This is a genomic window from Sphingomonas sp. SRI_018, assembly GCF_057586275.1.
Genome location: NZ_JBYCZO010000001.1, coordinates 1 through 111,492, shown reverse-complemented (window position 1 = coordinate 111,492; position 111,492 = coordinate 1). Strand labels below are relative to the sequence as shown.

106 protein-coding genes and 2 tRNA genes (1 of these 108 only partly in view) are annotated in these 111,492 nt (G+C 68.4%); 46 read left to right on the top strand and 62 right to left on the bottom strand.

The window, feature by feature from the left end; genetic code table 11:
• The 9 genes from AC2YHA_RS00540 to AC2YHA_RS00500 form a co-directional block, all read left to right on the top strand.
• Positions 1–2,881: the 3' portion of a phage tail length tape measure family protein gene (locus AC2YHA_RS00540; RefSeq protein ID WP_487399942.1), read on the top strand. It extends 2,066 nt beyond the left edge of the window; 2,881 of the gene's 4,947 nt are visible here — the last part of the coding sequence; the start codon falls outside the window, past its left edge; it ends in the stop codon at positions 2,879–2,881.
• Positions 2,878–8,298 carry a hypothetical protein gene (locus tag AC2YHA_RS00535; protein ID WP_487399941.1) on the top strand — a complete coding sequence of 1,807 codons (5,421 nt, stop codon included), beginning with the start codon at positions 2,878–2,880 and terminating at the stop codon, positions 8,296–8,298. Before AC2YHA_RS00540 ends, AC2YHA_RS00535 begins: the two co-directional genes overlap by 4 nt.
• A 10-nt stretch (positions 8,299–8,308) precedes the next feature.
• Positions 8,309–8,680 (top strand): phage tail assembly chaperone, encoded by a 372-nt coding sequence (locus tag AC2YHA_RS00530; protein ID WP_487399940.1) that lies wholly within the window; start codon positions 8,309–8,311, stop codon positions 8,678–8,680.
• Positions 8,681–8,682: 2 nt separating this feature from the next.
• Complete coding sequence (locus tag AC2YHA_RS00525; RefSeq protein WP_487399939.1) at positions 8,683–8,973, top strand: hypothetical protein; 291 nt, start codon at positions 8,683–8,685, stop codon at positions 8,971–8,973.
• A 91-nt stretch (positions 8,974–9,064) separates the two neighbouring features.
• A complete protein-coding gene (locus AC2YHA_RS00520) occupies positions 9,065–9,559 on the top strand; it encodes a hypothetical protein (RefSeq protein WP_487399938.1) in 495 nt (164 codons plus the stop codon).
• Positions 9,560–9,576: 17 nt separating this feature from the next.
• Positions 9,577–10,170 carry a hypothetical protein gene (locus AC2YHA_RS00515; protein ID WP_487399937.1) on the top strand — a complete coding sequence of 198 codons (594 nt, stop codon included), beginning with the start codon at positions 9,577–9,579 and terminating at the stop codon, positions 10,168–10,170.
• Positions 10,167–10,514, top strand: a complete 348-nt coding sequence (locus tag AC2YHA_RS00510; RefSeq protein ID WP_487399936.1) for a hypothetical protein — start codon at positions 10,167–10,169, stop codon at positions 10,512–10,514. Before AC2YHA_RS00515 ends, AC2YHA_RS00510 begins: the two co-directional genes overlap by 4 nt.
• A gap of 26 nt (positions 10,515–10,540) precedes the next feature.
• Positions 10,541–10,906, top strand: a complete 366-nt coding sequence (locus AC2YHA_RS00505) for a hypothetical protein (RefSeq protein WP_487399935.1) — start codon at positions 10,541–10,543, stop codon at positions 10,904–10,906.
• Entirely contained in the window at positions 10,903–11,106 is a 204-nt protein-coding gene (locus AC2YHA_RS00500; protein WP_487399934.1) for a hypothetical protein, read from the top strand. Before AC2YHA_RS00505 ends, AC2YHA_RS00500 begins: the two co-directional genes overlap by 4 nt.
• A gap of 82 nt (positions 11,107–11,188) precedes the next feature.
• Here AC2YHA_RS00500 and AC2YHA_RS00495 read toward each other — a convergent pair whose 3' ends face one another.
• Positions 11,189–11,491: a hypothetical protein gene (locus AC2YHA_RS00495; protein ID WP_487399933.1), complete on the bottom strand. Its 303-nt coding sequence runs from the start codon at positions 11,489–11,491 to the stop codon at positions 11,189–11,191.
• Positions 11,492–11,533: 42 nt separating this feature from the next.
• Complete coding sequence (locus AC2YHA_RS00490; protein WP_487399932.1) at positions 11,534–11,725, bottom strand: hypothetical protein; 192 nt, start codon at positions 11,723–11,725, stop codon at positions 11,534–11,536.
• A 218-nt stretch (positions 11,726–11,943) separates the two neighbouring features.
• Between AC2YHA_RS00490 and hisS the strand changes: the two genes are divergently transcribed.
• From hisS to AC2YHA_RS00470, 4 genes are all read left to right on the top strand, one after another.
• Complete coding sequence (gene hisS / locus AC2YHA_RS00485) at positions 11,944–13,194, top strand: histidine--tRNA ligase (protein ID WP_487399931.1); 1,251 nt, start codon at positions 11,944–11,946, stop codon at positions 13,192–13,194.
• Positions 13,195–13,321: 127 nt separating this feature from the next.
• Complete coding sequence (gene prfA, locus AC2YHA_RS00480) at positions 13,322–14,392, top strand: peptide chain release factor 1 (RefSeq protein ID WP_487399930.1); 1,071 nt, start codon at positions 13,322–13,324, stop codon at positions 14,390–14,392.
• 127 nt (positions 14,393–14,519) lie between these two features.
• Positions 14,520–15,320 (top strand): peptide chain release factor N(5)-glutamine methyltransferase, encoded by an 801-nt coding sequence (prmC, locus tag AC2YHA_RS00475; protein ID WP_487401672.1) that lies wholly within the window; start codon positions 14,520–14,522, stop codon positions 15,318–15,320.
• Positions 15,321–15,583: 263 nt separating this feature from the next.
• A complete protein-coding gene (locus AC2YHA_RS00470) occupies positions 15,584–16,372 on the top strand; it encodes a DUF4167 domain-containing protein (RefSeq protein ID WP_487399929.1) in 789 nt (262 codons plus the stop codon).
• Between the two features lie 188 nt (positions 16,373–16,560).
• Here AC2YHA_RS00470 and AC2YHA_RS00465 read toward each other — a convergent pair whose 3' ends face one another.
• Positions 16,561–16,878: a hypothetical protein gene (locus tag AC2YHA_RS00465; RefSeq protein WP_487399928.1), complete on the bottom strand. Its 318-nt coding sequence runs from the start codon at positions 16,876–16,878 to the stop codon at positions 16,561–16,563.
• Positions 16,879–16,941: 63 nt separating this feature from the next.
• Between AC2YHA_RS00465 and AC2YHA_RS00460 the strand changes: the two genes are divergently transcribed.
• A complete protein-coding gene (locus AC2YHA_RS00460; RefSeq protein ID WP_487399927.1) occupies positions 16,942–17,370 on the top strand; it encodes a CBS domain-containing protein in 429 nt (142 codons plus the stop codon).
• 125 nt (positions 17,371–17,495) lie between these two features.
• Here AC2YHA_RS00460 and AC2YHA_RS00455 read toward each other — a convergent pair whose 3' ends face one another.
• The 4 genes from AC2YHA_RS00455 to AC2YHA_RS00440 all read right to left on the bottom strand — a co-directional run bounded on the left by AC2YHA_RS00455 (position 17,496) and on the right by AC2YHA_RS00440 (position 20,585).
• Positions 17,496–18,077: a TIGR02466 family protein gene (locus AC2YHA_RS00455; protein WP_487399926.1), complete on the bottom strand. Its 582-nt coding sequence runs from the start codon at positions 18,075–18,077 to the stop codon at positions 17,496–17,498.
• On the bottom strand, positions 18,074–18,643 hold the full coding sequence (gene pth, locus AC2YHA_RS00450; RefSeq protein ID WP_487399925.1) for an aminoacyl-tRNA hydrolase: 570 nt from the start codon (positions 18,641–18,643) through the stop codon (positions 18,074–18,076). Before pth ends, AC2YHA_RS00455 begins: the two co-directional genes overlap by 4 nt.
• Positions 18,644–18,825: 182 nt before the next feature.
• The gene (locus tag AC2YHA_RS00445) at positions 18,826–19,452 is read right to left on the bottom strand and encodes a 50S ribosomal protein L25/general stress protein Ctc (protein ID WP_487399924.1); all 627 of its coding nucleotides are present in this window, start codon (positions 19,450–19,452) and stop codon (positions 18,826–18,828) included.
• A gap of 227 nt (positions 19,453–19,679) precedes the next feature.
• Positions 19,680–20,585, bottom strand: a complete 906-nt coding sequence (locus AC2YHA_RS00440; RefSeq protein WP_487399923.1) for a TraB/GumN family protein — start codon at positions 20,583–20,585, stop codon at positions 19,680–19,682.
• Positions 20,586–20,764: 179 nt separating this feature from the next.
• Here AC2YHA_RS00440 and AC2YHA_RS00435 point away from each other — a divergent pair, with 179 nt between their 5' ends.
• The 3 genes from AC2YHA_RS00435 to ppdK all read left to right on the top strand — a co-directional run bounded on the left by AC2YHA_RS00435 (position 20,765) and on the right by ppdK (position 27,103).
• Positions 20,765–21,604, top strand: a complete 840-nt coding sequence (locus AC2YHA_RS00435) for a glycine--tRNA ligase subunit alpha (RefSeq protein ID WP_487401671.1) — start codon at positions 20,765–20,767, stop codon at positions 21,602–21,604.
• A 256-nt stretch (positions 21,605–21,860) separates the two neighbouring features.
• A complete protein-coding gene (glyS, locus tag AC2YHA_RS00430; protein WP_487399922.1) occupies positions 21,861–24,068 on the top strand; it encodes a glycine--tRNA ligase subunit beta in 2,208 nt (735 codons plus the stop codon).
• A gap of 350 nt (positions 24,069–24,418) precedes the next feature.
• Entirely contained in the window at positions 24,419–27,103 is a 2,685-nt protein-coding gene (gene ppdK, locus AC2YHA_RS00425) for a pyruvate, phosphate dikinase (protein WP_487399921.1), read from the top strand.
• Positions 27,104–27,175: 72 nt separating this feature from the next.
• Here the strand turns inward: ppdK and AC2YHA_RS00420 are convergent, their stop codons facing one another.
• Complete coding sequence (locus AC2YHA_RS00420) at positions 27,176–27,682, bottom strand: hypothetical protein (RefSeq protein WP_487399920.1); 507 nt, start codon at positions 27,680–27,682, stop codon at positions 27,176–27,178.
• A 139-nt stretch (positions 27,683–27,821) separates the two neighbouring features.
• On the opposite strand from AC2YHA_RS00420, the gene AC2YHA_RS00415 reads away from it, so the two are divergent.
• Positions 27,822–29,462, top strand: coding sequence for a hypothetical protein (locus AC2YHA_RS00415; RefSeq protein WP_487399919.1), 1,641 nt, complete (start codon positions 27,822–27,824; stop codon positions 29,460–29,462).
• Positions 29,463–29,477: 15 nt separating this feature from the next.
• Here AC2YHA_RS00415 and AC2YHA_RS00410 read toward each other — a convergent pair.
• Positions 29,478–29,563: transfer RNA gene (locus AC2YHA_RS00410), tRNA-Tyr, on the bottom strand.
• A 151-nt stretch (positions 29,564–29,714) separates the two neighbouring features.
• On the opposite strand from AC2YHA_RS00410, the gene AC2YHA_RS00405 reads away from it, so the two are divergent.
• The 3 genes from AC2YHA_RS00405 to AC2YHA_RS00395 are packed head-to-tail and all read left to right on the top strand — an operon-like array spanning position 29,715 to position 32,831.
• Positions 29,715–31,325, top strand: a complete 1,611-nt coding sequence (locus AC2YHA_RS00405) for a M20/M25/M40 family metallo-hydrolase (protein WP_487399918.1) — start codon at positions 29,715–29,717, stop codon at positions 31,323–31,325.
• Positions 31,322–32,077 carry a TrmH family RNA methyltransferase gene (locus AC2YHA_RS00400; protein WP_487399917.1) on the top strand — a complete coding sequence of 252 codons (756 nt, stop codon included), beginning with the start codon at positions 31,322–31,324 and terminating at the stop codon, positions 32,075–32,077. Before AC2YHA_RS00405 ends, AC2YHA_RS00400 begins: the two co-directional genes overlap by 4 nt.
• Positions 32,078–32,093: 16 nt before the next feature.
• Positions 32,094–32,831, top strand: coding sequence for a hypothetical protein (locus AC2YHA_RS00395; RefSeq protein ID WP_487399916.1), 738 nt, complete (start codon positions 32,094–32,096; stop codon positions 32,829–32,831).
• A 208-nt stretch (positions 32,832–33,039) separates the two neighbouring features.
• On the opposite strand, the gene AC2YHA_RS00390 is transcribed toward AC2YHA_RS00395, so the two are convergent.
• Positions 33,040–33,357 carry a 2Fe-2S iron-sulfur cluster-binding protein gene (locus tag AC2YHA_RS00390; protein WP_487399915.1) on the bottom strand — a complete coding sequence of 106 codons (318 nt, stop codon included), beginning with the start codon at positions 33,355–33,357 and terminating at the stop codon, positions 33,040–33,042.
• Between the two features lie 61 nt (positions 33,358–33,418).
• On the opposite strand from AC2YHA_RS00390, the gene AC2YHA_RS00385 reads away from it, so the two are divergent.
• Positions 33,419–34,036: a DNA-3-methyladenine glycosylase family protein gene (locus AC2YHA_RS00385; RefSeq protein WP_487399914.1), complete on the top strand. Its 618-nt coding sequence runs from the start codon at positions 33,419–33,421 to the stop codon at positions 34,034–34,036.
• A 7-nt stretch (positions 34,037–34,043) separates the two neighbouring features.
• On the opposite strand, the gene AC2YHA_RS00380 is transcribed toward AC2YHA_RS00385, so the two are convergent.
• Positions 34,044–34,232: a hypothetical protein gene (locus AC2YHA_RS00380; protein WP_487399913.1), complete on the bottom strand. Its 189-nt coding sequence runs from the start codon at positions 34,230–34,232 to the stop codon at positions 34,044–34,046.
• Positions 34,233–34,361: 129 nt separating this feature from the next.
• Here AC2YHA_RS00380 and parE point away from each other — a divergent pair, with 129 nt between their 5' ends.
• Together parE and AC2YHA_RS00370 are read left to right on the top strand one after the other, a co-directional pair.
• A complete protein-coding gene (gene parE / locus AC2YHA_RS00375; RefSeq protein WP_233783546.1) occupies positions 34,362–36,341 on the top strand; it encodes a DNA topoisomerase IV subunit B in 1,980 nt (659 codons plus the stop codon).
• 73 nt (positions 36,342–36,414) lie between these two features.
• On the top strand, positions 36,415–37,749 hold the full coding sequence (locus AC2YHA_RS00370; RefSeq protein ID WP_487399912.1) for a serine hydrolase: 1,335 nt from the start codon (positions 36,415–36,417) through the stop codon (positions 37,747–37,749).
• Positions 37,750–37,763: 14 nt separating this feature from the next.
• Here AC2YHA_RS00370 and AC2YHA_RS00365 read toward each other — a convergent pair whose 3' ends face one another.
• The 6 genes from AC2YHA_RS00365 to AC2YHA_RS00340 form a co-directional block, all read right to left on the bottom strand.
• Complete coding sequence (locus AC2YHA_RS00365; protein ID WP_487399911.1) at positions 37,764–39,251, bottom strand: DUF4403 family protein; 1,488 nt, start codon at positions 39,249–39,251, stop codon at positions 37,764–37,766.
• Between the two features lie 259 nt (positions 39,252–39,510).
• Complete coding sequence (locus tag AC2YHA_RS00360) at positions 39,511–40,344, bottom strand: TIGR00266 family protein (RefSeq protein WP_487399910.1); 834 nt, start codon at positions 40,342–40,344, stop codon at positions 39,511–39,513.
• 605 nt (positions 40,345–40,949) lie between these two features.
• A complete protein-coding gene (locus AC2YHA_RS00355; RefSeq protein WP_233783550.1) occupies positions 40,950–41,210 on the bottom strand; it encodes a hypothetical protein in 261 nt (86 codons plus the stop codon).
• A complete protein-coding gene (locus AC2YHA_RS00350; protein ID WP_487399909.1) occupies positions 41,207–41,995 on the bottom strand; it encodes a LysR family transcriptional regulator in 789 nt (262 codons plus the stop codon). Before AC2YHA_RS00350 ends, AC2YHA_RS00355 begins: the two co-directional genes overlap by 4 nt.
• Positions 41,992–42,390: a Co2+/Mg2+ efflux protein ApaG gene (gene apaG, locus AC2YHA_RS00345; protein WP_487399908.1), complete on the bottom strand. Its 399-nt coding sequence runs from the start codon at positions 42,388–42,390 to the stop codon at positions 41,992–41,994. Before apaG ends, AC2YHA_RS00350 begins: the two co-directional genes overlap by 4 nt.
• The gene (locus tag AC2YHA_RS00340) at positions 42,390–43,595 is read right to left on the bottom strand and encodes a trans-sulfuration enzyme family protein (protein WP_487399907.1); all 1,206 of its coding nucleotides are present in this window, start codon (positions 43,593–43,595) and stop codon (positions 42,390–42,392) included. Before AC2YHA_RS00340 ends, apaG begins: the two co-directional genes overlap by 1 nt.
• Before the next feature lie 294 nt (positions 43,596–43,889).
• Between AC2YHA_RS00340 and AC2YHA_RS00335 the strand changes: the two genes are divergently transcribed.
• Positions 43,890–45,119: a phospholipid carrier-dependent glycosyltransferase gene (locus tag AC2YHA_RS00335; RefSeq protein ID WP_487399906.1), complete on the top strand. Its 1,230-nt coding sequence runs from the start codon at positions 43,890–43,892 to the stop codon at positions 45,117–45,119.
• Positions 45,120–45,251: 132 nt separating this feature from the next.
• Here the strand turns inward: AC2YHA_RS00335 and leuB are convergent, their stop codons facing one another.
• The 7 genes from leuB to AC2YHA_RS00300 form a co-directional block, all read right to left on the bottom strand.
• The gene (leuB, locus tag AC2YHA_RS00330; RefSeq protein WP_487399905.1) at positions 45,252–46,301 is read right to left on the bottom strand and encodes a 3-isopropylmalate dehydrogenase; all 1,050 of its coding nucleotides are present in this window, start codon (positions 46,299–46,301) and stop codon (positions 45,252–45,254) included.
• Positions 46,302–46,345: 44 nt separating this feature from the next.
• Positions 46,346–47,077, bottom strand: coding sequence for a DNA repair protein RecO (gene recO, locus AC2YHA_RS00325; protein WP_487399904.1), 732 nt, complete (start codon positions 47,075–47,077; stop codon positions 46,346–46,348).
• A gap of 154 nt (positions 47,078–47,231) precedes the next feature.
• The gene (locus AC2YHA_RS00320) at positions 47,232–48,125 is read right to left on the bottom strand and encodes a GNAT family N-acetyltransferase (RefSeq protein ID WP_487399903.1); all 894 of its coding nucleotides are present in this window, start codon (positions 48,123–48,125) and stop codon (positions 47,232–47,234) included.
• Entirely contained in the window at positions 48,122–49,075 is a 954-nt protein-coding gene (locus AC2YHA_RS00315) for a polysaccharide deacetylase family protein (RefSeq protein ID WP_487399902.1), read from the bottom strand. The genes AC2YHA_RS00320 and AC2YHA_RS00315 overlap by 4 nt, the downstream gene beginning before the upstream one ends.
• Before the next feature lie 228 nt (positions 49,076–49,303).
• Positions 49,304–52,102, bottom strand: coding sequence for a DUF3857 domain-containing protein (locus AC2YHA_RS00310; protein ID WP_487399901.1), 2,799 nt, complete (start codon positions 52,100–52,102; stop codon positions 49,304–49,306).
• Positions 52,103–52,192: 90 nt separating this feature from the next.
• Positions 52,193–54,115 carry an excinuclease ABC subunit UvrC gene (uvrC, locus tag AC2YHA_RS00305; RefSeq protein WP_487399900.1) on the bottom strand — a complete coding sequence of 641 codons (1,923 nt, stop codon included), beginning with the start codon at positions 54,113–54,115 and terminating at the stop codon, positions 52,193–52,195.
• Positions 54,116–54,272: 157 nt separating this feature from the next.
• Positions 54,273–54,680, bottom strand: a complete 408-nt coding sequence (locus tag AC2YHA_RS00300) for a hypothetical protein (protein WP_487399899.1) — start codon at positions 54,678–54,680, stop codon at positions 54,273–54,275.
• Between the two features lie 127 nt (positions 54,681–54,807).
• Between AC2YHA_RS00300 and AC2YHA_RS00295 the strand changes: the two genes are divergently transcribed.
• Positions 54,808–54,975 (top strand): hypothetical protein, encoded by a 168-nt coding sequence (locus tag AC2YHA_RS00295; RefSeq protein WP_487399898.1) that lies wholly within the window; start codon positions 54,808–54,810, stop codon positions 54,973–54,975.
• A 77-nt stretch (positions 54,976–55,052) separates the two neighbouring features.
• Entirely contained in the window at positions 55,053–55,796 is a 744-nt protein-coding gene (locus tag AC2YHA_RS00290; protein ID WP_487399897.1) for a class I SAM-dependent methyltransferase, read from the top strand.
• Between the two features lie 98 nt (positions 55,797–55,894).
• Here the strand turns inward: AC2YHA_RS00290 and AC2YHA_RS00285 are convergent, their stop codons facing one another.
• The 9 genes from AC2YHA_RS00285 to AC2YHA_RS00245 form a co-directional block, all read right to left on the bottom strand.
• Entirely contained in the window at positions 55,895–56,230 is a 336-nt protein-coding gene (locus tag AC2YHA_RS00285) for a hypothetical protein (RefSeq protein ID WP_487399896.1), read from the bottom strand.
• A 202-nt stretch (positions 56,231–56,432) separates the two neighbouring features.
• Positions 56,433–57,020 (bottom strand): F0F1 ATP synthase subunit B family protein, encoded by a 588-nt coding sequence (locus AC2YHA_RS00280; protein ID WP_233783565.1) that lies wholly within the window; start codon positions 57,018–57,020, stop codon positions 56,433–56,435.
• A complete protein-coding gene (locus AC2YHA_RS00275; protein ID WP_233783566.1) occupies positions 57,013–57,504 on the bottom strand; it encodes a F0F1 ATP synthase subunit B family protein in 492 nt (163 codons plus the stop codon). The genes AC2YHA_RS00280 and AC2YHA_RS00275 overlap by 8 nt, the downstream gene beginning before the upstream one ends.
• Positions 57,505–57,548: 44 nt before the next feature.
• The gene (locus AC2YHA_RS00270) at positions 57,549–57,776 is read right to left on the bottom strand and encodes a F0F1 ATP synthase subunit C (protein WP_055984318.1); all 228 of its coding nucleotides are present in this window, start codon (positions 57,774–57,776) and stop codon (positions 57,549–57,551) included.
• 50 nt (positions 57,777–57,826) lie between these two features.
• A complete protein-coding gene (locus AC2YHA_RS00265; RefSeq protein ID WP_487399895.1) occupies positions 57,827–58,609 on the bottom strand; it encodes a F0F1 ATP synthase subunit A in 783 nt (260 codons plus the stop codon).
• A gap of 36 nt (positions 58,610–58,645) precedes the next feature.
• On the bottom strand, positions 58,646–58,963 hold the full coding sequence (locus tag AC2YHA_RS00260) for an AtpZ/AtpI family protein (protein ID WP_233783567.1): 318 nt from the start codon (positions 58,961–58,963) through the stop codon (positions 58,646–58,648).
• A gap of 503 nt (positions 58,964–59,466) precedes the next feature.
• Positions 59,467–59,835 carry a YdbL family probable chaperone protein gene (locus AC2YHA_RS00255; RefSeq protein ID WP_233783568.1) on the bottom strand — a complete coding sequence of 123 codons (369 nt, stop codon included), beginning with the start codon at positions 59,833–59,835 and terminating at the stop codon, positions 59,467–59,469.
• Positions 59,835–60,005: a YnbE family lipoprotein gene (locus AC2YHA_RS00250; RefSeq protein WP_233783569.1), complete on the bottom strand. Its 171-nt coding sequence runs from the start codon at positions 60,003–60,005 to the stop codon at positions 59,835–59,837. Before AC2YHA_RS00250 ends, AC2YHA_RS00255 begins: the two co-directional genes overlap by 1 nt.
• Before the next feature lie 77 nt (positions 60,006–60,082).
• The gene (locus AC2YHA_RS00245) at positions 60,083–63,214 is read right to left on the bottom strand and encodes an intermembrane phospholipid transport YdbH family protein (protein ID WP_487399894.1); all 3,132 of its coding nucleotides are present in this window, start codon (positions 63,212–63,214) and stop codon (positions 60,083–60,085) included.
• Positions 63,215–63,271: 57 nt separating this feature from the next.
• On the opposite strand from AC2YHA_RS00245, the gene radC reads away from it, so the two are divergent.
• Positions 63,272–63,979, top strand: a complete 708-nt coding sequence (gene radC / locus AC2YHA_RS00240) for a RadC family protein (RefSeq protein WP_487399893.1) — start codon at positions 63,272–63,274, stop codon at positions 63,977–63,979.
• A gap of 10 nt (positions 63,980–63,989) precedes the next feature.
• Here radC and AC2YHA_RS00235 read toward each other — a convergent pair whose 3' ends face one another.
• The 3 genes from AC2YHA_RS00235 to AC2YHA_RS00225 form a co-directional block, all read right to left on the bottom strand.
• Positions 63,990–64,796, bottom strand: coding sequence for a phytanoyl-CoA dioxygenase family protein (locus AC2YHA_RS00235; protein WP_487399892.1), 807 nt, complete (start codon positions 64,794–64,796; stop codon positions 63,990–63,992).
• 181 nt (positions 64,797–64,977) lie between these two features.
• Positions 64,978–65,547, bottom strand: coding sequence for a septal ring lytic transglycosylase RlpA family protein (locus AC2YHA_RS00230; RefSeq protein ID WP_487399891.1), 570 nt, complete (start codon positions 65,545–65,547; stop codon positions 64,978–64,980).
• 109 nt (positions 65,548–65,656) lie between these two features.
• On the bottom strand, positions 65,657–66,151 hold the full coding sequence (locus AC2YHA_RS00225; protein ID WP_233783574.1) for an EF-hand domain-containing protein: 495 nt from the start codon (positions 66,149–66,151) through the stop codon (positions 65,657–65,659).
• Between the two features lie 210 nt (positions 66,152–66,361).
• Here AC2YHA_RS00225 and purB point away from each other — a divergent pair, with 210 nt between their 5' ends.
• On the top strand, positions 66,362–67,675 hold the full coding sequence (gene purB, locus AC2YHA_RS00220) for an adenylosuccinate lyase (protein WP_487399890.1): 1,314 nt from the start codon (positions 66,362–66,364) through the stop codon (positions 67,673–67,675).
• Between the two features lie 159 nt (positions 67,676–67,834).
• Here purB and AC2YHA_RS00215 read toward each other — a convergent pair whose 3' ends face one another.
• Positions 67,835–68,170, bottom strand: coding sequence for a winged helix-turn-helix transcriptional regulator (locus AC2YHA_RS00215; RefSeq protein ID WP_487399889.1), 336 nt, complete (start codon positions 68,168–68,170; stop codon positions 67,835–67,837).
• 119 nt (positions 68,171–68,289) lie between these two features.
• Between AC2YHA_RS00215 and AC2YHA_RS00210 the strand changes: the two genes are divergently transcribed.
• The gene (locus tag AC2YHA_RS00210) at positions 68,290–68,865 is read left to right on the top strand and encodes an NADPH-dependent FMN reductase (RefSeq protein WP_487399888.1); all 576 of its coding nucleotides are present in this window, start codon (positions 68,290–68,292) and stop codon (positions 68,863–68,865) included.
• Between the two features lie 762 nt (positions 68,866–69,627).
• Here AC2YHA_RS00210 and dnaJ read toward each other — a convergent pair.
• Both dnaJ and dnaK read right to left on the bottom strand, forming a co-directional pair.
• On the bottom strand, positions 69,628–70,743 hold the full coding sequence (dnaJ, locus tag AC2YHA_RS00205; RefSeq protein ID WP_233783578.1) for a molecular chaperone DnaJ: 1,116 nt from the start codon (positions 70,741–70,743) through the stop codon (positions 69,628–69,630).
• Positions 70,744–70,863: 120 nt separating this feature from the next.
• Positions 70,864–72,771: a molecular chaperone DnaK gene (gene dnaK, locus AC2YHA_RS00200; RefSeq protein ID WP_487399887.1), complete on the bottom strand. Its 1,908-nt coding sequence runs from the start codon at positions 72,769–72,771 to the stop codon at positions 70,864–70,866.
• A 165-nt stretch (positions 72,772–72,936) separates the two neighbouring features.
• Between dnaK and AC2YHA_RS00195 the strand changes: the two genes are divergently transcribed.
• The 3 genes from AC2YHA_RS00195 to AC2YHA_RS00185 are packed head-to-tail and all read left to right on the top strand — an operon-like array spanning position 72,937 to position 74,384.
• On the top strand, positions 72,937–73,368 hold the full coding sequence (locus AC2YHA_RS00195; protein WP_487399886.1) for a copper chaperone PCu(A)C: 432 nt from the start codon (positions 72,937–72,939) through the stop codon (positions 73,366–73,368).
• 14 nt (positions 73,369–73,382) lie between these two features.
• Positions 73,383–73,901 carry a PH domain-containing protein gene (locus AC2YHA_RS00190; protein ID WP_487399885.1) on the top strand — a complete coding sequence of 173 codons (519 nt, stop codon included), beginning with the start codon at positions 73,383–73,385 and terminating at the stop codon, positions 73,899–73,901.
• Between the two features lie 12 nt (positions 73,902–73,913).
• Positions 73,914–74,384, top strand: coding sequence for a vgr related protein (locus AC2YHA_RS00185; RefSeq protein ID WP_487399884.1), 471 nt, complete (start codon positions 73,914–73,916; stop codon positions 74,382–74,384).
• A 3-nt stretch (positions 74,385–74,387) separates the two neighbouring features.
• Here AC2YHA_RS00185 and AC2YHA_RS00180 read toward each other — a convergent pair whose 3' ends face one another.
• From AC2YHA_RS00180 to AC2YHA_RS00140, 9 genes are all read right to left on the bottom strand, one after another.
• Positions 74,388–74,915 (bottom strand): hypothetical protein, encoded by a 528-nt coding sequence (locus tag AC2YHA_RS00180; RefSeq protein ID WP_487399883.1) that lies wholly within the window; start codon positions 74,913–74,915, stop codon positions 74,388–74,390.
• 177 nt (positions 74,916–75,092) lie between these two features.
• Positions 75,093–75,314 (bottom strand): hypothetical protein, encoded by a 222-nt coding sequence (locus AC2YHA_RS00175; protein WP_487399882.1) that lies wholly within the window; start codon positions 75,312–75,314, stop codon positions 75,093–75,095.
• A gap of 95 nt (positions 75,315–75,409) precedes the next feature.
• Positions 75,410–75,622: a cold-shock protein gene (locus AC2YHA_RS00170; protein WP_233783585.1), complete on the bottom strand. Its 213-nt coding sequence runs from the start codon at positions 75,620–75,622 to the stop codon at positions 75,410–75,412.
• Positions 75,623–75,725: 103 nt separating this feature from the next.
• Complete coding sequence (locus AC2YHA_RS00165) at positions 75,726–76,997, bottom strand: hypothetical protein (protein ID WP_487399881.1); 1,272 nt, start codon at positions 76,995–76,997, stop codon at positions 75,726–75,728.
• 473 nt (positions 76,998–77,470) lie between these two features.
• The gene (locus tag AC2YHA_RS00160; protein ID WP_487399880.1) at positions 77,471–78,319 is read right to left on the bottom strand and encodes a hypothetical protein; all 849 of its coding nucleotides are present in this window, start codon (positions 78,317–78,319) and stop codon (positions 77,471–77,473) included.
• A gap of 196 nt (positions 78,320–78,515) precedes the next feature.
• Entirely contained in the window at positions 78,516–78,713 is a 198-nt protein-coding gene (locus AC2YHA_RS00155) for a hypothetical protein (RefSeq protein ID WP_487399879.1), read from the bottom strand.
• Positions 78,685–79,242 (bottom strand): hypothetical protein, encoded by a 558-nt coding sequence (locus AC2YHA_RS00150; RefSeq protein ID WP_487399878.1) that lies wholly within the window; start codon positions 79,240–79,242, stop codon positions 78,685–78,687. The genes AC2YHA_RS00155 and AC2YHA_RS00150 overlap by 29 nt, the downstream gene beginning before the upstream one ends.
• A gap of 64 nt (positions 79,243–79,306) precedes the next feature.
• Positions 79,307–82,291 carry an excinuclease ABC subunit UvrA gene (gene uvrA, locus AC2YHA_RS00145; protein WP_487399877.1) on the bottom strand — a complete coding sequence of 995 codons (2,985 nt, stop codon included), beginning with the start codon at positions 82,289–82,291 and terminating at the stop codon, positions 79,307–79,309.
• Positions 82,292–82,525: 234 nt separating this feature from the next.
• The gene (locus tag AC2YHA_RS00140) at positions 82,526–83,638 is read right to left on the bottom strand and encodes a Gfo/Idh/MocA family protein (RefSeq protein WP_487399876.1); all 1,113 of its coding nucleotides are present in this window, start codon (positions 83,636–83,638) and stop codon (positions 82,526–82,528) included.
• Between the two features lie 315 nt (positions 83,639–83,953).
• Between AC2YHA_RS00140 and AC2YHA_RS00135 the strand changes: the two genes are divergently transcribed.
• A complete protein-coding gene (locus tag AC2YHA_RS00135; RefSeq protein WP_487399875.1) occupies positions 83,954–84,295 on the top strand; it encodes a UrcA family protein in 342 nt (113 codons plus the stop codon).
• Positions 84,296–84,545: 250 nt separating this feature from the next.
• On the opposite strand, the gene AC2YHA_RS00130 is transcribed toward AC2YHA_RS00135, so the two are convergent.
• The 6 genes from AC2YHA_RS00130 to yghU form a co-directional block, all read right to left on the bottom strand.
• Positions 84,546–85,286: a LytR/AlgR family response regulator transcription factor gene (locus AC2YHA_RS00130; RefSeq protein ID WP_233783595.1), complete on the bottom strand. Its 741-nt coding sequence runs from the start codon at positions 85,284–85,286 to the stop codon at positions 84,546–84,548.
• A complete protein-coding gene (locus AC2YHA_RS00125) occupies positions 85,276–86,469 on the bottom strand; it encodes a sensor histidine kinase (protein ID WP_487399874.1) in 1,194 nt (397 codons plus the stop codon). The genes AC2YHA_RS00130 and AC2YHA_RS00125 overlap by 11 nt, the downstream gene beginning before the upstream one ends.
• A 323-nt stretch (positions 86,470–86,792) precedes the next feature.
• Entirely contained in the window at positions 86,793–87,593 is an 801-nt protein-coding gene (locus AC2YHA_RS00120; RefSeq protein ID WP_487399873.1) for a MetQ/NlpA family ABC transporter substrate-binding protein, read from the bottom strand.
• Positions 87,594–87,609: 16 nt separating this feature from the next.
• Positions 87,610–88,275 carry a methionine ABC transporter permease gene (locus tag AC2YHA_RS00115; RefSeq protein ID WP_487399872.1) on the bottom strand — a complete coding sequence of 222 codons (666 nt, stop codon included), beginning with the start codon at positions 88,273–88,275 and terminating at the stop codon, positions 87,610–87,612.
• Complete coding sequence (locus AC2YHA_RS00110) at positions 88,272–89,273, bottom strand: methionine ABC transporter ATP-binding protein (RefSeq protein ID WP_487399871.1); 1,002 nt, start codon at positions 89,271–89,273, stop codon at positions 88,272–88,274. Before AC2YHA_RS00110 ends, AC2YHA_RS00115 begins: the two co-directional genes overlap by 4 nt.
• Before the next feature lie 8 nt (positions 89,274–89,281).
• Complete coding sequence (gene yghU, locus AC2YHA_RS00105) at positions 89,282–90,184, bottom strand: glutathione-dependent disulfide-bond oxidoreductase (protein WP_487399870.1); 903 nt, start codon at positions 90,182–90,184, stop codon at positions 89,282–89,284.
• Between the two features lie 231 nt (positions 90,185–90,415).
• Here yghU and AC2YHA_RS00100 point away from each other — a divergent pair, with 231 nt between their 5' ends.
• The gene (locus AC2YHA_RS00100) at positions 90,416–93,025 is read left to right on the top strand and encodes an amino acid adenylation domain-containing protein (RefSeq protein ID WP_487399869.1); all 2,610 of its coding nucleotides are present in this window, start codon (positions 90,416–90,418) and stop codon (positions 93,023–93,025) included.
• 719 nt (positions 93,026–93,744) lie between these two features.
• The gene (locus AC2YHA_RS00095; RefSeq protein ID WP_487399868.1) at positions 93,745–93,996 is read left to right on the top strand and encodes a hypothetical protein; all 252 of its coding nucleotides are present in this window, start codon (positions 93,745–93,747) and stop codon (positions 93,994–93,996) included.
• A gap of 155 nt (positions 93,997–94,151) precedes the next feature.
• Here the strand turns inward: AC2YHA_RS00095 and AC2YHA_RS00090 are convergent.
• Positions 94,152–94,227, bottom strand: a tRNA-Thr gene (locus tag AC2YHA_RS00090).
• A 171-nt stretch (positions 94,228–94,398) separates the two neighbouring features.
• Between AC2YHA_RS00090 and AC2YHA_RS00085 the strand changes: the two genes are divergently transcribed.
• Entirely contained in the window at positions 94,399–95,679 is a 1,281-nt protein-coding gene (locus tag AC2YHA_RS00085) for a PAS domain-containing protein (protein ID WP_487399867.1), read from the top strand.
• Between the two features lie 57 nt (positions 95,680–95,736).
• Positions 95,737–100,362, top strand: coding sequence for an NAD-glutamate dehydrogenase (locus AC2YHA_RS00080; RefSeq protein WP_487399866.1), 4,626 nt, complete (start codon positions 95,737–95,739; stop codon positions 100,360–100,362).
• 96 nt (positions 100,363–100,458) lie between these two features.
• On the opposite strand, the gene AC2YHA_RS00075 is transcribed toward AC2YHA_RS00080, so the two are convergent.
• The 6 genes from AC2YHA_RS00075 to AC2YHA_RS00050 all read right to left on the bottom strand — a co-directional run bounded on the left by AC2YHA_RS00075 (position 100,459) and on the right by AC2YHA_RS00050 (position 105,133).
• Entirely contained in the window at positions 100,459–100,731 is a 273-nt protein-coding gene (locus tag AC2YHA_RS00075; protein WP_487399865.1) for a ribbon-helix-helix domain-containing protein, read from the bottom strand.
• 118 nt (positions 100,732–100,849) lie between these two features.
• A complete protein-coding gene (gene cobT, locus AC2YHA_RS00070; protein ID WP_487399864.1) occupies positions 100,850–102,679 on the bottom strand; it encodes a cobaltochelatase subunit CobT in 1,830 nt (609 codons plus the stop codon).
• Positions 102,679–103,065 (bottom strand): type II toxin-antitoxin system VapC family toxin, encoded by a 387-nt coding sequence (locus AC2YHA_RS00065; RefSeq protein WP_487399863.1) that lies wholly within the window; start codon positions 103,063–103,065, stop codon positions 102,679–102,681. Before AC2YHA_RS00065 ends, cobT begins: the two co-directional genes overlap by 1 nt.
• Positions 103,062–103,349, bottom strand: coding sequence for a type II toxin-antitoxin system Phd/YefM family antitoxin (locus tag AC2YHA_RS00060; RefSeq protein WP_487399862.1), 288 nt, complete (start codon positions 103,347–103,349; stop codon positions 103,062–103,064). Before AC2YHA_RS00060 ends, AC2YHA_RS00065 begins: the two co-directional genes overlap by 4 nt.
• Positions 103,350–103,392: 43 nt before the next feature.
• Positions 103,393–104,397, bottom strand: a complete 1,005-nt coding sequence (cobS, locus tag AC2YHA_RS00055; protein ID WP_487399861.1) for a cobaltochelatase subunit CobS — start codon at positions 104,395–104,397, stop codon at positions 103,393–103,395.
• Positions 104,398–104,506: 109 nt separating this feature from the next.
• Positions 104,507–105,133 (bottom strand): winged helix-turn-helix transcriptional regulator, encoded by a 627-nt coding sequence (locus AC2YHA_RS00050; protein ID WP_487399860.1) that lies wholly within the window; start codon positions 105,131–105,133, stop codon positions 104,507–104,509.
• A 147-nt stretch (positions 105,134–105,280) separates the two neighbouring features.
• On the opposite strand from AC2YHA_RS00050, the gene AC2YHA_RS00045 reads away from it, so the two are divergent.
• The 5 genes from AC2YHA_RS00045 to AC2YHA_RS00025 all read left to right on the top strand — a co-directional run bounded on the left by AC2YHA_RS00045 (position 105,281) and on the right by AC2YHA_RS00025 (position 108,731).
• Positions 105,281–105,712: a VOC family protein gene (locus AC2YHA_RS00045; RefSeq protein ID WP_487399859.1), complete on the top strand. Its 432-nt coding sequence runs from the start codon at positions 105,281–105,283 to the stop codon at positions 105,710–105,712.
• A gap of 191 nt (positions 105,713–105,903) precedes the next feature.
• Positions 105,904–106,620: a DUF1428 domain-containing protein gene (locus AC2YHA_RS00040; RefSeq protein WP_487399858.1), complete on the top strand. Its 717-nt coding sequence runs from the start codon at positions 105,904–105,906 to the stop codon at positions 106,618–106,620.
• Positions 106,621–106,750: 130 nt separating this feature from the next.
• Positions 106,751–107,506 carry a VOC family protein gene (locus AC2YHA_RS00035; RefSeq protein ID WP_487399857.1) on the top strand — a complete coding sequence of 252 codons (756 nt, stop codon included), beginning with the start codon at positions 106,751–106,753 and terminating at the stop codon, positions 107,504–107,506.
• A gap of 22 nt (positions 107,507–107,528) precedes the next feature.
• Positions 107,529–108,029 carry a VOC family protein gene (locus tag AC2YHA_RS00030; RefSeq protein ID WP_233783613.1) on the top strand — a complete coding sequence of 167 codons (501 nt, stop codon included), beginning with the start codon at positions 107,529–107,531 and terminating at the stop codon, positions 108,027–108,029.
• A 30-nt stretch (positions 108,030–108,059) separates the two neighbouring features.
• Entirely contained in the window at positions 108,060–108,731 is a 672-nt protein-coding gene (locus AC2YHA_RS00025; protein WP_487399856.1) for a dihydrofolate reductase family protein, read from the top strand.
• A 156-nt stretch (positions 108,732–108,887) separates the two neighbouring features.
• Here AC2YHA_RS00025 and AC2YHA_RS00020 read toward each other — a convergent pair whose 3' ends face one another.
• Positions 108,888–109,490, bottom strand: a complete 603-nt coding sequence (locus AC2YHA_RS00020; protein ID WP_487399855.1) for a J domain-containing protein — start codon at positions 109,488–109,490, stop codon at positions 108,888–108,890.
• Between the two features lie 46 nt (positions 109,491–109,536).
• Here AC2YHA_RS00020 and AC2YHA_RS00015 point away from each other — a divergent pair, with 46 nt between their 5' ends.
• Genes AC2YHA_RS00015 through AC2YHA_RS00005 form a run of 3 tightly spaced genes read left to right on the top strand, consistent with a single transcriptional unit; the run spans position 109,537 to position 111,433 of the window.
• Entirely contained in the window at positions 109,537–109,824 is a 288-nt protein-coding gene (locus tag AC2YHA_RS00015) for a BolA family protein (RefSeq protein ID WP_487399854.1), read from the top strand.
• Entirely contained in the window at positions 109,824–110,534 is a 711-nt protein-coding gene (locus tag AC2YHA_RS00010; RefSeq protein ID WP_233783617.1) for a glutathione S-transferase, read from the top strand. The genes AC2YHA_RS00015 and AC2YHA_RS00010 overlap by 1 nt, the downstream gene beginning before the upstream one ends.
• Positions 110,531–111,433, top strand: coding sequence for a pirin family protein (locus AC2YHA_RS00005; RefSeq protein WP_487399853.1), 903 nt, complete (start codon positions 110,531–110,533; stop codon positions 111,431–111,433). The genes AC2YHA_RS00010 and AC2YHA_RS00005 overlap by 4 nt, the downstream gene beginning before the upstream one ends.
• Positions 111,434–111,492: the final 59 nt, after the last annotated feature.

The following is a 111,492-nucleotide window of genomic DNA, read 5'->3' as shown; positions in this document are numbered from 1 at the left end:
CAAGGACCAGATCGCAGACCTTCCTCTCCTGGCAGCGCTTCAGGCGGCCCAGCAGCGGGGACTGGCGACCGAGGCGGACCGCGCTACGAAGGCGCTCGCGGACCAGCGCGCCGAGCGCGAGCGCCTGCGCAAGGCCGACGAGACTGCCCAGTTCAACCGCGACATGGCTTCGGGAGCGAACCGCCTCGCCGAACTGCGCGAAGAGCTCCGGCTCGTCGGCGCCACGAACATGGAGCGGTTTCGGGCGCTCGCCACCCTGCGGGCGACGCAGGAGGCGGAAGCCAAGTTCAGCGACCCGGCGCTCCGCGCCCAGTACATCGCGCAGCAGGTGCAGATCGCCGAAGCAACGGAGCGACTGTCCGACGCGCAGCGTGACTTGAACGACGCTCTAACGTTCACTGCTGATCGCTGGGACCTGATCGCGGCGAATGTCCAGACCGCCGCTCAAGGGATGGCCGATGCCTTCGGAGGCGTTGGCCAGGCGATCGGCGATGTGGCTTCGATCTATGCCAGTTTCCACGCTAACCGCGAGCGTCTCGACGACGAGCATCGCCGCAAGCTCCTTGAGGCTGGCGGGCGAGAGGCTGCGATCAATCGAGAGAATCAGTTGTACGCGCTCCGCTCGGCCACGTTGCAGGTCGATGCCTATGGCGACATGGCCGCCGCGGCGAAGGGCTTCTTCAAGGAGGGCACGAGCGGCTATCAGGCGCTCCAGCGCGCCGAACAGGTCTTCCGTGCGATCCAGTTCGCGCTGTCGGTCCGCGCGATGGCGCAGGATGCGGCCGAGACCGTCGCCGCGATCGCAAAGAGCGGCGCCCGCACCGCCGCCCATGCCGTGGAGGCGGTCGTCAAGGCGATTTCGTCGCTGCCGTTCCCGCTCAACCTGGCGGCCGGCGCCGCGACTGTCGCGGCGCTCGCCTCGCTCGGCGTGTCCATCGCCGGCTCGTTCGGCGGCGGCGGCAGCAAACCGACCCCGGCCAACACCGGCACAGGCACCGTGCTCGGCAATTCGACCGCGCAGAGCGAGAGCCTGAAGAACGCGATCGACGCGCTGCGCGAGGTCGACACGCTCACCAACAGCTATGCGCGGGAAATGTCGTCGTCGCTGAAGTCGATCGACAGCCAGATCGGCAACTTCGCCGCCGTGCTCGTCCGCAGCGGCGACATCAACGCCTCGGCCGGCGTGACCGAAGGCTTCACGAAGGACACCACCGGCAAGCTGCTGGAGGGCATCATCACCGGCGGCGGCATCCTCAGCAAGATTCCGATCATCGGCGGCATCATCGGCGGGATCGGAAGCCTGATCGGCTCGCTGTTCGGATCGAAGACCGAGGTCACCGGAAGCGGCCTGTATGGCGGCTCGCAGTCGCTCGGCTCCATCCTCTCGGGCGGCTTCGATGCGCAGTATTACAGCGACATCAAGAAGACGAAGAAGTTCTTGGGCATCACGACCGGGCACTCCTATTCGACGCAGTACAGCAACGCGGACCCGGCGCTGGAAAACCAGTTCACGCTGATCCTGCGGTCGTTCAACGACGCCATCAAGGCCGCAGCCGGCCCTCTCGGCGTCGCCACGTCGGACATCGAGGCGCGCCTCAACGGCTTCGTCGTCAACATCGGCAAGATCGACCTGAAGGGCCTCACCGGCGACCAGATTCAGGAGAAGCTCACCGCCATCTTCGGTGCCGCGGCGGATGGCATGGCGAACGCGGCCTTCCCCGGCATCGCCCAGTTCCAGAAGGTCGGCGAAGGCGCCTTCGAGACGCTGGTGCGCGTCGCGTCCACGCTGGAGGCCGTGACCAACACGCTCGACCTTCTCGGCGACAGCGCGCAGCAGATGAGCATCGCGGCCAAGCTCGGGCTGGCGGATCAGTTCGAGAGCGTCTCGGCGCTCAACGATGCGGTCAACGCCTATTTCGAGGCCTATTACTCGAAGGAGGAACAGGCCGCCGCGAAGACCGAGCAGCTCTCGCGCGTCTTCGCCAGCCTCGGGCTCACCATGCCCGCCACGCTCGCCGGCTTCCGGCAGCTCGTCGAGGCGCAGGACCTGACGACCGCCGCCGGGCAGGCGACCTATGCGACGCTGCTCCAGCTCGCCCCGGCCTTCGCCGACCTCCAGAACTCGCTCGCGGGCGCGAAGAGCGCCGCCGACATCCTGAGCGAGCGGCAGGACCTGGAGCGGCAGCTGCTGGAGTTGCAGGGCAACACCGAGGCCATCCGCCAGCTCGACCTCGCCAAGCTCGACGAGAGCAACCGCGCGCTTCAGCTGCAAATCTGGGCGATTCAGGACGCGCAGGAGGCCGCCAAGGCGGCGGACGAGCTGCGACAGGCGTGGCAATCGGTCGGCGATAGCATCATGGACGAGGTGAAGCGCATCCGTGGCCTCTCGGACACGACCGGCGCGACCTCGTTCGCGTCGCTGCTCGGCCAGTTCAATGCGGCCAGCTCGGCGGCGCGCGGCGGCGACATGGATGCTGCCAAGAGCCTGCCGCAGCTGTCGCAGGCCCTGCTCACCGCCGCCGAGAATTCGGCGACGAGCCGGCAGGAGCTGGACCGCATCCGCGCGCAGACCGCCGCGAGCCTCGAAGCGACCTATGGGCTGATCAACAGCCTTGGCAACGGCGCGGCGGCGACGTCGAACGCGGCGTTGCTGAGCGCCGGCCTGACGAGCCAAGCGGCGGCGACGAGCTCGAACGACAACGCGAGCGATCCGCTCACGGCAAAGCTGGACGAGCTCCGCGACGAGCTCGTCCAGCTGCGCGCCGAGAATACCGCCGGCCATGCCGCCACGGCGGGCAACACCGGCGCCATCAAGCGGACGCTCGACAACGTCACCGCCCAGAGCGGCGGTGAGGCAATCTCTGTGGAAATCGCGGCATGAAGGTAGTCGTCAACAATGGCGTGCCGATCGAGCTCGGCACGACCGAAGCGTCGCCGACGATCGGCATTATCGACTATAGCCGCCGGGTGACGGACGATTTCGGCGTTACGACCGTGGTCGAGCGCGGTTTCTCGCGGCGCATGTCTGTTCGGCTCGCTCTACCCACCGAGAACGTCGACGGTATCCAGCGTCAGCTTGCCCAGCTGCGCGCCACGGCTGCGCACTGGATCGCGGACGATAGCCTCGCATGGCTGAGCATCGAAGGATTCTACAAGGACTTCGAGCTTGACCTCGCCGTCCCGCCGCTCAGCTTTTGCACGCTGACGGTCGAGGGGCTGGCGGAGACCGAAGTCGGCGTCGACGACGGCGCCGATCCGGCCCCGGACGGCTCGGCGTCTACCCTGAGGCTGTTGCAGCCCGTCGAAGTGACCAGTGCCATGCTGGTGGCCAGCTCGGTCCCGGAAGCAGACTATGCCGTCTGGGCGGCCGGCACCAACTACGCCGCGGGTGCGCGCGTGATCAGCACGGCCACCCACCGCGTCTACGAGAGCGCGAGCGCGGGAAATGTCGGCCATGATCCCGCCGCCGGCACCGGCGAGTGGATCGACCTCGGCCCGACGAACCGTTGGGCAATGCTCGATCAGGCTGTCGGCACGGCAACGACGTCGGCGGGCAACATCGCGATCACGCTGGACGTCGATGATGTCGATAGTGTCGCGCTGCTCGACGTCGTTGCGGGCACCGTGCGGGTGCAGGCACCGGGATACGATCGAACGCTACCCGTTGCCTCGGGCGCCGCGCTGTTCCTCGATCTCCCGGAGACGGACGGGCAGATCACCGTCACGGTCACCGGGCAGGGGCAGGTGGCGGTTGGAACGCTGCTCGTCGGCCGCGTCGTGTCGCTCGGCACGACCGGAGCCTCCCCGACTGCCGGAATCATCGACTTCAGCCGGAAGGAGACGGACGAATTCGGCGAGGTGACCGTGGTCGCTCGTGCGTGGGCCAAGCGCATGGCGGCGACCGCGCTGATCCGCACGGATGCGGTCGACATCGTGGCGAACCGAATCGCGTCGGTTCGCGCGGTGCCGTCACTGTGGATCGGCGACGAGAGCCTCGACAGCCTCACCGTCTACGGCTTCTTCAAGGACTTCTCGATCGAGGTCGGGGAGAACGTCAGCACCCTGTCGCTCTCGATCGAGGGCCTCTCGGAGGCGACCAAGCCGGGGGCGCTGGCGCCGAACTGGACGGACGTCGTCGACAACGATCCGGACAATCGGCCAAAGCCCGACGACGGCGCGACCGTGGGCGCTCCTGCCGGAACGAATGTGGGCGGCGTGAAGCAGCCGGACGGCAGCACCACGGGCGGCGTTCCGGCGGAACAGGTTCCGGTCAAGCTGGACGAGCTGCGCGTCGATGTCGACGACCTGGTCACGGTCTATGGTGACACGGTGAGCGCCGCAGCGAGCGCCGCTGCGGCGAATACCTACATGACCGCCGCGCAAACGGCGCGCGATCAGGCGCAATCGGCCCGGGCCGCCGCGGACGACGCCAAGACCGCCGCGCTGTCGAGTGCGAATCTCGCGTCCAGCAAGGCGGCCGACGCGGCGGGCTCGGCCTCGGCGGCGGCAGGCTCGGCCGCGACCGCCACCACCAAGGCGACCGAGGCGGGCCAGAGCGCGAGCTCGGCTCAGGCCAGCGCCACGACCGCACAGACCAATGCGGGGAACGCCCAGACCTACGCATCGCAGGCCGCGACGAGCGAGAGCAACGCGGCGGGTTCGGCGAACGCCGCCGCGAGCAGCGCGGGGGTAGCGGCGACCGCCCGAGATAGTGCCGCTTTTACCGCGGCGATGTTGCTTCCTGATCGCTATTCGAGCGCGTCGGACGCCTCGTTCACCAACGCCGTGACCGCAAATCCGGCGACGGCGGCAACTCTGTTGTCCAACTATACGGACCCGAGCGTTGGACCGGTTTATCAAGCGGTCGTCGCCAATTCCCTGCTGGACTTTGCAAACAAGGGTGTTGTGCCCGCGGTAGCAGGGCGAATCTACGAGGTTACGGCCACCTATGAGGTTGTCAGCTTCGCTGGCGGTGGCGGCAATATGTATCTCGCCGTTCGGGGCCTGAGCGCGGCATATGGCGACCTGTTGGATCGGAGCACCGTCTTCCCGATTACCGCGACGGGCGTTTTCACTCGGACCATAATGGTCTCCAACGTCGGCAGCGCCACTGCTGGAGCCTGGCCAGCTGGATCGGTCTGGCTTCGCCCGTATCTGCGCACGAACACCTCTGGGGCGGGGAACTCGGCAACTGTTCGCATCCGCACGTTGTCCATCCGCGACGTGACGGCCCGAGAAGCAGCAGCAGCCAGCGCGAGCGCAGCCTCGACCTCCGCGAGCAACGCCGCGGCGAGCGCCACCACGGCGGGCCAGCAGGCATCGGCGGCTCAACAGAGCGCCACGAACGCCGCGACCAGCGCCGGCAGCGCGCAGACCTACGCCGGCCAGGCCAGCACCTCGGCCACCAATGCCGATGGTTCGGCGCAGGCGGCAGCAGCCAGCGCCGGTGTGGTGGCGAACTATCTGGGGACGGCGCGCCAATATGCCGGCGACGCCTATTTCCAGAATGGGCTCGACGGATGGGCGCGAGACCTCCCCGGAACCTTGGCGCCGCTCGGCAGTGTCGTCACTCGGGCCGACGCGCTCGGCGGCAAATGCTACCGATCCCAGACGGGCACGGCGACCCAGATCATTTCGCGCAAGTGGTACACGATCAACACCGCGCGCCGGTACGTCATTCGCGCACGCTTCCAGACGGTCGGGCCGAATTCCGCTCAGGTCTATATCGGCTTTGCTGGCGAGGATGCGTCGGGCGCGATGGTCGACCACGGTGGGTTCGGCACCTTCCGGTACGCGGCGGAAACCGGCGGATTGTACACCCAAGCGCAGGGCTGGCAGGAGCGCAACGTCACCGTCACCGGCGAGGGGAACGACGCCTGGACCAAGTTCCCTCCGGGGACCAAGCGCGTCCAGCTCGTCGCTCTGCTCAACTGGGGCGCCGCTGCCGCGGGCACGGTGGTCGACCTCAACTATCTCGACCTGTACGATGCCGAGAGCGAGCTGGCCGCAGCGGGCTCGGCGAGCGCAGCTGCAACGTCGGCATCGAGCGCGTCGACCTCGGCGACGAATGCCGGGACGAGCGCCACCAGCGCGGCGCAAAGCGCACAGACGGCCTCTACGGCGGCTGGCAATGCGCAGACGCAGGCCACCAATGCCCAGACCTCCGCGGCCTCCGCGTCGAGCAGCGCCGCAGCCGCGCTGACGAGCATGACGCTCTCCGCCAGCGCTGGCGGTGGGCAGCTCAATGTCGATCCGAAATTCACGCGTTGGTCGGTCGTCAGCGGACTGCCCGACTATTGGAGCGGCGACTACGCGTTCTCGAACGGAGGGACGCTCACGCGGGCCACAGGCGAGAACGGCTTGGGATATGCCGCGCAGATCGGCGCCACCGCCGCGAGCAACGCCTATATCAGCACGACGGTCGGCGACGGCGCTACGCGGATGCTCACTCCCGGCGCCTGGTACGTGGTCGAGGCGGACGTCAGGCTCAACGCCGGGTCCTTCTCGGGCGCGGGCATCCTCTTCCGCGAATTCACTTCGGCCAACGTTGGCGCGCAGGACAACAAGCTGTACTTCTTCACCGATCCCGACAGCACGGGCGCCACGGTCGGCGCCGGGGTGCCAGGCACGACCTATCGTTTCCGCAAGCTGTTCCAGTCGTCCGCCGCGGCATACTGGTTCCGCCTCTATTGCATGGCGCACTGGGATGTCTTCGGCGGCGCCGGGGCAATCGCCGCCGCCAACAACGTCACCTTTGTGCGGGTGGGCGTGCGGCCCGCATCGGATGCGGAGCTTGCAGGCTATCAGAGCTGGGCGGACGTCCGCACGCTCTCCGGCGCCGTGGCCGATATGTACGGCAGACAGAGCGCATTCTGGCAGGTCAACGCTGCGGTCGGCGGGTCGGCGGCAGCGGCGTTCCTGACGGTCCGGGCAGACACCGGCACGCCGGCTGCCGCGCCGTTCACCGCGGTCGCGGCAGGCACGACGGTCGTTGCTCGGCAGGCCTATCGCAGCAGCGGCGCCAACACGGACTGGAACAACGGCTTCGCCAGTGTGGAGACCTATACCGGCAGCGCCTATGCACAGGCCAATCCACTCGCGAGCACGACCTACCAGATGTTCGGATTGTCGGATGCGGCCCTTCCCACCACCGGGGCCAACTTCCACTATGCGAACATCGATTACGCCATCTACTTGCAGAACAACGGCCTGTTCACCGTGTACCAAAGCGGTAGCCTGCAAGCTTCAAACCCGGCATGGTCGTACAACACCAATGACTATTTCTCGGTGCAATATTCGGCGGCCAATGGCGGGACGATCAGCTACGCCAAGAACGGGGTGGAATTCTACAGCATCACGGCTGTCGGCACCGGCAGAACCTTCCGCTTCCTTTCGTCCCTGTACAATGTCGGCGCGACCAACTCAGGGGTTGCGAATGTCGTTTTCGGCCCATCCGGCCCGACGACGGCCTCCAGCGTGGCGATCGGCGCGCGAGAGATTGCCCTTTACAACACCGAGGACGGGACCAACGCCCAGCTCGCGCTGAAGATCACTAACGGCAATGTCGCGCTCGCCGGCAACCTCTATGCTGGCGGGAAGATCATCCAAGGCAACGGCGACGCTGGGTGGGAAGTGGCCCTGCGTCCATCGGTGATCCCGGTCACCGATGGGCAGGTCCTGTCTTGGCCGAACGCGGGGCGCGTGCCGAGCTATAGCTTCAGCACGGTCGGGCTTGCTCCCCTCAACACCGGCGAGACCTATCAGCTCTCGCTGACGGGCCTCTCTGCCACGGGCGCCACCGCCAGCCTCAAGATCAGCGTGCCCGCCACGCCGAGCAGCTACAATATCGGGCCTATGGTGGCCGGCGGCGCAGGGGACCCGCAGAGGGTCATCAGCAAGGGAGCCGCGCAGGATTCGACGACCGGGCAATACCGCTTCGTCGGCACGGCCAGCAACACCGGAACGACCCATATCGTGCTCGATGGCGGGACGAAGACCTATGTCGCCACGATCACGGTGACGGCGACGATCTATGCCAAGCTCGGCGGCACGTGGACGGCAGTCCGCTCGCTCAGCACCACCGAGGACGTGTACGGCACGGCGGCGAACGAGGTCGTCACCGCATATCTCAACATCAACGAGCTGGTGACGATCCCCAACGGCGCCACGGACTTCGGCGCGAGCGGAGGTTCGAGCGTCGGCATCAACAGTGTCCAGTGGACCGGAGCGGGCGCCGGCTCGGGCGTCCGCTCCGCGACGCCGAACGGGCAAACCTGCTCGGTCACCATCACGCCCTGAGGACGCCACGATGATCGTCACGACGCTGAAGGAGTATGTCGAGCAGAAGCTCGGCTTCACGCCCGCTCGGGCGGCGCGTTGTCCCGGCTGCGGCATGCCGACCGAGGCATTCGCCCTTACGAAGTGCGCGAGCGGCAAGTGGCGTTGCGGCCATTGCCGCGTTGACGCCGAGCGCGAGGCGGCACCGCCTTGGCAGCTCAGCTGGGGGGACGTCCGCGGCCATAGAGCCGTGCTCCTCGCCGAGACGGACTGGACGCAGTTGGCCGACGTACCGGAGGAAACGCGGATCCTCTGGCAACCTTATCGGCAGGCGCTTCGCGACATCACGCTTCAACAGTGCGAGCCCGACCAGGTGGTCTGGCCGCAGAAACCGGGAGAATGACTATGACTGACGCAGCGATCGACGCGCTGATTGCCCAGCGCGAGGCCATCGAGAAGCAGATCGCAGCCGCCGTGTTGCCCGTCCTCACGGCGGCGAAGGCGGACCTCGCCGCCGAGGCGGTGACCACGCTGGTCGACACGATGAAGGCGCACATGGAGGCGCTGCCGGATGGAGACGCCAAGCAGCAGCTCGGCAATGTCGTGATCGTGCTCGAGAACGTGCCGTCGTTCCTCGACGTCGAGATTGCGAGGTTGACCGCGCTGACGGCCGAGGAGGCGGTGCCGGAAGCCTGATCGCGTCTTGCTACCGCCGCTTCATCCGCCCGCCTCGCGCGGGCTTTTTCATGCCCGGCGCAGGGGGCGCTCGGGCATCGGGAGACAGTCCTTGATTGAGTCGAAACTGGCGGGCCTCGGCTTTCAAGCGGCCGGCGCCGGAGGCGGGTTTGCGCTTGTCATCCTGCTCGGCCGCTGGCTGCTCAACTGGATGACGGGCCGCGTGGAGCGGCGCGAGGGGCGCCTCGACCAGCAGCAAGAGCGGATCGACCGCGAATGGCAGGCGATCCGCGAGGAGCTGGAGGGGCGCATCACCTCGCTCGAAGAGCGCGTCCACCGCGCCGAGGGCGACCTGGCGGACGAGCGACGCCGGTGTGACGACAAGCTCGCCAAGTACGAGGCGGAGGTTCGCGTCGAGCGGCACCGCTCGAACAACCAGCGGATGATGATCCACTCGCTGCTGCACCTGTTCGACATCCCCGCGGCGCGCCGGAAGGAGGCCTTGGCCAACATTCGCGGCGAGCTCGCGGCGATGGAGCACGCCGAGGCGACCGAGAAGGGCATCCTCGTTGCCGCCCCAATCACGGCCATGGCGGTGGCCGAATAATCCCCGGAGACAAGATGATGAACAGCGAAGCGAAGTTCTTCGATAGCGTCCGCGCGGGCATTCTAGGCCCGACCCTCTCGGCCGGCGAGGTTGAGGGCTGCTCGAACATCCTGAAGGCGATGGCGGGAACGCCGATCGCGTTCGTCGCCTATGCGCTCGCTACCGCCTATCACGAGACCAACTCGACGATGCAGCCAGTGCGCGAGGCCTATTGGCTTTCCGAGGACTGGCGGAAGAAGAACCTCCGTTATTGGCCATGGTATGGCCGCGGCTATGTGCAGCTCACATGGGAGGGCAATTACGTCAAGGCGGACGAGGAGCTGACGCAGGCCGGACTGATCAAGGCCGGCGAGCTCGTCGGCAATCCGGACCTCGCCATGCGACCCGACATCGCCGCCTTCATTCTTCGCCGGGGCATGACGGAAGGCTGGTTCTCCGGGGACAAGAAGGGCCGCCATACGCTGGCCCGCTACCTGCCCGCGAAGGGCCCGGCGACGCTGGCGCAGTTCACGGCGGCGCGGCCGATCATCAACCTGCACGACAAGGACCTGATCATCGCGCGCGCCGCGATGCTGTTTCAGGCGGCAGCGACCGCGGGAGGCTGGGCATGAAGGGTTGGGACGTGCTCGCGCTGTTGATCCAGCGCATGGTGCCGGCAGATTTCCGGAGCTGGCTGGGGCTCGGCCTCTTCCTCCAGTCGACCTTCCTCTTCGCGCTGATCGCCGCGATTCCCGACCTTCGGGAGAGCCAAGGCTTCCTGACGCTCGCGTCGGCCGTGATCGTCACCGGCTGGATCGGCGGCGCGGCGGCGTTCGCCTATGCCGCCGGCAAGCATGACGCCGAACGGGAGGCGGCGCGCGACGAACAGCTCACCCACGCGCTCGATACGACGCGCGACCTCGCCAAGAGCATCACCGCCGCCGAGGGAGCGCCGGTGAGTGGCACGGCCGAATAGGCTCCCTCACAACCAAGGAGACACCCATGCGATTCCGAATTGTCCTCGCGCTCTGCGCGGGGCTGGCGCTCTGCGCCTGCAATCTGCCGGGCGGCGTTCCGCCCGCCCCGGCGAGCGTCGCCGATCAGACCAAGGTCGACGAACAGGCCGCGCTCTCGGTCGAGCTCGCCTATCAGTCCGCCGTGCTCGCGGTCCGCACCGCGAATCGCGCTGGGTTGCTCTCGCCGGCCGATCGCGCGCGCGCGGCCGAGCTCGATACCCGCGCCTATGCGGCGGTGCAGGCGGTTCGCGCTGCCTACGAGGCCGGCAACGCGGCCAGCTACCGCAGCGCGGTCGAAAGCGCCCGGAGCGCCATAGCTGGCCTGGTCAACGCCTTGGGAGAGAAGCAATGAAGTTCGACCTCGACACGATCCTGAAGGCCATCCAGTTCGTCGGCGAAGCAAGCGAGGCGGCCAAGCGGCTCTACGAGGGCTTCATCGCCGTGACGGGCGGGGAGACGCAGGAGCAGCTGAAGCAGCGCTATGCCGCGGCGCAGGCGCAGTCCGATGCCGAGCACCAGGCGGTGCAGCAGGAGCTGGGCGACGCGCTCTAACTCCAGAACGGCGACGTCAGGGCCGCGATCGTCAGCGCAAGCACGATCGCGGCCTCTATCTCGATCAGCTTGGGCCGGCGGATCATCGCCTCCTCGCTGCCGCTCGATTGGCGAAGAACCAGGTTACTGCCATGCCAGTCGCATCCTTTGGCCGCGGTCCGCGCGGCTTGGTGGGCACGATCAGGCAATCCCGAGCGCCGCACCGCGAGCAGCGAAAATGCTGGCGGGCCTCCTCGATGTCCAGCGGCAGGCCGCGGTCCTCGAACTCCATCCAGACGATCCCGTTGATCACGGCGTCTCGCTGACACGCATAGCACCAGAGCCGCAGGTCGAAGCCTGCGCGGTCCATGTCCTTGATCGTGGTGAAGCGCTTGGGCGCGTCCATGCCAGCTCCGATTCGTGGGCGGCGAATGTACGCTATCTGTTCCTATCGCTGGCAAGCGCGAAGGCGCCTTATCTCCGCGATCAGTTTCGGCACGCTCCAATAGGCCGCTGCCGCGTATTCCTGCACCTCGCTGGGCCATCCGGTCTTGCCACGCGCGGCATCCCATTTCGCCTCCAGCGAGGCGATCAGCCGGTCGATGTGGTCGGGCTCCGGAGGGGTGATTTCGTTTTGCACCCGATTTCCAAGCTATTGATGCGAAACGCTATTTTCTGGGGCTGTTTTGCAGCGAAACCCGCGGAAAACCGTGGTCCAAGGCAGCTTGGAAGGCTGCTGCACTACCATTGTGCTATACCCGCCCACCGGCAGACGGCGGGAATTAGCCCGCGTCCCTGCCGGATTCAAGCTGCAAGACCTTTGCATCGCACCGGTCGAGCGAATAGAGAGCGCGACCCATGGCGCGCGTCACCACTCCCAACCGCATCCGCGGCACCCAGGACATCTTCGGCGAGGACCAGCGGCGGTTCGCGCACGTGCTGGAGAGGTTCGACCACGTGCGGCGGCTCTACGGCTTCCAGCGCGTCGAGATTCCGATCTTCGAAGACACGCAGGTCTTCGCGCGCTCGATCGGCGAGACCACCGACGTCGTGTCGAAGGAGATGTATACCTTCGCCGACAAGGGCGGCGATTCGATCACGCTCAGGCCCGAGTTCACCGCCGGCATCTGCCGCGCCTACCTGACCGAGGGTTGGCAGCAGTACGCGCCGCTCAAGCTCGTCGCGTCGGGCCCGGTGTTCCGCTACGAGCGCCCGCAGAAAGGCCGCTACCGCCAGTTCCACCAGATCGACGCCGAGGTGATCGGCGCCGCCGAGCCGCAGGCCGACGTCGAGCTGCTCGCCCTCGCCGACCAGCTCCTGCACGAATTGGGCATCGCCGAGGGCGTGACCCTCCAGCTCAACACGCTGGGCGATGCCGAGACGCGCGACGCCTGGCGCACGGCGCTGGTCGCGCATTTCGAGCAGCACCGTGGTGAGCTGTCGGAGGACAGCCTGACTCGGCTGGAGAAGAACCCGCTGCGCATCCTCGACAGCAAGGACCCGCGCGACCGCCCGATCGCGGACGCGGCGCCGGGGATCGACGACTTCCTGACCAGCGAGGCCGGCGCCTTCTTCGAGAGCGTGACCAGCGGTCTCGACGCGGCCGGGGTGAAATGGACCCGCAACGCGCGGCTGGTCCGCGGCCTCGACTATTACCGCCACACCGCCTTTGAGTTCGTCACCGACCGGCTCGGCGCACAGGGCACGGTGCTGGCCGGCGGCCGCTATGACGGACTGATCGAAAGCCTTGGCGGTCCCACGACGCCCGGCGTCGGCTGGGCGGCGGGAGTCGAGCGGCTGGCCATGCTGATTGCGGAGCCGCCGGCGGACAGGCTGGATGTGATCCTCGCTGTCGAGCGTGACGACGTGCTGGGCATTGCACAGGCTGTGCTCGGGAGGCTCCGGGCGGATGGCATGTCTGCCGATATGATCGCTACAGGATCGCCCAAGAAGCGCTACGACAAGGCGACAAAGGTGCCGGCAAAGGTGCTGGTGTCGATCGGACGTTCCGGTGACAAACCGGTAGCCAACAGTCGCTCCGCGAGTGACGCCCCCGAGCACGCGCGCGTGGAAGCCCTCCTTCGCGAGCTGGCGGAGACCTGGCAGTGACTCTCTCCGTCACCCCGGCGCAGGCCGGGGTCCACCGCCCGGCACGGTCTGAAGCAAGAGCATCGAGCCCGGAGCGTGCGGCTCCGTGGACCCCGGCCTTCGCCGGGGTGACGGTGGGAGCGGATTAATGCGCATCCCCGCCGACCGTATCGCGCAGATCGAGGCGCGGCGCGACGAACTGCAGGCGATGATGGCGACCGGCGACCTGCCGTCGGACCGTTTCGTCCAGGTCTCGAAGGAATATGCCGAGCTCGAGCCCGTCGCCCACGCCGCCGCCGAGGTGCGCCGCCTGCGCGCCGAGGCGGACAGCCTCGCCTTCATGGCGCAGGACGGCGACGACGAGCTGCGCGCGATGGCGGTCGAGGAGCTGCACCTCAATAAGACCGCGCTGGAGGTGGCCGAGCGCAACCTCGCCCTCGCTCTCCTCCCCCGCGACGTCGCCGACGAGCGCGCGGCGATGCTCGAGATCCGCGCCGGCACCGGCGGCGACGAGGCGGCGCTGTTCGCCGGCGACCTGCTGCGCATGTACCAGCGCTATGCCGACCGCCAGGGCTGGAAGGTCGAGCTGATCTCCGCCTCCCCCTCCGAGGCCGGCGGCTACAAGGAGGTGATCGCCTCGGTCGAAGGCAAGGGCGTGTTCGCGAAGTTGAAGTTCGAGAGCGGCGTCCACCGCGTCCAGCGCGTGCCGGTGACCGAGAGCGGCGGCCGTATCCACACCTCCGCCGCCACCGTCGCGGTGCTGCCCGAGGCCGAGGACGTCGACGTCCAGATCGACGACAAGGACCTGCGCGTCGACATCTACCGCTCGTCGGGTGCCGGCGGTCAGCACGTCAACACCACCGACTCGGCGATCCGCATCACCCATATCCCGACCGGCATCGTCGTCATCCAGCAGGACGAACGCAGCCAGCACAAGAACCGCGCCAAGGCGATGAAGGTCCTGCGCACCCGCCTCTACGAGGCCGAGCGCGAGCGGCTCGCCGCCGAGCGCTCGGGCACGCGCCGGGCGATGGTCGGCTCGGGCGACCGTTCCGAGCGCATCCGCACCTATAATTTCCCCCAGGGCCGCGTCACCGACCACCGCATCAACCTCACGCTCCACCGCTTGCCGGAGATTCTGGAAGGCGAGATGGACGAGCTGGTCGGCGCCCTCGTCGCCGAGGACGAGGCCGAGCGGCTGGCGAGTTTGGATGCCTGAAGAACAGGATAAGCCCCTCCCCTTCAGGGGAGGGGTTGGGGGTGGGGCAGTGCCCCAAGCGATATCGCCTGAGGATAGGCCCCACCCCAACCCCTCCCCTGAAGGGGAGGGGCTTGCGCGGGAGGCGATCGCCCGCGCCGCCGAGCAATTCACCTTCTCCGAAACCCCTCGCCTCGATGCCGAGCTGCTGATGGCGCACGCCCTCGGCACCACTCGCGACGAGATGCTGCTCCGTGGCCTGATCGACACCCCCGCCCCGCTCGCTTTCGCCGAGCTGGCCGCCCGCCGCGCCGCGCACGAACCCATCGCCTACATCCTCGGCAAGCGCGATTTCTGGACGATCGAGCTCCAGGTCGGCCCCGGCGCCCTCGTACCGCGGGCCGACAGCGAGACGCTGATCGAGGCGGCCGTCGATCACTTCAAGGAAACCCCGGGCCCCGCACGCGTGCTCGACCTCGGCACCGGCCCCGGCACGCTGCTGCTGGCGGCGCTCGCCGAATGGCCGCAGGCGACCGGCCTCGGCGTCGATTCGTCCTCCCGCGCGCTCACCTGGGCGTGGCGCAACGTCGCCTCGCTCGGGATGAGCGGCCGCGCACGCTTCGTCCTCGGCGATTGGGCGGCGCGAATCGCGGACTCTTTCGATCTAATCCTCGCCAATCCGCCCTATATCGGGACAGCCGAACCCCTTCCCGCCGAGGTGCGCGAGCATGAACCCGCCTCGGCTCTGTTCGCCGGCGCAGACGGGCTCGATGCCTATCGCGCGATCGTGCCGCATCTCCCGCGCCTGCTCGCCCCCGGCGGCGTGGCGATCCTCGAAATCGGCTGGACCCAGGCCGACACAGTCACCGCGCTCGTCGAGGCGCAGGGCCTCGCCGCCACGCTCCGCCGCGACCTCGCCGGTCATCCGCGGGCTATCCTCGCCGCTTGAAACCGCCGTACCGCGACCCAATATTCCGCTTGGCGATCGGTGCCGCAGCCGCTAAGGCATTTCGCGGGGCAGGCACCTTCGACCAGCTTTTGAAAGCAGAGGCGCTCGCCCAATCAAGTCATGAAGCCGCTGCAGTCCGGCGGCCAATGGCGGGGCGCTGATCCGCCGGATCGTCCGGCGGCGCCCGGGGGGTGTTGTCATGCGCCCGCAATGCCCGTGAACGGGTCTGGCGGGGGCCAGTTGCAAGGACAGGACAGACTAAATTGATCAATAATCGTCAGGCCGGCCGCCGTCGCGGCCGTGGCGGGCAGCGCTCAGGGAATAATCCGGGGCGCCCGGACAACGGCAACCGCATCGACAACCGCGCGCGCGGCAACGCGGCGCAGCTTCTCGAGAAATACAAGAATCTGGCGCGCGACGCGCAGATGAGCGGCGACCGCGTCAACACCGAATATTACCTCCAGTTCGCGGACCATTATTTCCGCGTGCTCAACGAGAGCCGCGCGCGCTTCGAGGAGAACCGCCGCCAGCGCGAGGACGCCGAGGGCGAGGAGGACGAGGAGTTCGGCTTCGAGGGCGAGCCTGCGACCGCGGACGCCTATCAGGGCCAGGATCGCGACAATCGCGAGAATCGTGAGCCGCGCGGCGACCGTGAGAACCGCGGACAGCGCGAGTTCCGTCGCGACCGTGAGCCGCGCGAGGTGCGCGAGCCGCGCAACGGCTATACCAGCCATGGCAACGGCTACGCCAACGGCTTCGATGTCGCTGCCGACGAGCGGGCGCCGGTCGCCGAGGCGCGTCCTGCTCCTACCGCTGCCGCGGACGAGCCGCACGACGAGGCCCCCGCCCCTGCCCCCGAGCGGCCGCGCCGCGGCCGCCCGCGCAAGGTTCCGGTCGAGGCCGAGGCAGCGGAGCCCAGCATGTTCGACGTCGACCGCCTGCCGCCGTCGCTGTCGACCGAGCCGAACGGCGCCGCCGAGCCGGCGGAGGAGCGCCCCCGCCGCACCCGCCGTCGCCGCACCAGCGACGAGGAGGCCACGCCGACGGCGTGACCGGCGACATCGCCAAGTCAAGCAGAGGGCGGGATTCAGCCGAATCCCGCCCTTTTCTTTTCAGGTCCTCCCCGGCACGGGGAGGGGGACCGCCGAAGGCGGTGGAGGGGGCTCGCCCCAAACGACGTCGCCTGCCGCGCTCCCCCTCCACCAGCTGCGCTGGTCCCCCTCCCCGTGCCGGGGAGGAACTAGGAGTCCCCGTCCTTCCACGCCTGCGCATCCTCGCCCAGGTCGGCCCGTTCGACCTCCTCGTCATGTCCGGTGCCGGAGCTCAGGAACACCAGCCCCATCAACGCCGCCGCCATCAGGACGGTGAAGCCCACTCCCAGCGCGGTCGCGATCGCGACGTGGATCGGCAGCGGCCCGACCCACCACCACAGCACCGCCACCGCCACGCCCGCCGCCACCGCGGCGACCAGCGCCATCCAACCCAGCAGCCGCCGATAACGCGCCCAGGCGAAGGCGGCATAGTCGGGATCGTCGAGGCCGCCCGGAGGTTTCTCCATCGCTTCCCATTGCGCGTGATTCGTGGGACACTCAAGCAGATAGGCTGATTAGGAGAGAAGGCGATGACGATCGCGGCAATCCTGGGCGGCAAGGGGCATGAGGTGGTGTCGGTCAGCGGCGACACGCTGGTCTCCAACGTGGTCGCGCTGCTCGCCGAGCGGCGGATCGGGGCGGTGCCGGTGGTCGACGGCGGCCAGGTCGCCGGCATCTTCTCCGAACGCGACGTGATCCACGCGCTCGCCGCGGAGGGCGCGGGAGCGCTCGACCGGCCGGTGCGCGAGCGGATGACCTCGCCCGCGCTGACGGTGCGGCCCGACGAGCCGGTGCTCGGCGCGCTGTCGCTGATGACGCGGCGGCGCATCCGCCACCTGCCGGTGGTCGACGGCGGCCGGATGGTGGGCTTCGTGTCGATCGGCGATCTGGTCAAATACCGGATCGACCGCATCGAATCCGAAGCCAATGCGATGCGCGAATATATCCAGACGGCTTGATGGGACCTCGGCGAGGCGGGATCGGCTGAACAGCACCGTCATCCCGGCGAAAGCCGGGATCTCCGGCCGTATCGCGCCGCCGCACGAGATCCCGGCTTTCGCCGGGATGACGGCGACTCGACGCCTCACCGATAGTTGAAGCTGATGCTGATCCGGTCATCCTTCGCCCGGTTCGGCATCACCTCGTGCCGCAGCCAGCTTTCCCACAGGAACACGCTGCCCACGGCCGGCTCGGCATAGACGAAGGTGTCGGGCCGCCCCGGCGCCGCCATCAGCATCGGCAGCCGCGGGTCCTCGAGCTTGAGCGCGCCCGATCCCGGCGGCACCGCGACATAGACCGTGCCCGAGACGACGCTGTGCGGGTGGATATGGCCCGAATGGGTGCCGCCCGGCTTCAGGACGTTGACCCACAGGCTGTCGAGCCTGAGCCGACGCCCGCCCAGCTCGAACCCGCAATCCTTCGCGAATGCCGCGACATGCCGGTTGAGCAGCCGTACCAGATCGTCGAACCGCGGGTCACGCTGCGGCAGATCGTCCAGCGAGGCGTAGCTGGTATAGCCCCGGTAGCCATGCTCCTTCGACCAGGCACGCCCCGCACGGTCCTCGGCCGCCAGGTCGCGACAGGCTTCGGCGAGCTCGGCAACCAATGCTTCGTCATCGAGTCGGCCTTCGTAGAAGAAGGTGGGAAACAGCGCCCGCGTGGTCATTCGCCCAGCCTCAGCGCGACGTCGTTCATGAAGCGTGCGTCATCGCCCTTCGCCAGCCACTCCGCCTCGGCGGCGATCGCGCCCAGCAGGTCGGAAAGCGGCTCGATCTCGGTCTTGTGGTAATTGCCCAGGACGTGGCCGGTCACCCGGTCCTTGTGCCCGGGATGACCGATGCCGATGCGCACGCGGCGGAAATCCTCGCCGATATGCTGGATGGTCGAGCGGATGCCGTTGTGCCCCGCCGCGCCGCCGCCACGCCTCACCTTGACCTTCATCGGCGCGAGATCGAGCTCGTCGTAGAAGACGGTGACGTCCGCCGGCGTCAGCTTGTAGAAGTCGAGCGCGGCGCGGATCGACCGGCCGCTCTCGTTCATGAAGGTCGCGGGCTTCAGGAGGATGATCTTCTCCGGCCCGATCCGCCCTTCCTGCACCCAGCCCTGGAACTGCTTCTTCGGCGCCGAGAAACCATGCACCTCGGCGATCGCGTCGGCCGCCATGAAGCCGACGTTGTGGCGGTGCATCGCATATGTGGGACCTGGATTGCCCAGGCCGGCCCAGAGCTGCATCGTTAAGCCCTCTCCCCTTGGGGCGCATCTGGCCCGGTGATGCCCCCAGCATCACCTAAACAGCGCGGGGCGCTGTTTACCAGATGCGGGTTGGGAGAGGGGGCGGGGTCTCACCGAGACCTTCGCCCGCGGCACCGCCCCTCTCCCAACCCTCTCCCCGGAAGGGAGAGGGCTAGACGCGTTTACTCGCCTTCGGCCTCGCCTTCACCCTCGCCGGTGACCTCAGTCTGGGTCTCGCCCTCGCTCGACTTGAGCGCGGACGGCGCCACGACCGTGGCGATGGTGAAGTCGCGGTCGGTGATCGCGCTCTCCACGCCCTTGGGCAGCGTCACCGCCGAGATGTGGATCGAATCGCCGACCTCGACGCCCTTCAGCGAGATGTGAATCTCGTCAGGGATGTGGGCCGCGTCGCACACCAGCTCGAGCTCGTGGCGGACGACGTTGAGCACGCCGCCGCGCTTGATGCCGGGCGCCTCTTCCTCGTCGGTGAACACCACCGGCACCGCGACGGTGACCTTGGCGTGCTCGCTGATGCGCAGGAAGTCGACGTGGAGCGGACGATCGGTGACCGGATGGAAGTGGACGTCCTTCGGCAGCGTGCGCTCGCCGTTGACCATCACCACCGAGTTCATGAAGTGCCCGGTGTTCAGCGCCTTGACGAGCTCGCGCTCGTTGAGGCTGACGCCGACGGGGTCCTTCTTGTTGCCGTAGATGACGGCGGGCACGCGGCCTTCGCGACGCAGCGCCCGGGAGGCTCCCTTGCCAGCCCGGTCACGCGTCTCGGCCGACAGGGTAAGCGTCTCGCTCATTGTCGTGTTCCGATCTGCGTTAAGTGTTTCATATTCACCGGACAGGCCTCCAGGGATGACCCTGCCACGGCAAGCGCGCGCCCTTAGCGGAGAAGGGAGACGGGTGCAACCTGTCTAAGCCCCTCCCCTTCAGGGGAGGGGTTGGGGTGGGGCCTATCGGCAGGCGATCCGCCTGAGGCACTGCCCCACCCCCAACCCCTCCCCTGAAGGGGAGGGGCTTAGGAAGCTCAATACTTCACCCGCTCCGCCGTCAGGTGATGCGCCTTCAGGTCCGCGATCACACTCCTGTCCCCGGCGAGGTGTCCTGCCCCCACCGCGACGAACACCGTCCCCGGCTGCTTCATCCGTTCGGCGATCCAGCCGGCCCAGCGCGCGTTGCGATCGTAGAGGATCGTCTTCGCCACCTCCGGCGAATCCTTGAGGTTGTCGTTGAGCAGCCTGGCGAGCGCGTCCGGGTCGCCCTTGGCCCAGTCGTCGACCATCTCGCCCATCAGCGGTACCGCCTTGGGCAGCTCGTCGAGCGTAGAGGTGAGGAAGGTCATCTGCGCGTCCGGCGACAGCGCGTCGAAATAGCCGATCTGCTGCTCGGCGGTCTCGAGGCCGGTGACGGGCTTCCCCGCCGCCTTGGCTGCCTCGGTCAGCACGCTCTCCGGCCCGTTCTTGGGATCGTAGCCCGCCTTCACCAGCGGCACGAGCGACAGGTTGACCGCCGCGAGCCACGGATCGAACCGGTCGAAGGCATTGGCCGGCGCGCCGATATCGGTCACCGCCTTGATATAGGCGTCGCGCTTGTCCGCCGGCACGCGCTCGGTGAGCGTCGGCTCGCCCGCCGGCGTCATCGCCTTGCTCAGCACGATCCGCTGCATCTCCTCCGGCGCCGGCTGGACCAGCTCCAGCACCAGGCTGTCCGATTTGTCGAACGCCGTCTTCACCGCTTCGTCGAACCAGCTGAGGCCCGGCTTCAGCACATGGACCGTGCCGAACAGATAGATGGTCGTGTCCTCGTCCTTCACCACCCACAGCGCCGGATCGGCATCGGTCGCGGCCGGCTGAGGGGCCGGCGCGGTCTGGCCGCAGGCGGGAAGCGGCAGGCTCGCGAGCAGGATGGCGGCGATCGAGGTCAGGCTGCGCATGGAAACTCCGTCGACTGTATCGCCGGGGTGGGACACGGGAAGCGCGGCCAAGTCAATCGGCATTGATGGTTTACGGGAGCGAGCCGGCGCCGACCATATCAAACGCACGAGGCTTGCCCTCCGCCCGCCCATCCGGCAGACGCGCGGCCGTGACCGACACACCGCTCTCCTTCCAGCGCATGATCCTGACGCTCCACGACTATTGGGCGGCCAGGGGTTGCGTGATCCTCCAGCCCTATGACATGCGCATGGGCGCCGGCACCTTCCATCCCGCGACGACCTTGCGCGCGCTCGGGCCCGATCCCTGGAACTGCGCCTTCGTCCAGCCCTGCCGCCGCCCGACCGACGGCCGCTACGGCGAGAACCCGAACCGGCTCCAGCATTATTACCAGTATCAGGTCATCCTGAAGCCGAGCCCGCCCGACCTCCAGGAGATGTACCTGGGCTCGCTCGCCGCGATCGGCATCGATTTCGCGCGCCACGACATCCGCTTCGTCGAGGACGATTGGGAATCGCCGACGCTCGGCGCGTGGGGCCTCGGCTGGGAGGTATGGTGCGACGGGATGGAGGTGACGCAGTTCACCTATTTCCAGCAGATGGGCGGCTTCGACTGCAAGCCGGTCGCGGGCGAGCTCACCTACGGGCTCGAGCGGCTCGCGATGTACATCCAGGACAAGGACAACGTCTACGACCTCGCCTTCAACGATGACGGCGTGTCGTATGGCGACGTGTTCCTGGAGAACGAGAAGCAGATGTCGAAGTGGAACTTCGAGATCGCCGACACCGACGCGCTGTTCGACCTGTTCCGCAAGGCCGCGGCCGAGTGCGAGAATTGCCTGGAGGCGAAGCTCCCCATCCCCGCCTACGAACAGGCGATCGAGGCGAGCCACATCTTCAACCTGCTGAACGCGCGCGGCGTCATCTCGGTCGCCGAGCGCCAGGCCTATATCGGCCGCGTCCGCGACCTGGCCAAGGGCAGCTGCGCGGCGTGGATGGAAAAGAACGGGTGGGCGGCGTGACATACCTGTTCACGCGAAGGCGCGAAGGCGCGAAGATTTGTTCACGCGGAGACGCGGAGACGCGAAGAACACCGCGCGCGGCGAACGTCTCGCGCCAGCGAGACCTTCAATCTCTTGTGCCAATCGCCCTGAAAGAGCCGCTGACGCGGCTCACGCACCGACGGACCCGACCACTCCGCGTCTCCGCGTCTCCGCGTGAATCCAATAATCTTCGCGCCTTCGCGCCTTCGCGTGAACAAAATCAGGCCCACGCACGATGACCGACTTCCTCCTCGAACTCCGCTCGGAGGAGATTCCCGCGCGCATGCAGGAGAAGGCGCGCGAGGACCTCGCCCGCCTGTTCGCCGCCGAGCTCGCCAAGTCGGGCCTCGCCGCCGCCGAGACCGTCACCTACGCCACCCCGCGCCGCCTCGCCCTCATCGCACGCGGCCTTCCCGACGAGACCGCCGCCGTCTCCGAGGAGGTGAAGGGCCCCCGCGCCAATGCCCCCGCACAGGCGCTCGAAGGCTTCCTGCGCAAGACCGGCCTCCGCCGGGACCAGCTCGTCGAGCGGGATGGCGTGCTCTTCGCCGTCATCGACAAGCCCGGCCGCGCCACCGCGGAGCTGCTCGCCGAGGCGATTCCGGCGATCGTCCGCATCTTCCCCTGGCCCAAGTCGATGCGCTGGGGCGCTGCGTCCCTCTCCACCGAGAGCCTGCGCTGGGTGCGCCCGCTCCAAGGCATCGTCGCGCTGTTCGGCAGCGAGGTGGTGTCGTGCGAGGTCGCCGGCCTGGCCAGTTCCGCCGCGACCGTCGGCCACCGCTTCCGCCATCCGGGCGCGATCACGATCGGCTCGGCCGCCGACTATGTCGAGAAGCTGCGCGCCGCCCATGTCATCGTCGACGGCGCCGAGCGCCGCGCGATCATCGCCGAGGGCGCGCGCAAGGCGGCCGCGGCGGCGGGCCTGACGCTGATCGAGGACGAGGGCCTGCTCTACGAGAACGCCGGCCTGACGGAATGGCCGGTCCCCCTGCTCGGCCGCTTCGACGAGGATTTCCTGAGCGTGCCCCCGGAGGTGATCCAGCTCACCGCCCGCGTGAACCAGAAATACTTCGTCTGCTCGGACGCGGCCGGCAAGCTCGCCAACGCCTTCGTCTGCGTCGCCAACATCGACGCGACCGACGGCGGCGCCAAGATCGTCGAGGGCAACCGCAAGGTGCTGGCCGCCCGCCTGTCCGACGCGCGCTTCTTCTACGAGACGGACCTCAAGACCGCGCTCGAGGAGCAGGCGAGAAAGCTCGACAAGATCGTCTTCCACGAGAAGCTCGGCACGGTCGCCGACAAGGTCGACCGCGTCGCGAAGCTGGCGCGGTGGCTGGTCGAGGAGGGCATAGTAAAGCCCCTCCCCTTCAGGGGAGGGGTTGGGGGTGGGGGAGTGCCACAAGCCCCTTCGCCCGCGGATAGCCCCCACCCCAACCCCTCCCCTGAAGGGGAGGGGCTTGAGAGGCTCGCCGACATGGCCGAGCAGGCCGCGAAACTGTCGAAGGCGGACCTCGTCACCGGCATGGTCGGCGAGTTCCCCGAGCTCCAGGGCCTGATGGGCGGCTACTACGCCGCCGCCCAGGGCGAGCCCCGCGAGGTCGCCGAGGCGATCCGCGACCATTACAAGCCGGTCGGCCAGGGCGACGACGTCCCGACCGCGCCGGTGACGGTGGCGGTGTCGCTGGCGGACAAGCTGGATACGTTGATCGCCTTCTTCTTCGCGGATGAGCGGCCCACCGGGTCCCGCGATCCCTACGCGTTGCGCCGCGCAGCATTGGGCGTGATAGAAACCGTGACGAGAAACACCCTTCGCTTGGGCCTTTGGGAGATCATTACGCGGGGTCTCGGCGGTTTGACGACGCAGCGATGCACTCCGGAAATGGCGGATGAGGCGTATCAGGCTCACCAACGGGGAATGAAGCTGGCGCTCGCCGCTTTGCCCGACTTCTTCGCCGACCGCCTCAAGGTCCAGCAGCGCGAGGCCGGCGTCCGTCACGACCTGATCGACGCCGTCTTCGCCCTCGGCGGCGAGGACGACCTCGTCCGCCTGCTCGCCCGCGTCCGCGCGCTCCAGTCCTTCATCGCCACCGAGGACGGCGCCAATCTCCTGACGGGCTACCGCCGCGCCGCGAACATCCTCAAGAAGGAGAACTACGCGGGTCATGAGGAGAAACCCCTTTCCTACACCCCCGAACCGGCGGAAAAGGCGCTGATCGAGGCACTCGATTCGGCCGAGCCCAAGGCAAAGGCCGCGGTCGAGGGGGAGGATTTCGAGGGGGCGATGGCGGCACTGGCGACCTTGCGTGCGCCGATCGACGCATTCTTTGATTCGGTCACCGTCAACGATGCCGACCAGGACAAGCGTGCCGCGCGCCTGGCCCTCCTCGCCCGCATGCGCGACGCCGTCCACGCCGTCGCCGACTTCTCCAGGATCGAGGGCTGACACATGCGAGACGAGTCAATTTGGTCAACATTTTGGTGGTGACGCAGTTTGAAGGCCAGCTTGACAGGAAGAGTGCAATCTCCGCCGTCGTCATTCCCGCGAAGGCGGGAATCCATTGTCGCTGAAGGTCATGAGACTCACGGCGGCCAGCCGGAATGGATTCCCGCCTTCGCGGGAATGACGAAGAAGCGGAACCACCGCCGAACCAGGGCCGCCACCAACTTTTCCACTCAGGATTTTTGCCTCCCCAGGCGAGCCTGCCCGCGGAACATCTCGTCTCCGCAGGGCTTGAGACTCCCGATGGTGCAGCGCACCACGGACAGGAAACAGAGTTCCATCAAGGGGATCAGATGATGGCCACCGCTCCGACCGCCGCCAACGACCAGCGCTACGTCTACCGCTTCGGCGGCGGCGTCTCCGACGGAGGCAAGGGCGACCGCAACCTCCTCGGCGGCAAGGGCGCCAACCTGGCGGAGATGGCCTCGATCGGCCTGCCGGTGCCCCCGGGCTTCACGATCAGCACGGCGATGTGCACCCGCTACTACGACGAGGGCGGCATCTTCCCCGACAGCCTCAAGGCGGAGGTTGCGCAGGGCCTCGCCCATATCGAAGCCGTGACTGGGAAGAAGTTCGGCAATGCCAACGACCCGCTGCTGGTGTCGGTCCGCTCGGGCGCCCGCGCCTCGATGCCGGGGATGATGGACACCGTCCTCAACCTCGGCCTCAACGACCTGACCGTTCAGGGTCTCGCCGCCGTCTCCGGCGACCAGCGCTTCGCCTGGGACAGCTACCGCCGCTTCATCCAGATGTATTCCGACGTGGTGCTGGAGCTCGACCACGCCCGCTTCGAGGAAGCGCTGGAGATCGCCAAGGAGGACCGCGGCTACACCCTCGACACCGAGATGACCGCCGCCGACTGGCAGGCGCTGGTCGCCGAATACAAGGCGCTGGTCGAGGAGCTGTGGAGCAAGCCCTTCCCGCAGGACGTCCACGACCAGCTGTGGGGCGCGATCGGCGCGGTGTTCGGCTCCTGGCAGTCGGAGCGCGCCAAGGTCTACCGCCGCCTCAACGACATCCCGGCGAGCTGGGGCACCGCGGTCAACGTCCAGGCGATGGTGTTCGGCAACATGGGCGACACCTCGGCGACCGGCGTCGCCTTCACCCGCGATCCCTCGACCGGCGCCAACGCCTATTACGGCGAGTTCCTGATCAACGCCCAGGGCGAGGACGTCGTCGCCGGCATCCGCACCCCGCAGTACCTCACCAAGGCCGCCCGCGAGGCCGCCGGCGCCAGGCCGCTGTCGATGGAAGAGGCGCTGCCCGAGACCTATGCCGAGCTGGCCAAGGTCTTCGACCTGCTCGAGCGCCACTATCGCGACATGCAGGACATCGAGTTCACGGTGCAGCAGGGCAAGCTCTGGATGCTCCAGACCCGTTCGGGCAAGCGCACCGCCAAGGCCGCGCTCAAGATCGCGGTCGACATGGCCAACGAGGGGCTGATCACGAAGGAGGAAGCGATCCTCCGCGTCGACCCCGCCGCGCTCGACCAGCTGCTCCACCCGACGCTCGATCCGCAAGCGCCGCGCGACGTGCTGACCAAGGGCCTCCCCGCCTCCCCGGGCGCCGCATCGGGCAAGGTGGTGTTCGACGCCGACGCCGCCGAGAAGGCGGCCGTCGCCGGCGAGAGCGTGATCCTGGTCCGCGTCGAGACCAGCCCCGAGGACATCCACGGCATGCACGCCGCCAAGGGCATCCTGACCGCACGCGGCGGCATGACCAGCCACGCCGCGGTGGTGGCGCGCGGCATGGGCCGCCCCTGCGTGTCGGGCGCCGGCACCCTGTCGATCAAGGCCTCCGAAGGCGTGATGCGCGTCGGCCAGCGCGAGGTCCGCGCGGGCGAGGTCATCACCATCGACGGCACCACCGGCGAGGTGATGGTCGGCGAGGTGCCGACGATCCAGCCCGAGCTCGCCGGCGACTTCGGCACGCTGATGGTGTGGGCCGACGCAGTGCGCCGCCTCAAGGTCCGCGCCAATGCCGAGACCCCGCTCGACTGCCGCACCGCACGCGAATTCGGCGCGGAGGGCATCGGCCTCTGCCGCACCGAGCACATGTTCTTCGACACCGGCCGCATCACCGCGGTCCGCCAGATGATCCTGGCGTCGGACGAAGCCGGCCGCCGCGCCGCGCTCGACAAGCTGCTGCCCGAGCAGCGCGCCGACTTCGCCGAGATCTTCCGGGTGATGGCCGGCCTCCCCTGCACCATCCGCCTGCTCGACCCGCCGCTGCACGAGTTCCTGCCGCACGAGGAAAGCGAGTTCGCCGAGGTCGCGGAAAGCTCGGGTGTCGACATCGAGACGCTCAAGCGCCGTGCCGCCGAGCTCCACGAGTTCAACCCGATGCTCGGCCACCGCGGCTGCCGGCTGGGCGTGACCTTCCCCGAGATCTACGAGATGCAGGCCCGCGCGATCTTCGAGGCGGCGGTCAGCCTCGACGAGGCGCCGGTGCCCGAGGTGATGATTCCGCTGGTCGCCACCGCCCGCGAGCTCGAGCTGATGAAGGCGGTCGTGGACAAGGCCGCCGAGGCGGTGTTCGCCGAGACCGGCAAGCGCGTCGACTATCTGGTCGGCACGATGATCGAGCTGCCCCGCGCCGCGCTCAAGGCCGGCGAGATCGCCGAGGTCGGCGAGTTCTTCTCGTTCGGCACCAACGACCTGACCCAGACCACGCTGGGCGTGAGCCGCGACGACGCCGGTCGCTTCCTCACCGCCTATGTCGAGCAGGGCATCTACGCCAAGGACCCGTTCGTCAGCCTCGACGTCGAGGGCGTCGGCGAGCTGGTGAGGATCGCCGCCGAACGCGGCCGCGCGGCGCGCGACGGCCTCAAGCTCGGCATCTGCGGCGAGCACGGCGGCGACCCGGCGAGCATCGCCTTCTGCGAGGCGGTCGGCCTGGATTATGTCTCGGCCTCGCCCTACCGCGTGCCCATCGCCCGCCTGGCGGCGGCGCAGGCGGCGCTTGGGAAGGAGGGCTAAGGGCTAAACAACTCCGTTCGCCCTGAGCTTGTCGAAGGGCCGTCCTTCCTCTTCAGGCAAGAAAGGACGGATTCACCCCCAGCGCCGGCCGTGCTCCTCGTCGCGCCCTTCGCGCAGCAGCGCTGCCTGGGCGCGCCAGTCCTCCCGGGCGACGGTGCCGGGCTCGAGCCCTAGCCGGCGTTCGAGCTCGGCCTCGTCCTCGACGCTCATCGTCTCGACCTGCTCATAGGTCTTGATCCCCTCGGCGTTGATCGCCTTCTCCCGCCCCTCGTCGATGCCGCGGATGCGCGAGAGATTGTCGCGGCCCCAGCCGAACCAGCCCCGCCGCGCCGGCCGGGTGTCGGCGCCTTCGATCATCTGCGCGGTGACCGGCGCCGCCTTGGCCAGCCGGTCGCGCTCGGCCTCGGCGGCGGCGATGCGGGCTTCAGCGTCCTTGCGGTAGATGGCGTGGTCGACCTCGGCCTGCCGCAGCCGCTCGCGCCACTTGCGCCCGCCGGGGTGTGACGCGAGCCCGAACAGCCAGCCCGCGATCAGGCACAACGCGAGCACCGCATATTGGGTCGGCGTGGTAAAGATCATGTGCGCCTCCTGTTACGGAGGCCCAACGATGCGGAGACAGGATGCGTTCCAAGCCTCGAACGACGTCCGCAGCGGCCCCGCTGTTCAGGTCGCCGATCAGTGATAGATTGATGTCGATCCGGTGTGTGGGGGATGCACCATGAGGCGGCCTGAGAAGACGAACCGGTTCTGGACGCTGCTGCTGGCCTGCGGATCGCTGATCGCCGCGGAGCAGGGCCACGCGCAAACCGCGCCTGCATCACCCTCAGCCGGAACCGGCGACGTGACTGTGATCGGCCGGAGAATGCCTGCCGCGGAGGCGCCTCGTTCGACGACCTGCGAGGCTCTGGTCAGGGACCCGTTCTTCAGGGCGCAAATGGAAGCCGCCGCCTCGCGGGGAGTCCTGGGGCCGGCCATCTATGTCCCCACCAGACGCCCGCGGAATCCCGACTATGGCGCTCCGCCGTCGGTCCCTGTCGGGTCGGCGCTGCCGTCTCTCTCGAAATCACGCTTCGGCGTTCGCGATCCCGTTTATGGCGGCTCGGCGCCGGCTACAGCCACCCCCGAGGGCGGCGAGGTTCCGGCAGATGGGGCTGCCGTCGCTTCTGTAGACCAATCCAGCATCGACAGCGCCATTGCTGCCTGCCGCACGGCCTACAGCAGAGGCGGCGGCACGCCCAACGCCGGCCGGGGTCTGCCCTCCGGGATCGGCGAGGCCTTCAGCGGCCCGGCGGCGGGGTCTGCCGGCTATATCGACGGCCGGGCAACGATCGCGCGCAACGATACCACGCTGCCTATGGCCTTCGCCCTGTTCGATCAGGGCCGCTACGGCGAGGCGCTCGAATGGTTCCGCAAGGCGTTCGCGAAGCTCCAGTTTCGCGAAGGTGGCGACGAGGCGGCGCTCTTCATCGGCAAGATCTATCTTCAAGGGCTGGGAGAAAAGTCCGACCCGATCGAAGCGATCAAATGGCTGAAGAAGGCCGCGACCGCGCCCTTCGATCCGACCATGGAGACCCCGGTTTTCGACCCAAGGGAGCCCGAGCGGAACACCGCCGTCGGCGAGGCTGCCGTGATCCTGGCCAATCTCTACCGCACCGGCTTCAAGGGCATTCCGAAAGATGGCATGGAAGCCCGCAAATGGTTGGAGCGCGCCTATGATGTCGGGCATGTTCCTGCCGCCAAGATGCTCGGCGATTATTATTACTATGGCATCGACGGGCCTCGGGACGCCAAAAAGGCTGTGTCCTATTACCGCAAAGCCGCCGAGCTGAACCTCCCGGCTGCTCAGTTCGCGCTGGCCGAGATTCTGTACCATGGCGACGATGGCGTGCCGCAGGACAAGAAGGTGGCACTGGGCTGGTACCAGGCGGCCGCCACGCTCGATCACGGTGGTGCGCTTTATGCTCTGGGCGAGGCCTATGAATCAGGCGACGGCGTCGCGGCCGACCCGCAGCGGGCGATCGGGTTCTACAAGACCGCCGCATTGCATGGGAACGCCGCGGCGATGGTGGCGCTGGGTCTCTGCTTTCATGAAGGCAAGATCGTCTCCAGGGATCTTCCCGTAGCTCGCGGATGGTTCGAGCAAGGCGCAGCACGATCCGATCCGGACGGCATGTTCAACCTCGCTGCCATGCTTGCCAATGGCGAAGGCGGCCAAAAGGATGTGGTCACGGCGTGGGTATGGCTGAAGCAGGCCTCCCTGCTCCGCCACGAGACGGCGACGCGCGCCTTGGCGGTCCTCGAGGGGCGAATGACCGAAACGGAAAGACGTGCCGGAGCTGCCATCCTCGCGCGCCGGTGACGGTGTTTCGGATGATGGTGGAAGGGGCTGGATTCGAACCAGCGTACACTTGCGTGGGCAGATTTACAGTCTGCTGCCTTTAACCACTCGGCCACCCTTCCACGGGGTGCTCTTGTCGAGGCGAGGGGCGCCCAATGCCGAACGTGTTGCGCCATGTCAACGCGTGTTCGACTTTGCGAGCGAGCGGCCTTGTCAGCAGGGGCGCCGGTCAATAGCACCGCGACCATCCAAACGATCGAAGGGGGGATAACGATGCGCCTTGCCCATGCTCTCGCCGCCGTCTCGCTGATCGCGCTCGCCGCGCCCGCGCCCGCCGAGACCGACCGCACCCAGGTCGCCCGCATCATCGACGAAGGCACCAACCAGTCGGAGGTGGCGCGTACCGCCGAGTATCTGTCCGACTTCATCGGCCCGCGCCTCACCAACTCGCCGAACATGCGCAAGGCGGAGGAATGGACCCAGGCCAAGTTCCGCGAATGGGGCCTGCGCAACGTCCACAAGGAAGGCTTCGATTTCGGCCGCGGCTGGTGGATCGAGAGCTCCTCGGTGCGGATGGTGACTCCCCGCCCGATCCAGCTCACCGCGATCCCGATCGCCTGGACGCCGCCGACCAACGGCACCATCTCGGCGCCGGTGATCGTCGCACCGATGAGCGCCGAGCGCCATTTCGACGCCTGGCGCGGCAAGCTCCAGGGCAAGATCGTGCTGATCTCGCTTCCCACCGACGGCTCGGAGCCCGACAAGCCGGCCTTCCAGCGGCTGGGCAACGACGACTTCGCCAAGCTCGATCAGTATAAGCAGCCGCGCTACGATCCCGATGCCACCGACCGGCGCATCAAGCGCTTCGAGTTCGCCAAGAAGCTCGGCGCCTTCCTGAAGGCCGAGGGCGCCGTCGCCTATGCGACCGAGAGCTACCGCGACGGCAAGCTGGTCCATGGCGAGGGCTATCTCTACGGCGTCGGCGACACCATGCCGCTGCCCGGCGTGCAGATCGCAGCCGAGGACTATCGCCGCCTCGCCCGCATCGCCAAGGTCGGCCCAGCCCCGGTGCTCGAGATCAACAGCAACGTCCATTTCGACGACAGCGACACCCAGGCCTACAACGTCTTCGCCGACATCCCCGGCACCGATCCCAAGGCCGGCTACGTCATGGCCGGCGCGCATCTCGACTCATGGGTCGCCGGCGACGGCGCGGCCGACAACGGCGCCGGCAGCGCGATGATCATGGAGGCGGCGCGCATCCTCTCCGCGATGGGGGTGAAGCCGAAGCGCACGATCCGCTTCGCGCTCTGGGCCGGCGAGGAACAGGGGCTGCTCGGCTCGATGGCGTTCGTCGAGAAACACCTCGCGACGCGCGGCAGCGGCGCCGACACCAGCAGCGGCATCGGCCGGATGATGGGCTGGACCAACCGCTGGCCGATCACCCCGCAGCCGGGTTACGGCGACCTCGCCGCCTATTTCAACATCGACAACGGCTCGGGCCGGCTGCGCGGCATCTATGCCGAGAACAATCCGGCGGTGGTGCCGATCTTCAAGGACTGGCTCGCCCCCTTCGCCTCGATGGGCGCGACGCAGGTGGCGATCTCCAAGACCGGCGGCACCGACCATGTCTTCATGCAGGCGGTCGGCGTGCCGGGCTTCCAGTTCATCCAGGATCCGCTGGACTATGGCAGCCGGGTCCATCATTCGTCGGTCGATACCTTCGACCATCTGAAGGCCGACGACATGCGCCAGGGCTCGATCGTGCTCGCCGCCTTCCTGCTGAACGCCGCCAATATGGAGAAGCCCCTGCCCCGCGCGGTGCCGCAGCAGCCAAAGGTCACCGATCCCTTCGCCTATCCCGATCCGGACGAGGACCGGTGAGCCGGCGCGGACACAGGCCCAGCCAGGCACCGGCGTCACGGCCGCGCTTCTGGGGCCGCCACCCGGTGATCGCCGCGCTCGCCAATCCGGAGCGGACCGTGCGCCGCATCTGGGGCACCCGCGAGGCGCTGGCGGCGCTGGGGCCGTTGCCGAACACGATTCCGGTCACCTTCGCCGACGCCGCCGACCTCGGCCGGCTGGTGCCGTCGGACGCGCCTCACCAGGGGCTGGTGGCGGAAGTCGATCCGCTCGAGGACATCTGGCTCGGCGACCTCCTGGAGCAGGGCGCCGGCGACCGCCGTCCGCTGCTGGTGCTCGATCAGGTGACGGACCCGCACAATGTCGGCGCGGTGCTGCGCTCGGCGGCGGCGTTCGACGCGCTCGGCATCGTCACCCAGGACCGCCACGCTCCGCCCGAGTCCGGCGCGCTGGCGCGCTCGGCCTCGGGCGCGCTGGAGACGGTGCCGTGGGTGCGCGTGGTCAACCTCGCCCGCGCGCTCGAGGAGATCGCCGAGGCGGGCTACTGGCGGATCGGCCTCACCGGCGCCGGATCGGTGACCCTGGCCGAGGCGCTGGGACCGCCCAAGGTGTGTCTGGTGCTCGGCGCCGAGGGCGAGGGCATGCGCCAGAACACCGAAGCGCATTGCGACCAGCTTGCGCGGCTGCCGATCTCGCCTAAGGTCGAAAGCCTGAACGTATCGAATGCCGCCGCGATCGCCCTCTATGCGGTGGCGACCTCCGCGGCGGCCTGAACAGGGGTAACCGCATATGTTGGCTCGTCTCAGAAGCCTGTCGCTCGCGCTCGCCGCGCCGCTGATCCTGTGGGGCTGCGTGCTGACGCCGGGCAAGTTCGTGTCGACGCTCGATATCCGCGCCGACCGCAGCTTCGCCTTCACCTATGTCGGCGAGGTCTATGCCGTCGACATGGGCAAGGAGTTCACCAAGGGGCTCAAGGACAGCGACACCGACAAGACGTCGACCGACGCGACCGGCGATGAGGCATCCGCGAAAGCGATCGCGGCGCAGGATGCGAAGGGCGACGACGCGAAGGGCGGCGAGGACAGCGAGGCTAAGAACAGGGCGATCGCCGAGGCGCTGTCCAAGGAGGCGGGCTTCCGCAAGGTCCAGTATGTCGGGAACGGCAAGTTCGAGATCGACTATGCCGCCTCGGGCAAGCTCACCTATCCCTTCCTCTTCCCGTTCAGCAGCGATGCCGAGGTGATCTTCCCCTTCGTGATGGTCGAGCTGCGCGGGGCCGACCGCATCCGGGTCAAGGCGCCGGCGTTCGGAGCGGATTCGTCGAAAAGCAGCATGTCGGACGCTGGTAAGGCCGCGAACAAGGTCGACGGAACCTTCACGCTCACCACCGATGCCGAGATCGTCAGCCAGAACAACGAAAGCGGCGCCACGACGGCGGGCGGGAAGAAGACGATCAGCTGGCGCGCGACGCCGACGACCAAGGATACGCCGATGGCGGTGCTGAAAGTGGCGCCTTTGGCGCCTTGATCCCGGTTCACGCGAAGGCGCGAAGAAGAAGAAAGAGAGTTTTGTTCACGCAGAGGCGCGGAGAGCGCAGAGATAGGTGCCTGTCGGCAATCTCGGCCGCGTCAGTGGCCTTCTTCGGACGATAAGGTCTCGCTGACGCGAGATGATTGCCGCTGGCTAGACATCTCTGCGTCCTCTGCGCCTCTGCGTGAACCAATTAGCGGGACGGTCAGTCCTCCGCCGCAATCCTCACCCTCAGACCATCCAGCGCCGTGGTGAACTCGATCTGGCATCCGAGACGCGAGGTCTCGTCGCGGTCGCTCGACGAATCGAGCAGGTCGTTCTCGTCCTCGCTCATCGGCGGGAGTTTGGCGGCAAATTCCGGATCGACATGGACATGGCAGGTGGCGCACGAGCAGCAGCCGCCGCACAGCGCGAGGAGCTCGTCGAATCCGTTGTCGCGGATCACTTCCATCACCGACAGGCCGGCATCGCCCTCGACAGCGCGCTCCTGTCCGTCGCGGGTGGTGACGATCAATGTCGGCATGGCTATCTCCTGACGTTCGCCTGTCCCATGCCGTGCACGTCAACCGAATTCAAGGAATCCCATGGGCCTATCCGCCGAACAGCTCCGCATCTCGATCGACGCGCTGGCTTCCATCGAACCGGCGTTCGCCGTCGCGCTGCAACGCGCCGGCTATCCGGAGCCCCGCATCCGCGCGCGTGGCTATGAGACGCTGCTTCGGACCATCGTCGGCCAGCAGGTGAGCGTCGCCGCCGCGCAATCGATCTGGACCAGGATGGAAGCGACGCTCGGCGATCTCACCGACCCCGCGAACGTCGCCGATGCATCCGACGAGATGCTGCGTGCCAGCGGGCTCTCACGGCAGAAGGCAAGCTATGCCCGCAGCCTCGCCGAGGAGGTCACCAGCGGTCGGCTCGACCTTGCGAACCTCCCGGAGGATGACGAGGGGGCGATCGCGGCGCTGACCCGCATCAAGGGCATCGGCCGCTGGTCGGCGGAGATCTACCTGCTGTTCGCCGAGGGGAGACCCGACGTCTGGCCCGCCGGCGACCTGGCGGTGCAGGTCGAGGTCGGGCGGCTGCTCGGCCACACCGAACGGCCTAGCGAGAAGGCGGTGCGCGCCCTCGCCGAGCCGTGGCGGCCGCACCGCGGCGCGGCCGCGATCATGGCCTGGCACCACTACAAGATCGAGGTGATCTGAACGCCGCTCAGGTGAAGGGCGACGGCGGCATTGCGGGGATCGGATCGCGATCGACACGCCAGCCGTGCTGATCCTTGATCATCCGGGCATGGCACCCGCGGCACACCGACCGCAAGGCATCGGGATAGTGGACCGCAGCCCCGCGGCTGCGGCGATGCACGCCGAACAGACACAAGACACGCTGCATCAGATGCATGGCCATTCTCCTCCGTACGCGACGGCAGCCCCTGGCCGATGCCGGTCCATACCACCGATCGCATTGCGATGCACATGGACGCGCGACATGGTTGCGTGAGGGAATCGCACCCTCCTATAGCTTTGTTCCATGTCCGAAGATCTGTTCGCCGCGCCCATCCCCTCCTCCAACGACTACGACGCATCGTCGATCGAGGTCCTCGAAGGGCTGGAGCCGGTCCGGCGCCGTCCGGGCATGTACATCGGCGGCACCGACGAACGCGCGCTCCACCACCTCGCGGCCGAGGTCCTCGACAATGCGATGGACGAGGCTGTGGCCGGGCACGCCACGCGGATCGAAGTGACGCTGGAGCCCGGCAACCGCCTCACCATCGTCGACAATGGGAGAGGTATACCCGTCGATCCCCACCCGAAGTTCAAAGACAAGTCCGCTCTGGAGGTGATCCTCTCGACGCTCCATTCCGGCGGCAAGTTCAACGGCAAGGCCTATGCGACCTCGGGCGGCCTGCACGGCGTCGGCGTCAGCGTGGTCAACGCGCTGAGCAAGGACACGGTGATCGAGGTCGCCCGCGACCGGCAGCTCTATCGCCAGAGCTTCTCGCGCGGCGTGACGCTGGGGCCGCTCGAGCATGTCGGCGGCACCCCCAACCGGCGCGGCACCAGCGTCGCCTTCACGCCCGACGACGAGATCTTCGGGCCGGAGATGCACTTCAAGCCGGCGCGGCTCTACAAGCTTGCCCGGTCCAAGGCCTATCTGTTCGCCGGCGTCGAGATCCGCTGGAAATGCGATCCCTCGATCATCACCGACGACACGCCGCCCGAGGCGGTGTTCCAGTTCCCCGGCGGCCTGGGCGACCATCTGCGCGAACAGCTCGCCGGGCGGGAGTGCGCGACCGCGGACTTCTTCGCAGGAAGGCAGGATTTCCCCGACGAGCAGGGCCGCGTCGAATGGGCGGTGGCCTGGCCCTTGTGGTCCGACGGCAGCTACAGCTGGTACTGCAACACCATTCCCACGCCCGACGGCGGCACCCATGAGCAGGGCCTGCGCCAGGCGCTCACCCGCGGTCTGCGTGCGTTCGGCGACCTCGTCGGGCAGAAGAAGGCAAAGGACATCACCGCCGACGACGTGATGACCGGATCGGAGCTGATGCTCTCGGTCTTCATCCGCGACCCGCAGTTCCAGAGCCAGACCAAGGACCGCCTGACCTCGCCCGAGGCGACCGCGCTGGTCGAGCGCGCGGTGCGCGACCATTTCGACCATTTCCTCGCCGACAACATGGAGCGCGGCCGCGCGCTGCTCGGCTACGTCCTCGAGCGGATGGACGAGCGCCTGCGCCGCAAGGCCGAGCGCGAGGTCAAGCGCAAGACCGCCACCTCGGGCCGCAAGCTCCGCCTCCCCGGCAAGCTCACCGACTGCGCCGCCGACAGCCCGGAGGGGACCGAGCTGTTCATCGTCGAGGGCGATTCGGCCGGCGGTTCGGCCAAGCAGGCGCGCGACCGCAAGACGCAGGCGATCCTGCCGATCCGGGGCAAGATCCTGAACGTCGCCTCCGCCACCTCGGCCAAGATCCTGGCCAACCAGGAGATCGCCGATCTGATCCAGGCGCTGGGCTGCGGCACGCGGAAGGACTGCGTCCCCGACAACCTGCGCTACGAGCGCATCGTCATCATGACCGACGCCGACGTCGACGGAGCGCACATCGCGACGCTGCTGATGACCTTCTTCTTCCAGGAGATGCCCGAGCTGGTCCGGCGCGGGCACCTCTATCTGGCCCAGCCGCCGCTTTTCCGCCTGACGGTGGGATCGAAGTCGATCTACGCCCGCGACGACGCCCACCGCGCCGAGATCGAGGCGAACGAGTTCAAGGGCAAGAAGGTCGAGGTGTCGCGCTTCAAGGGGCTGGGCGAGATGAACCCGCAGCAGCTCAAGGAAACGACGATGGACCCGGCGACGCGCCAGCTCCTCCGCATCACGCTGCCGCAGGAATATGAGGAGCGCGCCGGGGTGAAGGACCTGGTCGACCGGCTGATGGGCAACAACCCGGCGCACCGCTTCGCCTTCATCCAGGAGAATGCCGCGCGGCTGGAGGAAGAGGCGATCGACGCCTGACGCGGCAAGGTCCTTGCCCCGTGGAGACTTGTGTATTATTCTAGTAATACACATCCTTGGGGGAAATGCCGCAATGCGATCCTTGCTGCTCAGCCTGCCCGCGCTCGTCCTTTGCGCACCGGCGACTGCACAGACTGCTCCGGCGCAGGCACCAGCTGCCGTACCGGTGCAGGCGGCGCCCGAATTCAGGGCGCGGGTGAACGAGCTGGCGGAGATCCTGTCCGGCAAAGGCGACTACGACGCCTATTTCGCCCCGGCCTTCCGCGCCCAGGTGCCGAAGGAGAAGGTCGACCAGATTGTCGCGCAGCTGCTCGCCGCCGCCGGCCCCTATTCCGATCTCCAGCATCTCGAGCCCGCGACGCCCTGGTCGGGCACCGTCACGGTCGAATATCGCGACGCGCTGGCGACCGCCCGGATCGCGGTCGACCCGAATGCGCCGCACCAGGTCACCGGCCTGCTGATCAACGGCGTCACCGCGCGCGAGAAGACGCTCGACGAGGTCGCCGCGGCGGTGAAGGGGCTGCATGGCGCATCGGGGCTCGCGCTGGCCAGGCTCGGCGCCGGCGCGCCGCAGATGCTGGTCGAGCACAACGCCGACCGGCTGTTCGCGATCGGATCCGAGTTCAAGCTGGTGATCCTGGCCGAGCTGATCCGCGCCACCAATGCGGGCGAGCGCAAGTGGGACGACCTCGTCACCCTCGACGGCGCGCCGCTGCCCGGCGGAGGCTATGCGCAGAAGCCGGCCGGGACGCAGGTGTCGCTGCGCGAGCTGGCGACGCAGATGATCTCGGTGAGCGACAACAGCGCGACCGACATCCTGCTGACGACGCTGGGCCGCGAGAAGGTGGAGGCGATGATGCCGGTGGTAGGCATCAAGGACCCGGCGCGCAACCGGCCCTTCCTGGGTACGGCCGAGCTGTTCAAGCTGAAGGGCGTCGGCGGCGGTGCATTGGGCAGGCGCTATCTCACGCTCGACGAGGCGGGCAGGCGCAAGCTGCTCGCGGGCGAGGTTGCCGCCACGCCGCTCGGCGCGGTCGATCCGATGCTGTTCAAGGACGGCAAGCCGGTGATGATCGATCAGCTCGAATGGTTCGAATCGCCCGCCGACCTGGTGCGCGTGATGGACTGGATCCGGCGCAATACCGAGGGGCCGAAAGGCGCCGACGCGCGGGCGGTGCTCTCGAAGAACGCCGGCATCCCGCCGCTGGCTGCGGGCAAATGGCAATATGTCGGCTACAAGGGTGGTTCGGAGCCCGGCGTGATGGCGATGACGCTGCTGCTCCAGGCGAAGAACGGCGACTGGTACGTGCTGACCGGGAGCTGGAACGACCCCGCGCGCGACGTCGAGGCGGGCCGCTTCGCCGGGCTGATCGGCAAGGCGGCGGAGCTGGCGGCGCCTGCTCCCTAGCAGCGCAGCCCGCCTCATCGCGTCGCCGGACTGTACCGGATCGCCGCGCTCCCCCTCGCCCGCACCGGCAGGAACAGCCCCTGCCCGGTGACCCTGATCTCGCCGTTGCTCACATCCGAGACATTGGCCGACAGCAGAAAATCGCCCTCGCGCCGCCCGGCGATCGCCTTGCGCGCCGCCGTCAGTACCCGCTGATAATCCGGCGCGAAATCATGCGTCAGCGATTGGCGGATCTCGGCCAGCACGCCGGGGTCGAGGAACAGCTGGATCAGCATGTCCACCGCCTGCCGGTCGGTCTCTCCCGCGATGCTGAGGTCGCGCACACGCACCAGCTGCGAATCGGGCTCGTTATACGGTACGCCCCACAGCCAGACCTCGCCATGCGTGGTGGTGAGCTCCGGCCGCGAGCGCGCCCGCACCTTCGCCTTGACCCCGACCGCCAGCCGCCCGCCTTCGGTCGCATAGACGGTGACCTTGCCGAACTCGGCCTCGACCGGACCGACGCCTTTCAGCGTGATCCCCTTGGCCGCCCGCTTGACCAATGCGCGGTGCACCACCGGCTCGAGCTGGGCATAGTCCGCCAGCACCGGCACGAAGAAGCGCAGCCCGCGCGGACCGAGCCGCGTCGCCGGCGGCGGCAGCGGGGTCGGCGCGGGATCGGGCGGGCGGCCGCCGACGAAGGTCTCGGTCAGCGCCTCGGCCTGGAGCGTCATCTCCAGCCGGCGGCCGGCGACGCGATAGCCGCCGAAGCCCAGCCGCTTCGGTGTCACCCGCATCCAGGCGGGCGGCTTCTCGCGATTGAGCTCGATCGCGGTGAACGCCTGCCGCCACAGCTGCTCGATCCGTGCGCGGGCGTGGAGCTTCGCCAGCTCCTGCGGCAGGCTGCGCTCGAGCCCGGCGATCACGCCCTTGAGCTTGGCGTCGGCCTTTTCGGCGAACTTGATGCGCTGGCCGAGGAAGTCGATGCCCGGCGGCTCGGTCCAGTCATAGGCGATGTCGACCTTGGCGGTGGGCTGCCACGCGCGGTCGACCGCGAGCCGCACCGTCGCGCGCACCTCGGCGGCACCGGTCGCGGTCTCGCCCTTGAGGACGCCGCCGACGTTGCGCGCCGCGATCACCGCCGAGACCGGCAGCGTCGCGATCAGCGACTGGCCCTTGCCGCTCAGCCGGATACGCCCGCGCGTCACCTGCCCGACGATGCGGCAGCCGATGTCGGGCGTCACCTTCGCGCGGACGCCCAGCACCTTGACGCGCTTGGCGGCGACGCATTTTGGCTGGAACCTGTCGATCCGCCAGAGCTGGCGCGGCACGCGCGCGTTGAGGCCCGCCTCCAGCGCGGCGAGGTCGATCGTCAGCGGCACCACGATCGTCGAGGTCTCGCTCGGCAGGTCGGCCGGCGTCTCGACCTTGGGCGGTGCCGGGTTGCCGCCGTGCCTGCGCTCGCGCTCGCATCCGCCGAGCAGCGTCACCGCGATCGCCGCCGCAATCCACCCTCTCCGCATCGGCGTTTCCCCTCGCCAGCAGCTACGGCACCCAGGATCAGCCGCCTCGCACGGCCGGCCGAGGGGAAGTCAAGCAAAGCAAATCCTATTAGGGAAGCGATTTTGTCGGGGCTTGCTCCCACACGTCATGCCGGACTTGTTCCGGCACCCACTCCTCCGCGAGGACGGGCGTCGAGGTTCCGGCTGGAGCCGCGAAACCTGCGCTCGGCTGCCCCGTGGACCCCGGAACAAGTCCGGGGTGACGATGGGAGGGCAGATGCTAGTCGTTCCCGCCAATGAAGTCGCCGAGGCCGCCCAGGATCGACCCTTCACCGCGATTCTGCCCGCCGCGCGACCCTGCCGCCGCCAGCATCCGGCCGGCGAGGCGCGAGAAGGGCAGCGACTGCACCCACACCTTGCCGGGACCCCGCAGCCGGGCGAAGAACAGCCCCTCGCCGCCGAAGAACACGCTGCGCACGCCGCCCGCGGTCACCAGGTCGAAGTCGACGCTCGGCGTATAGGCGGCGAGGCAGCCGGTATCGACGTGCAGCTCCTGCCCCGGCGCCAGCTCGCGCTCGACGATGGTGCCGCCCATCTGCACGAACACCCAGCCGTCGCCGTCCAGCCGCTGCATGATGAAACCCTCGCCGCCGAACAGGCCGGTCATCACCCGGCGCTGAAAGGCGACGCCGATCGTCACGCCCTTGGCCGCGGCGAGGAAGCTGTCCTTCTGGCAGATCAGCGTGCCGCCGACGTCGCTGAGCTTCAGCGGCATGATCGCGCCGGGCACGGGCGAGGCGAAGGCGACGCGCGCCTTGCCGGAGCCGTTGTGGGTGAAGACGGTGGTGAACAGGCTCTCGCCGGTCACCAGCCGCTTGCCGGCGCCGAGCAGCTTGCCCATGAAGCCGCCGTCCTGGCCGCTGCCGTCGCCGAACACCGTGGTCATGCCGACCGCGGCATCCTTCCACACCAGCGCACCCGCCTCGGCGACCGCGCTCTCGCCGGGATCGAGCTCGATCTCCAGGAACTGCAGCTCCTGGCCCTTGATCTCGAAATCGATGTCGTCGGCGACGCCGCTGCTGCGCGCGTGCGACCACGGGCTCGACTGGGGCATGATTCGCTCTCCACTTGAGGATGACGCGGGGCCCATAGCGCGGGCCGCGGCCGGCACACAGTGGCTTGGCAGGTCACGGCGACCGCGGGGTCGAGGTTGACCAAAAAAGTTGACTAAATTGACTCGCGGGACATGTGCGCGAGCCAATACGGCCCCGTCGCGAGAGGGGGATGACTGAAACGCGGCGCCGACGCGACATCGGGGTCACACATGCGCGACACCGAAGCGACAGATACGCGACACGTGCGCGACGCTGACGCGACACACGAGCACCGCCGGCGCAGCACATATGCGGCACCGGCGCGACGGGGGAAATCGACAGGGTCAAAGAGCGGGCCGATGCCTACGCAGATCGGGGATCGGGCGATCCGAGCAAACGAAATCCTATATTGCAAGGGCGCAAGATCGTCGGCGTCAGGTGCCTAGACTCGGGTTCGATCAGGCTCGCACTCTCGACCCTTCTTAGGCCCCTCCCCTTCAGGGGAGGGGTTGGGGGTGGGGCCTATCCACGGGCAACCCGCTTGCGGCACTGCCCCACCCCAACCCCTCCCCTGAAGGGGAGGGGCTTGCACACCTCAACGATTCAATCTGGTCGAGCCCAAAGCCTAAAGCCTGCGCATCCGTTGCATGTGATAGCGGACGCGCCGCCATGTGCCGATCAGCATCAGGCCGAGCGCGGTGACGATCAGCGCGAGCGGCACCACCTCCGGCAGCGACGGCAGCACGCTGCCGCGCAGGATCGCCGCGAGCACGCCGAGCAGCGCGAGCGCAATGCCCGACAGGCGGGTGCCACGCGCCACCATCCGAAGCTCATGACGATAGCGCGCGAGCTCGGCCGGGTCGCCGAGGTCGGGCCGCTCGCTCACGACGCCAGCGCTTCGACCAGCGCCTTGACCTTCTTCTGCCGCCACTGCGGCAACGGCGCCATCAGCCAATAGCCGCGCGCGACCATCCTGGGCTCGCCGACCATCACCACGCGTCCCGCCGCCAGGTCGGCGCGGGCGAGCAGCTCGGGCACGCAGGCCCGGCCCAGCCCCGCCGCCGCCGCGTCGAGCGCGAGTCCGGCGTCGGCGACCCGCACCGGCGAGGTCGCGTCCTCGCCCATGCAGCCGGGCCAGGCGATCGCGACGTCGGCGCCGCCCGAAGGCGCGGTCACCGTCACCATGCCGTCCGATTCGAGCGCCTCGCCTTCATGCTCGCCCGGTCCCTCGCCCCAGCGGATCGCGAGGTCGAGGTTGGCCTGGGCGAAGTCGACCTCCTCGTCGGCGACGATCGCGAAGCGCAGCTCCGGGTCGGCGGCGGCGATCTCGGTCAGCCGGGCCATCAGCCACTTGGCGGTGAGATCGCGCGGCGCGGCGATGGTCAGCGACTTGGACGACTGCCCCGCCTGCATCGCGCGCACCGCCTCCTCGAACTGAAGAAAGCCCTCGCGCAGCGCCGGCAGGCCCGCCTCGCCTTCCGGCGTCAGCTCCAGCCCCTTGGTGGTACGGCGGAACAGCACGGTGCCGAGCGTATCCTCGAGCGCGCGGATCTGCTGGCCGACCGCGGCCGGGGTCACCGCCAGCTCGTCGGCCGCGCGGGTGAAGGACAGGTGCCGCGCGGCGGCGTCGAGGACGCGCAGGCCGTTGAGGGGGAGATGGGTGCGTTTCATACCCCCACCGCCGGCGCCAGCAGCGCGAACTTGGGGATGGCGACGTCGAAGCCTTCGCCGTCCTCGTCGATCATGTGATAGCTGCCCTGCATCGACCCGGTCGGCGTCGACAGCGGGCAGCCCGAGACATAGTCGTAGCTCGCCCCGGGCGTGATCACCGGCTGCTCGCCGACCACGCCCTCACCCTCGACCGAATGGCGCGCGCCGCGGCCGTCGGTGATGATCCAGTGGCGGGTGAGGAGCTGCACGGTCCGGTCCGACGCGTTCTCGATGCGGATGTGATAGGCCCAGAACCAGCGTCCGCGCGCCGGCTCCGACTGTTCGGCTAGATAGCTCACCTGCACGCGCACCGCGATCCCGCGGGTCTCGGCGGCGTGGGCGAACAGCGCCTCCATCAGAGCCCCACGGCCCTCAGCGCCTGGTCGAGGTCGTCGATCAGGTCCTGCGGGTCTTCCAGCCCGACGTTCATGCGCAGCATGCCTTCGTTCACCCCCATCTCGATCCGCTTCGCCTCCTCGACGCCCGAATGGGTGGTGGAGGACGGATGCGTCATCAGCGAGCGCGAATCGCCGATGTTGTTCGAGATGTCGACGAGCCGCAGCGCATCGAGCAGGCCGTGCGCCTGCTTGCGCCCCTCGACCTCGAAGGCGAAGATCGATCCGGCCGCCTCCATCTGGCTCATCGCCAGATTGTGCTGCGGGTGGCTGGGAAGGCCCGGGTGGAGGACCCTGGGCACGCGGCCTTCCAGGAATTTGCCGACCTTCAGCGCATTGTCGCTCTGGCGGCGGATGCGCAGGTCGAGCGTCTCCAGCCCCTTCAGCACCACCCAGGCGTTGAACGCGCTCAGCGTCGGTCCGGTGTTGCGGGTGAAGGGAAGCAGGGTGTTGGTGATGAAATCCTCGGTACCGCACACCGCGCCGGCGAGCACGCGGCCCTGGCCGTCCATCGCCTTGGTCGCCGAATGGGCGATCACGTCGGCGCCGAATTCGACGGGGCGCTGCAGGATCGGGCTGGCGAAGGCGTTGTCGACCACCGTGACGATGTCGCGCTCCCTGGCGAGCGCGCACACCGCCCTCAGGTCGACGATGTCCATCGTCGGGTTGGCGGGGGTCTCGAAGAACCAGACCTTGGTATTGCCCTTGGACGCGTCGACGAACGCCTGCGGGTCGCGCGCGTCGACCACGGTCGTCTCGATACCGAAGCGCGGCAGCAGCGTGTCGGTCAGCCAGCGGCACGATCCGAACGCGGCGCGCCCGCCGACCAGATGGTCGCCCGCCGAGAGCTGGCAGAGCAGCGCCGCGGTCATCGCCGCCATGCCGCTCGCCATGGTGCGGCACGCCTCGGTCCTCTCGAGCAGGGCGATGCGGTGCTCGAGCATCTCGACGGTCGGGTTCTGCAGCCGCGAATAGGTCATGCCGACCTGGTCGCCGGCGAAGCGCGCGGCGGCGTCGCCTGCGCAGTCATAGGCATAGCCGGAGGTGAGGAAGATCGCCTCGCTCGTCTCGCCCCATTCCGAGCGCGCGGTGCCGCCGCGCACGGCCTGGGTGCCGGGACGCCAGTTGCGGGTGATCGATGTGTCCTGTCCGGTACGGCGCTTCATGCGAAGTGCTTTGGCGGAGGGGACCCCGTGGGGTCAACCTCCCCCAGGCGTCATGCCGTAACCCGCCACTTAATCTATATCTCAAGCCCCTCCCCTTCAGGGGAGGGGTTGGGGGTGGGGGCGTGCGGCAGGCTTTATCGCTTGGGGCGAGTCCCCACCCCAACCCCTCCCCTGAAGGGGAGGGGCTCGCCGGATGTCGATCTGACTTAGATCAGGGGAGTCTTGTTCCAGCCTCCGTCGGACGGCAAATACGGCGGCAAGGGGCCTGGCACCCGGCATGACGGAGAAAAGCCCATGACCGCCCGCCGCCCGTGGCTCGTTGCCCTCCTCATCGGCCTCGCCGCGCAGATCCTGTTCAGCGTCAACGTCGCCCGGCCGCACAAGCTGATGTTCGACGAGGTCCATTACGTCCCCGCCGCCCGCGCGATCCTCACGCTCGACCGGCCGATGAACACCGAGCATCCGCTGCTCGGCAAGGAGATCATCGCCGCCGGCATCGCCGTCTTCGGCGACGATTCGCTCGGCTGGCGCGCCTTCTCGACGCTCGCCGGCACCGCGACCGTGCTGGGGGTGTTCGCGATCCTGGTCCTGCTGTTCGGCAGCGTCCGCACCGCGAGCTATGGCGCCTTGTTCACCGCGCTCAACTTCACCGTGTTCATCCAGGCGCGGATCGCGATGCTCGACGGCTTCATGGCGGCGTTCGTCGTGCTCGGCATCGCCAGCCTGCTGTGGGCGATGAGTGCGCCGCCGGACAAGGTCCTGCGGCGCTGGCTGCTCGGGGCGGCGCTGCTGGGGCTCGCCACCGCGACCAAATGGGCGGCGGCGCCTTATGTCGCCTTTGCGATGGTTGCTTTCCTCTGGGTGCGCAGCATCCGGCCGCGGGCCTGGCCGGGACTCGGCAGGGCCAGGGCGGTCCTGTCGCTCGGGATCGTCAGCGTCGCGGTCTATTTCGTCACCTTCCTGCCTGCGCTCTTCTACGCGCACGATGCGCTGACGCCGGCCGGCATCATCCCCTTCCAGTGGCGGATGTACGAGAGCCAGACGCAGATCCTCTCCCCCCATCCCTATCAGTCGAGCTGGTGGAGCTGGCCGCTGATGCTCCGGCCGATCTGGTATCTCTACGAGCCGGTCGACGGCGCGGTGCGCGGGGTGCTGCTGATCGGCAATCCGGTGATCATGTGGGGCGGGCTGGTCGCGGTGCTGCTGCTCGTCTGGCGGTGGTGGAAGGGGTCGGCCGAGGCGGGCGCGGTCGTGCTGCTATGGGCGGCGTCGCTCGCGATCTGGGCGATCATCCCGAAGAGCCTCGGCTTCTACTATTACTACCACCTCTCCGGCATCTTCATCTGCATCGCGCTCGCCGCCGCCTGCCACATGTACGGCCGCGGATCGCGCAGCTGGTGGACGGCCGCGACCGCCGTCGCCGCGGCGGCGATGTTCGTGCATTTCTACCCGATCATCGCCGCCGGGGCGCTGCCCGACGACCAGGGGTTCAACCGCTGGATGTGGCTCGACAGCTGGCGCTAGGACGGATCGGTCTTAAGCCCCTCCCCTTCAGGGGAGGGGTTGGGGTGGGGCCTAGCCCTGGGCGATAGAGCCTGCCGCACTGCCCACTGCCCCACCCCCAACCCCTCCCCTGAAGGGGAGGGGCTTAACGCGCTACAGCCGCGCCAGCACCGCGTCGCCCATCGCCGAGGTGGCGAGCGAGCCGCCGAGGTCCGCCGTGCGCGCGCCGTCGGCGATCGCCGCCGCCACCGCCGCCTCGACCCGGTCGGCCGCCTCCGGCTGCCCCAGCGAATGGCGGAGCATCATTGCCGCCGACAGGATCGCCGCGCACGGATTGGCCTTGCCCTGCCCCGCGATGTCGGGCGCCGAGCCGTGGATCGGCTCGTAGAGGCCGCACGCGCCGCTCCATTCGCTGAGCGACGCCGACGCCAGCATCCCGATCGAGCCCGCGCACATGCTCGCCTGGTCGGACAGGATGTCGCCGAACATGTTGCCGGTGACGATCACGTCGAACTGGCCGGGCGCGCGCACCAGCTGCATCGCGGCGTTGTCGGCATACATATGGGTCAGCGCGACTTCGGGGTAGCTCGTCGCCAGCTCGTTCACCACGTCGCGCCACAGCTGCGAGGTCTCCAGCACGTTGGCCTTGTCGACCGAGCAGAGCCGGCCCTTGCGCCGCTTCGCCATCTCGAAGCCGACCGTGGCGATCCGCCGCACCTCGGCCTCGTCATAGGCCATTACGTCATAGCCCTGGCGCAGCCCCTCGGCGGTGCGGCGCTGGCCCTTCTCGCCGAAATAGACGTCGCCGGTCAGCTCGCGCAGGATGACGAGGTCGAGCGTGCGTACGATCTCCGGCTTCAGCGCCGATGCGTCCTCCAGGCCCGGAAAGCCCTTGGCGGGCCTCAGGTTCGCGAACAGGCCGAGCGCCTTGCGCAGCCCCAGGATCGCCTGCTCGGGCCGGAGCGAACGCTCGAGATTGTCGAAGCGCGGATCGCCGACCGCGCCGAACAGCACCGCATCGGCCTGCTGCGCGAGGTCGAGCGTCGACACCGGCAGCGGATGGCCCAGCGCCTCATAGCCGGCGCCGCCGACCGGTGCCTCCTCGAAGGTGAGGTCGAGCCCCAACGCCTCGAGCACGCGCCGCGCCTCCGCCACTACTTCCGGTCCGATCCCGTCGCCGGGCAACAATGCGATCAATGCCATCTATCTTCCCTCGGTTCGGCGCCGCATTGCCGGGCGCGAGGCGATCACGCAACCGCGCGTTTGAGCCGTTCGACCAATCGCCCCCGCGCCGCGAGCGCGTCGGCCGCGCGGCCGTGGAGCAGGTCGCGTTCGAGGAAGTGGCCGGTGAGGCGGAGGCCGTCGAGGATGTCGTTCCACTCGGCCGCCCCGCCGCCCTGCAGGAACGCCGGATAGCGCAGCAGCCGCGCCTCGTAGCCCGCCGCCGCCGACCGGCTCACCGCCGCGCCGCTCTTGGGGCTGACATAGGCGAGGTCGTCGTTCGATCCGGTCGCCACGCAGCGGTCGAGATCGAGCCCGAAGCCGAGCTCGGCCAGCACCAGCAGCTCGTAGCGGACCAGCGCGCCCGCCCAGCCGCGCGCGCCCGGCGCTGCCTCGATCCCGGCGAGCAGGCCGTCGAGTGCCTCGTAGAGCCGCGGATAGGGCTGCGCATCGGGCAGCGTCGCCGCGGTGAGCGCGGTCGCCCATTCGAGCGCGGCGGCGGCGAGCGGCTCGGCATGGAGCGGCGCGCGGCTGTGCACCAGTTCGACGGTGAGGCCGGCCAGCGTCTCCTCGGTCCGCGATCGCCATTCGCCGAGCACGATATTGGCCGGCTGGAGGATCGGCCTCAGCTTGCGCGAATGGCCGCCACGGACATAGCCGGGCTGCACCCCGTCCGCCGGGGTCAGGCAGCGCACCACCGCCCCGTGCTCGCCATGCGCGCGGACCGAGAGGACGATGGCCTGGGTGCGGAGGTGCATGAGGGAGACATATAGGTTCCTCCCCGGCACGGGGAGGGGGACCATTGCGTAGCGATGGTGGAGGGGGCCCTCCCCAAGATCGCCTCGCTTGTGGTCGCCCCCCTCCACCACGACGCTGCGCGTCGCGGTCCCCCTCCCCGTGCCGGGGAGGATCTTAGCCCCGTCGCAGCCGCTTCACCCGATCCTGCAAACCGATCCGCCCCACCGCCTGCTTCGCCAACGCCACCGCCCGGTCGAAACCCGCCAGCGCCGCCACCACCGCACGGTTCGCCGCGGTCGGCCGGAGCAGCAGCAGGTCGACGCATTCGATGCCACCCGTCGCCATGCTGCGCTTGTGCTGCCCCTCGCCTTCGGTGAAATCGAACCGGCTGAATCCGCCTTCCGCGAACAGGTCGCGCATCGCCTCGAGCTGGAGCACCGTGCCGGGCGACAGGTCGTTGCAGGCCGGGTCGTGCCCGACATATTCGTAAATCACCGTCCCCGCCTGCACCGGGCAATAGAGATAGGCGACGGGCCGCCCCTCCACGAACAGCAGCCACGCCCGCACCGCACCAGCCGCGGCCTGCGCCAGCATCCCGGCGACGAACTCGCCATCGTCCGGCAGGCCCATGCCGAGCAGCCGTTCCTGATAGGTCCGTTCAGCGATGCCGCGCGCGATAGCGTGGAATGCCTCCAGTTCCTCGGGCGTGCGATAGGCGCGCACGTCGGGGATGCCGATCCGCTTGAGCTTGCGCTTGAAGCCGGAGCGCGTGTTGCCGGAGAGGCCCGCCCACCATGTGTCGAAGCCGGTGGTGAGATCGGCATAATAGCGGGTGTAGCGCTGCCGCACGAAGGCGATCATGCCGCCCGCCGCGAGCTCCGGCACCAGTGCCGCCGGCAGCGAGGTCACGAAATAGCCGTCGCCATCCTCCACCGGGGGCAGCGGCGGCATGCGTCCCGACAGCGCGTCGTCCAGCGACAGCGGCACGCGCCGGAGCTTGCGCCGCACCGACAGCAGCGTCCGCGCACCGATCTGGAACCTGAGCGGCAGCGATGCGGCGGCGGTCATGCCGCGCGTTCCTCGATCAGGTTCGACCAAAGCTGCTCGGCCTGCCGCCAGCCGGTACGCAGCAGGCTGGCGCCGAGCGGGACGTCCCCCTGCCCGAGCGCCAACGCGGGTCGATCGGCGAAGTGAGCGGTCGGCAGCGTGGCGCGCCGGGTCGAGAGCAGCCGGCATAACGCCTCGAAGCGCGCCACATGCACGCGGTTGGGCCGCGTTCCTGCCCGGTTGGCGAGCTCGAAGCTGTGGCCGACGATCGTCACCGCTGCGTGTCGCTCGCGCACGGCATGGTCGAGCGCAGCATGCATCTCGCCGGCCGACAGCGCGCAGATTTGGAAATGACGGAGCCGGCCGGCACGATCCTCGATCACCGTCACCGGGACTTCGACGATCCCGCGATGCACGATCGGCGCGATCTGCGCACGCGGCAGGCCGACTGCACTCGGCCAGGGATGCTCGCAGCCGTTGTGGCTGCTGTCATAGGCGAATCCCAGCGACGCGAGCGCTGCCAGCGTGTCGTCGTTGGCGGCATAGCTGCCGGCGCGGAAGGCGACCGGCACCGGCGCGCCCGCTTCGACCAGCAGGGTGCGGGCTCGGTCGATCATGGCGCGCTGCTCGATCGCGGAGAGATCGGTGAGCTCGAACCGCCCATGGACCGCCCGATCCTTCGCATTGGCGCCGGCCCAATTGGGATGGAGATGAAGCTGCACCTCCTGCCCCGCCGCCAGGATCGCCTCCACAATCGGCCGGATCGCATCGATCCCGTGCACCAGCGCCGGCATCGGATCGACGAAGAAGGTCGCCTTCAGTCCATGCGCCGCCAGCCGATCGAGTTGCCAGCCGATGCCGACGCCCGCCGGCTCCAGCGACCGCGCCGCCATCGCGGCCACGTCGAGCCCGGCGGCGTGATGCCCCCATTTGAGCTCGGTATCGATCGTCAGGAAAACCGGCGTCACCATCGCGCCGCCCTAGCCGCATGGGAGTGAAGGAAGCGGTAACGCGCCGGATGAGGTGCGGTAGCGGAAATCCCGATCCTCCCCCGCCAGGGGGAGGTGGCAGTCCCCGCGAAAGCGGGGATTGACGGAGGGGGAGGACGGCGACCCGCTATCGGCGTGCTTCCTCCCCCTCCGTCACGCTTTGCGTGCCACCTCCCCCTGGCGGGGGAGGATCGGAAGGGTCCGCTTCGCCTAATTCGTGATCCCGTATTTGCGATAGTCGCGGTCGATCTGCGGCGAGATGAGGCGTGCGCCAGTCAGGTCTTCCGCCGCCTGCGCCGTGTGGCCGAGCTGCTTGTTCACCACCGAGCGCATGAACAGGCTGGCGGCCTGCGCCGGCGCCACGTCGAGCGCGGCGTTGAGGTCGGCGAGCGCGTCGTCCAGCCGCCCCATCCGGAAATAGACCAGCGCCCGGCTGTCGAGTATTCCCGCCGGCCCCTCTGCAAGCTCGATCGCCTTGGTGCAGTCCTTGAGCGCGGTGTCGAGCGCCAGGTTGCGCGTGCCCTTGAGCCAGCAGCGCTCGTTGAGCAGCGTCGGGTCGCCCGGACGCTCGGCGAGCGCGGCGTCGAGCGTCGCGATCGCCTCCGCCGCGGCGCCGGTGTCCGCCTGCACCTCGGCCTTGGCGGCGATGACCTGGAACCGTTCCTTGCCGCCCTGATCGATCCGCTCCTGAAGCAGCTTGAGCGCCACCGCCCCGTCCCCGCCATCGGCCTTGAGCGAGGCCAGGCTGTTCAGCGCGGCGGTCGAGGACGGATCGAGCGAGCGCGCAGTCTCTATGTCCGCCAGCGCCTTCGCATTCTCTCCGATCGCACGATAGAGGCCGGCGCGGCGCAGATAAATGTCGATCGTCGGCTCGATCTCGATCACCTTGCCGAGATCGGCGATCGCGCCGCGATAGTCGTAGGTGCCGGCGCGGAAGCTCGCGCGGCTCTCGTAACCGGTCGCCTCCTTGGGATCGGCGGCGATCGCCTGTGCGAACATCGCTTCGATCGGCTTGAAGCGGCCGTCCTTCTGCGCCGCCAGCACCTGTTTCCAGCGCGGCGGCATCTCGGCGGGGGCGACCAGGCGGAGAAGGCGGCTCTTGGCCAGCGCCAGCCGCGCGCGCACCGCGGCGACCTCGGCCGGCGCGATCTCGGTGCCGAGATTGTCGATCCGGTCCTCGACGGTGACGACGCCGTTCGCCAGGCTGCTGGTGCGGGAGACCATGCTGCCGGCCAATGGCCCCGACAGCGTCTGGTCGCCCTCGAAACTGTAACCTGCGCCGCCGTCCGGCAGGCGCACAGTGGTGCGGTAGAGCAGGCTCGCCGGTCCGGCGGTCGCGACCGGGATGTCGCGCCACGCCGGGCGGGCTCGATCGGGCTCGAACTCCAGGCCATTCACGACGCGGTCGAGGTCGAGCCGGTAGCGCTTCTGCTCCCGCGACCACCAGGTCGTGACCAGGCCGGACGCGGTGACCACAACCGCCCCCGCGGCCGCATCATAGCGGATCGCACTATCGCCGATCTGGGTGTCGCCAAGATAGCTGCTGATCGCGCTGCGGATCAGGTCGCGCTTCTGCTCGGGCTTGGCCTGGCTGGCGGCGTCGTTCAGCGCCGTCGCCATCGGCCCGCGCATCGTCACCGTCGCCTTGAACAGCATCGGCAGGTCGAGGCCGGCGCTCTGGTCGAAATCGATCGCGACGGCGATATCGGGCCGGGCATTGGCATGGATCGGCAACGGCATCAGCTCCGCACCGCCAAGCCGGAGCGGAAGCACGGTGCGGAACGGCGGCGTGTCGCCGATATCGGCGAGCCGCGCACCCGCGCCGGTGCCGTCGAGCCACAGCGATCGCCCGCCGATCGCGGCGCGCACCAGCACATGATCGAAGGCGCCCGCCGTCGGCAGCCGCTCGCTCACCACGCCGCCGAGCTGCACGCTCGCCAGCACCGGCTCCGCCTCGATGTCCATCGCGTGGAGCAGTGCGAGCAGCAGCAGCGTCTTGGCCTTGCAGTCGCCGTATTTGAGCTGCCAGGTGTCGGCCGGCTTCTGGGGCACATAATTGCCACCGTTCATGCTGACCGCGAGATAGCGGACCTTGTCCTGCGCCAGCTCCAGCGCACGCTGCGCGCGCTTCAGCGGATCGGTCTCGGCCGCCTTGATCCGGTCGACCTCGGCGGCGAGCGGATCGCCGGGCTTGATCAGCCCTTCGGTCGCATAGAGCGGCGCCATCGTCCGCGAAACCTCCGCCCAGTCGGCGAAGTCGCCGACGTCGAGCAGCGGCGTCTTCAGGAAGCGCGGCGGGGCGTCGCTCGGCTGATCCTCCGGCTTGGATAGCGGCAGAGCGAGGACGAGCTCACGTTGGTCGCCGACCGTCTTCACCACCGGCTTGGCGGTGTCGGTATAGGCGCGCCATTGCACCTTGTTCGCTGTCGGCCACAACAGGCGCACGCGTCCGAAGCCGACCGGCATCGGCTCGGCCAGCAGCGGGATAATGCTCTGCAACCGCCCTTTGAGCGCCGGGTCGGCCCGGGTGATCGAGAAGCTGACGCGCAGCACGTCGCCGATCTGGAGCCCCTGGACAGGTAGGGTCGCCGTGAGCAATCCGGTGAGCTGGAGCTGCTCGAGCCCCTCTTCGCGGCGCAGCACCTGGAACGGCTCGCCGCCCTTCACCAGGTCGATATGCTCGCTGCCGCGGATGATCTCGGCGCGGTGGATGATGAGGTCGCCCTTGTCCGGCATCCACGGCAGCTTCACGGTGCCGATCTGCGTCAATATCTGGGACGAGCTGGCCCGCATGGCGAGATCGGCATAGCCCCAGACGGTGCCGTCCTTCAGCAACTGCTGGGCGTCGGCGATCACCATCACCGGTCCGTCGGCGCCGAGCTTGGCCGGATCGATCGGCGGCGCCGGCGTCACCCAGGCGGGCGCCGGTCCGTAGAGCGGCTTGTCGCCGGCATGAGCACTACCCGCCGCACACAGCAGAGCCGTGGCGAGCGCAACGCGCGAAAGCATGAAGAACCCCCGTCCCAAAAACGGGCCATCGTAACGCGCGGCATCGGCAGCGCCAAGCGGGCGCGAGAATGCCGTCAGTCCCGATCCAAGTCAGCGCGCGTGGTAGAAGTCGTAGACCTGCTGCGCCACTGCCGCCGAGACGCCGGGCGCCTTCTTGAGGTCCTCCAGGCTCGCCGCCTTCACCGCCCGCGCGGTGCCGAAGTGCATCAGCAGCGCCTTCTTGCGCGCCGGGCCGATGCCGGGGACCTCGTCGAGCGGGCTGGCGCCGATCGCCTTGGCCCGCTTCTGCCGGTGCGCGCCGATCGCGAAGCGGTGCGCCTCGTCGCGCAGGCGCTGAAGGTAGAACAGCACCGGCGAGTTGACCGGCAGGGTCAGCTCCCGGCCGTCCATCAGGTGGAACACCTCGCGCCCCTCGCGGCCGTGATGCGGGCCCTTGGCGACGCCGACCAGGCACACGTCCTCGATGCCGAGGTCCTCCAGCACCGCCTTCACCGCGTTGAGCTGCCCGCGTCCGCCGTCGATCAGCACCAGGTCGGGCCAGGTGTCGCCTTGGCGGTCGGGGTCTTCCTCCTGCGCGCGGGCGAAGCGGCGGGAGAGCACCTCGCGCATCATCGCGAAATCGTCGCCGGGCACCGTCTCGGCGCGCTTGATGTTGAACTTGCGGTACTGGTTCTTGCGGAAGCCCTCGGGTCCCGCGACCACCATCGCGCCGAGCGCATTGGTGCCCTGGATATGGCTGTTGTCGTAGACCTCGATGCGGTCGGGGGGCTCGGGCAGCTCGAACAGCTCGGCGATCTCGCGCAGCAGCTTCGCCTGGGTGGTCGATTCCGCCAGCCGCCGGTCGAGCGCTTCCTCGGCATTGCGCTTGGCCTGCTCCATCAGCCGCCGCCGGTCGCCGCGCTGGGGCACGCTCAGGCTCACCTTGAAGCCGGCGCGCTCGCTCAAGGCCGTCGCGAACAGCTCCGCCTCGCCCAGCACCCGGTCGACCAGCACGGTCTTCGGCGGCGGCACCTCTTCGTAGAACTGCATCAGGAAGGCGGCGAGCACCTCCTCCTCCGGCACGTCGGCGGTGTGCGTCGGGAAGAAGGCGCGGTGCCCCCAGTTCTGCCCGCCGCGGATGAAGAAGGCCTGGACGCCGTAGATGCCCGACTTGCATGCCATCGCGAACACGTCGGCGTCGCCCACCCCTTCCGCGTTGATCGCCTGGCTGCCCTGGATGAAGGTGAGCGCCTTCAGCCGGTCGCGGTAGACCGCAGCCAGCTCGTAATCCATCCGCTCGGCCGCCTCGGTCATCGCGGCGCCGAGCTTGGCCTGCACCTTGGTCGACTTGCCCTGGAGGAAATCCTTGGCGTCGGCGACCAGCTCGGCATAGCCCGCCGCGTCGATCCGCCCGACGCACGGCGCAGAGCAGCGGCGGATCTGGTAGAGCAGGCACGGCCGGTCGCGCGTGTTGAAGAAGCCGTCGGTGCAGCTCCTGAGCAGGAACAGCTTCTGCAGCGCGTTGAGCGTCTTCCTGACCTGCCCCGCCCCGGCGAACGGCCCGAAATAGTCGCCCTTGATTCGCCGCGCGCCGCGGTGGAGCTGGACGCGGGGGAACTCGTGGTCGGCGCGCAGCAGGATGAAGGGGAAGCTTTTGTCGTCGCGCAGCAGCACGTTGTACGGCGGGCGGAAGCGCTTGATCAACTGCGCCTCGAGCAGCAGCGCCTCGGCCTCGTTGTTGGTGGTGACGATCGTCATCGACCGCGTCTGCGCCACCATCCGCTGCAGCCGCTTCGAGAGGCGCGCGACCTGGGTGTAGTTGGTGACGCGGTTCTTGAGCGCGCGCGCCTTCCCGACATAGAGCACGTCGCCCCGCGCGTCCTGCATCCGGTACACGCCCGGCCGCGTCGGCAGCGTCTTCAGCACGTTGCGGATCGCCGCCACGCCGGCATCGAGGTCGGGCGCATCGGCGCCGCGGACCGCGTAGGTCGCCTTCTCCTCGTTGAATCGATTGGGGGAATTGGGCTCGGACATCGCCGAGCGATTTAGGCCCGGCGGTGCAGGGCGGCAACGTGTCGTGCGCTTAAGTCTGATCCGAGGGCGACATCAGTGCTCCTGCGAAGGCAGGAGCCCAGGCCGCAAGCGACAGCCCGTGATCCAGTGCTCCTGCCTTCGCAGGAGCACGTAGTTTCTAAGGCCGATCCCTCCCCTCCCCCGGCACGTTGCCCGCCGCCTCCCGCACGGCCGCCTCGCCTTCGACGCCGGTCGCCGGATAGCCGTCGCCCGTCTCCGGATCGCTATCGAAGTCCTCGCCCGCCGCGCCGCCGCCTGCGCCCGATCCCGCACCGTGCACCGCGCCGGTCGCGGGGTCGAACCACGCGCGCCGGCCGTTCTCGGGCGGAATGTCCTCGCCGCCGGCCGGTGCGGCCGCACGATCCTTCTCCGCAAGGCCCGGATGGACCTGCCCGCCGGGCGCACGCCGCCGCTCCAGCTCCTCGCGATCGCGATGATAGTCCTGGCCCGAATAGCCGGTGGACACGTCGAAGGCATTCCGCTCGCGCCGTTCCGGATCGACGCGCCGTTCGTCTGCGTCGTCCATGATCACCTCTCCTCGTCACCCGCCGTCTCGCAGGGTCAACGGGCGGCGCGATGCCGACGTTCCGCCACGCGCGACGGAACGTCCGTTCCGGCCGCGCTTTCCTACTCGGGGCCCTGGGAGACGTGTCATGCCGGAAGAACGACCCAGCAACCGCCGCCTCGGCCGCGCGGCGGTCCTCGTCGTCGGGATCGTGCTGCTGATCGTCGTCGCGATCTTCGTCACCTTCAACATCTCGCACTACAAGGATGCGAGGAACGAGCAGACGACGGCGAACGGCGCACCGCCGGCGCGCTGACGGGCCTCCGCCGACGGTAGCATTTCATTCCGCCCGCGAACGGATTAGCCTCCGCTCATCAGGAGAGGAGTCGTTCGATGAAGCGTCTGTTCGCCGTCATGCTGCTTGCCGCCGCACCCGTTGCGCTTGCTGCCCAGACCGTCACTCCCGCCATCAAGGCCGCACTCGCCGATCCGGCGCGACCCGCCGACCAGAAGGCGCGGGACGAGGCGCGGCATGCGGGTGAGATTCTCGCCTTCGCCAGGATCAAGCCGGGCGACAAGGTCGCCGACTTCATCATGGGCGGCGGCTATTGGACGCGCATCCTGTCGCCGCTGGTGGGGCCCAAGGGCCATGTCTACGCCTACCAGCCCAAGGAATTCATCGACTTCCGCGCCGCCTATGCCGACGAGCAGAAGGCGGCGGTGGCGGGCCGCGCCAACGTCACGGCGAGCAGCGATCCGCTGGCGTCCTTCGCCTTCCCCGAGAAGCTCGACGCGATCATCACGGTGCAGAACTACCACGACCTGCACCTCAAGGCCGCCCCGCCGGGCGCGGCCCTCGCGATCACGAAGAAGCTCTACGATGCGCTGAAGCCGGGCGGTACGCTGCTGGTGGTCGACCATGTCGCCAACCCCGACCCCGGCTTCGCGGTGCCGCAGACGCTCCACCGCATCGACCCCGCCGCCGCGCGCGCGGAAATCGAGAAGGCCGGTTTCCAGTTCGACGGCGAGCTGCCGGTGCTGCGCAACCCGGCAGACCCGCATACGGCCAGCGTGTTCGACCCGTCGATCCGCGGCAAGACCGATCAGTTCGTCTATCGGTTCAGGAAGCCGGCGTAGCTTCCCGCTGTCATCCCGGCGCAAGCCGGACTCTCATGCAATTCGCCGTACGCTTGCGGCTTGAGATCCCGGCTTTCGCCGGGATGACGGTTGGAGAGTTACTTGACCGCCTCGAGCGCGGCCTTCGTCTTGGCCATCACCTCGTCGGTGATCTTGCCGCCCGCCATCGGCTGGAGCTGATTGAGGCTCATCGACTTGAACATCTCATAGGCCTCATGGGTGGTGAGGCCCGGCATGGTCTCGTCCAGCGCCTTCTTGCCGGCCGGATCGGCGGCGATCGTCTCGATCGGGGTATCGAGCGTGAATTTGGGCGCGGCCGCCGGCGTGGCCGGCGCCGTCGTCGCGGCTGTCGTGGGTGCGGTCGCAGCGGGCGCAGTCTGGGCGAACGCGGGCGTTGTACCGGTGAGGGCGGCGAGCAGCAGGACGGTCTTCATCGGCAAGGAGCCTCCATGCGAGGACTCGGCCCGACTGCCGCCCCTCGCATGAGGTTGCCTAGCCCGCCGGCGATCCGACGGGAAGCCGCCGGAGCCCGTTCGGAGCAAGAAGTTCCGTGCTCCTGCGAAGGCAGGAGCGGTGGATCACGAAGGTCCCGCTTGCGGCCTGGGCTCCTGCCTTCGCAGGAGCACTGACGCGATTTCAGTTGAGCCGGCCGATCCCTGCGATCGTCTTGTCGACGAGCGCCTTGTCGGCTTCGGCGCCATGCTTGTCGGCGATCAGCGCGCGCGCCGCCTGGGTGGCGGCATCGGCCGCCTTGGCGCGGACCTCGGCGAGCGCCGCGCGCTCGGCGGCGGCGATCTTGTCCTCGGCCATCTTGGTACGGCGCTTGACCAGCTCCGCGGCATCGGCCTCGGCCTTGGCGACCAGCGCCTTGGCCTCGTCCTCGGCATGGGCGACGATCGCCTGGGTCTGGTTCTCGACGTCGGCGATCTTGCGCGCATATTCGTCGCGCAGCGCCTCGGCCTCGGCGCGGAGCTGCCTGGCTTCCTCGAGCCGCTGGCGGATCGCCGCGATCTGCTTGTCGAGGCCAGCCGTCAGGAGGGCCGGAACCTTCTTCCACAAGAGGATCGCGAGGAAGGCGAGCATCGCGATCGATACCCACACCGTCGCATCGAGCACGCCGAACAGCGCCGGCTCGGCGTGGTGCGCGGGAGCGCCGCCGTGCGCCTCGGTCGTGGCGGTGCCGGCCTCGTGGCCTTCCGCGGGTGCGCCGTGCGAATTAGCCATTGAGCGCCGCCTTCACTGCCTTCTTGGCGTCGGTCTTGGTCACCTTGGCGCCCGACAGACGCTGGACGATGTCCTGCGCCGCCTCGACGGCGACCTCCTCGATCTCCTTCATCGCCTCGGCGCTGGCCGACGCAATGCGCGCCTCCGCCTCGGCGATGCGGGCATTGGATGCCTCACCCGCCTTGGCGAGCTTCGCCTCGGTCGAGGCCGACGCCTTGGCGCGGGCCTCGGCGAGGGTGCGCTGGGCACGCTCGCGCGCGGCGTTCTCCTCGACGCGCCAGCGTTCCTCCTGGGCATCGGCGTCGGCACGCGCCGCCTCCGCCGCCCTGAGGTCGGCCGCGACCGACGCGTCGCGCGCGTCGATCGTCGCCTGCACCTTGGGCACCATGCCGCGGCCGACGACCACGAACACGATGCCGAAGGTGACGATCAGCCAGAAGAGCTGCGAGGCCCAGGTGGCCCCCAATTGCGCGATCTGAGGCATTGCAATCCTTCAGACCGGAGACGAGCTCCGGCCCTCAAGTCCTGTTACGCGACGAAGATCAGGATCATCGCCACGACGAACGCGAGCAGGCCCAGCAGCTCGGCGGCGGCGAAGCCGATGAACAGGCGGCCCTGCTGGCCGTCGGCGGCACCCGGGTTGCGCAGCGCGCCCTCGAGGAACGAGCCGAACACGTTGCCCACACCGATCGCGGCCATGCCCGCACCGATGGCGGCGAGACCGGCACCGACGAGCTTTGCTGCTTCTGCGTCCATTTGAAAAACTCCTGCGTGAAACTTTTTGGGGTTGGGTACGAACGGAAAACTCAGTGCAGATGCTCGGCGTCGTTGATGTACAGCGACGTGAGCAGCGCGAACACATAGGCCTGGATGCCGGCGACCAGCAGCTCCAGCGCCGAGATGCCGACCATCAGCGCGAAGCTCGGCACCCCGACCAGCAGGCCATAGCCCGCGCCGGCATTGGCCGAGTTGATCACGAAGCCTGCCAGCACCTTCAGCAGCACGTGCCCGGCGGTCATCGCCACGAACAGTCGCAGGCCCAGGCTGAACGGGCGCACCATGAACGACACGAACTCGATCGGCGCGATGATCGGGATCATCACCAGCGGCGTGCCGTGCGGCACGAACAGGCTGAAGAAATGGAGGCCGTGCTTCCAGAAGCCGACCACCAGCACGATCGAGAAGGACAGGATCGCGAGGATGCCGGTGATGGTGAAATGGCTGGTGAAGGTGAAGGGATGGATGCCGAACACGCCGAGCGGCAGCAGGCCGAGGATGTTGGCGAACAGGATGAACATGAACAGCGAGAAGACGTAGGGCAGGTACTTCCGCCCCGCCTTGCCGATGTTCTGCGCCAGCATCGAATCGATGAAGCCGACGAAATTCTCGACCAGCATCTGGCCGCGGCTCGGCACCAGCTGGCGCCGCATGCCCATCAGCATGAACGCCCACAGCGCCACCACCGCCACGCACATCCAGGCGGCCGAATTGGTGAAGGCGATCTGGTGTCCGCCGATGGTGAAGCCGTCCCAGATCGTCTGCACCTCGAACTGGTGCATCGGGTCGATCTTGCCAGAACCTGCCGCCACGCCTGTGAGCCCCAACTGTTACGACAAACGCCCGAATCACTTCGAGCGTTTGGATGAAATCCGAATGATGTTCCTGAAGGCCGCCGCGATCCCGAGGAACAGGAGGCCGAGCAGGAACCATGGGGAGGTGCCGAGCAACCGATCGAGCACCCAGCCGATCAGCGCCCCTCCGACCATTCCGCCGATCAGCTCGGCGAGCACGCGATTGCCGAGGCGATAGCCGTCCTCGCCCGTCTCGCGTCCTTCGCCGGACCTGATCGCCTCCTCGGATTTCGCCTTCGCCAGTCGCTCATCGAGCGACGTCAGGCGCGCGTCCTCTGGGAGGGGGTCCAGTCCGGGCTCGTTCTCCGCCAATGCGTTACTCCGTTTCCAACGGGCAGCACAAAAGCCGAGCGGCGAGCCCGCCAAGGCATGCGCGCTTTAGGAAGGGGGGCGGCCCGAGTCAACAATTGCAGATACTGCAAGCTGCGGCCGCTCGGGGACCGGTGATCGACGGAGGGTCAAATTACAAATTTGAAAGTGGCCGGTCCCCGGAAGTCGCAGCTATCCTCCGATCGCCCACCGCATCCACGTTTCGGGTGCAAATCAATGGGCGGAGGGAGGTGACGCTATGTGAACGATGATACCGCCGCGGTCATCATCGGCGCCGGTGCGCTGATGGTAGCCTTTGCCACCTTGGTGTTGAAAATCATCGAGGTGGCCCGCTCCAAATAGCGGCGGGATGGGGTCGAGCTGGCACTCGGCCCCTGAACGTGAAGACCCCGGCCGCTGGCACGACCGGGGTCTGGAGGTGATCTATGTGAATCTTCAACCGCCGCAGCTGATGTAGCGTGAAACGTCCTGAAATTCAATTCCGCTCACACGCAGCGCGGGTCGCGCTCCGGTGGGCCGGCATCGCGCTTCTTCCAGGCGCCGGAGGGCGTCTGGTACATCTCGCCGGGCTTGGTCTGGGCGATCAGGTTGCAGCCGGAGACGAAGGCGAACTGCTCCACCGTCGCGCCGTTGGCGGCGCCCTTGGTATAGGCGGCCTTGCGCTGGATGTTGATGTTGTTGACCAGCGCGCGCAGCTCCGGCGTCGCCGCGCCGACCACGCCGATATAGCCGTCGGGCTGCTCGCCCACCTTGCCCGCCGCGCGGGCGGCGGCATAGGCCGGATCGCGCTGCGCCAGCGCCGTGCCCGACACGGCGCCGAGCGCCACTGCCGCCAGGATGATCGTTCGTTTCATCAGAAAATCCCCGGATTCTGCTGGATCAGCGACTTCGCCTCGCCGTCGAGGCGATAGACCACTTCCTGCGTGATCGAGATGTTGAGATTGATGACGATCGGCTTGTCCGGCGCGGTCACGTTCACGCAACCGCCCGTCATCATCACCGTCGCCGCAGCTGCGCCTGCCATCATCCGTCTCGTCATCGTTCCCATGCTCGCGCGGAACGTCCGCGCACTCAATCCTATTTGCTCTTGGCCTGTTTCGCTCATGGCACTTTCCCGCTTTCGGAGGGCTGAATGGGAGTCGCAGGCGTCCGCGGCTGCTCCTGCCGCCGCCGCTGCTCCTCGAGCAGCGCGGGCAGGTTGCGCTGGATGAGCAGCGACGGGTCGTAATAGGAGCGCACCGAATCGACGAGCTGGCGGAAGGGCGCGCGCACCTGCACGTTGAACACCAGCGGCAGCCGCGCCAGCCGGCGGATCAGGAAGTTGCTCTTGGTGCCCTTGCCCTGGCTCAATCCGGCGAAGCGGATCTCGGTGATCATCTCGCCCGCCAGCGGTCCGTTCATCGTCAGCTCGAGATTGCGGTAGTCGAGCGACTTCAGCGCCTGGAAGGCGAGATTGCCCCAGGTGCCGAGGTCCTTCTGGCTGACCTCCCCGACATAGGCGAGGTTGCCGCCGGTGCGGGCGGTCAGATGCCCGTTCTCGATCCGGCCGCCGCTCTCGTCGAACACCATCGGCAGGACGCCGTCGAAGACGCCGGTGGCGTTGAGGTTCTTGAACTCGAACTGCTGGAGGAACTGCCCGGCATCGACGCCGGTCACGCGAAAGGTCATCCGCCGCACCTGCTTGGCGGAGAAGTCGAGCACGGTCGGCTCCAGCACCAGCTCGCCGCCCGCAAAGGGCCAGCGTCCGCCCTCGATCTGCACTCTCTCGGGACTGAGCAGGCGATAGCGCACCGTCCCGTTCTCGACCGGCACGCCGGGATTGACCGTGGCGATCGTCGCCACCTGCCCCGGCGCCGTCACCATGCCGAGCAGGTCGCTGAACGCGACCTCGCCCTTGAGCCCCGTCACCGGCCCGAAGGCCGCGGCGAGATCGGTCCCGTCGGTCGCGAACCGTCCGCTGCTGGTCACGCCGTCGCCGCTCCAAGCGATGTCGCCGCGGCCCGAGACGCGGCCGTTCACCGCCGCGATCACGCCGAAGGTGAGCGGCGTGAGATCGTCGGGCTGCAACCCCTTCTCCGCGAAGGCGATCCCGGGCACCACCAGCGCCGCCTGCCCCGTTCCGCTCGACAGATCGTGGCCGAGCGTCACATCGGCGACCTTGCTGCCGTCCTTCGGCGTATGGAGCGTGCCGGCGGCCTCAATCCGGCCGTCGATCAGCGTGAGCGCGACATCGTCGCTCCGCAGCGGCTTGAACCGCGGCTGCGGCGCCGCGTCGGCGACCTGGAGCCCGCCTCCGAGCGTCAGCCGGCCGCCTGCAAGCCGCCATGTCCCGGCTCCGTCGGACAGCAGCAGCGGCACATTCCCGATCTGCCCGTTCGCGCCTTCGAAGCGGCCGGCGACGCCGGTGCCTTCGAGACGGCCGGTGAGCCGCGCGGCGTCGATCCGCGTCAGCCGCTCGGGCGTACCGAGCCGCGCCGCGACGTCGGCGAGCACGAAATCGCGCTCTCCGAACGCCAGGTCCGCGCCGGTGGCGGCAAGGGTCAGCGGCGTGCCTCCGATCCGGCCGGAAAGGCGCGGCGCGGCGATGCGCGTCCCCCCGCCGATCCGGCCGCCCGCGACGGTTAGGAGCGCCGGCCCGCGCGGGCACAATGTCAGCTGCGCCGGATCGAGCGCCAGCCCCGCCACTGCGAACCGCTCCCAGGACAAGGGCACGCAGTGCGGGTTGAGCGCGAGCGTGCTCCCCCGCCAGCGCGCCTCGATCGGCAGCCGCAGACCGTCGACGCGGCCATCGCCGAGCGGGCCGGACAACGTCGCGACGGTCGCGACTTCGGTCACACCTGCGCTCCCTGCGCGAAAGGTGACCGGCGCCAGCGCCAGCCGCGCGCCGAGCGCCTCATAGGGCGCGGCGACCACCCGGCCGGCGATGGCGCCGCCTTCCTGCCGGAGCGCGGCGTCGAGCGTGGGCAGGCCGCCGCCGCGCACCGCCAGGCTGCCGCCGAGCGAGATCGTGCCGAACCGCAACGCGTTGCCGCTCAACATCGCCCGCGCACCGCTTGCCGAGGTGGCGCCGAGACGTTCGACCGCCACCTCGCTGCCCTGGGCACGCACCTGCGCCACGACGTCGAAGTTCCGCCCCGCCGCGCCGAGTGCCGAGGCCAGCCGCGCCACGAGCGGGCCGATCGGCGTTCCCGCTCCGGTATCGCGATAGCCGGCGATCATCCCCAGCATCCGCCGGTCCGCGGCAGCGCCGGCGGCGCGCAGCGTTCCGGCGAACTGCAACCCGTCCGCTCCAATCGCATAGCGCCCGCTCGCACGCGCCTCGCGGCCGGCTACGCCGGGAACGGCGAAGCCGCCGCTGCCGATGTCCAGCGTCCCCGCGGTCCGCCGCGCGTCGCCTGCGAAGCTGACCGTGCCGCGCACCCGCGCGACGCCCTGCTCCGGCGCACCCACCATCGCCGCCCCGATCGCCTGCGCCTCGCCCTGCCAGCGGTCGAGCCGCTCGCCGAGCGTCACCGCCACGTCCGCGCCCGGCGCCGTGACCTTCGGCATCCCCTTGCAGGCCAGCGCATCCGCGGCGACCGGTCCGGTCAGCGTCGGCTTGCCGCCACGGATGCGGACAGCGGCTACCATATGCGGCCGCACCGCCCGGCACCCGCCGCCGCCGAGCGCATAGGCAAAGGCGGCGACGCGCCCGTCGAACCCGTCGTCGAGCCGTCCGCGCCCGGCGATCTTGAACCCGACCTGCCCGTAATCGGTGGCGAGCCGCACGCGCAGGTCATCGATCCGCGCGCCGAGCCGCGGCAGCGCGAAGGGCTTGCCGGAGGGCGGCGGCAGCAGCCGGTCGATCGCGCCGAGCGACACGCTTCCGTCCACCAGCCGCGCCTTGAGGAAGGCGTGGCCGACCGCGATCCCCGTCACCTCGGGGCCGCCAAGCCCGATCCGCGTGTAGACCTCGACCCAATCGGCGGTGAGGTCGGGATCGCGCGGATCGCCGATCACGATATCGGTGAGCCGCTGCGTGCCGAATCCCACGTCGGCGATGCGGTAGCGCGCCGGAACGCCGCGCTTCGCCAGCTCGTGCGCCACGAGATCCTCGGCGATGCCGCGCCGCTGCCACCAGGCGAGCCCCGCTGCGACCGCGACCAGCGCCAGCAGCATGCCGAGCCCGCGCAGCGGCCGGCGCCAGCGCCGCCGCCGCTGCTTCGTCTCCGTCGCCGCCTCTTCGTCGTCCACCCGCGCTCCCGCGCCCGCATTGCGCGGGGCTCATGCTCCCCCTAACCTTGCCCGCCGATGGACGTTCCCGCAACCAAGCCGACCCCGCAGCCGAACGGCGATGCCACCGGGCATCGCGCACGCCTGCGGCGCCGGCTGTTCGAAGGCGGCGGCGACGCGCTGCTCGATCACGAGCTGATCGAATATCTCCTCGCCCTCGCCATCCCGCGCCGCGACACCAAGCCGCTCGCCAAGGCGCTGCTGCGCGAGTTCGGCGGCATCGGCGGCCTGCTCGCCGCCGACGGCGAGGCGCTGGCGCGCGTGCCCGGGATGGGCGAGACCTCCGCCGCCGCGATCAAGATCGCCCATGCCGCGGCGCTCCGCCTGCTCCGCGCCGAGGTGATGGAGCGGCCGGTGCTGTCCAACTGGCAGGCGCTGCTCGACTATCTGCGCGCCGACATGGCGCACCACGGCGTCGAGCGGGTGCGGGTGCTCCATCTCGACAGCCGCAACCGGCTGCTGCGCGACGAGCTGATGAGCGAAGGCACGATCGACGAGGCCGCGCTCTATGCCCGCGAGGTGATCCGCCGCGCGATCGACCTCAAATCGACCGGCATCATCCTCGTCCACAACCATCCGTCCGGCGACGCCAGCCCCAGCCGCGCCGACATCGACGTGACCCGCGCCATCGCCGATGCCGGCAAACGCCTCGGCATCGCGCTCCACGACCACATCATCATCGCCGCCGGCGGACATACGAGCCTCAGGGCGCAGGGGCTGATCTAGGGGGCCAGGTTCAGCCAGTCCTCATGTCCTCGACCGCGATCCGGATCGCCTGCTCGACCAGCGAATAGTCGCCGTCCGGCCGATCGATGCGGATCGGCTCGCGCGGAAGCAGCGGAGGCTGCGCCAGGAAGCGCGGCTCGGTTCCGCGGTGCCGCTGCGCCGCGTGGACGAGGAAGGGGTGGCACAGATAGACCGTGCCGGCCTCGCCGACAGCCGACACCTCCGGCCGATGGGCCGATCCGGCGAAGCCGTCGGCCGCCAGCTCGCGCAGGGTCAGCCCTGCCTCGCCGGCCGGCGCGAGCTGGCGCGCGATGTCGATGTGCGAACCCACCCGGATCCGCGTCGGAGCATCGTCGGGTCCGACGTCGGAGAACAGGAACAGCATGAGCAGCGCCCGGCCCCTGCTGACGATGTTCGCGCGCCATTCCATGAAGTCCGGATTGTCGTCGCCGAAGCTCACGTCGATGTGCCAGCCGTCGTCGCCGGGATCGGCGGACGAGGGAAAACGCACCGGAAAGGTGCCGAGCGCGCCGCGCGGCAACCACCGGCCGGGTCCGACGAGCTGGTCGAAAGCGGCGTGAAGCAACGGCTCGTTCGCCGCCGCCCGGAAGGGCGGCTGGCCATAGTGCCCGAGCCGTGCGACCGGCCGGGTCCAGGTCGAGGGGTCATCCGGATCGCAGCCGGTGTCGCGCCACAGGATCGTGCGTGCTTCCTCCGCCAGATTTTTCGGAAAGGCTCTGTCGATGCGGACGAAGCCGTCGTTGATGAATGACGTGATGGCGGCGGCGTCCAGCGCGCACCTAGGTTCAGATCCCATGATGTGTTCCAATCGGATGTGCAGGCGTTCGCAGCGGCGCCGCCAGGCATCGCCGTTCCAGGTTCTCGTCATCCGCTCAGGTGAGCGGGAACGCTGCCGCGCGATTGAAAGCGATGAACATCATGGCGCCGTCCAGCATAGGAACGGCTCCGGCCGATGCAAGCCGTTGGGGACTTTGCGACTAATATCCCGCCGCCGCGAGCTGTCCTCTGAGGTTCTGCAGCACCGGCTCCGGCACCGGCGGCAAGTCGCGCGCAGGCTTGCCGTGGCGCAGGCGTTCGCGGTCCTCCTCCGACGGCTCGACCCGCCGCACCCGCACCGCCGCATGGCCCTGTGCCTTGATGCCGAGCTGTTCCGCAGCGCCGCGCGACAGGTCGATGATGCGCGGGCCGCGCACGAAGGGGCCGCGGTCGTTGACCCTGACGATGATCCGCCGCCCGGTCGCCAGCGCCGTCACCTCGACATAGGTCGGCAGCGGCAGGGTGGTGTGCGCCGCGGTGATCCAGCCGGGGCGGAAACGCTCGCCGCGCGCGGTGCGATTGCCGGATTCGTTCCCGTACCAGCTCGCATAGCCCAGCATGTCGTAGGTCGGATCGGCGGCCGGCACATAGGTCGTGCCACGGACCACATAGGGCCGTCCGATCACCGTCGGCGTATCGCTCACCGGCCGGAAATTGCCGCCCGCGCAGGCGGACAGCATCAGCGTCGCCATCGCCGCGCCACCGATCCGCGCCCTTGCCAAGTCCCGCATGGCGGAACCCTAGAAGCTCGCCTGGGGCCGGGCAACGTCCAGGCAAAAAACAACCGCCGGATTCCGAGGAACCCGGCGGCCGCTCCAGGGAGGAGCTGGGGAGTTGGGCTTAGTCGCCTGATACGCTCTTCGACAGATAGGCGGTGAGCTCGTCCTTGGAGACCTGCGCCGACTTGTCGGTGTCGGCCGACGCGAAGGCGCCGTTCACCCAGCTCTTGGTGGCCGGATCGTCGGGCTTGGTGGTCGGATCGCTCGCGGTCTTGAGCGCGACCATCCAGCTGCCGAACTCGGTCTTGTCGAGGTTGCCGTCCGCGTTCTTGTCGTAGGTCGGGAACTCCTGGTTCACGATCTGCGCGACCTGCGCGGCGGCACTCGCGGGTTGACCGGTCGCCGGCTGCGCCGGTGCGGTCTGCGCCTGGTCCGCAGTGGTCGGCTGCTGCGTCTGCGCGGCGGCCGGATCCTGCGCGTCGGGCGTGGCCGTCTGCGGCGTCGAGCTATCCTGCGACAGGGCAGGCCGCTGGACACTCTGCTCGGTCGGCGGGGTCGTCTGCTGAGTGCTGGTCGAAGGCACCTGATCCTGGGCCAGCGCAGGCACAGAAATCATCACCGCACTTGCAAGCAAAACACTCTTCAACACTATGAATCTCCTTAAGATAAATCGACACTCTTCTTTTAAAGAAGAGATAGGAATGCTTCCCTGGACAGCAAATGAACAACGAAGGATTTCATCCTGTAGTTCCTTCGCTTCGCCGTTTGGCGCAGGCATTCGCCGATGCTAGGAGCCGATTCGTCGCGTACCCCTGAAAGGAGTCCCATGGTCCCCCGCTACTCGCGGCCTGAAATGGCTGCGATCTGGTCCCCCGAGGCCCGCTACCGCATCTGGTTCGAGATCGAGGCGCACGCCACCGACGCGCTTGCCGAGCTGGGCGTGGTGCCGAAGTCGGCCGCCAAGGCGCTGTGGGACTGGTGGGCGACCGACCCGGCGATCGACGTCGCCGCGATCGACGCGATCGAGGCGGTGACCAAGCACGACGTCATCGCCTTCCTGACCTGGGTCGCCGAGAATGTCGGCGAGGACGCCCGCTTCATGCACCAGGGCATGACCAGCTCCGACGTGCTCGACACCTGCCTGGCGGTCCAGCTCGCGCGAGCCAGCGACATCCTGCTCGCGGACCTGGATGCGCTGCTCGCCGTGCTCAAGCGCCGGGCCGAGGAGCACAAGCTCACCCCCACCATCGGCCGCAGCCACGGCATCCATGCCGAGCCGGTCACCTTCGGCCTCAAGCTCGCCGAGGCCTATGCCGAGTTCAGCCGCGCCAGGACCCGCCTGCTGGCGGCGCGTGCGGACGTCGCGACCTGTGCGATCTCGGGCGCGGTCGGCACCTTCGCCAACATCGACCCGCGCGTCGAGGAGCATGTCGCGGCGAAGCTCGGCCTCACGGCCGAGCCGGTCTCGACCCAGGTGATCCCGCGCGACCGGCACGCGATGTTCTTCGCGACGCTGGGCGTGATCGCCAGCTCGATCGAACGGCTTGCGACCGAGGTCCGCCACCTCCAGCGCACCGAGGTGCTGGAGGCCGAGGAATATTTCTCGCCGGGCCAGAAGGGCTCCTCGGCGATGCCGCACAAGCGCAACCCGGTCCTGACGGAGAACCTGACCGGCCTCGCCCGCATGGTCCGCTCGGCGGCGATCCCGGCGATGGAGAATGTCGCGCTGTGGCATGAGCGCGACATCTCGCACTCGTCGGTCGAGCGTTTCATCGGCCCGGACGCGACCATCACGCTCGACTTCGCGCTGGCGCGCCTCACCGGCGTGGTCGACAAGCTGCTCGTCTATCCCGAGCGGATGCAGAAGAACCTCGACCGCATGGGCGGGCTCGTCCATTCGCAGCGCGTGCTGCTGGCGCTGACCCAGGCCGGCGTCAGCCGCGAGGACGCCTACCGCCTCGTCCAGCGCAATGCGATGAAGGTGTGGGAATCGGACGGCCAGCTCTCGCTGCTCGAGCTGCTCAAGGCCGATCCGGAGGTGACCGCGGCGCTGTCGGCGGAGGAGATCGAGGACAAGTTCGACCTCGGCTATCACCTGAAGCACGTCGACACGATCTTCGCGCGGGTGTTCGGCAACTAACCCCTCTCCCTCTGGGAGAGGGAGGGGCCCGCTCGGCGTCAGCCGAGTGGGAGGGTGAGGGTGACCACGCTGGCCGTAGGCACCCTCACCCTCCCGCAGCTTCGCTGCTCCTTCCCTCTCCCAATGGGAGAGGGACAGTGTGGGAGAGGGACAGTGGCTTCAAGCCGCCTCCTCCTGCGCCGCATCGAATCGCCGCCGCGCCGCGTCGATCGCGGCGACGTTCGCCTGCGCCCACTGACCGAGCGCCGTGACCGGATCGCACAGCGACCGCCCGAGCGGCGTCAGCGCATATTCCACCTTGGGCGGGATCGTCGGATAGACGGTCCGCGTCACGAAGCCGTCGCGCTCCAGCCCGCGCAGCGTCAGCGTCAGCATCCGCTGCGAGATGCCCTCGATCGACCGCTGCAGCTCGCTGAACCTTTTGGTCCCATCGCGCAGCAGCATCACGGTGAGGATGCTCCACTTGTCCCCCACCCGCGCCAGGACCTGACGCACAGGTGTGCAGCGCTCATGCGTGTGCCTGGGTTCCGAAAATGTGCCTTCTTGTTCCGTCATCGCCACCACACCATTGCAGCCTTTGTTACTCAACGTAACCATGAAAGGCTGAACATTCCATGCTCGACATCGCCCTCATCATCGGCACCACCCGTCCCAACCGCTTCGCCGACACGCCGGCCAGCTGGATCGTCGAAGGCGCCAAGGGCCGGGACGACCTGAAGCTGACGGTGCTCGACCTGCGCGACCAGGGCCTGCCGTTGTACGAGGAACCCGCCTCGCCGCTGTTCACCGGCGGCGTCTATTCCAATCCCGCCGCCGAGGCCTGGCGGCACCGGATCGGCCAGTTCGACGGCTATATCGCCACCGCCGCCGAATATAACCACGGCCCCACCGGCGCGCTCAAGAACGCGCTCGATTCCGCCTTCCTCGAATGGCGGCGCAAGCCGATCGCCTTCGTCGGCTATGGCGGCGTCGGCGGCGTGCGGGCGATCGAGCAGCTCCGCACCGTCGCGATCGAGCTGCACATGGCGCCGATCAAGGCCGAGGTGAACATCACCATGGAGCCCTTCGTCGGCGTGATGATGCACGGCAAGACGCTCGACGATTACGACCATCTCGTCACCGCCCGCGCCACGCTGTTCGACGAGCTCGCCTGGTGGGGCAATGCGCTGAAGGCGGCGCGCGGGAAGTAACGCCCGCTGCACGCGACGATTGCGTTTCCTGCAATCGTAATAATCCTGTTTGCCATTGAAACTTTATTGCGGAGGCGTATTCATGCTGCACCGCAACAAAGCGGTTGCCGGGCCACCTTCTGCGGCCCGGCGCAAACAGGAGACCCACCATGCGCAACTTCGAAGCGTCGGCGTTCGGCGCCGCCGTGATGGTTGCCCAGGCGCTGGTCATCGCCGCGATCTTCGCGGCCTAAGTCAGCCCTGGGCGATTCCCGCCTGTCCCGCCCCACGAGGGGTGCGGACGGGCGGAAACGGCCCTGGTTCCTGACATTCAGGTTTCTGCGGCGGCGGCCGGTGATACGGCAAGCCACGGCGGTCGCTTGCAAGCTCCAGCTTGACCAAAAGTTGACCGAATTGACTCTGCTGCGTCTGTGCGAGCCGACGCAACACGGAGGAAATCGACAGGGTCAAAGAGCGGGGCCGATGCCTGCGCACATCGGACCGCACGAGCCAAGCAAACGAAATCCTACATTGCAAGGGCGCTGGGTGGCCGGCGTTCAGCGCCGAGATTTCGTCCGACGCTGCCAGCTAGGGCCGATCGACATCTGAACTCTGAGCCTTGCCTAGCCCCAACACCAGCCCGTCACCCGGCCTTGTGCCGGGGTCCACTGGGCCTCATGGGCTGTGCTTGAGCCTCTCGTCCGGTCCTTGCCTCCCGGTGGACCCCGGCACAAGGCCGGGGTGACGAAGTGGAAGATCGCATTCCCAAAGGTCGATCCGCTTTTAGCCCCCGACCGCCTTGCGTACCTTGGCGAAGAAGCCGGTCGCTTCCGGGCATTCCTCGCCGGTTTCGGTCTCGCGGAACGCTTCCAGCAATTCGCGCTGGCGGGCGGTGAGCTTGGTCGGCGTCTCGACCTCGATGCGCACCACCAGGTCGCCGCGGCCGCGGCCCTGCAGCACCGGCATGCCGGCACCGCGCTGGCGGACTTCCCGGCCCGACTGCGTGCCGGGCTGGATGCGGATCGCATGGGCGACGCCGTCCGGTCCCGGGATCTCGATCGTGCCGCCGAGCGCCGCGGTGGTGAAGCTGATCGGCGCGCGGGCGTAGAGCGTGGTGCCCTCGCGCTCGAAGATCGGGTGCTGGCGCACGTGGAGGAAGATGTAGAGGTCGCCGGCCGGCGCGCCGCGCGGTCCCGCCTCGCCCTCGCCGGCCAGGCGGATGCGCGTGCCGTCGTCGACGCCGGGCGGCACGTTCACCGCCAGCGTCTTGGTCTTCTCGACCCGGCCCTCGCCGCGGCAGCGGCTGCACGGATCGGAGATGACCTGGCCGGCGCCGTCGCAGCTCGGGCAGGTGCGCTCGAACACGAACGGGCCCTGCTGCGCGCGCACCTTGCCGATGCCGTGGCACAGCGAGCAGGCGCGGCTGCCGGTGCCGGGCGAGGCGCCCGAGCCGTGGCAATGGTCGCAGGGCGCGGAGACGTCGACGGTGATCTCGGTCGCCTTGCCGTGGAAGGCGTCCTCGAGCGTGATCTCCATGTCGTAGCGCAGGTCCGCGCCGCGGCGCGGCTGGCGCGCGCGGGCGCCGCCGCCCATGAACTCGCCGAACACGCTCTCGAAGATATCGGAGAAGCCGGCGAAGTCCGCGCCCGGCCCCGCCCCGCCGCCGCCGTTGCGGAATGCGGCATGGCCGAAGCGGTCGTAGGCGGCGCGCTTCTGCGGGTCCTTGAGGCAGTCATAGGCCTCGCTGACCGCCTTGAACTTGGCCTCGTGGTCCTTGCAGCCCCCGTTCTTGTCGGGGTGGTATTTCATCGCGAGCTTGCGGTACGCCGATTTGATCGTCGCCTCGTCGGCGGTGCGATCGACCTCAAGCAGCTCGTAATAGTCGACTTCGGTGCTCATTCAGGGCCCCCGCCGGTCCATCCCCCCTCCGTCACCCCGGCGGAAGCCGGGGTCTCAGGCGACATGCGATCCGGCCTGAGATGCCGGCTTTCGCCGGCATGACGGATATGGGACATAGACTTACGCCTTCTGGTTGTCGTCCACTTCCGAGAATTCGGCGTCGACGACGTCCTCCTGCGGGCCCTCGGCAGCACCATCGGCTCCCGGCGAAGCCTCGGTCTGCTGCTGCTTCTCGTAGATCGCCTGGCCGAGCTTCATCGCGACCTGGGCCAGCGCCTGGGCCTTGGTGCTCATCGCCTCGGCATCGCCGCTCTCGACCGCCGACTTGGCCTCGGCGATCGCGCCCTCGATCTCGGACTTGAGCGCGGCGTCGACCTTGTCGCCATTCTCCGCGAGCTGGCGCTCGGTGGTGTGGATCAGGCTCTCGGCATTGTTCTTGGCCTCGGCCGCCTCGCGGCGCTTCTTGTCCTCGTCGGCGAAGCGCTCGGCATCCTTGACCATCTGCTCGATGTCGTTGTCCGAAAGGCCGCCCGAGGCCTGGATGCGGATCTGCTGCTCCTTGCCGGTGCCCTTGTCCTTGGCCGAGACGTTGACGATGCCGTTGGCGTCGATGTCGAAGGTGACCTCGATCTGCGGCACGCCGCGCGGCGCCGGCGGGATGCCGACCAGGTCGAACTGGCCGAGCAGCTTGTTGTCCGCCGCCATCTCGCGCTCGCCCTGGAACACGCGGATCGTCACCGCCTGCTGATTGTCGTCGGCGGTGGAGTAGGTCTGCGACTTCTTGGTCGGGATCGTCGTGTTGCGGTCGATCATGCGGGTGAACACGCCGCCCAGCGTCTCGATGCCCAGCGACAGCGGCGTGACGTCGAGCAGCAGCACGTCCTTGACGTCGCCCTGCAGCACGCCCGCCTGGATCGCAGCGCCGATCGCCACCACCTCGTCGGGGTTGACGCCGGTGTGCGGGTCCTTGCCGAAGAAGCTCTTCACGACCTCACGCACCTTGGGCATGCGGGTCATGCCGCCGACCAGCACCACCTCGTCGATCGCGTTCGCCTTGACGCCGGCATCGGCCAGCGCCTTCTTGCACGGCTCCAGCGTGCGCTGGATGAGGTCGTCGACCAGCCGCTCCAGGTCGGCGCGGGTGATCGACTTGACCAGGTGCTTCGGCCCGTTCTGGTCCGCGGTGATGAAGGGCAGGTTGACCTCGGTGGTCGCGGCCGAGCTGAGCTCGATCTTCGCCTTCTCCGCGGCTTCCTTGAGCCGCTGGAGCGCCAGCTTGTCCTTGGTGAGGTCGATGCCTTCCGCCTTCTTGAAGTCGTCGGCCAGGAACTGCACCAGCTTGGCGTCGAAGTCCTCGCCGCCGAGGAAGGTGTCGCCGTTGGTCGCCTTCACCTCGAACACGCCGTCGCCGATCTCGAGCACCGAGATGTCGAAGGTGCCGCCGCCGAGATCGTAGACCGCGATCGTCTTGTTGTTGTCCTTGTCCAGGCCATAGGCGAGCGCCGCGGCGGTCGGCTCGTTGATGATGCGCAGCACTTCCAGGCCGGCGATCTTGCCGGCGTCCTTGGTCGCCTGGCGCTGGGCGTCGTTGAAGTAGGCCGGCACGGTGATCACCGCCTGGGTCACCGTCTCGCCGAGATAGGCCTCGGCGGTCTCCTTCATCTTCTGGAGGATGAAGGCCGAGATCTGCGACGGCGAATAATCCTCGCCGCCCGCCTTCACCCACGCGTCGCCGTTCGAGCCGCGCACGATCGTGTAGGGCACCAGCTCGGTGTCCTTCTTCGTCACGGGATCGTCGAAGCGGCGGCCGATCAGGCGCTTCACTGCGAAGATGGTGTTGTCCGGGTTGGTCACCGCCTGCCGCTTCGCCGGCTGGCCGATCAGTCGCTCCCCATCCTTGGCGAACGCGACGATCGACGGCGTGGTGCGGGCGCCTTCCGCATTCTCGATCACCTTGGGCTTGCCGCCCTCCATCACTGCCACGCAGCTGTTGGTGGTGCCGAGGTCGATGCCGATCACTTTAGCCATAGTCTTTGCCTGTACCCCCAGGTCTCAGAATTGAACGCTCCACCGCACCCCAAGAGCGGCGATGCGGCGTCTTGCAACCTTGGCGATATAGGTGGGCCTTCTATTGCCGCAAGATTGCTGGGCACGCTAAGGGCTCCACAATATCTCGCTTTGGGAGTGGGTTGCATGCGGCCACTGATTGCTATCGGCATGGCGCTGGCCTTGGCGGCGTGCGGACGGCCGCCCGAGCTCCATGCCGACAAGGCGTGGATTCGCCTGCCGGCCGTGCCGGGCCGGCCCGCCGCAGCCTATTTCACCGTGACGGGCGGCACCGCCAAGGCGACGTTGCTCGCGGTCTCGACCCCGGCGGCGCTCAAGGCCGAGCTTCACGAGAGCATGGAGCATCATGGCATGATGCAGATGGCGCCGCTCGGCCAGGTCGACGTCGGCCCCGGTGCGACGGTCAGCTTCGCGCCGGGCGGCCGGCACGTCATGCTGTTCGGGGTGAATCCCAAGCTCAAGCCGGGCGACATCACGCCGATGACGCTCCAGTTCGCCGAGGGCCGCAACCTGGAGGTCGAGGCGAAGGTGGTCGGCGCCGCCGACCCCGCACCATGAGAGGGTCCGCTGAGATGCCGCAGGTGATCGACCGTTTCCGTTCCTCGACTCTCGGCTGGCTCAAGGGCTCGCTCGCCGGCTGGGGGACGGTGCTGCTCGCGGCGGCGGGGCTGGTCGGCATGATTCTGGCCGGCGGCGACGTGCTGCCGGTGCCGCCGGCCGCGCCGCTGCTGCTGACGCTGCTCGCCGCGGGGATCGTGCTGGTCAAGTGGATCGGCAATGCCGCCGCCACCTATGAGGTTACCGCCGACCGGCTGATCCTGCACCGCGGCATCCTCAACAAGTCGATCGACGAGATCGAGCTCTACCGCGTCAAGGACGTGCGCATCCAGTTCAGCATCGTCAACCAGCTCGCCGACCTCGGCACCATCACCGTCGGCTCGTCGGACGAGACCACCCGTGCCACCCCGCTGGTGATGCGCGACATCGAGCATGCCCGCGCCCGCCGCGAGAAGCTGCGCGAGTTGGTCAACGCCGCCCGCCTCAGCCGCGGCGTGCGGGAGATCGACGTGGCGCCGGAGACGTTTGCCTAGGGCCAGCCGCTGATGAGCCTCCACCTCCCTCGTCCTCTCACCCCCGGCGAGATCGAGCTCGCCCGCAGCGTGTTCGGCGACGCCATCGACTATGCCCGCGCCGCGGTAGCCAACCGGAAATGGGCGTTCTTCCAACCCAAAAAGATCGCCATGGCCCCGACCGGCTGCATCCACTTCAACCCCAAGGGCGACCTCTACCACGACGACTTCGCCTGCGCCGACCTTGGTCATCAAGCCCTGTTCATCCATGAGATGATGCACGTCTGGCAGTATCAGTCGGGCATCTACCTGCCGCTGCGCCGCCATCCTTTCTGCCGCTACGCCTATACCATCCAGCCGGGGCGGCGGTTCGAGCGCTACGGCATCGAGCAGCAGGCGGAGATTGCCCGCCATGCCTTCCTGCTCCGCCGCGGCGCCGTCGTTCCCGGCGCGCCGAGCCTGTCGCAGTATGAGACGATCCTGCCGTTTCGGCCCTCCTCCTGATCCTTACCGCGGCCCCGCCACCATCAGCACCACCTCGGCCGCCGGCGAACCCGACAGCTGGAGGACGTGGCGGCCGGGCTCGAGGTCGAAGTCGACGATCTTGCGGATGCCGGTGCAGGCGGGGCCGTGGCCGTGGGCGACCGACTTTTCGACGGCGCCGTCGCGGACCAGGTCGATCCAGGCGGGCGCGCCGAGGGCGACGCGGTAGCGGCCGCGCTTCGCGACGTCGAGCGCGACCAGGCCGGCATGGCCGCCGGGCTCGGCGACCTTCTCCGGCGGGTGGGCGAAGGTGACCTTGTCCGCCGCCGCCAGCTCAAGCCGCGCCGCCTGTCCGACGGCGACCGGAGTCACTGTGTCGAGGACGGTCGCCGCCTTCGCCGCCGCCGGGGTGGTCCAGCCGGCGAACTCGGCCGGGGGCGGCGCGGGGTTTGCCGGGCAGGCCGGCTGGCTGCTCTGGGCCGCGGCGGTGGTGGTCGGCAGGGCGGCTGCAAGGGTTGCGGCAGCTGCCAGAATCTTGGTCAGGTCACGCATCGTCTTCTCCATCCCAACGACAACGTCTCGTCGGCGGTGGTTATCCGAAGCGGGGACGAAGGCAATCATCGCCCGGGCTGGGGGCACCTCAAGCGATGGAGCACGAGGCGAGCCCCCTCCACCGCCTTCGGCGGTCCCCCTCCCCGTCCCGGGGAGGATTGAAGAAGGCGCCCCACCCTAACCTTCCCGCTCGCGGGTGAAGGAGGGGCGGAGGTCGGTGCCGCCGCTCGCCTCGCGCTCGGCGCGGCTGCGGGCGACACGCTCGACCTTGGCGGCCATCGCCTCGAACGCGGCGACCGAGCGCAGCGCGCGGTCGCGGACGTTGGCGAGCGTCGCCGCGTCGGCCTCGGCCCGGGCGCGGGCGGCCTGACCCCGGTAATAGGCGGCATCATAGGCCATGGCTCGGCCCTTTCGCTGGAGGAACGGGAACGGGAACAGCAAAGGGAGGAAGCGCGGGCGAGGCAGGGGGCCGCCCCGCCCGCGTCCCGCGCCGGTCAGTCCTGCAGCTGCAGGTTGACCGCGCTGGTCTTGCCGCGACGATCCTGCTCCAGCTCGTAGCTGACGCGCTGGTTCTGGGTGAGGGTGCGCAGGCCCGCGCGCTCGACGGCGGTGATGTGGACGAACGCGTCCTGGCCGCCGCTCTCGGGCGCGATGAAGCCATAGCCCTTGTCGGAATTGAAGAACTTGACGGTACCGGTGATGCTCATGCGAGCTTTCCTTCTGTTGGCGGGATCCCGGACGTCGGGAGCCCTCGTGTGCTGCGAGGGGCAGGGAAAGAAGGAATGAGGAGCCGCAAAGCGCCAAAGACCGTCAATTTGCGACTGTAGCGGCTTCGATATGGGCCTCCGGGAACGGGATTGCAACCGAAGGCCCCGGCGCGGCGGCGGCCGGCGCGTCCTCGTCCGCATCATCGGGCGCCTCGTCGAGCGCATCGCCGGCCGCCTCCCCGCCCCTCGCCGCCGCAGAGACGCAGGCGGCGAACCGGGCGTCGCGCTCGCGCGCCTCGGGCACGCGGCGGAGCTCGACCTCGGCCTGCCAGGACGCCTCGACCGCCGCGATCTCGTCGTCGTCGAGCGTGCGGCTGTAGCCCTGCTGGCCGTATTCGCCGTCCTCCTCGCCGTAGAAACGGTCGGTCGGCGGGAAGCGGGTGCGCCATTCCTCCTCGCCCTCGTCCCACCACACCGGCTCGGGCCGGTCCTCGGGCGCGATATAGGGCGGCAGGCCGAAATGTTGACGAAGTTGACTCATCTCATCGTCCAGGTTTGCCGCCTTCGACGGTGCGGGCGCGGCGTCGGGCGCGGGCGGCGGCGTCGGGGCGAACTGGACCAGCCCGGCGGCCTCGGCGCGGGCCCATTGCTCGCCGGTCCAGCCGGCGCGGGCGGCGGGATCGAGGTCGGCGGTGTCGACGCCCTCGGCGAGGTCGGTGTGGGTCCTGAGCCAGCGGTCGGCGCGCGCGAGCGCGCGGATCGGGGCGAGATCGTCCTCGGTGGCGGGCTCGGCCCCGGCCGCGCCGAGGCGGGCGCCGAGGAACAGGCCGGCGCGGGCCGGGCCGCCGTCGCGCCCGACGAGGTCGAGATACTGGTCGAACTCGGCCGCGACCAGCCGCGCGGCGGCCTGGCCGGCCGCGCCGGTCGCGCTGTCGGCCAGGCGGTCGAGGCGGTTGAGGAGCTGCATGGCGAGGCGGTTGTCGAAGCGCTCGCGCTCGATCGTCACCGTCGTGTCGCCGTTGGAGCGGGTGACGACCTCGACCGTGCCCTCGATCACGCGCTCCATCAGCGTCTCGGCGAGCGTGTCGCGCGCGAGCAGCGCCGCCGCCTGCCAGCCGAGCGCGAACCCCGCCCCGCGCGCCGAGGTGCGGAAGGCATAGGCGGACTGTTTGGTGAGCCCCACCGAGCGGGCGGCGTCGGTGACCGTGGCGCCCTCGGCGATCGCCTGGAGGAAGGTGCGCTGACGCTCGGCCGTCCAGCCGGCGGTGCGCTGGGATTGCGGGGCGGAATAGTGCTTGAGGTTGACCGGGACGAAGGTCGCGGGGTCCGCGGGGGTTTCTTCCGCGGGCGGGGTGATGGTGGTGGGTGCTGACATGGGTAGGGTTCCTCTCGCGAGAACAAAAGAGGACCGACCAGTTATACAGATTTGGTGATGTAGGAAAGGGTTTTGTTCCTATTTGGTTCGCGACGGTGTGGCAAAGAGGGACTGGCGTCCGGCCGGATCGGCGCTAACCTGTGGGCCAAGGGGGACATCGTGGAAGCCATATCCGAGGAGCTTGGCGTCGAGACGCTGGACGTTGTCGCGAATTCCAGTGCCAGGGGATAGATATAGACGGAATCCGGTCCAACTACTATATACGTGCACAACGACGCGCCGCCGGTTGGACTGGAAGCGCGCCGTTGCTCTTACCCCTTGTGGAAGGGGGCAGGATGGGGAAGCGCCTAGGCGCTCACTCTATAATGTCCGGGCCATGGATCGCATGGCTCACCTCCTTTCCTCCGGGAAGTACGCCAGAGCGCGGGCCGTCCAAAGCGGCGCTCTGCGTCGGGAGATTGAGCGGGGATCGATCATTCTTGATCGGTCCCCGTGTCTTCATTCGGGAAAAGCTTGTCGAACGTATCCATGGCGTTGCCCGCGGCATCAGCGGGCTTTGTGTAAATCATATCGAAGATCGATGCGGCCATCGTGAGCCATGCCTTGCGCCCCGCAATATCCCATGCCTTTCCGGGTTCGGGAAGCGTGACAAGCAGCCCCTGGATCAAAGGATGATCCTTCCCGCCACCACTCCCGGAACCGACCCCACCCCCGCGCTTCTCATTGCGTTTTGGCTCCTCTTCCGAGGACTGTTGGCGATCGGCCGTGACTTGTTCATCGACACGGGGCCGCACAAGCCGATCCTCGCCATGCTCGAAATAACCTGCTTGACGAGCCGAGCGCTCAAACGCTTGGCGCGCCTTGTCCGTCTGTTTACCAGATACCCCAAGCGCCTCCATTTCCCGCTCTAGCGCTTTACGGGGCGGGAGCCGCTGGCCTTTATACTTCTCGTAGATTGCCCGATAGAGCGGCACGTTCATGAACGCTTCCGCCCGCGCCGCTCGCTCGGTTTCAGGCTCTATGATTGCAATCCCGAGCGCGCTCAGCTTCGCAGCATCTCGCCCCTCTTTTTCTGACAAACCGAAGATGCGCGCGGTTCCGGTCTTGAGCCTGAAAGCGCCACTGACAGTTTGGCTCATGGTCGCGGCGAGCTCGTGCGCTTCCATCGCACTGTGTCCGCGCGTCCTATACATCGCCTGGGCAACTTCTATCGCAGCATCGAGATCGAGATAGGGGAACAGAATGGTGGACTGCTGCCGCTTGGCGGATTCGTCCGCCGATTGCTCCGCCGCCTTCTCGAACTGGATCGTCTCGCCTGCCATGGGGGAATCTCCCGCCTCGTGCCTAGGCGGAGTTAGTAAACGCGCGCAACGGCCGAGTCAATCCGCCCGCATTAATCCGCAAACGATATCACGAGCGGAAAGCGCATATTATGCGGAACACTGGAAGAACATGCCTTTGAAGGCGCGAATCCGCATATCCGCACCAAGGGAATAAACGAAAAATTCAATCCGTAGGTCACCACTTCCCCCCGGCAGCCTCGATCGCCGCGAGCAACGCCTTCTTGGACGACGTACGCCGCTTGCCGCTATTCCGCGGCATCTCCGGCTCACCCGCAGCAGCGCGGCGTTCGGCGAGCGCAGCCGCGAAGGCGTCGTGGCGCAGCACGCGGCCGGGCCAGCGGCGGTCACTGTCCGTCGAGCGCTTCGATGCCATGGTCGCCTCCAGTCTCCTCGCGAATGCGGCGCTCAAGATAGGGCATGTCGAGGTCGGAATGAAGGCGGAACAGGACTTGCGCTTGCTCCAGCATCTCCGGCGCGGTGCCCGAGGCGTATTGGCCCATGCGGTCGGCGATCAGGTCCTCGATCGGGATGACAGCGAAGGCGGCGTCGGGCGCCAGGCCCTCAATCAGCAGCAGGCGCTGCGGATCGACCGTGCCGTCCAGCGGCGTCGACGCAACCACCTCGAAGCCGAGGCGCAGGTCCGGGTGGACCCAGCCCAGCGGCGTGTGGCCGAGTCCCTCCGGCTTCTCGAAGCCGAGGCGGGCGAGTTCCTGCTCCAGCTCCGGCTGGACCGGGGAGGTGACGTCGACGTCGCCGGTCATCACCGCGCTGCCGGAGAAATATTCGGCCGCGGCGCCGCCCACCAGGATCGGGCGCGGCAGGCCGCGGCGGTGCATTGCCTCGCTGACTTGGGCGAGGAGCGTGAGGGCGTTCAGCAGTTCCGGTCGGTGTGTGCTTGCCATCACCCTCACCCTTCCCACCGCCTTCGGCGGCGGGCCCCTTCCCTCTCCCAAAGGGAGAGGGAGTTTATTCCGCCGCCACCGCCTCCTTCGCGGCCTTTCCCTTCTCCAGCAGCGGCGCCAGATACCGGCCCGTGAAGCTCCGCGGTTCGCGCGCCACATCTTCCGGGGTGCCCTCGGCGACCACCTCGCCGCCCTTGACGCCGCCTTCCGGCCCCAGGTCCAGGATCCAGTCGGCGGTCTTGATGACGTCGAGGTTGTGCTCGATCACCACCACCGTGTTGCCCTGCTCGACCAGCGCGTGGAGCACCTCGAGCAGCTTGCGGACGTCCTCGAAGTGGAGGCCCGTCGTCGGCTCGTCCAGGATGTAGAGTGTGTTGCCCGTCGCGCGGCGGCTCAGCTCCTTCGCCAGCTTGACGCGCTGCGCCTCGCCGCCCGACAGCGTCGTCGCCTGCTGGCCGACCTTGACGTAGCCGAGGCCGACCTCCGCCAGCATCGCCATCTTGTCGCGGATCGGCGGCACCGCCTTGAAGAACTCGACCGCGTCCTCGACCGTCATGTCGAGCACGTCGGCGATGCTGCGGCCCTTGAACTTCACCTCCAGCGTCTCGCGGTTGTAGCGGGCGCCGTGGCAGACGTCGCAGGTGACGTAGACGTCGGGGAGGAAGTGCATCTCGATCTTGAGCACGCCGTCGCCCTGGCACGCCTCGCACCGGCCGCCCTTGACGTTGAAGCTGAAGCGGCCGGGCTTGTAGCCGCGGGCCTGGCTCTCCGGCAGGCCGGCGAACCAGTCGCGGATCTGGGTGAAGGCGCCGGTGTAGGTCGCTGGGTTCGAACGCGGGGTGCGGCCGATCGGCGACTGGTCGATGTCGATCACCTTGTCGAGGTGCTGGAGGCCGGTGATCTTGTCGTGCTTGCCGGCGAGCAGGCGGGCGCCGTTCAGCTGGCGCGCGGCGGCGGCGTAGAGCGTGTCGATGGTGAAGCTCGACTTGCCCGAGCCGGAGACGCCGGTGACGCAGGTGAAGGTGCCGAGCGGGATGCTCGCGGTGACGCCGCGCAGGTTGTTGGCGGTGGCGCCGACCACGGTGAGCTTCTTGCCGGAGCCCTTGCGGCGCTTGGGCGGGACCGGGACCTCCCGCGTTCCGTTGAGATAATCGGCGGTGATGCTGTCGTGGCTGGCGAGCAGCTCGGGGAGCGTGCCCTTCGCCACCACCTCGCCGCCGTGGACGCCGGCGCCGGGGCCCATGTCGATGATATAGTCGGCGGTGCGGATCGCGTCCTCGTCATGCTCGACGACGAGGACGGTGTTGCCGAGGTCGCGCAGGCGGCGGAGCGTCGCCAGCAGCATGTCGTTGTCGCGCTGGTGGAGGCCGATGCTCGGCTCGTCGAGGACATAGAGCACGCCCGACAGGCCGCTGCCGATCTGCGACGCGAGGCGGATGCGCTGGCTCTCGCCGCCGGACAGGGTGCCGGAGGTGCGGTCGAGGTTGAGATAGTCGAGGCCGACGTTGTTGAGGAAGCCGAGGCGCTCGAGGATCTCCTTGAGGATGCGCTCGGCGATCTGGCGCTGCTGGTCGGTGAGCTGGTCGGGGAGCGCGGCGAACCATTGCAGCGCGTCGACCACCGACAGGCGGGTGGCGTGGCTGATGTCCTCGCCGGCGATCTTGACCGCCAGCGCCTCGGGCTTGAGGCGGGCGCCGTGGCAGACCTCGCAGGGCTGGCTCGACTGGTATTTGGAGAGCTCCTCGCGCATCCAGGCGCTTTCGGTCGAGAGCATGCGGCGGTTGAGGTTGCCGATCACGCCCTCGAACGGCTTGCGGACGTCGTAGCTCTTCCTGCCGTCGACGAAGGTCAGGGTGACGGGGCGGCCGCCGGTGCCGTGGAGGATGACGGTGCGGTGCTCCTGCGGCAGATCCTCCCACGGGGTGTCGAGGCTGAAGCCGAACTCGCGGGCGAGGCTGCCCAGCACCTGCATGTAATAGGGGGACGGCGGGTTGGACTTGGCCCAGGGGACGATCGCGCCCTTCTTGATGCTGAGCGCGTGGTTGGGGACGACGAGGTCCTCGTCGAACACCAGCTTTTCCCCCAAGCCGTCGCAGGCCGGGCAGGCGCCCTGGGGGGCGTTGAAGCTGAACAGGCGCGGCTCGATCTCCGGGATGGTGAAGCCGCTGACGGGGCAGGCGAACTTTTCGGAGAAGACGATGCGGTTGGCGGGGACGCCGGCACCTTTCATGCCGCCTTTAAGCCCCTCCCCTTCAGGGGAGGGGCTTTGGAAGGAGAACGCCTGTGGGGCCTCCCGCACCCGGTTCGGGCTCACCGCTTCGACCGTCGTGTCGACCAGGTCGACATAGGCCAGCCCTTCCGCCAGCTTGAGCGCGGTCTCGAAGCTGTCGGCCAGCCGCGAGGCGATGTCGTCGCGGACGACGATGCGGTCGACCACCACTTCGATGTCGTGCTTGTACTTCTTGTCGAGCGCGGGGGCCTCGTCGATCGCGTAGAGTTCGCCGTCGATGCGGACGCGCTGGAAGCCGGCCTTCTGCCATTCGGCCAGCTCCTTGCGGTACTCGCCCTTGCGGCCGCGGACGACGGGGGCGAGGAGGAGCAGGCGGGTGCCCTCGGGCAGCGCGAGCACGCGGTCGACCATCTGGCTGACGGTCTGCGCGGCGATCGGCAGGCCGGTCGCGGGCGAATAGGGGATGCCGACGCGCGCCCAGAGCAGGCGCATGTAATCGTAGATCTCGGTGACCGTCGCCACCGTCGAGCGCGGGTTGCGGCTGGTGGTCTTCTGCTCGATCGAGATCGCGGGGCTGAGCCCCTCGATATGGTCGACGTCGGGCTTCTGCATCAGCTCGAGGAACTGGCGGGCATAGGCCGACAGCGACTCGACGTAGCGGCGCTGGCCCTCGGCATAGATGGTGTCGAAGGCGAGGCTCGACTTGCCCGAGCCCGAGAGGCCGGTGATCACCGTCAGCGTGTCGCGGGGGATGTCGACCGAGACGTCCTTGAGATTGTGCTCGCGCGCGCCGCGGACGGAGATGGTGGTGAGGGCCATGCTCTACGTTCTATCTTCGTTCTGGAGGGGATTCCAGAGGGGAGATAGGAAGCGGGGCGGGATGTTGCCAGGATGGTGTCAGCAGTGAGGTCCCCTTTCAATCCTCCCCCGCCAGGGGGAGGTGTCAGCCGCAGGCTGACGGAGGGGGAGGACGGCGATGCGCTATCGGTGTGCTTCCTCCCCCTCCGTCACGCTTCGCGTGCCACCTCCCCCTGGCGGGGGAGGATTGAATTCCTACGCCGCCGTCATCCGCACCGTGCGCCCTTCCCTGGCCGCGCGGTAGATGGCCTCGATCAGGCGCATGTCGCGCAGGCCCTCCTCGCCGGGGACGATCGGGTCGCGGTCGGTCAGCACGCACTCGGCGAAATGGTCGAGCTGGCCGACGAACTGGTTCTTGGCCGGCGCCGGCAGCACGCGCGGCTCCATCTTGCCGCCCTTGCGCACCCACATCTGCTGGCCCTCGTAGACGGTGGCGGGCTCCATCCACACCCAGCCTTCGGTACCGGTCACGCGGTGGGCATTGTGGTTGGAGCTGTAGCTCGACACGCAGTCGGCGATCAGGCCCGACGGGAACTTGAGCTGGAAGTCGATGCGGTCCTCGACGGTCCTGAAGCGCGGGTCGCTGCGGTCGGTCGATTCCATCGCGTTGACTTCGACCGGCTCCTCGCCGGAGAGGTAGCGCGCCGCCTGGAGGCTGTAGATGCCGATGTCCATCAGCGACCCGCCGCCCGACAGCGGCTTGTCGAGCCGCCACTGGTTGGGGCTGATGGTGAAGCCCGATTCGGCGGTGATCAGGCGCGGCTTGCCGAGGAAGCCCGAGCGGACCAGCTCGATCGCGTGGCGGTTGTAGGCCTCGAAGCGCGAGCGGTAGCCGATCATCAGCTTGCGGCCCGCCTTGCGGCAGGCGGCGACCATCGCCTCGGCCTCGGCGGCGGAGACGGCCATCGGCTTCTCGCACAGCACATGCTTGCCCGCCTGGGCGGCGCGGATCGTGTATTCGGCGTGCAGCGCGTTGGGCAGGATGACGTAGACGGCGTCGATGTCGGGATTGTCGCGGATGCTGTCGTAGTTGGCGTAGCTGTAGTGGTGCGTCTTCGGGATGCCGTATTCGGTGCCGTAGCGTGTCAGCTTCTCCGGCGTGCCGCTGACCAGCGCGGTCAGCCTGATCGACTCGCAGCCGGCGAGGCGCGGCATGATCTGGCGCGTGGCGTAGCTGCCGAGCCCGACGACCGCCAGGCCGAGCTTGCGGCCGGGTGTCCCCTGCCGCAGCGTGACCGCGGCGGCGGCGCCCGCCACCAGCGCACCGCCCATGCCGACGAGGAGCCCGCGACGCGTGCCGTCCAACATCCCCTCTCTCCCGCAACGCCCGCCGATGTGCGGGCCCGGAAACTGTTAACGCTATCGGTAACGGGAAAGTGCCGTTCGCAAAAGGGCGTTTCGGGAAATTCCCGCGCCCGACATCGTGCCTGAAGGCCCGCCGGAGCCGTCCGTACCCGTTGTTCATCGAACCGCATCTGCCGTTCATCGTCCGCCGTTGCGGTTGATAGAACGGTCCATCCTCTTGATCGAAGAGCGCGCCCCTCCGCCCGCCCGATCGAATATTCATCAGTCGCCGCCCTTTCGGGGGCGAGCGATTGACCTCAACAACATGGGAACGATGTGATGCGTATTGCACATTTGGGACTGTTGTCGCTCGCCTTCCTTGGTTCGCCCAGTTTCGCAGAGGCGGCGATGGACATGAAACCGTCGCACAGGGCCGTCGTCTCCACGCGGGGCCTCGACCTTTCGACCGATGCGGGTGTCAGGGCGGCGCGAGCGCGTGTCCGCCGTGCGGCGGAACAGGTTTGCGGTGATTATCCGCGCGTCGGCCTCTTGCCGCCGCCGGGAATCGCGCGGTGCCGCACGACCGCGACGCGCGAAGCAGAGCCCAGGATTGCCGCCTTGGCCTCGCGCGCAAGCAACGATCGCGTCGCCATGGCCGATACAAGCAGACACGATCGATAACCGGCCCGGTCCGGCCGCTCGCTCGAACCTCATCGAGGATGAGATTTCGATCGATCAGATCAACATTAAGGAAGCGACTGACATCTCTCCTCACCGTCACCCCGGACTTGTTCCGGGGTCCACCGGGAGGCAAGGACCGGACAAGAGGTTCCAGCTCAGCCTGTGAGGCTGAGTGGACCCCGGAACAAGTCCGGGGTGACGGCGGGAACCGGATTACGGCAGACCTGCAACTTCAAATGTCGACAGGCTCTTACCTGCCCGCAAGCGCCTTTACCGCCGCGAGATGCGAGCGGCCGACCCGGACCTCGGCCCCGTTGGCCAGGATCACGTACCAGATTCCGAGCCCGTCATGGCGGAGCCTGGCGATGAAGTCGCGCCTGACGATCGTCGAGCGGTGGACGCGGATGAACATGGCCGGGTCCAGCCGGCGCTCGAGGTCGCCGAGCGTCTGGTGGAGCAGGAAGCTGCGCGACCCGATCTGCAGGGACATGTAATCGCGCATCGCGTCGATCCGATCGACATCGACCGCCGCGATGCGCACCATTTCCGAACGATACGGAACCCAGAATTCCTCGATCCGGTCGGACGGCACGGCGGCGCGGTGCTCGGGGCTGCCGATCTTCCGGCGTGCGCGCGCAACCGCCCGGACCAGTCCTTCGGACGTTATCGGCTTCAGCAGATAATCGACCGCGGCAACATCGAACGCCGCCAGAGCAAAGCCGTCGAAGGCCGTACAAAAGACGATGGCGGGCGGCTGCTCCCCGGTGGAGAGCGTCTTTGCCACATCCATGCCGTCCACCTGCGGCATGGCGATGTCGAGAAGAACGAGGTCGGGCGACAGCGCCTTGGCCAGCCGCAGCGCGATCTCCCCGTCGGACGCGGTCCCCACCAGCGAGAGGCTGGGGACGTGCGAGCACAGCATGACCAGCCGTTCGATGGCGAGCGGCTCGTCGTCCACGATCAGCGTGCGCAAGGCAGGTTCACCGGGCATCGAAGGTCAGCGGCATCGTGAGGTCGACGAGGAAACCGCCGGGGTCGAGCGGGTGCACGCGGCAGGAGCCCCCACCGCCGAACCGCGCGGCAATGCGGTCGGCGACGTTGCGCAGGCCCAGGCCGGTTCCTCCGACACTCTCCTTGCCGGCCGCTCCCGCTTCGCCATCGTCCTGCACCGATAGAAGGAGAAGCCCCTCCTGGCTGCGTGCGCGGATGCTGATCGTGACGGGGCGGCGCGATCGCGACACACCATATTTGACGGCGTTCTCGATCAGCGGCTGCAGGATCAATCCGGGGACAAGGGCATCGCGCAGGTCGTCGGGCAGGTCGATGGCGAGGAGCAGCCGAACGGGGAAGCGGACCTGTTCGATCTCGAGATAGAGGCGCTGAAGCCGGATCTCCTCCTCCAGCCGCACATCCTCGCTCGGGTCGCCGACCAGGCTGGCCCGGAAGAAGCTCGAGAGATTGATGATCATGCGCTCGGCGGCGGGGCGTCGGTCGGACATGACCAGCGAAGACAGCGAATTGAGCGTGTTGAACAGGAAGTGCGGATTGACCTGGTATCTGAGCGCCCGAAGCTCGGCCGCCTGCGCCGCAGCGCGGAACGCCGCGTTCTTGCGTTCCAGCGCGCCGACCTCCGCGGCATAGCGAAGCGCGAGGTAGAGCGCTGCCCAGCCGACGAAGAAGAAATAGCTGTTGACCGCGTTGTCCGTGATCATCTTGATCACTTCCATATTGGCGTCGTCGGCGTTCGTTCCTCCAACCTCCACCATCATCCTGCCGGCTGGCGGAGCCTGCTCCGTCTCGGCAGGCGCCTTGTCCGCACTGGCGGCGATCGCGGGCCATGGCGACTTCATGACCTCAAACACCACCCAGTCGGCAGCCGAAAAGGCCAATGCCGCAGGCGCGGCGAGCAGGCCCGCGACGATCATGCCACGCCGCAGCGACTTCCTCACCACCCTGCGCAGCACCAGGTAGAGCAGATAGGTGAGGCCCATGCTGAAGACCATGAGCTCCAGGTGCCGCACCAGCGTGTCGAGCTGGCCGGTCTTTCCCATGACCGCCGAGCGCAACGTGACGATGGCGCAATAGAATAGCCAGAAACCGACGATCGACAGCAAGGCGACACGCGGCGGAAGGGCAGGTTCGTCGTGCGGGTCCGCAGCGAATTCTTCAGGCATGGCGGATCATAGCGTCAGGCCGGCGGCGGTAGAAGATCGCACCATGTCGCTGATCGAAGACTGTCGGACATTCATCGAAACGCGCGGAGGCCGGGCATCGAAACGCGCGGAGGCCGGGCGCTCCGTCTACGCCATTGCCGGTGTGGAGTACGCGCTAGAGCGGATCGACATTCAAGCATGTCGCGTGGCCATGTCTTAAGCCCCTCCCCTTCAGGGGAGGGGTTGGGGTGGGGCCTGGCCTCAAGCGACAGAGCCTGCCGCACTCCCCCACCCCCAACCCCTCCCCTTCAGGGGAGGGGCTAATTGCTGAATGTCGATCCGCCCTAGAACACCGGCACCACAGCCCCGCCGTACTTGCGCTCCATGAACCCCTTCACCTCCGGGCTGCGCAGCGCCGTGACGAGCTTCTGCACCCTGGGATCGTTCCGCTCGCTTTCCAGCCCCACCACATAGTTGACGTAAGGACTGTCCTTCCCCTCGATCGCGAGCGCGTCGCGGGTGGGGTCGAGGCCGGCGTCGAGCGCGTAGTTGGTGTTGATCAGCGCCAGGTCGACCTGGTCGAGCACGCGGGGCAGCGTCGCCGCCTCGATCTCGCGGAACTTCAATTGCTTGCGGTTCTGGACGACGTCCTTGGGCGTGGCGGTGATGTCGTTCGGGTCGCGCAGCGTGATCAGCCCCTCCCCGGCGAGCAGCCGCAGCGCGCGGCCGCTGTTGCTCGGTTCGTTGGGGATGGCGACGGTGGCGCCGTCGGGCAGCTCGCCCAGCGCCTTCCACTTGCGCGAATAGGCGCCGAGCGGCTCGATGTGCACCCCGGCGATCTTCACCAGATGCGTGCCCTTGGCCTTGTTGAACTCGTCGAGATAGGGGCCGGTCTGGAAATAATTGACCGCGATCCGCCCTTCGGAGACCTGGACGTTGGGCTGGACATAGTCGTTGAACACCCGGACATCGAGCTTGACGCCCTCGCGCGCCAGCATCGGCTTCACGAACTCGAGGATCTCGGCATGGGGCACCGCGGTCGCGGCGACGGTGAGCGTGTCCGGGTCGCCGGCACCGGGCTTGCCGCCGCCGCAACCGGCGAGCGCAAGGGCGCCGAGCGCCGCCAGCAGGATGCGTCGGTTCATGGGAGCGGCCTTTCTCTTATCGGTGGCTGAAATGGCGGACGAGCCGGTCGCCCGCCATCTGGAGAAGCTGGACGATGACCAGCAGCAGCACGACGGTGACGAGCATCACGTCGGTCTGGAAGCGCTGATAGCCGAAGCGGATGGCGAGGTCGCCGAGCCCGCCCGCGCCGACCGCGCCGGCCATCGCGGTGAAGGAGACCAGCGCGATCGCGGTGACGGTGACGCCGGCGACGATGCCCGGCAGCGCCTCCGGCAGCAGGGCGCGGAGCACGAGGTCGCGGGTGGTCGCCCCCATCGCCTGCACCGCCTCGACCGTGTTGCGGTCGACCTCGCGCAGCGCGGTCTCGACCAGGCGGGCGAAGAAGGGCGCGGCGCCGACCACCAACGGCGGGATCGCGCCGACGACGCCGAGCGAGGTGCCGACGAGCAGCACTGTCAAAGGGATCATCACGATCAGCAGGATGATGAAGGGCACCGAGCGCAGCAGGTTGACGGCCAGCGCAAGCACGCCGTTGCCGAGCCGGCTCTCCCAGACCTGACCGGGTCCGGTCAGGAACAGCGCGATGCCGAGCGGCAGGCCGAGCAGCACCGTCAGCACCAGCGAGCCGCCGAGCATCACCAGCGTGTCGAGGCTGGCCTGGCCGATGTCGGCCCAGTCGATGTTGACGAACCAGTCGTTCATGAGGCCACCACTTCGCCCCCGGCGCGGAGCGCGTCAACTTCGCCATGCGCGCGCAGGGCGTCGATCGCCGCGGTCACGTCGCCGCCGGTGAGGCCCAGCGTGAGCTGGCCGAAGCTCAGGTCCTTGAGCCGGCCGATGCGGCCGTCGAGGATCGCGAAGTCGGTGCCGGTCTCGCGCGCGATCCGGGTCAGCACCGGCTGCCACACCGCCCCGCCGCGCAGGGTGAGCCGGATCACCTGGCCCGTGAAGCCGACCGGCTCGGGATGATCGTCGGTCTCGGCGAGCAGCGCGCGCGTCTCGGGCGCCTGGGGATCGAGGAAGACGTCGGCGACGCTGCCGCTCTCGACGACGCGGCCGGCGTGGAGCACCGCGACGCGGTCGCAGACCTGGCGCACCACCTCCATCTCGTGGGTGATCAGCACGATCGTCAGGCCGAGCTCGCGGTTGAGGTCGGCGATCAGGGCGAGGATGCTGCGCGTCGTCTCGGGATCGAGCGCGCTGGTCGCCTCGTCGCACAGCAGGATGTCGGGGCCGGTGGCGAGCGCGCGGGCGATGCCGACGCGCTGCTTCTGCCCGCCCGAGAGCTGCGCCGGGTATTTGTCGCCGTGGTCGGCGAGGCCGACGCGGGCGAGCAGCTCGGGCACGCGCGCGGCGATGGTGGCGGCATCGGCGCCGCCGATCCGGAGCGGCAGCGCGACGTTGGCGGAGACGGTGCGCGAGGCGAGCAGGCCGAAGTTCTGGAAGATCATGCCGACGCGGCGGCGGAGCGTGCGGATCCCCTCCCCGTCCAGCGCGGCGACGTCGGTGCCGTCGATCGACACCGTCCCCGCGCTCGGCCGCTCGAGGCCGTTGAGCAGCCGCACCAGCGTCGACTTGCCCGCGCCGGAGCGGCCGATGATCCCGAACACCTCGCCGCGCGCGACCTCCAGGTCGACGGCCGCCAGCGCTGCGTGGCGGCCGCCGGTGAAGGTCTTGTGGACGCCTTCCAGCCGGATCACGGGCGCGGTCAGACCGGCTCGCCCGCGGCTGCGCCGATCCGGTCGAAGTCGCTCGCGGCGTGGCGCTCGCGCAGCTTGCCCTCGGCGGTGCGGTTGACGATGCGGCCGCGCTTCACCGGCTCGCGCGCGGCGATCTGCTCGGCCCAGCGCTGGACGTTTTCATATTCGCCGGCGCCCAGGAACTGCTGCGCGTCATAGCCGTCGCCGCGATAGGCGTCGCCGAGCACCAGCGCACCGTACCAGGGCCAGATCGCCATGTCGGCGATGGTGTAGTCGTCGCCGGCGACGAATTGGTGGCGCGCCAGCCGCGTGTCGAGGACGTGGAGCTGGCGCTTGGCCTCCATCGCATAGCGGTTGATGGCATATTCGATCTTGAACGGCGCATAGGCGTAGAAATGGCCGAAGCCGCCGCCGACGAAGGGCGCCGAGCCCATCTGCCACATCAGCCAGCTCATCGTCTCGGCGCGCTTGTGATGCTCGGTCGGCAGGAAGGCGCCGAACTTCTCGGCGAGGTAGAAGAGGATCGAGCCGCTCTCGAACAGGCGCGTCGGCGGGGTGGTGGAGTGATCCATCAGCGCCGGGATCTTGGAGTTGGGATTGACCCCGACGAAGCCGCTTCCGAACTGGTCGCCCTTGCCGATGTCGATCAGCCAGGCGTCGTACTCCGCGCCCGCATGGCCGGCGGCGAGCAGCTCCTCGAGCATGATCGTGACCTTCTGCCCGTTGGGCGTGCCCATCGAGTAGAGCTGGAGCGGATGATCGCCGACCGGCAGCGCCGCCTCATGCGTCGCGCCGGAGATCGGACGGTTGATGCTGGCCCAGGTCCCGCCGCTCGGCTGGTCCCAGGTCCAGACGCTGGGCGGAACATAGCCCGGCGGCTGGTTGTTCGCGCTGTCGGCGGCGTCGGTCATGCTGTCCCTCCGGTCATGATGATGCGGCCGCTGATTTAAGCCCGAAAACCGGATGCGCCAGCGCACCCGCCCATTTCTTTCTTTCCGACCCCCAAGGTCCGCATGATCCGCCGGAACGGCGATTCCGGGCTATCCGGGAGCTACTCCTGACATCGATACATAATCCCGATGCGTCATTGAAACCGATTGCCTCAGAAGCAACACAATAACGGCCAGAGGACGGGAGGCGGCATGAAATACCGCCAATTAAGTCATCATGCTTACGAGCGAGACGATATTAAGGACCCCGCCCCCTCTACCAGGGAAAGGCGGCTGGACGCGGCCTTTGTAGAGCAGGCTGCGCGAACGCCGGAGAGGATCGCCGTCCTGTGCGCGGGACAGGCGCTCACCTATCGCGCGCTGGATCGGCGCTCCAACCGGCTTGCCCGCCACCTTCGCAATATCGGCGTCGATCGCGAGGTGCGCGTCGCCGTCGCCTTGCCGCGCACGGCCGAGCTGATCGTGGCGTTGCTCGCGATCCTGAAGGCGGGCGGCGCCTATGTGCCGCTCGATCTCAGACAGCCGCCCGACCGGCTCGACTTCCTGCTGCGCGACAGCGGCGCCGCGATCCTGCTGACCGACGCGGCGAGCGCGGCGGCGCTGTTCGCGGACAGCGGCTGCCGGGTCGAGACGCTTCCGGCCGCGACGGACACATTGTCCGCGGACCCGCTCGAACCGGCGGGCGATCATCGCGACCTCGCCTATATCATCTACACCTCCGGCTCGACCGGCGTTCCCAAGGGCGTGATGCTGCGGCACAGCGCGATGGGGATCATCGACTGGATGGCGTCGACCATGGATGCCGGCGACCTGGAGCGGATCGCCGCGACCACCTCCATCACCTTCGACCCCTCGGTGATCGAGATCTTCGGGCCGCTGTCCTGGGGCGGCTGCGTGGTCCTGAAGGAGAGCCTGCTCGAACCGTTCCGGCACGGCGAATGCCCCACGCTCGTCCAGGGGCCGCCGTCGGTGATGGACGGGCTGGCGCGGCGCGGTGCGATCCCCGAGACGGTGCGGGCGATCAACTGCGGCGGCGAGGTGCTGCAGGCCAAGATCGTCGAGCGGCTCTACCGGCTGTCGCGGATCGAGCGGCTCTACAACCACTATGGGCCGACCGAGGCGACGATCGTCGCGACGATCGCGCCGGTGCCGCGCGGGACGCGCGAGGACCCGCCGCTGGGCGAGCCGGTGGCCGGGGCGCGCATCCATCTGCTCGACGAGGCGGGCGAGCCGGTTGCCGAGGGCGAGGTCGGCGAGATCTGCATCGGCGGGGACGGTGTCGCCTGCGGCTATTGGAACCGCCCCGAGCTCACCAGCGAGCGGTTCGTGCCCGAGCCGGGGAGCGACCCGGCCCGGCCGATGTACCGGACGGGCGATCTCGCCTTCTACGGCGCGCCGGGCAAGCTGATGTTCGTCGGGCGACGGGAGCGCCAGGTCAAGATCCGCGGGCAGCGCGTCGAGCTCGGCGAGATCGAACATGCGCTGCGCGGGCTGCCGCTGGTGGTGGAGGCCGCGGTCGAGTGGTTCCATGCGGACGGCCGGCCCGACCGGCTCATCGCCTTCCTCGAAGTGGAAGCGGGTTTCGACGAGACCGCGGCGCTTCGCGAGCTGGGGCGCTGGCTGCCGTCGCATATGCTGCCGCATCGGATCATGCCGATGCCGCGGCTGCCGCGCGGCGTGTCCGGCAAGGTCGACCATCAGGCGCTGGCGTCGCTCCATCCTGGCGATTTCCCGGCGAAGGAGGATGCGCCGGCCGGGGCCACGCCGCTCGAAGCGCTGGTCGTCGCCGCCTTCGCGAGGGGGCTGCATCGTCATGACATCGGCGTCGACGACGATTTCTTCGCGCTCGGCGGGGATTCGCTGTCCGCCTACAATCTCACGCTCGAGCTGGAGGAGCTGCTCGACCGGCCGGTCTCTCCGGCGATCATGGCGCAGGCCAGCACGCCGCGCGCGCTCGCCCAGATCCTTGAGCTGACCGATGCCTCACAGGACGGCGATTTCTGCGTGCTCAACGCCGGGGGCAGTGGGCGGCCGATCTTCTGCCTTCCCGACGTGTTCGGCCAGCCGGTCAGCTTCACGGCGCTCGCAGACGTGCTCAGGGACGTACGGCCGATCTACGGCCTGACGCCCGCACCCGGTGTGGAACGGACCGGTCGGCTCAGCGTGGAGACGCTGACCGCGCGCTACCTGCGGACGGTCCGCGGGCTGCAGGCGACGGGGCCCTATTGCATCGCGGGCTATTCCTTCGGCGGCGTCGCCGCGTTCGACCTGGCGCGCGCGCTCGAGGCGGCGGGGGAAGAGGTGACGCTGGTCCTCATCGACGCATTGGTCGGATACCGAATCCTCGAGCCGCGGGTCTGGCTGCCGTGGTTGGTCAGGCACGGGATCGCCTATGCGCGGAGCACGGGGGTGCGGCAGCTGCTGAACAAGGCGATGGTGTCGCGGTGGATACCCTGGATGAGGTCGCAGCCGGCGCCGCCGAGCTGGGTGTCGGCGCGCAGCCGCGACCTGGCCGCGGCGATGATCGACGCGACGCGCCGCTATCGCATCGGAGCCTTCGGCGGACCGACGATGCTGATCCATGCCGGCGTCCGCGATCCGCTGGAGCGGCTGCTCGATCACGACGGCCGTCAGGGCTGGGGCCAGGCGCTGCGCGGAGCGGTGCGGACGGTGACGTTGCCCGCGTCGCATCTCGAGATCATGCGCTATCCGCACGTCGCCAGCGTGGCCGAGGTCTTCTCCGCGCTGTCGGGGGAGGATGGCGCTCCTGAAGCCGGGCGATCCGTTGCGTATGTAGCCTGAACAGGGTGGTTCCAGCATCGAATCTGGCATAATCAGCAAGCGAGCTGGTCTCAGACCAGCGTGGTCTGCGATCCGGATACCGAGCCGTCGTTGGCTATGTTAGCCTATTAGGCATCCATATCGAGCGAGCTGCCGAAGGCGCAGCAGCGCACGCCCCGATCCCATTCCTGCGATGCTGCTCGGTCAGCTTGCCGTCGACCGGCGCAACCAGGGGCGCGACTAAGCGCGCTCGCTGATGGTCTTCATGCTCACCACTGCGCTGCGATTCTCTTGGGAAAACGAACAACTCGCGGCCTCCGGATGCTCGCGTGAGCGTCGCCAAGACGGTCAAGACGCTATCGAATAGTTGCCGGGATGACGGAGGCTGTGGCGTCAGCCCGGCGCCATGCCGCTAGGGGAGTACGACGGGGAGAGAATTCGTGCATCTCGACTCCACGAGTGTCGTGCGTCAGCATTCGACGCAACCAAGGGGAATAATAGTGGTGTGCTCTACAGATTGGATCGGTGTCGCCAGCTTGGCATTTACAGTCGGTGGAGCTTTCGGGAGTTTCGTAGGCTGGATAGCGAAGGGGCGCCAGGAACGGCGCGCGGCTCTGCCTATGCTCCGACGCTCCGGCGACCACATCACAATTGTGAACCGACTCGATGAGGATCTTCGCCTTACTCGCTTAGAAGTGAACGTCCCCTACTGCCTCAGACTCGCTTATAACGATGATGGGGTGTTCGATCCCGATGCTCAGGAGTGGATCGACCATTCGATCCAATACGACATGCTCATCAAATCGAAGGGCGAAGGCACGATCTTTGTCATGCCGAAGCGCGAAGGCGTCGCTCCCATCGCTACTCTCACCTTCAATTCAGTAACGGGAATCCTGCGGAACAAGCGGATACCCGTTCCGCTGTTTCTCCAGATCGACACCCGGGATCATGCTTCGCGCTCCTGGGTGCGCTGGCTGCGCTTCAATTCATGACCGAATCAAAGCCGTGCTGTCCAACAGCTTTCGTGACGTGATAGGAGAAGCGCTGAAATGGTCCGCTGTCCATTTGCTGTCCAAAACGGGTAATGGACGCGTGATTGTGGTGACCGAGAATCGGCAAAAGCGCACAATTTACAGCCGTGGAAGGCTGGTGCCGCCTACAGGACTCGAACCTGTGACCCCCGCATTACGAATGCGATGCTCTACCAACTGAGCTAAGGCGGCCCGCGGCCGGCGCCGCTCGGGCCGGTCGAGGCGGCGGCGCTTAGCAGTGCGGGGGCGCTCGCGCAAGCGGCGTTGCGGCCGCGCCGCGGCTTTACGCCCTGTTTACCACATCCGGTGCAGACCTGCCCGCGAATGGAGGCGGCATCGCCGCGTCCGGCGAAGGACAGGTGCATGGATAGCTCGCGTGACATCGACGATCGGTTCGACACCGGCGAAACCCCGGATCGGGGCGGGCCGGATCGGGACGGCACGGTGAGCGAGGCCACGCTCGACGTCGGCGGCGACGAGCGGCGGATGCACGTGCGCGCCTATAATCACTGGGTGTCGCTGCTGCGCGGGCGCGCCTATCCCTCGATCGAGGACCTGGAGCCCGCCTCGATCGCCGACTTCGGGCCGCACAGCGTGCTGCTCGACTTCACCGGGAGCGTCGAGGATCCGAAGATCCAGTTCCTCGGCAGGGCGCTGCGCGAGGAATGCGGCGTGGACGCCGGCATCAGCCGCATCGCCGAGGTGCCCGGCCGCTCGCTGCTGTCGCGCCTCACCGACCATTATCTCCAGATCATCGCGAATCGAGCGCCGATCGGCTTCGAGGCCGAGTTCGTCGGCACGCGCGGACACAACACGCTCTATCGCGGCATCCTGATGCCCTTCTCCTCGGACGAGGACACGATCGATTTCATCTACGGCGTGATCAACTGGAAGGAGACGGTCGACGCCGATACCCAGGCCAAGCTGACCGCCGACCTCGCCGCCGCGCACCGCGCCGCACCGGCTGCGCCTGCCACCACGCCGGTATGGGCCGACGGGCCGAGCTCGGGCGTTGCCGGCGAGGCGATCCAGCTTCCGGACGAGGAGCCGCTGCCGGCCGATGCCGCCCTCGCCGACCGGCTGACCGCCGCGCGCGAATGGGCGGTCGCCGCGACCTCGACCGAGACGCGCAGCCGCGCCGCGCTCTATCGCGCGCTCGCCCGCGCCTATGAGTTCGCGCGTGCTGCCGGCGAGGATCCGGACGGCTATGCCGCGCTGCTCGACGAGGCCGGGATCAAGGCGCAGGCACGCGCGCCGATGACGCCGATCGTCAAGCTCGTGTTCGGCGCCGATTACGACAAGACGCGACTCACCGAGTTCGCCACCGTGCTGACCCATGCCGAGCGCTGCCAGGTCGAGCCGGCCGCGCTGGTCGCCTTCCTCGAGAGCTTCCGGGGCGGCATCAAGGGCGTGGTCGCCGCCGAGCGCGCCGCGCGCCGGCCGGCCGAGAAGGCCGGCGGCTGGGACGCGATCGCCGCGGAGCTGCGCCGCCGCCCGCCGCTCGCGCGCATCGAGGTGGGCGAGATCGACGGCGAGTTCGTCGTGCTGCTCGCGCGCAAGGCGGCCGACGGCGCGCTCGACGTGGTGGCGATCGACGACGACAAGGCCCTGACCGACCGCGCCGCCCGCCGCGCTGCAGCATGATATTTCGCAATCGCCACAAGCCTTGAGCCGGTCACACACCCGGCGTAGGCGACGGTCATGGCAAGACAAACGATAAAGTCGCTGTCGCAGGCGCTCGCCGCCCGACTGACCGAAGGTGCACTCCCGGGAGAGATTGAAGGACTGAGCAAGGCGGATCGGGCCGAAGCCGCCGGCTTCGTCGCCGAGACGGCGGCGACGCGCCCGCCGGGCACGCCGGCGATCGCGCTCGAAATGGTCGAGGCCGAAGGGCGCGAGCGGCGGATGCGGCTCGCCGTCGTCAACGACGACATGCCGTTCCTGGTCGATTCGATCGCCGCGACGATCGCCGCGCACGACATCCCGATCGACCGCATCATCCACCCCGTCCTCCCCGTCACCCGCGACGCCAAGGGCGTGCTGAGCGCGATCGGCGAGGGCGGGCGCGAATCGATGATCTACATCGAGCTGCGCCGCGCCGAGGCGCGCACGCGCAACGCGCTGGTCGCCGAATTGGAGCGCAACCTCGGCCATGTCCGCAGCGCCGTCGACGACTGGCCCAAGCTGCAGGCGGCGATGCGATTCGATGCCGAACGGCTGACCGCGATCGACAATGTCGAGGGCGCGCAGCTGCTCCAGTGGTTCCACGACAAGAACATGACCCTGCTCGGCCACGAGCAGTGGCGGCGGGACGGCAAGGCGAGCAACCAGCTCGGCCTCGCCCGCCACGAGCTGGCGATCCCGCTGCTCGCCGAGGCTTCGCGCAAGCTCGCGCTCACATGGTTCGAGAAGGGCGGCGCGGCGCCGCTGCTGCTCAAGTCGAACTGCATCTCGACCGTGCATCGCCGCGTGCCGCTCGACCTGGTGCTGCTGCCGCTGATCGAGAAGGGCGAGGTGGTCGGCCTGTCGCTGCACGCGGGCCTGTGGACCAGCGCCGCGCTGCACAGCGAGCCCGAGGACGTGCCGGTGCTCCGCCAGCGGCTGCATGCGCTGGAGGCGAAGTTCGGCTTCGATCCCAAGGGGCATACCGGCAAGGCGCTGGCCCATGCGCTGACCGCATTGCCGCACGACCTCACCACCGCCTTCCAGGAAGAGGAGCTGGAGCGGCTGACGCTCACCGCCATGTCGCTCGCCGACCGGCCGCGGCCGAAGCTGGAGCTGATCCGCTCGACGCTGGGGCGGCACATCTTCGCCTTCGTCTGGCTGCCGCGCGACGACGTCACCACCGCGCGCCGGGTCGGCATCGGCGAGATGCTGGCGGAGGCGGCGGACGCGACCGTGCTCAACTGGTCGATCGCGCTGGAGGACGGCGTGGTCGCGCTGATCCGCTACACGCTCGACGTGCGCGGCAGCGGGCGGACGCCCGACGTGGCGAAGCTCGATGCCGAGATCGTGCGGATGGTGCGCGGCTGGACGCCGGCGGTGGAGGCGGCGCTGGCGGCGCTCGCCGGGGATGCGCGCGCCGCGCGGCTGACCCTGCGCTACGCCAACGCCTTCCCGAACGGCTATCGTCTCGCCTATTCGCCCGAGGAGGCGGCGCACGACATCCTGCGCCTCGGCGAGCTGACCGACGCCGGGTCGCGCGCGGTGCGCATCGTCGCCGATCCCGCGCAACCCGACGTGCTGCGCGTGCGGCTCTACCGGCTGGGCGGGCCGCTGCCGCTGTCGGATGCGGTGCCGGTGTTCGAGAACTTCGGCTTCCGCGTGATCGAGGAGATCCCGACCAAGCTGGCAGGCGAGGACGGCGCCTATATCCACGACTTCGGCGTGGCGCTGCCGGGCGGCGCGCTGCGCTGCGACGTTACGACCATCGAGGGCGCGATCGACGCGGTGCTCGAGGGGCGTGCCGAGAACGATGCGTTCAATCGGCTGATCGTCGAGGCCGGGATGAAGCCGGCCTCGGTCGTGCTGTTCCGGGCGTGGTTCCGCTACCTGCGCCAGACCGGCCTGCCCTATGGCCTGGTCACGGTGGTCGACGCGCTGCGGCGGGCGCCGAAGGTCGCGACCGCGCTGATCGAGCGGTTCGAGGCGGCGCATGATCCGGCGCAGGCGAAGGGCGCCGAGGCGAAGATCGAGGCGGCGGACCGCGCGATCGAGGCGGGACTGGATGCGGTCTCGGCGATCGACGACGACCGTATCCTGCGCACCATCCGCGGGGTCGTCGACGCGACGCTGAGGACCAACGCCTTTGCGCCCGCGGCGACCGAGGCGCTGGCGTTCAAGCTCGACAGCGCCAAGGTGCCGGGCCTGCCGGCGCCGCTGCCGTGGCGCGAGATCTGGGTCTACAGCCCGCGGGTCGAGGGCATCCACCTGCGCGCCGGTCCGGTCGCGCGCGGGGGCCTCAGGTGGTCCGACCGGCGCGACGACTTCCGCACCGAGATCCTCGGCCTGATGAAGGCGCAGCGCGTCAAGAATGCGGTGATCGTGCCGACCGGGGCCAAGGGCGGCTTCTATCCCAAGCTGCTGCCGGCGCCGTCGAACCGCGACGCCTGGCTGGCGGAGGGGACGGAGAGCTACCGCATCTTCATCCGCACTTTGCTGTCGGTCACCGACAACATCGTCGAGGGCAAGGTGGTGCATCCCGAGAAGGTGCGCGTGCTCGACGGCGAGGATCCCTATTTCGTCGTCGCCGCCGACAAGGGCACCGCGACCTTCAGCGACGTCGCCAACGAGATCGCGGTCGGCCGCAACTTCTGGCTGGGCGATGCCTTCGCCTCGGGCGGCGGGCACGGCTATGACCACAAGGCGATGGGGATCACCGCCAAGGGCGGCTGGATCTCGGTCCAGCGGCACTTCCGCGAGATGGGAGTCGACGTCCAGACGCAGCCGGTCAGCGTGGTCGGCTGCGGCGACATGTCGGGCGACGTGTTCGGCAACGGGATGCTGCTGTCGAAGGCGATCAGGCTGGTCGCGGCGTTCGACCACCGGCACATCTTCCTCGATCCCTCGCCCGATCCGGCGGCGAGCTGGGAGGAGCGCGCGCGCATGTTCGCGCTGCCGCGGTCGAGCTGGGCGGATTACGATCCCAAGCTGATCTCCAAGGGCGGCGGCGTGTTCGCGCGCACCGACAAGGCGATCAAGCTCAGCAAGCAGGCGGCCGAGGTGCTCGGCCTCGCCCCCGGCAGCTACGAGCCGACGGTGCTCATCTCCGCCATCCTCAAGGCGCCGGTCGACCTCATATGGTTCGGCGGCATCGGCACCTATGTGAAGGCGGCGGCCGAGAACAACGTGGCTGTCGGCGATCCTGCCAACGACCGCCTGCGCGTCGATGCCGAGCAGCTGCGCGCGAAGGTGATCGGCGAGGGCGCGAACCTGGGCGTGACGCAGGCCGCGCGCATCGCCTTCGCGACGCTCGGCGGGCGGATCAACACCGACTTCATCGACAATTCGGCGGGCGTCGACTGCTCGGACAATGAGGTCAATATCAAGATCGCGCTCAACCGCGAGATGAACGAGGGGCGCCTCACCTTCGCCAACCGCAACAAGCTGCTGGCGAGCATGACCGACGACGTCGCGCATCTGGTGCTGGAGGACAACCGCCTGCAGACGCTGGCGCTTTCCACCATGGAGAACGACGGCGCGATCGCGGTGCCGAGCTATGTCCGCGTGATCGAGATGCTCGAGGCATCGGGCCGGCTCGACCGCAAGGTCGAGGGGCTCGGCAGCAACGAGGAGCTGCTGCGGCGCGCGCAGGAGGGCCGCGGCATGACCCGGCCCGAGCTCGCCGTGCTGCTCGCCACCGCCAAGCTGGGACTGCAGGATGCGATCGAGGAGCGCGGGTTGGGGCTCGACTCCGAGTTGGCGCCCGATCTCCACGCCGCCTTCCCGCCGGCGATGCGCAAGAAGTTCGGCGCGGCGATCGATGCCCATCGCCTGCGCGGGGAGATCGTCGCGACCAAGCTCGCCAACCGCGTGATCAACCGGATGGGCGTGCTCCACCCGTTCGAGCTGGCCGAGGAGGAAGGCGCGTCGATGGGCGACATCGCGGCGATGTTCGTCGCGGCCGAGCGCATCTTCGGCCTGCCCGACCTGTGGGAGGACATCGAGAGTGCCGCGATCGGCGAAGGCGCGCGCATCGCGCTGTTCGACGAGGCGGCGACGGCGGTGCGCAGCCACATCGCCGACCTGCTCCGCGCCCAGCGCCCCGGGGAGGGACCGGGCGAGGTGGTCAAGCGGCTCAAGCCCGGCGTCGACGCGCTCGACCGGCAGGTGAAGACGCTGCTCAAGGCCGAGGCGCGCGCGGGCAGCGAACGCATCGCCGCCGTGCTGGAGGAGGCCGGCGCGCCCAAGCCGCTGGTGCGCAAGATCGTGCGGCTGTTCGAACTCGACGGGGCGATCGGCCTCGCCGCGCTCGGCAATGCGCGCGGGATCGACGAGATCCGGCTGACCCATGCCTTCACCCATCTCGGGCAGGCGCTCGGGCTCGACTGGGCGCAGACCGTATCGGCGCGGATCACCACCGGCGATCCGTGGGAGCGGCTGCTGATCGCCGGCCTCGCGCGCGACTTCCAGCAGCTTCGGCTCGAGTTCCTGAGCCGGATCGAGGGCAAGGACCCGGAGGCGGCGGTCGAGGCGTGGCTGACGGCGAACGCGGCGCGGGTGCGCCAGTTCGCCGGGCTGGTCCGGCGCGCGAAGCTGGCCGCGGCGCCCAATGCGGCGATGCTGGCGCAGATCGCAGGCCAGGCGCGGGTGCTGCTGGGGCGGTAAGCGTCGGCTCGGTCTGCTTGAATCTGTTCCCCGGCGAAGGCCGGGGTCCAGATGCGAGCGGCCCGATTCTGGGCCCCGGCCTTCGCCGGGGAACGGCTATTTCAGGCCGGAAGGATCCTCACCGGTCTGCGCCTCGTGGAACAGCCAGCTCCGGATCGCGCTGGCGAGGTTGGGCGGATCGGCCGCCTCGATCCGCGCCGCGTCGATCGCCGCGACCAGCGCGGACAGCGGCAGCGCACGGGCGACGGCGGCGGTTTCCAGTGCGTGCCAGAAGAGCGGCTCCAGGCTGATCGAGGTTTCGTGCCCGGCGATGGTGATCGAGCGTTTCACCGGGCCGAGGAAGCCGCCGGGGGGTGGGATAACCTTCATAGCCCCTCCCCTTCAGGGGAGGGGTTGGGGGTGGGGCAGTGCGGCAGGCCATATCGCTTGGGGCGAGGCCCCACCCCGACCCCTCCCCTGAAGGGGAGGGGCTTGAGCCAACCGACCCTCACGCCTCCTCGAACAGCCCGGCGAGCTGCTCGATCATCGTGCCGGCGAGCTGGTCGGCGTCCATGATCGTCACCGCCTTCTGGTAATAGCGGGTCACGTCGTGGCCGATGCCGATCGCGACCAGCTCGACCGGCGAGCGCGCCTCGATCCAGCCGATCACCTGCCTCAGGTGCCGCTCCAGATAGCTGCCCGAATTGACCGATAGCGTCGAATCGTCGACCGGCGCGCCGTCGGAGATCACCATCAGGATCTTGCGGTCCTCGCTCCGCGCGATCAGCCGCTGGTGCGCCCACAGCAGCGCCTCGCCGTCGATGTTCTCCTTGAGCAGCCCCTCGCGCATCATCAGCCCGAGGCTGCGCTTGGCGCGGCGCCACGGCTCGTCGGCCTGCTTGTAGACGATGTGGCGGACGTCGTTGAGCCGGCCAGGCTGCGGCGGCCGGCCCGCGGCGAGCCATGCCTCGCGCGCCTGCCCGCCCTTCCACGCGCGGGTGGTGAAGCCGAGGATCTCGGTCTTGACCCCGACCCGCTCCAGCGTGCGCGCGAGGATGTCGGCGCTGATCGCCGCGATCGAGATCGGGCGGCCGCGCATCGAGCCCGAATTGTCGATCAGGATGGTGACGACGGTATCCTTGAACTCGGTGTCGCGCTCGATCTTGTAGGAGAGCGACTGCATCGGGTTGACCACCACCCGCGCCAACCGCGCCGCATCGAGCAGCCCTTCCTCCTGGTCGAAGTCCCACGAGCGCGCCTGCTGCGCCATCAGCCGGCGCTGGAGGCGGTTGGCGAGCTTGGTCACCACGCCCTGGAGATGGACCAGCTGCTGGTCGAGATAGGCGCGCAGGCGATCGAGCTCGTCCTCGTCGCACAGCTCGGTCGCAGCGATCACCTCATCGAAGCGGGTGGTGAACGCCTTGTACTCGAACTGCGGCGGCATGTCCGACCAGGGGCGGTTCGGACGTACTGGCATCATGCCCTCGTCGCCCTCGTCGCCGGGCTCGCCCTCGGCGTCGTCGAGGCTGTCCTCGCCCTGCTCGCTCGCCTCGCCGTCGTCGGCGTCGGCGTCGCGCTGCTCGCCGCGCGCCTCGACCTGGCCCTCGCCGGCGGCGCCTTCCTCCTCGCCGTCGTCGCCTTCGTCCTGCTCCTGTTCCTCGATGCCCTCGTCGTCGCTGCCGCCCTCGTCGCTCTCCTCGGGCTTCATGTCGCCTTCGGTGAGCTCGAGGTCCTCGAGCAGGCGCGTGACCAGATCGGCGAACGCCCGCTGGTCGTCGATCGCGAGGCCGAGCGCGTCGAGCTCGGCGCCGGCCTTCTCCTCGACCCATTCCGATACCAGCGCCAGGCCGGCAGTCGCGCTCTCGGGCGCCGCGCGGCCGGTCAGCCGCTCGCGCACCATCAGGCCGATCGCGGTCGACAGCGGCACTTCCTCGGGCGTGCGGGCGCGGGCGATCGGATCGGACTTCATCCGCATCGCCAGCGCCTGGTCGAGGTTGTCGGCGATGCCGGCATAACCCTTCGACCCCAGCGCCTCGACCCGCGCGGTCTCGACCGCGTCGAACACCGCTCGTGCAACCGCCTCCTGCGGGGCGCCGCGGGCGTGCAGCGCCGTATCGTGATGGCGCAGGCGCAGCGCGAAGCTGTCGGCGAAGCCCCGCGCCTCGGCCACCTGATCGGCAGGCAGGGTGCGCGCGGGCATCGGCACCTTGAGGTGACGCCCGGCCTGGCTCGGCGCGTCGGCGGTGAAGGCGAGCTCGACGTCCTCCTTGCCCGACAGCGCGCGGGCAGTGCCGGCGAGCACCGACTTGAAGCGGTCGAGAGGGGTTTCCTGAGCCATTACCAGAGTGTCTCGCAACCGAAGCCCGCGAAGGCGCGATCCCGCGTCAGGACGGTCAATCCCTCGATCAGCGCCTGCGCGGCGAGCAGACGGTCGAACGGATCGCGATGCTCGTTTTCGAGCAAGCCCCCGCGAAGGCCATGCTCATGTCGCACGTCGAGGTGACGGAAGCCGTCGTCTCGGATAACGGCATCGAATGCGTCGAGCCGGCGGCCGACCGACGGCAATCGGCCCGAGCGGAATTTGGTTGCAAGCTCCCAGGCCGTCGCCGCGCTGACGAAGATGGTGTTGGTCCTATCCGCCATGATCGCGCGAGCGGCCGGTGACAACGCCGGATCGGCATTCCACCACCAGATCAGCGTATGACTGTCGAGCAGGCACTTCACGTCTTCGGCTCGTCGGCGAACTCGCATGCGAAGGCATCGAGCTCCTCGTCGGAATAGAAGGGATCGAACCACACCGAATCCGGAATCCCGTCGAACTCGCCCTTGAACCGCCCCGGCTTGCGCGGCGGCAGGTCGACCGGATCGATCGGCACCAGCTTGGCGTAGGGCACTCCCGCCTTGGCGAGGATGATCTCCTCGCCTGCGTGCGCGCGATCCATCAGCCGCGACAGATGCGTCTTGGCGTCGTGGACGTTGAACGTCTTCTGCGGATCGGCTTCGGCCATCGCGCACCTCCTGTGGACTAAGTAGGTTAGTCCACCCGTCTCCTCAAGCCTTCCCCACCACGCTCTCCGGCAGGTCCGTCCCGAACACGCGCTGGTAATATTCGGCGACCAGCGGCCGTTCAGCGTCGTCGCACTTGTTGAGGAACGACAGGCGGAAGGCGAAGCCGACGTCGCCGAAGATCAGCGCGTTCTGGGCCCAGGTGATCACCGTGCGCGGGCTCATCACGGTCGAGATGTCGCCGTTGATGAAGCCGCGGCGCGTCAAGTCCGCCACGCGCACCATGTTGTCGACCGTCTCCTTGCCGCCCGGCTTGTCATACTCGCCCGACTTGGCGAGCACGATCTGCGCCTCGACCGCGGCGGGGAGGTAGTTCAGCGTCACCACGATGTTCCAGCGGTCCATCTGGCCCTGGTTGATCTGCTGGGTACCGTGATAGAGCCCGCTGGTGTCGCCGAGGCCGATGGTGTTGGCGGTGGCGAACAGGCGGAAGAAGGGGTTGGGCCGGATCACCCGGTTCTGGTCGAGCAGGGTCAGCTTGCCCTCGGTCTCCAGCACGCGCTGGATCACGAACATCACGTCGGGGCGGCCGGCGTCATATTCGTCGAACACCAGCGCGGTCGGCGTCTGCAGCGCCCAAGGCAGCAGGCCCTCGCGGAACTCGGTGACCTGCTGGCCGTCCTTGAGCACGATCGCGTCGCGGCCGATCAGGTCGATGCGGCTGATGTGCGCGTCGAGGTTGATGCGGATGCACGGCCAGTTGAGCCGCGCCGCCACCTGCTCGATATGGGTCGACTTGCCGGTGCCGTGATAGCCCTGCACCATCACGCGGCGGTTGTGCGCGAAGCCGGCGAGGATCGCGAGCGTGGTGTCGGGATCGAACACATAGGCCGGGTCGAGATCGGGCACGCGCTCGTCCGCCTCGCTGAAGGCTGGCACCTCCAGATCCGAGTCGATGCCGAACAGCTCGCGCACCTTCACCGCCTTGTCGGGGGCGTCGAGGATCGTGGTCTCGCGGCTGTCGGGCTGGGTGTTGGGGATGTCGGTCATGATGCGCTACCGTTCGGACTGAGCTCGTCGAAGCCCCTGTCCTCCCCTCAACGCACGAGTCAGAGGAACGGCACTTCGTAGGGCTCAGTGCGAACGGATGGCGAGAAGGTCAAGCCGCAGCGGCTTCGTTTTCGATCTTCGGCGGCAGCGGGAACAGCGTCACGAAGCGTTCGGCGAGCGCGCGGTCGCCCTCCAGCGTGAGCATGTCGTTGGCCTCGGCGGCGGCGATCGGCAGGCCGCCGTAGACGATCGCCGCCATCCCCATCGGCGTGGTCTCGAACACCGCCTCGCCCTCCGGCTCGGCGCGGCGCACCTTGATCTCCTCGTCGGTCAGCACGCCCACGAAGCCTTCGTCGCCGAAGCGGAAGCCGATGGTGGCGCCGATCCCCTTCGCGCGTGCCCGGTCGTACATGGTGCGGAACGACAGCATGATCGAGGCGGCCGACACCGGCAGCGACGGATCGTGGGCCGGCGAGCGCGTCGCCCAGCGGCCGAGCTCCTGGATCGCCGTTTCGCTCTCATAGCCCCAAGGCGTCAGCTCATAGACCTGCACCGATGCGGGCGGCGGCAGCTTGCGGCGCTTGAGGATACCGGCGCGCTCCAGCCCCTCGAGCCGCTGCGTCAGCACGTTGGCGCTGATCCCCGGCAGGCCCTGGCGCAGCTCGCCGAAGCGGCGCGGCCCGAACATCAGCTCGCGCACGATCAGCAGCGACCAGCGTTCGCCCACCAGCTCCATGGCGAAGGCAGTGCCACACGCATCGTCGTACCACCGTTTTTCCGCGCCATTTCCGTGTTTAGTCATTTTTTCTAACTTCATAGTTGCTTTTGATAACTGAGTCGTGCAGATACGCCTTCGTCGATTCGTTTTCAAGGGAGAAGGGCCATGGCCAAGATGATCTTCGTGAACCTGCCGGTCGCCGACGTGGAGAAGTCGGCAGCCTTCTACGAGGCGCTGGGCTTCGTCCGGGACATGCGCTTCAGCCAGGAGGGCACCGCGGCATCGATGCAATGGTCGGACACGATCGTCGTCATGCTGCTGAGCCGCGAGTATTTCGGCACCTTCACCCCGCGGCCGGTCGCCGACGCCAAGGCCGCGACCGGCACGCTGATCGCGCTGTCGCGGGACAGCCGCGCGGAGGTCGACGCGATCGCCGAGGCGGCGGCGAAGGCCGGCGGCAAGGCGGACGTCCGCGCGCCGCAGGACATGGGCTTCATGTACGGCCGCACTTTCGAGGATCTCGACGGCCATATCTTCGAGCCGATGTACATGGATCTCGAAGCGGCGATGGCGGCGTTCGCCGGCGAGCCGGCCTGAGCGATCGGACAGGGAGACCGGCGATGCGGCTCAGGGACAGCATAGCGATCGGCGTCACGGCCTTCGCGACCACCGTGCTGGCGATTCTGGGCCACGCACTGGTCGCCGGCCCGGGGCTTTTCGCGTAACATCGCGCCACGGCGGCAGCGCGGAACGACATGCCGCCTCAGACAAGACGCAGGAGAGATACGATGACCTATATCGAGGGGTTCGTGCTGGCCGTGCCCGCCGCGAACAAGGAAGCCTATCGCGAACATGCCGCCGGCGCGGCGCCGCTGTTCAGGGAGTTCGGCGCGACCCGCTTCGTCGAGAACTGGGGCGACGACGTGCCGGACGGCAAGGTCAACGACCTGAAGGGCGCGGTGAAGGCCAAGGACGACGAGGTCGTGGTCTTCTCGTGGCTCGAATATCCCGACAAGGCGACGCGCGATGCCGCCAACCAGAAGATGATGAGCGACCCGCGCATGGAGGAGATGGGCAAGACCATGCCCTTCGACGGGATGCGCATGATCTTCGCCGGCTTCGAGCCGATCGTCGAGGAAGGCGACGGCAAGGGCACGGGCTATACCGACGGCTTCCTGGTGCCGGTGACGCCGGAGAAGCGCGAGGCCTATCGCGAGATGGCGGCCAAGGCGGCGGTGATCTTCCGCGAGCATGGCGCCACCCGGGTGGTCGAGGCGTGGGGCGACGACGTGCCCGACGGCAAGATCACCGACTACAAGGGCGCGGTGCTCGCCGAGAAGGGCGAGAACGTCGTCTATTCCTGGATCGAATGGCCCTCGAAGGAGGCGCGCAACGCCGGCTGGGAGAAGGTGATGGCCGACGAGCGGATGAAGCCGCCCGCGGAGATGCCCTTCGACGGCAAGCGCATGATCTGGGGCGGCTTCGAGCCGATCGTCCAGGCGTAAACCCCTCCCCCTGCACCGTTCGGCCCCGGACTTGATCCGGGGTTGTCGAAGCCCTGTCCTTTCTTCCTCGAAGAAGAAGGACGGCCCTTCGACAAGCTCAGGGCGAACGGGGAAAGCTTGGAGACCCAACATGGCCAATCCGCAGGGCACGCATATCTGGTACGAGCTGCTGACGAACGATCGCGACGCGGCCGTCAAATTCTACGAAGACGTGATCGGCTGGACCACCGCCGAGTTTCCCGGCGGTCACGGCGGCTACATCGTCGCCAGCGCAGGCGCGGACGGGGCCGCCGGGATCATGACCAACCCGGCCCCCACCCCGCCGGTCTGGCTCGGCTATATCGGCGTCGACGACGTCGATGCCTCGGCCGAGAAGATCAAGGCGCTCGGCGGATCGGTCCACTTCGGTCCCGCCGACATTCCGGACGTCGGTCGCTTCGCGTTGGTCGCGGACCCGCAGGGCGTGAAGTTCAACATCATGCGTGGATCGAGCCCCGAGGACAGCAAGGCGTGGGACCGCATGGGTCTCGGCCACTGCTGCTGGAACGAGCTCGTCACCACCGACCAAGTCGCCGCGCTCGATTTCTACGGCGAGATGTTCGGCTGGCGGAAGGATGGCGCGATGCCGATGGGCGAGCAGGGCGACTATACCTTCCTCAGCGACGGCGAGGGCATGATCGGCGCGGTGATGAACCGCCAGGGGCCCGAGCAGCCGGCGATGTGGAACTATTATTTCCGTGTTCCCGACCTCGACGCCGCGCTGGCCAAGGTCCGCGCCGACGGCAAGGTTCATTACGAGCCGATGGAAGTCCCCGGCGGCGAGCGCGTGTCCTTCTGCCAGGACCCGCAGGGTGCCGTCTTCGGGCTCGTAGAGCCCGCACGCTGATCAACATCGAAGGAGAGACGAGATGACGTACGGCAAATTCATCACCTGCCTGTGGTTCGATTACGGCGAGGCGCGCAAGGCGGCCGAATTCTATGCCGCCACCTTCCCCGACAGCCATGTCGGGTCGGGCCACTATGCCGCGTCCGACTATCCGGGCGGCGAAGCGGGCAACGAGATCACGGTCGACTTCACCGTGCTCGGGCAGCAGTTCGTCGGCCTCAATGGCGGGCCCAACTTCAAGGCGAATGAATCGGTCAGCTTCATGGTGCTGACCGAGGACCAGGCCGAGACCGACCGCTATTGGAACGCGATCGTCGACAACGGCGGCCAGGAGAGCGCCTGCGGCTGGTGCAAGGACCGCTGGGGCTTCTCGTGGCAGATCACGCCGCGGGTGCTGCTCGAAGCGATGGACAATCCCGACCGCGCCGCCGCCAAGCGGGCGATGGATGCGATGATGACGATGCGCAAGATCGACGTCGCCGCGATCGAGGCCGCCATCCGCGGCGAGCAGGTGCCGGCATGAACGCGGCTCTCCAGGCAGGGGAGACGAGCGATGCGTAGGATCGTCGGCGGCGTCTTCCAGTCGCTCGACGGAGTGATGCAGGCACCCGGCGGCCCCACCGAGGACCCGACCGGCGGCTTCGCGCTCGGCGGCTGGTCGACCAGCTTCTGGGACGAAGCGATGGGCGAGGCGATGGGCGGGCTGTTCTCCCAGCCCTACGACCTGCTGCTCGGCCGCAAGACCTATGAGATCTTCGCCGCGCACTGGCCCTATGCCACCGAAGGGCCGGACAAGGAGATCGCGGAGCAGTTCAACCGGATCGCCAAATACGTCGTCACCTCGTCGACCGATCCGCTGGCGTGGAACAACAGCCATATCGTCGGCGGCGACGTCACGGCGCGGCTGGCCGAGCTCAAGGCCGGCGACGGGCCCGACCTGCTCATCCAGGGCAGCACCACGCTCTATCCCCAGCTGTTCGCGGCGGGACTGATCGACCGGCTGTTCGTGATGACGTTCCCGGTGGTGCTCGGCGGCGGCAAGCGGCTGTTCGGACCGGGCACGCCGTCGTTCGCACTCAGGCTGGTCGACCAGAAGGTCTCCACCACTGGCGTGACGATCGCGACCTATGAGCCGGCCGGGCCGGTGCCGATCGGATCGTTTCAGCTCGCCGAGCCGAGTGCGGCGGAGGTGGCGCGGCAGGAGCGGATGAGGATCGAGGGGTAAGAGCCCAAGATCCTCCCCGGGACGGGGAGGGGGACCGCCGGCCGCAGGCCGGTGGTGGAGGGGGCCCACCGCATACGAATCCGACACCGAGGGGCCCCTCCACCAAGCCGCTGCGCGGCTTGGTCCCCCTCCCCGTGCCGGGGAGGAGCTATTGCCTCACGCGAACGCAGGCGCCTTCCTCAGCCGCTGGTACGCCTCGACCACCTTCTGCAGCGCCGCCTCATGAGTGCGGTCGCCGCCGTTGCGGTCGGGGTGGAATTTGCGGACCAGCTCCGAATAGCGCGCACGCAGCGCCTTGCGGTCGGCGTCGACGCCGAGCCCCAGCACGCGCAGCGCGACGCGGTCCTCGGGCAGCAGCGGCTTGCCGTCGGCGCGCGCCCTTTCCGTTGCCATCCGCTCGCGGAAGCGCGCGCCGATCGCGTCGAGCGGGTCGCTGAAGTCGGCCCAGCGCGGCGGGCGGTCGGCACCGGCGGTGGAGAAGGCGCGGGTCTCGCGCTCCCAGCCGGCATAGGGGCGCTGGGCGTCGTGGATCTCCTCCGGCGTCATGCCGTTGAAGAAATTATAGCCGGCGTTGAACGCGCGGACGTGATCGAGGCACAGCCAGCGGTAACGCCCCGGCCCCTCCCCGCTCGCGCCCGAGCCCTCCAGCGGCGGCGCGCGGAACTCGCCGGGCTGATCGCAGCCCGGTTCCTCGCACAGCCGATCGCCCGCTTCCACGCGGCCGTGGAAGCGGGCGTTGGGACGATCCTTTCCGGGCATTCCACGCGCCACTCAAACCCCTCGCAAAACGGTCTATATAGGCGCGATGACAGCTCCCGCCACCGGCCCCGTCGCCGCCGAAATCACCGCCCGCCTCCGCGAGGCGCTCGATCCGACGCACCTCGAGGTCATCGACGACAGCGCGGGCCATCGCGGCCATGCCGGGCATAATCCGGCGGGCGAATCGCACTTCACCGTGATCGTCGAAAGCCCCGCCTTTACCGGATTGAACCGCGTCGCGCGCCAGCGGTTGGTGAACGCGGCGCTGGCGGACCTCCTCCGCGAGCGCGTCCATGCGCTCGTGATCCGGGCGCGTGCTCCCGGAGAGGCATGATGATCTACAATCTCTGGTACTGGACCGGCATCCAGGGACGCGGCGAGTTCGTCCGGCTGGCGATGGAAGCGGCCGGTATCGCCTATCGCGACTGCGCGCGCGAGCTTGGCGACGAGGCGCTGGTCGCCGACATGAAGCTGCGCAGCGGGGGCCGCGGCCCCTTTGCCCCGCCCTATATCGAGTTCAACGGGATGGTGATCGCGCATGTCGCCAACATCCTGCTCTATCTCGGCGAGCGGCACGATCTCGCACCTCCGGCGATGGCCGACCGGTATTGGCTCCACCAGCTCCAGCTCACCATCACCGATTTCGTCGCCGAGGTGCATGACGTCCATCACCCGGTCGGCGCGGACCTCTATTACGAGGAGCAGAAGGCCGAAGCCGCGCGCGCCGCCGAGCGGTTCCGCGAGGCGCGCATCCCCAAGTTCCTCCACCATTTCGACGCGGCGGCGAACGCCAACCCCGGCCCATGGGTGATCAATCACCGCTGGACCTATGTCGACTGCTCGCTGTTCCAGCTCGTCGAGGGGCTGCGCTACATGTTTCCGGAGCGCATGGCGGCGATCGAGGGCGACTATCCGACGCTCCTGCGTATCCACGACCAGGTCGCCGAGTTGCCCGGCATCCAATCCTACTTGCAGAGCGACCGCAGGATCGCCTTCAACACCGACGGTATCTTCCGCCACTATCCGGAGCTCGATGCGGCATGACCAACGAGGATCTCTTCATCCACACCATCGCTCCGGTCACGCACGACCTCGGCGGGTTCAAGGTCCACCGGACGCTGCCGTCGAAGCCGCGGACGATGGTCGGCCCCTTCATCTTCTTCGATCAGATGGGGCCGGCGATCCTCGACGCCGGCACCGGCATCGACGTGCGGCCGCATCCGCACATCAACCTCGCCACCGTCACCTATCTGTTCGCCGGCGCGATCGACCATCGCGATTCGCTCGGCACCAATGCGCGGATCGAGCCGGGGGCGGTCAACCTGATGACCGCCGGCCACGGCATCGTCCATTCCGAGCGCTCCCCGGCCGACGAGCGGGCGCACGGGCCGGAGCTGTCGGGCATCCAGACCTGGCTGGCGCTGCCCGACGGCGCCGAGGACATCGACCCGGCGTTCGAGCACGTCACCCGCGACGACCTGCCGGTGGTCGAGGACGAGTGCGCCAAGGCGCGCGTGATCATGGGATCGCTGTGGGGCCGCCGCGCGCCGACCACCACCTATGCCGACACCGTCTATGCCGACATCCAGCTCGCCGCGGGCGGCGCGATCCCGATCGACGCCGATGCCGAGGAGCGCGCGATCTATGTCGGCGTCGGCGAGGCGACGCTCGACGGGCTGACGCTGGAGCCGATGACGCTCTACGTCCTGCGGCCCGGCACCGCGGCGACGCTGCGCTCGGAGAGTGGCGCGCGCGTGATGCTGTGCGGCGGCGAGGCGTTCGCGACGCCGCGTCACGTGTGGTGGAACTTCGTCTCGTCGAGCCGCGACCGCATCAACCAGGCCAAGGAGGACTGGAAGGCCGGGCGCTTCCCCAAGGTGCCGGGGGACGACAAGGAGTTCATCCCGATCCCGGAGGTGCCGAAGACGGTGAGCTATCCGTGACGACCGCCGTCATTCCCGCGAAGGCGGGAATCCAATCTGGCTGATCTTGGCGAGTCTCA

Coding starts and splice junctions, on each gene's coding strand:
- AC2YHA_RS00535 (WP_487399941.1), top strand. CDS start 2,878: ATGAAGGTAGTCGTCAACAATGGCGTGCCGATCGAGCTCGGCACGACC.
- AC2YHA_RS00530 (WP_487399940.1), top strand. CDS start 8,309: ATGATCGTCACGACGCTGAAGGAGTATGTCGAGCAGAAGCTCGGCTTC.
- AC2YHA_RS00525 (WP_487399939.1), top strand. CDS start 8,683: ATGACTGACGCAGCGATCGACGCGCTGATTGCCCAGCGCGAGGCCATC.
- AC2YHA_RS00515 (WP_487399937.1), top strand. CDS start 9,577: ATGAACAGCGAAGCGAAGTTCTTCGATAGCGTCCGCGCGGGCATTCTA.
- AC2YHA_RS00510 (WP_487399936.1), top strand. CDS start 10,167: ATGAAGGGTTGGGACGTGCTCGCGCTGTTGATCCAGCGCATGGTGCCG.
- AC2YHA_RS00505 (WP_487399935.1), top strand. CDS start 10,541: ATGCGATTCCGAATTGTCCTCGCGCTCTGCGCGGGGCTGGCGCTCTGC.
- AC2YHA_RS00500 (WP_487399934.1), top strand. CDS start 10,903: ATGAAGTTCGACCTCGACACGATCCTGAAGGCCATCCAGTTCGTCGGC.
- AC2YHA_RS00495 (WP_487399933.1), bottom strand. CDS start 11,491: ATGGACGCGCCCAAGCGCTTCACCACGATCAAGGACATGGACCGCGCA.
- hisS (WP_487399931.1), top strand. CDS start 11,944: ATGGCGCGCGTCACCACTCCCAACCGCATCCGCGGCACCCAGGACATC.
- prfA (WP_487399930.1), top strand. CDS start 13,322: ATGCGCATCCCCGCCGACCGTATCGCGCAGATCGAGGCGCGGCGCGAC.
- AC2YHA_RS00465 (WP_487399928.1), bottom strand. CDS start 16,878: ATGGAGAAACCTCCGGGCGGCCTCGACGATCCCGACTATGCCGCCTTC.
- AC2YHA_RS00460 (WP_487399927.1), top strand. CDS start 16,942: ATGACGATCGCGGCAATCCTGGGCGGCAAGGGGCATGAGGTGGTGTCG.
- AC2YHA_RS00455 (WP_487399926.1), bottom strand. CDS start 18,077: ATGACCACGCGGGCGCTGTTTCCCACCTTCTTCTACGAAGGCCGACTC.
- pth (WP_487399925.1), bottom strand. CDS start 18,643: ATGCAGCTCTGGGCCGGCCTGGGCAATCCAGGTCCCACATATGCGATG.
- AC2YHA_RS00445 (WP_487399924.1), bottom strand. CDS start 19,452: ATGAGCGAGACGCTTACCCTGTCGGCCGAGACGCGTGACCGGGCTGGC.
- AC2YHA_RS00440 (WP_487399923.1), bottom strand. CDS start 20,585: ATGCGCAGCCTGACCTCGATCGCCGCCATCCTGCTCGCGAGCCTGCCG.
- AC2YHA_RS00435 (WP_487401671.1), top strand. CDS start 20,765: ATGATCCTGACGCTCCACGACTATTGGGCGGCCAGGGGTTGCGTGATC.
- glyS (WP_487399922.1), top strand. CDS start 21,861: ATGACCGACTTCCTCCTCGAACTCCGCTCGGAGGAGATTCCCGCGCGC.
- ppdK (WP_487399921.1), top strand. CDS start 24,419: ATGATGGCCACCGCTCCGACCGCCGCCAACGACCAGCGCTACGTCTAC.
- AC2YHA_RS00420 (WP_487399920.1), bottom strand. CDS start 27,682: ATGATCTTTACCACGCCGACCCAATATGCGGTGCTCGCGTTGTGCCTG.
- AC2YHA_RS00415 (WP_487399919.1), top strand. CDS start 27,822: ATGAGGCGGCCTGAGAAGACGAACCGGTTCTGGACGCTGCTGCTGGCC.
- AC2YHA_RS00405 (WP_487399918.1), top strand. CDS start 29,715: ATGCGCCTTGCCCATGCTCTCGCCGCCGTCTCGCTGATCGCGCTCGCC.
- AC2YHA_RS00395 (WP_487399916.1), top strand. CDS start 32,094: ATGTTGGCTCGTCTCAGAAGCCTGTCGCTCGCGCTCGCCGCGCCGCTG.
- AC2YHA_RS00390 (WP_487399915.1), bottom strand. CDS start 33,357: ATGCCGACATTGATCGTCACCACCCGCGACGGACAGGAGCGCGCTGTC.
- AC2YHA_RS00385 (WP_487399914.1), top strand. CDS start 33,419: ATGGGCCTATCCGCCGAACAGCTCCGCATCTCGATCGACGCGCTGGCT.
- AC2YHA_RS00380 (WP_487399913.1), bottom strand. CDS start 34,232: ATGCATCTGATGCAGCGTGTCTTGTGTCTGTTCGGCGTGCATCGCCGC.
- parE (WP_233783546.1), top strand. CDS start 34,362: ATGTCCGAAGATCTGTTCGCCGCGCCCATCCCCTCCTCCAACGACTAC.
- AC2YHA_RS00370 (WP_487399912.1), top strand. CDS start 36,415: ATGCGATCCTTGCTGCTCAGCCTGCCCGCGCTCGTCCTTTGCGCACCG.
- AC2YHA_RS00365 (WP_487399911.1), bottom strand. CDS start 39,251: ATGCGGAGAGGGTGGATTGCGGCGGCGATCGCGGTGACGCTGCTCGGC.
- AC2YHA_RS00360 (WP_487399910.1), bottom strand. CDS start 40,344: ATGCCCCAGTCGAGCCCGTGGTCGCACGCGCGCAGCAGCGGCGTCGCC.
- AC2YHA_RS00350 (WP_487399909.1), bottom strand. CDS start 41,995: ATGAAACGCACCCATCTCCCCCTCAACGGCCTGCGCGTCCTCGACGCC.
- apaG (WP_487399908.1), bottom strand. CDS start 42,390: ATGGAGGCGCTGTTCGCCCACGCCGCCGAGACCCGCGGGATCGCGGTG.
- AC2YHA_RS00340 (WP_487399907.1), bottom strand. CDS start 43,595: ATGAAGCGCCGTACCGGACAGGACACATCGATCACCCGCAACTGGCGT.
- AC2YHA_RS00335 (WP_487399906.1), top strand. CDS start 43,890: ATGACCGCCCGCCGCCCGTGGCTCGTTGCCCTCCTCATCGGCCTCGCC.
- leuB (WP_487399905.1), bottom strand. CDS start 46,301: ATGGCATTGATCGCATTGTTGCCCGGCGACGGGATCGGACCGGAAGTA.
- recO (WP_487399904.1), bottom strand. CDS start 47,077: ATGCACCTCCGCACCCAGGCCATCGTCCTCTCGGTCCGCGCGCATGGC.
- AC2YHA_RS00320 (WP_487399903.1), bottom strand. CDS start 48,125: ATGACCGCCGCCGCATCGCTGCCGCTCAGGTTCCAGATCGGTGCGCGG.
- AC2YHA_RS00315 (WP_487399902.1), bottom strand. CDS start 49,075: ATGGTGACGCCGGTTTTCCTGACGATCGATACCGAGCTCAAATGGGGG.
- AC2YHA_RS00310 (WP_487399901.1), bottom strand. CDS start 52,102: ATGCTTTCGCGCGTTGCGCTCGCCACGGCTCTGCTGTGTGCGGCGGGT.
- uvrC (WP_487399900.1), bottom strand. CDS start 54,115: ATGTCCGAGCCCAATTCCCCCAATCGATTCAACGAGGAGAAGGCGACC.
- AC2YHA_RS00300 (WP_487399899.1), bottom strand. CDS start 54,680: ATGGACGACGCAGACGAACGGCGCGTCGATCCGGAACGGCGCGAGCGG.
- AC2YHA_RS00295 (WP_487399898.1), top strand. CDS start 54,808: ATGCCGGAAGAACGACCCAGCAACCGCCGCCTCGGCCGCGCGGCGGTC.
- AC2YHA_RS00290 (WP_487399897.1), top strand. CDS start 55,053: ATGAAGCGTCTGTTCGCCGTCATGCTGCTTGCCGCCGCACCCGTTGCG.
- AC2YHA_RS00285 (WP_487399896.1), bottom strand. CDS start 56,230: ATGAAGACCGTCCTGCTGCTCGCCGCCCTCACCGGTACAACGCCCGCG.
- AC2YHA_RS00280 (WP_233783565.1), bottom strand. CDS start 57,020: ATGGCTAATTCGCACGGCGCACCCGCGGAAGGCCACGAGGCCGGCACC.
- AC2YHA_RS00275 (WP_233783566.1), bottom strand. CDS start 57,504: ATGCCTCAGATCGCGCAATTGGGGGCCACCTGGGCCTCGCAGCTCTTC.
- AC2YHA_RS00270 (WP_055984318.1), bottom strand. CDS start 57,776: ATGGACGCAGAAGCAGCAAAGCTCGTCGGTGCCGGTCTCGCCGCCATC.
- AC2YHA_RS00255 (WP_233783568.1), bottom strand. CDS start 59,835: ATGAAACGAACGATCATCCTGGCGGCAGTGGCGCTCGGCGCCGTGTCG.
- AC2YHA_RS00250 (WP_233783569.1), bottom strand. CDS start 60,005: ATGGCAGGCGCAGCTGCGGCGACGGTGATGATGACGGGCGGTTGCGTG.
- radC (WP_487399893.1), top strand. CDS start 63,272: ATGGACGTTCCCGCAACCAAGCCGACCCCGCAGCCGAACGGCGATGCC.
- AC2YHA_RS00235 (WP_487399892.1), bottom strand. CDS start 64,796: ATGGGATCTGAACCTAGGTGCGCGCTGGACGCCGCCGCCATCACGTCA.
- AC2YHA_RS00230 (WP_487399891.1), bottom strand. CDS start 65,547: ATGCGGGACTTGGCAAGGGCGCGGATCGGTGGCGCGGCGATGGCGACG.
- AC2YHA_RS00225 (WP_233783574.1), bottom strand. CDS start 66,151: ATGATTTCTGTGCCTGCGCTGGCCCAGGATCAGGTGCCTTCGACCAGC.
- purB (WP_487399890.1), top strand. CDS start 66,362: ATGGTCCCCCGCTACTCGCGGCCTGAAATGGCTGCGATCTGGTCCCCC.
- AC2YHA_RS00210 (WP_487399888.1), top strand. CDS start 68,290: ATGCTCGACATCGCCCTCATCATCGGCACCACCCGTCCCAACCGCTTC.
- dnaJ (WP_233783578.1), bottom strand. CDS start 70,743: ATGAGCACCGAAGTCGACTATTACGAGCTGCTTGAGGTCGATCGCACC.
- dnaK (WP_487399887.1), bottom strand. CDS start 72,771: ATGGCTAAAGTGATCGGCATCGACCTCGGCACCACCAACAGCTGCGTG.
- AC2YHA_RS00195 (WP_487399886.1), top strand. CDS start 72,937: ATGCGGCCACTGATTGCTATCGGCATGGCGCTGGCCTTGGCGGCGTGC.
- AC2YHA_RS00190 (WP_487399885.1), top strand. CDS start 73,383: ATGCCGCAGGTGATCGACCGTTTCCGTTCCTCGACTCTCGGCTGGCTC.
- AC2YHA_RS00185 (WP_487399884.1), top strand. CDS start 73,914: ATGAGCCTCCACCTCCCTCGTCCTCTCACCCCCGGCGAGATCGAGCTC.
- AC2YHA_RS00180 (WP_487399883.1), bottom strand. CDS start 74,915: ATGCGTGACCTGACCAAGATTCTGGCAGCTGCCGCAACCCTTGCAGCC.
- AC2YHA_RS00175 (WP_487399882.1), bottom strand. CDS start 75,314: ATGGCCTATGATGCCGCCTATTACCGGGGTCAGGCCGCCCGCGCCCGG.
- AC2YHA_RS00170 (WP_233783585.1), bottom strand. CDS start 75,622: ATGAGCATCACCGGTACCGTCAAGTTCTTCAATTCCGACAAGGGCTAT.
- AC2YHA_RS00165 (WP_487399881.1), bottom strand. CDS start 76,997: ATGTCAGCACCCACCACCATCACCCCGCCCGCGGAAGAAACCCCCGCG.
- AC2YHA_RS00160 (WP_487399880.1), bottom strand. CDS start 78,319: ATGGCAGGCGAGACGATCCAGTTCGAGAAGGCGGCGGAGCAATCGGCG.
- AC2YHA_RS00155 (WP_487399879.1), bottom strand. CDS start 78,713: ATGGCATCGAAGCGCTCGACGGACAGTGACCGCCGCTGGCCCGGCCGC.
- AC2YHA_RS00150 (WP_487399878.1), bottom strand. CDS start 79,242: ATGGCAAGCACACACCGACCGGAACTGCTGAACGCCCTCACGCTCCTC.
- uvrA (WP_487399877.1), bottom strand. CDS start 82,291: ATGGCCCTCACCACCATCTCCGTCCGCGGCGCGCGCGAGCACAATCTC.
- AC2YHA_RS00140 (WP_487399876.1), bottom strand. CDS start 83,638: ATGTTGGACGGCACGCGTCGCGGGCTCCTCGTCGGCATGGGCGGTGCG.
- AC2YHA_RS00135 (WP_487399875.1), top strand. CDS start 83,954: ATGCGTATTGCACATTTGGGACTGTTGTCGCTCGCCTTCCTTGGTTCG.
- AC2YHA_RS00130 (WP_233783595.1), bottom strand. CDS start 85,286: ATGCCCGGTGAACCTGCCTTGCGCACGCTGATCGTGGACGACGAGCCG.
- AC2YHA_RS00125 (WP_487399874.1), bottom strand. CDS start 86,469: ATGCCTGAAGAATTCGCTGCGGACCCGCACGACGAACCTGCCCTTCCG.
- AC2YHA_RS00120 (WP_487399873.1), bottom strand. CDS start 87,593: ATGAACCGACGCATCCTGCTGGCGGCGCTCGGCGCCCTTGCGCTCGCC.
- AC2YHA_RS00115 (WP_487399872.1), bottom strand. CDS start 88,275: ATGAACGACTGGTTCGTCAACATCGACTGGGCCGACATCGGCCAGGCC.
- yghU (WP_487399870.1), bottom strand. CDS start 90,184: ATGACCGACGCCGCCGACAGCGCGAACAACCAGCCGCCGGGCTATGTT.
- AC2YHA_RS00100 (WP_487399869.1), top strand. CDS start 90,416: ATGAAATACCGCCAATTAAGTCATCATGCTTACGAGCGAGACGATATT.
- AC2YHA_RS00085 (WP_487399867.1), top strand. CDS start 94,399: ATGGATAGCTCGCGTGACATCGACGATCGGTTCGACACCGGCGAAACC.
- AC2YHA_RS00080 (WP_487399866.1), top strand. CDS start 95,737: ATGGCAAGACAAACGATAAAGTCGCTGTCGCAGGCGCTCGCCGCCCGA.
- AC2YHA_RS00075 (WP_487399865.1), bottom strand. CDS start 100,731: ATGAAGGTTATCCCACCCCCCGGCGGCTTCCTCGGCCCGGTGAAACGC.
- cobT (WP_487399864.1), bottom strand. CDS start 102,679: ATGGCTCAGGAAACCCCTCTCGACCGCTTCAAGTCGGTGCTCGCCGGC.
- AC2YHA_RS00060 (WP_487399862.1), bottom strand. CDS start 103,349: ATGGCCGAAGCCGATCCGCAGAAGACGTTCAACGTCCACGACGCCAAG.
- cobS (WP_487399861.1), bottom strand. CDS start 104,397: ATGACCGACATCCCCAACACCCAGCCCGACAGCCGCGAGACCACGATC.
- AC2YHA_RS00050 (WP_487399860.1), bottom strand. CDS start 105,133: ATGGAGCTGGTGGGCGAACGCTGGTCGCTGCTGATCGTGCGCGAGCTG.
- AC2YHA_RS00045 (WP_487399859.1), top strand. CDS start 105,281: ATGGCCAAGATGATCTTCGTGAACCTGCCGGTCGCCGACGTGGAGAAG.
- AC2YHA_RS00040 (WP_487399858.1), top strand. CDS start 105,904: ATGACCTATATCGAGGGGTTCGTGCTGGCCGTGCCCGCCGCGAACAAG.
- AC2YHA_RS00035 (WP_487399857.1), top strand. CDS start 106,751: ATGGCCAATCCGCAGGGCACGCATATCTGGTACGAGCTGCTGACGAAC.
- AC2YHA_RS00030 (WP_233783613.1), top strand. CDS start 107,529: ATGACGTACGGCAAATTCATCACCTGCCTGTGGTTCGATTACGGCGAG.
- AC2YHA_RS00025 (WP_487399856.1), top strand. CDS start 108,060: ATGCGTAGGATCGTCGGCGGCGTCTTCCAGTCGCTCGACGGAGTGATG.
- AC2YHA_RS00020 (WP_487399855.1), bottom strand. CDS start 109,490: ATGCCCGGAAAGGATCGTCCCAACGCCCGCTTCCACGGCCGCGTGGAA.
- AC2YHA_RS00015 (WP_487399854.1), top strand. CDS start 109,537: ATGACAGCTCCCGCCACCGGCCCCGTCGCCGCCGAAATCACCGCCCGC.
- AC2YHA_RS00010 (WP_233783617.1), top strand. CDS start 109,824: ATGATCTACAATCTCTGGTACTGGACCGGCATCCAGGGACGCGGCGAG.
- AC2YHA_RS00005 (WP_487399853.1), top strand. CDS start 110,531: ATGACCAACGAGGATCTCTTCATCCACACCATCGCTCCGGTCACGCAC.